At 62.7% G+C, this 115,343-nt stretch carries 98 protein-coding genes (1 of these 98 cut by a window edge); 44 read left to right on the top strand and 54 right to left on the bottom strand.

All coding sequences use genetic code 11. The annotated features are described in order from the left end of the window. The first annotated feature begins 259 nt into the window (after window positions 1–259). Window positions 260–1,150, top strand: coding sequence for a DUF6853 family protein (locus tag ACODSZ_RS06180; RefSeq protein ID WP_488927257.1), 891 nt, complete (start codon window positions 260–262; stop codon window positions 1,148–1,150). Window positions 1,151–1,310: 160 nt separating this feature from the next. Next, the gene (locus ACODSZ_RS06175; protein WP_488927256.1) at window positions 1,311–1,709 is read left to right on the top strand and encodes a DUF6853 family protein; all 399 of its coding nucleotides are present in this window, start codon (window positions 1,311–1,313) and stop codon (window positions 1,707–1,709) included. A gap of 193 nt (window positions 1,710–1,902) precedes the next feature. On the opposite strand, the gene ACODSZ_RS06170 is transcribed toward ACODSZ_RS06175, so the two are convergent. The 9 genes from ACODSZ_RS06170 to ACODSZ_RS06130 form a co-directional block, all read right to left on the bottom strand. Then, window positions 1,903–2,811 carry a hydroxymethylglutaryl-CoA lyase gene (locus ACODSZ_RS06170; protein ID WP_488927264.1) on the bottom strand — a complete coding sequence of 303 codons (909 nt, stop codon included), beginning with the start codon at window positions 2,809–2,811 and terminating at the stop codon, window positions 1,903–1,905. Window positions 2,812–2,863: 52 nt separating this feature from the next. Then, window positions 2,864–3,370, bottom strand: a complete 507-nt coding sequence (locus ACODSZ_RS06165; protein ID WP_488927255.1) for a YbaK/EbsC family protein — start codon at window positions 3,368–3,370, stop codon at window positions 2,864–2,866. Between the two features lie 88 nt (window positions 3,371–3,458). Beyond that, window positions 3,459–4,388 (bottom strand): MBL fold metallo-hydrolase, encoded by a 930-nt coding sequence (locus tag ACODSZ_RS06160; protein ID WP_488927254.1) that lies wholly within the window; start codon window positions 4,386–4,388, stop codon window positions 3,459–3,461. 10 nt (window positions 4,389–4,398) lie between these two features. Beyond that, entirely contained in the window at window positions 4,399–6,414 is a 2,016-nt protein-coding gene (locus tag ACODSZ_RS06155) for an acetyl/propionyl/methylcrotonyl-CoA carboxylase subunit alpha (RefSeq protein WP_488927253.1), read from the bottom strand. Between the two features lie 22 nt (window positions 6,415–6,436). Next, window positions 6,437–8,071: a carboxyl transferase domain-containing protein gene (locus ACODSZ_RS06150; protein WP_488927252.1), complete on the bottom strand. Its 1,635-nt coding sequence runs from the start codon at window positions 8,069–8,071 to the stop codon at window positions 6,437–6,439. A gap of 82 nt (window positions 8,072–8,153) precedes the next feature. Then, window positions 8,154–8,570, bottom strand: coding sequence for a YchJ family protein (locus tag ACODSZ_RS06145; RefSeq protein ID WP_175343797.1), 417 nt, complete (start codon window positions 8,568–8,570; stop codon window positions 8,154–8,156). Continuing rightward, window positions 8,570–9,172, bottom strand: a complete 603-nt coding sequence (locus ACODSZ_RS06140; RefSeq protein WP_175343796.1) for a 2-hydroxychromene-2-carboxylate isomerase — start codon at window positions 9,170–9,172, stop codon at window positions 8,570–8,572. The genes ACODSZ_RS06145 and ACODSZ_RS06140 overlap by 1 nt, the downstream gene beginning before the upstream one ends. A 41-nt stretch (window positions 9,173–9,213) precedes the next feature. Then, the gene (locus tag ACODSZ_RS06135) at window positions 9,214–10,398 is read right to left on the bottom strand and encodes an isovaleryl-CoA dehydrogenase (RefSeq protein WP_175343795.1); all 1,185 of its coding nucleotides are present in this window, start codon (window positions 10,396–10,398) and stop codon (window positions 9,214–9,216) included. A gap of 109 nt (window positions 10,399–10,507) precedes the next feature. Continuing rightward, window positions 10,508–10,921 (bottom strand): MerR family transcriptional regulator, encoded by a 414-nt coding sequence (locus ACODSZ_RS06130; protein WP_175343794.1) that lies wholly within the window; start codon window positions 10,919–10,921, stop codon window positions 10,508–10,510. Window positions 10,922–11,052: 131 nt separating this feature from the next. Here ACODSZ_RS06130 and ACODSZ_RS06125 point away from each other — a divergent pair, with 131 nt between their 5' ends. Further along, window positions 11,053–12,117, top strand: coding sequence for an MBL fold metallo-hydrolase (locus ACODSZ_RS06125; protein ID WP_175343793.1), 1,065 nt, complete (start codon window positions 11,053–11,055; stop codon window positions 12,115–12,117). A 108-nt stretch (window positions 12,118–12,225) separates the two neighbouring features. Here ACODSZ_RS06125 and def read toward each other — a convergent pair whose 3' ends face one another. Continuing rightward, window positions 12,226–12,744, bottom strand: a complete 519-nt coding sequence (gene def / locus ACODSZ_RS06120; protein WP_008333604.1) for a peptide deformylase — start codon at window positions 12,742–12,744, stop codon at window positions 12,226–12,228. Window positions 12,745–13,049: 305 nt separating this feature from the next. On the opposite strand from def, the gene dprA reads away from it, so the two are divergent. From dprA to ACODSZ_RS06105, 3 genes are all read left to right on the top strand, one after another. Further along, a complete protein-coding gene (dprA, locus tag ACODSZ_RS06115; RefSeq protein WP_488927251.1) occupies window positions 13,050–14,183 on the top strand; it encodes a DNA-processing protein DprA in 1,134 nt (377 codons plus the stop codon). A gap of 86 nt (window positions 14,184–14,269) precedes the next feature. Further along, complete coding sequence (locus ACODSZ_RS06110; RefSeq protein WP_008333600.1) at window positions 14,270–14,746, top strand: Smg family protein; 477 nt, start codon at window positions 14,270–14,272, stop codon at window positions 14,744–14,746. Between the two features lie 412 nt (window positions 14,747–15,158). After that, window positions 15,159–17,831 carry a DNA topoisomerase III gene (locus ACODSZ_RS06105; RefSeq protein ID WP_488927250.1) on the top strand — a complete coding sequence of 891 codons (2,673 nt, stop codon included), beginning with the start codon at window positions 15,159–15,161 and terminating at the stop codon, window positions 17,829–17,831. Between the two features lie 76 nt (window positions 17,832–17,907). Here ACODSZ_RS06105 and ACODSZ_RS06100 read toward each other — a convergent pair whose 3' ends face one another. After that, window positions 17,908–18,684, bottom strand: coding sequence for an exodeoxyribonuclease III (locus ACODSZ_RS06100; protein ID WP_488927249.1), 777 nt, complete (start codon window positions 18,682–18,684; stop codon window positions 17,908–17,910). A gap of 174 nt (window positions 18,685–18,858) precedes the next feature. Between ACODSZ_RS06100 and pyrE the strand changes: the two genes are divergently transcribed. Beyond that, window positions 18,859–19,518, top strand: coding sequence for an orotate phosphoribosyltransferase (gene pyrE, locus ACODSZ_RS06095; protein ID WP_008333588.1), 660 nt, complete (start codon window positions 18,859–18,861; stop codon window positions 19,516–19,518). A 90-nt stretch (window positions 19,519–19,608) separates the two neighbouring features. On the opposite strand, the gene ACODSZ_RS06090 is transcribed toward pyrE, so the two are convergent. From ACODSZ_RS06090 to ACODSZ_RS06065, 6 genes are all read right to left on the bottom strand, one after another. Next, a complete protein-coding gene (locus ACODSZ_RS06090) occupies window positions 19,609–20,109 on the bottom strand; it encodes a LapA family protein (protein WP_488927248.1) in 501 nt (166 codons plus the stop codon). 178 nt (window positions 20,110–20,287) lie between these two features. Next, on the bottom strand, window positions 20,288–20,815 hold the full coding sequence (locus ACODSZ_RS06085) for a peroxiredoxin family protein (protein ID WP_175343787.1): 528 nt from the start codon (window positions 20,813–20,815) through the stop codon (window positions 20,288–20,290). A gap of 159 nt (window positions 20,816–20,974) precedes the next feature. Further along, window positions 20,975–21,634, bottom strand: a complete 660-nt coding sequence (locus ACODSZ_RS06080; protein WP_008333582.1) for a BON domain-containing protein — start codon at window positions 21,632–21,634, stop codon at window positions 20,975–20,977. Continuing rightward, the gene (locus ACODSZ_RS06075) at window positions 21,627–22,223 is read right to left on the bottom strand and encodes a phosphoheptose isomerase (protein WP_175343786.1); all 597 of its coding nucleotides are present in this window, start codon (window positions 22,221–22,223) and stop codon (window positions 21,627–21,629) included. Before ACODSZ_RS06075 ends, ACODSZ_RS06080 begins: the two co-directional genes overlap by 8 nt. Window positions 22,224–22,364: 141 nt before the next feature. Further along, window positions 22,365–22,733, bottom strand: a complete 369-nt coding sequence (locus ACODSZ_RS06070) for a YraN family protein (RefSeq protein ID WP_175343785.1) — start codon at window positions 22,731–22,733, stop codon at window positions 22,365–22,367. A 7-nt stretch (window positions 22,734–22,740) separates the two neighbouring features. Further along, window positions 22,741–24,009 (bottom strand): penicillin-binding protein activator, encoded by a 1,269-nt coding sequence (locus tag ACODSZ_RS06065; protein WP_488927247.1) that lies wholly within the window; start codon window positions 24,007–24,009, stop codon window positions 22,741–22,743. Window positions 24,010–24,022: 13 nt separating this feature from the next. Between ACODSZ_RS06065 and rsmI the strand changes: the two genes are divergently transcribed. Then, window positions 24,023–24,943 (top strand): 16S rRNA (cytidine(1402)-2'-O)-methyltransferase, encoded by a 921-nt coding sequence (rsmI, locus tag ACODSZ_RS06060; protein ID WP_175343783.1) that lies wholly within the window; start codon window positions 24,023–24,025, stop codon window positions 24,941–24,943. A gap of 142 nt (window positions 24,944–25,085) precedes the next feature. Here rsmI and ACODSZ_RS06055 read toward each other — a convergent pair whose 3' ends face one another. The 6 genes from ACODSZ_RS06055 to ACODSZ_RS06030 all read right to left on the bottom strand — a co-directional run bounded on the left by ACODSZ_RS06055 (window position 25,086) and on the right by ACODSZ_RS06030 (window position 32,624). Then, entirely contained in the window at window positions 25,086–26,294 is a 1,209-nt protein-coding gene (locus ACODSZ_RS06055; RefSeq protein WP_175343782.1) for a septal ring lytic transglycosylase RlpA family protein, read from the bottom strand. A gap of 174 nt (window positions 26,295–26,468) precedes the next feature. Beyond that, window positions 26,469–27,578: a rod shape-determining protein RodA gene (gene rodA / locus ACODSZ_RS06050; protein ID WP_175343781.1), complete on the bottom strand. Its 1,110-nt coding sequence runs from the start codon at window positions 27,576–27,578 to the stop codon at window positions 26,469–26,471. Between the two features lie 106 nt (window positions 27,579–27,684). After that, window positions 27,685–29,652, bottom strand: coding sequence for a penicillin-binding protein 2 (gene mrdA, locus ACODSZ_RS06045; RefSeq protein WP_175343780.1), 1,968 nt, complete (start codon window positions 29,650–29,652; stop codon window positions 27,685–27,687). Window positions 29,653–29,671: 19 nt separating this feature from the next. Continuing rightward, complete coding sequence (mreD, locus tag ACODSZ_RS06040) at window positions 29,672–30,181, bottom strand: rod shape-determining protein MreD (RefSeq protein WP_008333565.1); 510 nt, start codon at window positions 30,179–30,181, stop codon at window positions 29,672–29,674. Further along, on the bottom strand, window positions 30,178–31,281 hold the full coding sequence (mreC, locus tag ACODSZ_RS06035; protein ID WP_175343779.1) for a rod shape-determining protein MreC: 1,104 nt from the start codon (window positions 31,279–31,281) through the stop codon (window positions 30,178–30,180). The genes mreD and mreC overlap by 4 nt, the downstream gene beginning before the upstream one ends. Before the next feature lie 299 nt (window positions 31,282–31,580). Next, window positions 31,581–32,624: a rod shape-determining protein gene (locus ACODSZ_RS06030; RefSeq protein WP_006465688.1), complete on the bottom strand. Its 1,044-nt coding sequence runs from the start codon at window positions 32,622–32,624 to the stop codon at window positions 31,581–31,583. Window positions 32,625–32,983: 359 nt separating this feature from the next. On the opposite strand from ACODSZ_RS06030, the gene gatC reads away from it, so the two are divergent. From gatC to gatB, 3 genes are all read left to right on the top strand, one after another. Continuing rightward, window positions 32,984–33,286, top strand: a complete 303-nt coding sequence (gene gatC, locus ACODSZ_RS06025) for an Asp-tRNA(Asn)/Glu-tRNA(Gln) amidotransferase subunit GatC (RefSeq protein ID WP_008333559.1) — start codon at window positions 32,984–32,986, stop codon at window positions 33,284–33,286. 73 nt (window positions 33,287–33,359) lie between these two features. Further along, window positions 33,360–34,826: an Asp-tRNA(Asn)/Glu-tRNA(Gln) amidotransferase subunit GatA gene (gene gatA / locus ACODSZ_RS06020; RefSeq protein WP_488927246.1), complete on the top strand. Its 1,467-nt coding sequence runs from the start codon at window positions 33,360–33,362 to the stop codon at window positions 34,824–34,826. Window positions 34,827–34,871: 45 nt separating this feature from the next. Further along, window positions 34,872–36,332, top strand: coding sequence for an Asp-tRNA(Asn)/Glu-tRNA(Gln) amidotransferase subunit GatB (gatB, locus tag ACODSZ_RS06015; RefSeq protein ID WP_175343777.1), 1,461 nt, complete (start codon window positions 34,872–34,874; stop codon window positions 36,330–36,332). A gap of 101 nt (window positions 36,333–36,433) precedes the next feature. On the opposite strand, the gene ACODSZ_RS06010 is transcribed toward gatB, so the two are convergent. The 16 genes from ACODSZ_RS06010 to aptA form a co-directional block, all read right to left on the bottom strand. Next, a complete protein-coding gene (locus ACODSZ_RS06010) occupies window positions 36,434–37,009 on the bottom strand; it encodes a putative type VI secretion system effector (protein WP_488927263.1) in 576 nt (191 codons plus the stop codon). A gap of 195 nt (window positions 37,010–37,204) precedes the next feature. Next, on the bottom strand, window positions 37,205–37,960 hold the full coding sequence (locus tag ACODSZ_RS06005) for a putative type VI secretion system effector (RefSeq protein WP_241821880.1): 756 nt from the start codon (window positions 37,958–37,960) through the stop codon (window positions 37,205–37,207). Window positions 37,961–37,992: 32 nt separating this feature from the next. Next, window positions 37,993–38,748: a putative type VI secretion system effector gene (locus tag ACODSZ_RS06000; RefSeq protein ID WP_488927245.1), complete on the bottom strand. Its 756-nt coding sequence runs from the start codon at window positions 38,746–38,748 to the stop codon at window positions 37,993–37,995. A 9-nt stretch (window positions 38,749–38,757) separates the two neighbouring features. Beyond that, window positions 38,758–41,685 carry a T6SS effector BTH_I2691 family protein gene (locus tag ACODSZ_RS05995; protein WP_488927244.1) on the bottom strand — a complete coding sequence of 976 codons (2,928 nt, stop codon included), beginning with the start codon at window positions 41,683–41,685 and terminating at the stop codon, window positions 38,758–38,760. Window positions 41,686–41,687: 2 nt separating this feature from the next. Next, the gene (locus tag ACODSZ_RS05990) at window positions 41,688–42,662 is read right to left on the bottom strand and encodes a DUF4123 domain-containing protein (protein WP_488927243.1); all 975 of its coding nucleotides are present in this window, start codon (window positions 42,660–42,662) and stop codon (window positions 41,688–41,690) included. A 277-nt stretch (window positions 42,663–42,939) separates the two neighbouring features. Continuing rightward, window positions 42,940–43,875: a cupin-like domain-containing protein gene (locus tag ACODSZ_RS05985; protein WP_488927242.1), complete on the bottom strand. Its 936-nt coding sequence runs from the start codon at window positions 43,873–43,875 to the stop codon at window positions 42,940–42,942. Window positions 43,876–44,013: 138 nt separating this feature from the next. Beyond that, entirely contained in the window at window positions 44,014–45,618 is a 1,605-nt protein-coding gene (locus tag ACODSZ_RS05980; RefSeq protein WP_488927241.1) for a methyl-accepting chemotaxis protein, read from the bottom strand. A 207-nt stretch (window positions 45,619–45,825) separates the two neighbouring features. Then, a complete protein-coding gene (locus ACODSZ_RS05975; protein WP_488927240.1) occupies window positions 45,826–47,319 on the bottom strand; it encodes a M81 family metallopeptidase in 1,494 nt (497 codons plus the stop codon). A gap of 37 nt (window positions 47,320–47,356) precedes the next feature. Continuing rightward, window positions 47,357–48,616: a Zn-dependent hydrolase gene (locus tag ACODSZ_RS05970; protein ID WP_175343773.1), complete on the bottom strand. Its 1,260-nt coding sequence runs from the start codon at window positions 48,614–48,616 to the stop codon at window positions 47,357–47,359. A 35-nt stretch (window positions 48,617–48,651) separates the two neighbouring features. After that, on the bottom strand, window positions 48,652–49,356 hold the full coding sequence (locus ACODSZ_RS05965; protein WP_175343772.1) for an ABC transporter ATP-binding protein: 705 nt from the start codon (window positions 49,354–49,356) through the stop codon (window positions 48,652–48,654). Continuing rightward, window positions 49,353–50,120, bottom strand: a complete 768-nt coding sequence (locus tag ACODSZ_RS05960; RefSeq protein ID WP_175343771.1) for an ABC transporter ATP-binding protein — start codon at window positions 50,118–50,120, stop codon at window positions 49,353–49,355. Before ACODSZ_RS05960 ends, ACODSZ_RS05965 begins: the two co-directional genes overlap by 4 nt. Next, window positions 50,117–51,121: a branched-chain amino acid ABC transporter permease gene (locus tag ACODSZ_RS05955; RefSeq protein ID WP_008333537.1), complete on the bottom strand. Its 1,005-nt coding sequence runs from the start codon at window positions 51,119–51,121 to the stop codon at window positions 50,117–50,119. The genes ACODSZ_RS05960 and ACODSZ_RS05955 overlap by 4 nt, the downstream gene beginning before the upstream one ends. A 41-nt stretch (window positions 51,122–51,162) precedes the next feature. Continuing rightward, window positions 51,163–52,029: a branched-chain amino acid ABC transporter permease gene (locus ACODSZ_RS05950; protein ID WP_241821887.1), complete on the bottom strand. Its 867-nt coding sequence runs from the start codon at window positions 52,027–52,029 to the stop codon at window positions 51,163–51,165. 81 nt (window positions 52,030–52,110) lie between these two features. Further along, window positions 52,111–53,304 carry an ABC transporter substrate-binding protein gene (locus ACODSZ_RS05945; protein ID WP_008333535.1) on the bottom strand — a complete coding sequence of 398 codons (1,194 nt, stop codon included), beginning with the start codon at window positions 53,302–53,304 and terminating at the stop codon, window positions 52,111–52,113. A gap of 577 nt (window positions 53,305–53,881) precedes the next feature. Further along, the gene (locus tag ACODSZ_RS05940; RefSeq protein ID WP_175343769.1) at window positions 53,882–55,375 is read right to left on the bottom strand and encodes a CoA-acylating methylmalonate-semialdehyde dehydrogenase; all 1,494 of its coding nucleotides are present in this window, start codon (window positions 55,373–55,375) and stop codon (window positions 53,882–53,884) included. 34 nt (window positions 55,376–55,409) lie between these two features. Next, window positions 55,410–56,738 (bottom strand): omega-aminotransferase AptA, encoded by a 1,329-nt coding sequence (gene aptA, locus ACODSZ_RS05935; RefSeq protein ID WP_175343768.1) that lies wholly within the window; start codon window positions 56,736–56,738, stop codon window positions 55,410–55,412. Window positions 56,739–57,076: 338 nt separating this feature from the next. Between aptA and ACODSZ_RS05930 the strand changes: the two genes are divergently transcribed. After that, on the top strand, window positions 57,077–58,495 hold the full coding sequence (locus tag ACODSZ_RS05930; protein ID WP_175343767.1) for an aminotransferase-like domain-containing protein: 1,419 nt from the start codon (window positions 57,077–57,079) through the stop codon (window positions 58,493–58,495). 142 nt (window positions 58,496–58,637) lie between these two features. Then, window positions 58,638–61,283: a UvrD-helicase domain-containing protein gene (locus ACODSZ_RS05925; protein ID WP_488927239.1), complete on the top strand. Its 2,646-nt coding sequence runs from the start codon at window positions 58,638–58,640 to the stop codon at window positions 61,281–61,283. Window positions 61,284–61,464: 181 nt separating this feature from the next. On the opposite strand, the gene ACODSZ_RS05920 is transcribed toward ACODSZ_RS05925, so the two are convergent. Next, window positions 61,465–62,397, bottom strand: a complete 933-nt coding sequence (locus ACODSZ_RS05920; protein ID WP_488927238.1) for a DMT family transporter — start codon at window positions 62,395–62,397, stop codon at window positions 61,465–61,467. 93 nt (window positions 62,398–62,490) lie between these two features. On the opposite strand from ACODSZ_RS05920, the gene ACODSZ_RS05915 reads away from it, so the two are divergent. Further along, the gene (locus ACODSZ_RS05915) at window positions 62,491–63,411 is read left to right on the top strand and encodes a LysR family transcriptional regulator (RefSeq protein ID WP_175343765.1); all 921 of its coding nucleotides are present in this window, start codon (window positions 62,491–62,493) and stop codon (window positions 63,409–63,411) included. Between the two features lie 126 nt (window positions 63,412–63,537). Beyond that, complete coding sequence (locus tag ACODSZ_RS05910; protein ID WP_488927237.1) at window positions 63,538–64,185, top strand: HAD family hydrolase; 648 nt, start codon at window positions 63,538–63,540, stop codon at window positions 64,183–64,185. 22 nt (window positions 64,186–64,207) lie between these two features. Here the strand turns inward: ACODSZ_RS05910 and ACODSZ_RS05905 are convergent, their stop codons facing one another. The 3 genes from ACODSZ_RS05905 to ACODSZ_RS05895 form a co-directional block, all read right to left on the bottom strand. Beyond that, window positions 64,208–65,776, bottom strand: coding sequence for a methyl-accepting chemotaxis protein (locus ACODSZ_RS05905; RefSeq protein WP_175343763.1), 1,569 nt, complete (start codon window positions 65,774–65,776; stop codon window positions 64,208–64,210). Between the two features lie 481 nt (window positions 65,777–66,257). Continuing rightward, window positions 66,258–66,986: a DsbA family protein gene (locus tag ACODSZ_RS05900; protein WP_488927236.1), complete on the bottom strand. Its 729-nt coding sequence runs from the start codon at window positions 66,984–66,986 to the stop codon at window positions 66,258–66,260. 76 nt (window positions 66,987–67,062) lie between these two features. Further along, a complete protein-coding gene (locus ACODSZ_RS05895) occupies window positions 67,063–67,674 on the bottom strand; it encodes an NAD(P)-dependent oxidoreductase (RefSeq protein ID WP_488927235.1) in 612 nt (203 codons plus the stop codon). Window positions 67,675–67,860: 186 nt separating this feature from the next. Between ACODSZ_RS05895 and ACODSZ_RS05890 the strand changes: the two genes are divergently transcribed. After that, a complete protein-coding gene (locus ACODSZ_RS05890; RefSeq protein WP_175343761.1) occupies window positions 67,861–68,793 on the top strand; it encodes a LysR family transcriptional regulator in 933 nt (310 codons plus the stop codon). A 36-nt stretch (window positions 68,794–68,829) separates the two neighbouring features. On the opposite strand, the gene ACODSZ_RS05885 is transcribed toward ACODSZ_RS05890, so the two are convergent. Continuing rightward, on the bottom strand, window positions 68,830–69,390 hold the full coding sequence (locus tag ACODSZ_RS05885) for a PAS and helix-turn-helix domain-containing protein (RefSeq protein ID WP_008333510.1): 561 nt from the start codon (window positions 69,388–69,390) through the stop codon (window positions 68,830–68,832). Window positions 69,391–69,657: 267 nt separating this feature from the next. Here ACODSZ_RS05885 and ACODSZ_RS05880 point away from each other — a divergent pair, with 267 nt between their 5' ends. Both ACODSZ_RS05880 and ACODSZ_RS05875 read left to right on the top strand, forming a co-directional pair. Next, the gene (locus tag ACODSZ_RS05880) at window positions 69,658–70,353 is read left to right on the top strand and encodes a CoA transferase subunit A (RefSeq protein ID WP_008333508.1); all 696 of its coding nucleotides are present in this window, start codon (window positions 69,658–69,660) and stop codon (window positions 70,351–70,353) included. A gap of 13 nt (window positions 70,354–70,366) precedes the next feature. Then, window positions 70,367–71,017 (top strand): 3-oxoacid CoA-transferase subunit B, encoded by a 651-nt coding sequence (locus ACODSZ_RS05875; RefSeq protein ID WP_008333506.1) that lies wholly within the window; start codon window positions 70,367–70,369, stop codon window positions 71,015–71,017. A 106-nt stretch (window positions 71,018–71,123) separates the two neighbouring features. Here ACODSZ_RS05875 and ACODSZ_RS05870 read toward each other — a convergent pair whose 3' ends face one another. After that, a complete protein-coding gene (locus ACODSZ_RS05870; RefSeq protein WP_175343759.1) occupies window positions 71,124–72,638 on the bottom strand; it encodes a sensor domain-containing diguanylate cyclase in 1,515 nt (504 codons plus the stop codon). Window positions 72,639–72,733: 95 nt separating this feature from the next. Here ACODSZ_RS05870 and ACODSZ_RS05865 point away from each other — a divergent pair, with 95 nt between their 5' ends. Next, a complete protein-coding gene (locus tag ACODSZ_RS05865; RefSeq protein ID WP_241821894.1) occupies window positions 72,734–74,188 on the top strand; it encodes a sensor histidine kinase in 1,455 nt (484 codons plus the stop codon). Then, window positions 74,173–75,522, top strand: coding sequence for a sigma-54-dependent transcriptional regulator (locus ACODSZ_RS05860; RefSeq protein ID WP_488927234.1), 1,350 nt, complete (start codon window positions 74,173–74,175; stop codon window positions 75,520–75,522). The genes ACODSZ_RS05865 and ACODSZ_RS05860 overlap by 16 nt, the downstream gene beginning before the upstream one ends. Before the next feature lie 214 nt (window positions 75,523–75,736). On the opposite strand, the gene ACODSZ_RS05855 is transcribed toward ACODSZ_RS05860, so the two are convergent. Then, window positions 75,737–76,555: an SDR family NAD(P)-dependent oxidoreductase gene (locus ACODSZ_RS05855; RefSeq protein ID WP_488927233.1), complete on the bottom strand. Its 819-nt coding sequence runs from the start codon at window positions 76,553–76,555 to the stop codon at window positions 75,737–75,739. 110 nt (window positions 76,556–76,665) lie between these two features. Between ACODSZ_RS05855 and ACODSZ_RS05850 the strand changes: the two genes are divergently transcribed. Then, entirely contained in the window at window positions 76,666–77,607 is a 942-nt protein-coding gene (locus ACODSZ_RS05850) for a GlxA family transcriptional regulator (RefSeq protein WP_488927232.1), read from the top strand. Window positions 77,608–77,621: 14 nt separating this feature from the next. On the opposite strand, the gene ACODSZ_RS05845 is transcribed toward ACODSZ_RS05850, so the two are convergent. After that, window positions 77,622–77,954: a DMT family transporter gene (locus ACODSZ_RS05845; RefSeq protein WP_008333487.1), complete on the bottom strand. Its 333-nt coding sequence runs from the start codon at window positions 77,952–77,954 to the stop codon at window positions 77,622–77,624. Between the two features lie 213 nt (window positions 77,955–78,167). On the opposite strand from ACODSZ_RS05845, the gene ACODSZ_RS05840 reads away from it, so the two are divergent. The 4 genes from ACODSZ_RS05840 (at window position 78,168) to ACODSZ_RS05825 (ending at window position 80,964) form a co-directional block, all read left to right on the top strand. Then, window positions 78,168–78,902, top strand: a complete 735-nt coding sequence (locus ACODSZ_RS05840) for a hypothetical protein (RefSeq protein WP_488927231.1) — start codon at window positions 78,168–78,170, stop codon at window positions 78,900–78,902. Window positions 78,903–78,981: 79 nt separating this feature from the next. After that, window positions 78,982–79,326 (top strand): DMT family protein, encoded by a 345-nt coding sequence (locus tag ACODSZ_RS05835; protein WP_008333485.1) that lies wholly within the window; start codon window positions 78,982–78,984, stop codon window positions 79,324–79,326. Beyond that, entirely contained in the window at window positions 79,326–80,549 is a 1,224-nt protein-coding gene (locus tag ACODSZ_RS05830) for an MFS transporter (protein ID WP_488927230.1), read from the top strand. Before ACODSZ_RS05835 ends, ACODSZ_RS05830 begins: the two co-directional genes overlap by 1 nt. A gap of 43 nt (window positions 80,550–80,592) precedes the next feature. Beyond that, window positions 80,593–80,964 (top strand): c-type cytochrome, encoded by a 372-nt coding sequence (locus ACODSZ_RS05825; protein WP_488927229.1) that lies wholly within the window; start codon window positions 80,593–80,595, stop codon window positions 80,962–80,964. Between the two features lie 22 nt (window positions 80,965–80,986). Here ACODSZ_RS05825 and ACODSZ_RS05820 read toward each other — a convergent pair whose 3' ends face one another. Then, on the bottom strand, window positions 80,987–81,865 hold the full coding sequence (locus tag ACODSZ_RS05820) for an oxygenase MpaB family protein (protein WP_488927262.1): 879 nt from the start codon (window positions 81,863–81,865) through the stop codon (window positions 80,987–80,989). A gap of 409 nt (window positions 81,866–82,274) precedes the next feature. Between ACODSZ_RS05820 and ACODSZ_RS05815 the strand changes: the two genes are divergently transcribed. From ACODSZ_RS05815 to ACODSZ_RS05800, 4 genes are all read left to right on the top strand, one after another. Beyond that, entirely contained in the window at window positions 82,275–85,463 is a 3,189-nt protein-coding gene (locus ACODSZ_RS05815; RefSeq protein WP_488927228.1) for an efflux RND transporter permease subunit, read from the top strand. A gap of 3 nt (window positions 85,464–85,466) precedes the next feature. Beyond that, entirely contained in the window at window positions 85,467–86,699 is a 1,233-nt protein-coding gene (locus ACODSZ_RS05810) for an efflux RND transporter periplasmic adaptor subunit (protein ID WP_488927227.1), read from the top strand. Next, complete coding sequence (locus ACODSZ_RS05805; RefSeq protein WP_488927226.1) at window positions 86,696–88,174, top strand: efflux transporter outer membrane subunit; 1,479 nt, start codon at window positions 86,696–86,698, stop codon at window positions 88,172–88,174. Before ACODSZ_RS05810 ends, ACODSZ_RS05805 begins: the two co-directional genes overlap by 4 nt. A 180-nt stretch (window positions 88,175–88,354) precedes the next feature. Continuing rightward, window positions 88,355–89,905 (top strand): methyl-accepting chemotaxis protein, encoded by a 1,551-nt coding sequence (locus ACODSZ_RS05800; protein WP_175343750.1) that lies wholly within the window; start codon window positions 88,355–88,357, stop codon window positions 89,903–89,905. A gap of 158 nt (window positions 89,906–90,063) precedes the next feature. Here the strand turns inward: ACODSZ_RS05800 and ACODSZ_RS05795 are convergent, their stop codons facing one another. Both ACODSZ_RS05795 and ACODSZ_RS05790 read right to left on the bottom strand, forming a co-directional pair. Continuing rightward, the gene (locus tag ACODSZ_RS05795) at window positions 90,064–90,807 is read right to left on the bottom strand and encodes a response regulator (RefSeq protein ID WP_175343749.1); all 744 of its coding nucleotides are present in this window, start codon (window positions 90,805–90,807) and stop codon (window positions 90,064–90,066) included. Continuing rightward, window positions 90,804–92,258 (bottom strand): ATP-binding protein, encoded by a 1,455-nt coding sequence (locus ACODSZ_RS05790; protein WP_488927225.1) that lies wholly within the window; start codon window positions 92,256–92,258, stop codon window positions 90,804–90,806. The genes ACODSZ_RS05795 and ACODSZ_RS05790 overlap by 4 nt, the downstream gene beginning before the upstream one ends. A 227-nt stretch (window positions 92,259–92,485) precedes the next feature. On the opposite strand from ACODSZ_RS05790, the gene ACODSZ_RS05785 reads away from it, so the two are divergent. The 8 genes from ACODSZ_RS05785 (at window position 92,486) to ACODSZ_RS05750 (ending at window position 103,030) form a co-directional block, all read left to right on the top strand. Continuing rightward, window positions 92,486–93,787, top strand: coding sequence for an efflux RND transporter periplasmic adaptor subunit (locus tag ACODSZ_RS05785; protein ID WP_488927224.1), 1,302 nt, complete (start codon window positions 92,486–92,488; stop codon window positions 93,785–93,787). 11 nt (window positions 93,788–93,798) lie between these two features. Beyond that, window positions 93,799–96,954: an efflux RND transporter permease subunit gene (locus tag ACODSZ_RS05780; RefSeq protein WP_488927223.1), complete on the top strand. Its 3,156-nt coding sequence runs from the start codon at window positions 93,799–93,801 to the stop codon at window positions 96,952–96,954. Then, window positions 96,954–98,474, top strand: coding sequence for an efflux transporter outer membrane subunit (locus ACODSZ_RS05775; RefSeq protein WP_488927222.1), 1,521 nt, complete (start codon window positions 96,954–96,956; stop codon window positions 98,472–98,474). The genes ACODSZ_RS05780 and ACODSZ_RS05775 overlap by 1 nt, the downstream gene beginning before the upstream one ends. A gap of 352 nt (window positions 98,475–98,826) precedes the next feature. Then, window positions 98,827–99,681 (top strand): NAD-dependent epimerase/dehydratase family protein, encoded by an 855-nt coding sequence (locus tag ACODSZ_RS05770; protein WP_175343746.1) that lies wholly within the window; start codon window positions 98,827–98,829, stop codon window positions 99,679–99,681. A 232-nt stretch (window positions 99,682–99,913) separates the two neighbouring features. Further along, window positions 99,914–100,747: an amino acid ABC transporter permease gene (locus tag ACODSZ_RS05765; protein WP_175343745.1), complete on the top strand. Its 834-nt coding sequence runs from the start codon at window positions 99,914–99,916 to the stop codon at window positions 100,745–100,747. Continuing rightward, complete coding sequence (locus tag ACODSZ_RS05760; RefSeq protein WP_008333453.1) at window positions 100,744–101,397, top strand: amino acid ABC transporter permease; 654 nt, start codon at window positions 100,744–100,746, stop codon at window positions 101,395–101,397. The genes ACODSZ_RS05765 and ACODSZ_RS05760 overlap by 4 nt, the downstream gene beginning before the upstream one ends. Beyond that, on the top strand, window positions 101,381–102,175 hold the full coding sequence (locus tag ACODSZ_RS05755; RefSeq protein WP_175343744.1) for an amino acid ABC transporter ATP-binding protein: 795 nt from the start codon (window positions 101,381–101,383) through the stop codon (window positions 102,173–102,175). Before ACODSZ_RS05760 ends, ACODSZ_RS05755 begins: the two co-directional genes overlap by 17 nt. Before the next feature lie 51 nt (window positions 102,176–102,226). Continuing rightward, on the top strand, window positions 102,227–103,030 hold the full coding sequence (locus tag ACODSZ_RS05750) for a transporter substrate-binding domain-containing protein (protein WP_008333450.1): 804 nt from the start codon (window positions 102,227–102,229) through the stop codon (window positions 103,028–103,030). 74 nt (window positions 103,031–103,104) lie between these two features. Here ACODSZ_RS05750 and ACODSZ_RS05745 read toward each other — a convergent pair whose 3' ends face one another. Beyond that, window positions 103,105–103,827: a FadR/GntR family transcriptional regulator gene (locus ACODSZ_RS05745; RefSeq protein ID WP_008333449.1), complete on the bottom strand. Its 723-nt coding sequence runs from the start codon at window positions 103,825–103,827 to the stop codon at window positions 103,105–103,107. Window positions 103,828–104,274: 447 nt separating this feature from the next. Here ACODSZ_RS05745 and ACODSZ_RS05740 point away from each other — a divergent pair, with 447 nt between their 5' ends. After that, window positions 104,275–105,531, top strand: coding sequence for an MFS transporter (locus tag ACODSZ_RS05740; RefSeq protein ID WP_175343743.1), 1,257 nt, complete (start codon window positions 104,275–104,277; stop codon window positions 105,529–105,531). 90 nt (window positions 105,532–105,621) lie between these two features. On the opposite strand, the gene yfcF is transcribed toward ACODSZ_RS05740, so the two are convergent. Together yfcF and ACODSZ_RS05730 are read right to left on the bottom strand one after the other, a co-directional pair. Beyond that, entirely contained in the window at window positions 105,622–106,281 is a 660-nt protein-coding gene (gene yfcF, locus ACODSZ_RS05735) for a glutathione transferase (protein WP_488927221.1), read from the bottom strand. A 355-nt stretch (window positions 106,282–106,636) separates the two neighbouring features. Then, entirely contained in the window at window positions 106,637–107,371 is a 735-nt protein-coding gene (locus ACODSZ_RS05730) for a GntR family transcriptional regulator (protein WP_175343741.1), read from the bottom strand. A 402-nt stretch (window positions 107,372–107,773) separates the two neighbouring features. On the opposite strand from ACODSZ_RS05730, the gene ACODSZ_RS05725 reads away from it, so the two are divergent. The 4 genes from ACODSZ_RS05725 (at window position 107,774) to ACODSZ_RS05710 (ending at window position 113,147) form a co-directional block, all read left to right on the top strand. After that, complete coding sequence (locus ACODSZ_RS05725) at window positions 107,774–109,015, top strand: MFS transporter (protein WP_008333429.1); 1,242 nt, start codon at window positions 107,774–107,776, stop codon at window positions 109,013–109,015. Beyond that, window positions 109,012–109,845 (top strand): amidohydrolase family protein, encoded by an 834-nt coding sequence (locus ACODSZ_RS05720; RefSeq protein WP_488927220.1) that lies wholly within the window; start codon window positions 109,012–109,014, stop codon window positions 109,843–109,845. The genes ACODSZ_RS05725 and ACODSZ_RS05720 overlap by 4 nt, the downstream gene beginning before the upstream one ends. Before the next feature lie 278 nt (window positions 109,846–110,123). Next, entirely contained in the window at window positions 110,124–111,794 is a 1,671-nt protein-coding gene (locus ACODSZ_RS05715) for a phosphoethanolamine transferase (RefSeq protein WP_488927219.1), read from the top strand. Window positions 111,795–111,860: 66 nt separating this feature from the next. Then, window positions 111,861–113,147 carry an NAD(P)/FAD-dependent oxidoreductase gene (locus ACODSZ_RS05710; protein WP_175343738.1) on the top strand — a complete coding sequence of 429 codons (1,287 nt, stop codon included), beginning with the start codon at window positions 111,861–111,863 and terminating at the stop codon, window positions 113,145–113,147. Between the two features lie 15 nt (window positions 113,148–113,162). On the opposite strand, the gene ACODSZ_RS05705 is transcribed toward ACODSZ_RS05710, so the two are convergent. Next, the gene (locus tag ACODSZ_RS05705) at window positions 113,163–113,693 is read right to left on the bottom strand and encodes a cysteine hydrolase family protein (protein ID WP_488927218.1); all 531 of its coding nucleotides are present in this window, start codon (window positions 113,691–113,693) and stop codon (window positions 113,163–113,165) included. Between the two features lie 174 nt (window positions 113,694–113,867). On the opposite strand from ACODSZ_RS05705, the gene ACODSZ_RS05700 reads away from it, so the two are divergent. Together ACODSZ_RS05700 and ACODSZ_RS05695 are read left to right on the top strand one after the other, a co-directional pair. Continuing rightward, complete coding sequence (locus tag ACODSZ_RS05700; RefSeq protein WP_008333409.1) at window positions 113,868–114,050, top strand: hypothetical protein; 183 nt, start codon at window positions 113,868–113,870, stop codon at window positions 114,048–114,050. A 125-nt stretch (window positions 114,051–114,175) separates the two neighbouring features. Beyond that, window positions 114,176–115,343: the beginning of a DEAD/DEAH box helicase gene (locus tag ACODSZ_RS05695; RefSeq protein WP_488927217.1), read on the top strand. The gene runs 1,292 nt beyond the window's last position; the window shows 1,168 of its 2,460 coding nt (coding positions 1–1,168); the start codon lies at window positions 114,176–114,178; the stop codon falls past the right edge of the window.

The following is a 115,343-nucleotide window of genomic DNA, read 5'->3' as shown; positions in this document are numbered from 1 at the left end:
CGCCAGAAGTGTTTTCAGCTTCGTACTGAATCAAGACTTCGATCAACGACAAGCCCAACCAAATCGCTACCGGCCCTGCCGACGCGCAAGGCAAGATTTCCAGTCGTGATGCCAATGCGGCCGACCATTTAGATGGCCGTCACAAAGATCATCTTGAAGTATTCGATAAGCACGGAAAATTTAAATCTGTTCTTAATTTGGACGGAACCTTTAATCACGATAAGTCGAAAGCTGCTGAGAGGCAGAGGAGAAGAATTCAATGATAGATGTACGAAAGTTGAATGTGATCCGAGAAGTATTCCTGGAATTAGCTGACATCAGGAAGCCGCTCCAAACAAATATGCTTGACAAAGATGATGGAGCTGACGGCGTCACATCATGTCTTATCCATGATTTTTACTTAGTAGAAAACCTGCAAAAAGAGCTTGCGAATCTTATCTTCTACTTCGAAGTGCATCGTAGTGCTCAAAAAGAAAATGATCGTGCGGCAGCTCTCTTTGCGATTGTCCGCGCAGGCGATCTTGCCCTAAAGCTTTCAGCCTTCTTTGAGGGCATAGAGGATGCCATTCGCAACGTGATGAATTGGGACCCGAGTTTTTCCTGGCCATCTGTGCCGGAGGAATATCGGATTCCTGACCATTTTTTTCTGATCGCCGCCGATAAACTGAGCTGCATGGCGGAATTTTGGATTGCAGGAAATCGTAACGTTCTGATGGTCTGGGAGAGCGCTGAAGGGGAAATCGAAGTGATGGAAAATGATAGTGTTGATGTCATCCGAAAGACCTTTATCGAACTGGCCGAAAGTATCGGGGTATCGAGAGAGGCAATGGATAATGAGATGGATGAGGCGGGCAGGTTCGAATGGTGTATTGACTATAGTTATTCCCTAGGCGAGCAGCTGGAAAAAGATCTGGATGAGCTGCTTCGTTTCTTTGAGATTCTCCGACTTGCGCTGCAGAAGAGCGATCATTCAGCGGCTTTTGTAGCGCTGCTTTATTGTCGGATCTATTCCCAGAACGCTGCTGGCTTCTTTATCAATATTAAGGATGAGGTTGATAACGTTGCTGTTTTAAATAAGAAATTTTCTTGGCCTTCTGTACCAGACGACTACAAACTTCCCGAACATTTTGGGATGGCACCTCACGCGTGATAAGTAGGGTTTGATCAATCCAGGTTCCCAACTTTGATAGAGTGTCTGCGGCTATTGTTCAATGCTGAACTGCTCGCACATTGAACACTGCATTGGATCTGGATGGCACTGTTAATTTTAATAAGCGAGATTTGGCTCGTGCTCAAGGAAGAAAATTGAAATGAAAAACCTAGATGGATTAGATTTGATTCAATCAGCGTTTCTGGAGTTGACGTCCAGTATCGGTTTAACTATCGATGAAATGAATGAGGAGATAAAAGATGACGGTCAATTTAAATGGTCTATCGATTATGAAACGTCACTTGATGAGCAACATGATTACGACTTATCTAAGCTTTTGTCGTATTTTGAGATTCATCGGATAGCGCGGAAATCGAATGACCATCTGACGGCTTATGTGGCCCTTCTTGAAGCCAGGTTCTTTGCACAGAATTTAAAAAATCTATACAGAAGCATTGAAGACGAAATCGACAAGGTGATGTATCGAGATCCTAGATTCACGTGGCCAGATATCCCCGAAGGCTATAAGTTTCCTGAAGACTATCTTGAGCGCAAGTAATAGCAAATATCGTTGCCGAAAAGCCAGAAGAGGACCGATGACTAAAATGAGCCAATGTAATTACCCAGCCCAATCTGCTCACCCCAAGCAGCTAAAGCAAATGCCTCAGCTAGGGTCTTCATCCCCAACGCTCCGCAAGCGGCGGTGGTTACAGAAGCCGATCCCGCCCCCAATGTCTCGCCCTCAATAACCCTCACCCCACCCGCTTAGCCGCCAACGCATTCCCCACCCTGCTCACCGACTTGCGTCCCAGCTGCTGCGAGATGAACTGCCCCGCCTCGGCCACCGCATCCAGGTCAATCCCGGTCTCGATCGCGAGCCCGTTCATCATGTACAGCACATCCTCGGTCGCCACATTGCCGGTCGCGCCCTTGGCATACGGACAGCCCCCCAGCCCCGCCACCGACGCGTGATAGATGCTGATCCCCGTCTGCAGACTGGCATAGATATTGGCCAGCGCCTGCCCATAAGTATCGTGGAAGTGACCCGACAAACCTTCGATATGGAATTCACGAATCGCCGTCTCCATCACCGGCCGCACCTTGCCCGGCGTGGCCACGCCGATGGTGTCGGCAATATCGATCTCGTCACAGCCCAGTTCGCGGAAACGCCGCACCACGTCGGCCACCGCCTCCAGCGGGACTTCCCCCTGGTACGGACAACCGAACGCACAACTCACCGCCGCACGCAGGCGCTTGCGGTGGTCCTTGGCGGCTTTGGCCACTTCGGCAAAACGTTCGATGGATTCGGCAATGGAGCAATTGATGTTCTTCTGCGAGAACGCCTCCGAGGCTGCCCCGAAAATCACCACCTCATCCACCCCCGCTTCCAGCGCCGCCTCGAAGCCCTTCATGTTGGGCACCAGCGCGGAATACACCACGCCCGACCTGCGCGTGATGCCGTGCATGACCTCGCTGGAGGTCGCCATCTGCGGCACCCACTTGGGCGAGACGAAAGAAGCCGCCTCCACATTCGGAAAACCCGCCGCCGAAAGCCGGTTCACCAGCTCGATCTTGACCTCGGCGGAAATGGTTTCCTTCTCGTTCTGCAAACCGTCGCGCGGTCCGACTTCAACGATCTTCACTTTCTTGGGCAGGCTCATCATGCGGGTCTCCGTTGGGGTTGTTGTGATGCGTGGCTGGCTGTCAACGCATTCAGTTTGCTACTGGCGCGGCATCAAGCCGCACATCGGCCACCGTGCCGCCGGTCATCTTCTCCAGCTGCGCGGCCGTGAGGTTGAAGACGGCATGCGGATGGCCGGCCGCCGCCCAGACACTGTCAAAGTTGAACAGGTCACGGTCGATCAGCATCACCGGCTTGACCACGTGGCCGATGGGGCAGACGCCTCCGATGGCATAACCGGTGGTGTCCCGCACGAACTTGGCATCGGCCTTGCCCAGCGGGCCGGTCAGGGCCGTGACCTTGGCTTCGTCCACCCGGTTGGCACCGCTGGCAATGACCAGCACCGGCGCACCGTCAGCCACGCGCCGGAAGATGATGGACTTGGCAATCTCGGCCACGCGGCAACCCACGGCCGCAGCGGCTTCGGCCGAGGTCCGGCCGGTCGAGGGCAGCATCGTGACCGGTTTGTCATGGCCCATCGCGGCCAGCAGGTCGGCAACGCGTTGGGCGGAAGAGGGCAGGGCGGCGGTATCGTTCATGGTGGTTTAAAGTGGGCACAAGGCCCGCAGCAGGACAAGCCGGAAATGATAACAGCACCCCCACCCCCTCTGCCGCGCAGGCCCGTATTCAGCGATCCAGCAGGAAGACCCCATCGCTGGCCGCCGCCCCCGCCTTCTGCAGTTGCGCCACGCACCAGTCGGCCAGGGCGGCATCGTCCATCTGCAGGAAGCGCGCATTGGTGATGCGCAACAAGGGGATCTCTCGCATCATCGTCGGCAAGTCCGCCAGTGCAATCCGGCCACGTTCCAGCAACAGAAACTTCACCAGGACCTTGACGCCATTGTGCGCATTGCGCAGCGGATCGGCCTGCAGATAATCCAGGCGCGAGAAGGCCTTCTCCAGCGCATCGTCCACCTCGGTGAAGGGCGCACCATGGCCGGGAATCACGGTGCGCACATCGAGGCTGCGGATCAGCTCCAGCGTGGCGCGCGCCTCCTCGAAACCGGATTCGCCATCGAGCTCCGGAAAGATGATCCCGAAGCCATTGCGCCACAAGGCATCGGCCGAGATCAGCACACCCTCCTGCGCGCAATACAGCAGCAGCGCATGCGGATCATGGCCCGGTGCAGCCAGGGCAGTCCAGTCGAGATCACCCAGGCGCAGCACATCGCCGCTGCGGATGAGCTGGTCATGCGCAAAGCGCGGGCAGCGTTGGCCGGTGGCGCGGTAGCTCAGGGCATCTTCGTCCCAGCGGCGCACCTTGTCATCTTCGGCGGCGGGGATGGCGATGCGGCAGTCATACGCCGCCTGCAGCGCGGCATTGCCGCCGCAGTGGTCCGAATGCAGATGGGTATTGAGCAGCACATCGAGTCGCTTACGCCCGCGCTGGTGCAGCACGTGGCGCACCAGCGTCTGCGTCTGTTCGGCATGCGTGACGTAGCCGCTGTCGATCATGACGACTTCATCGCGGCCGAACAGCAGCACGTTGTTGGACGACAGCCAGCCCCGCTCCAGCACGTGCAGCGAGGGTGGCAGGCGCAGTGCGGACGTGTTCACGGTGCGTTGCTCACGCGGCCTTGAAGTCCAGCAGCTGCGCACCTTCGGCCACCTGATCGCCGACGGCATAGCGCAGCGCTTCCACGGTGCCGGCCGAGGGCGCGGCGATGGTGTGCTCCATCTTCATGGCTTCCATGATGAGCAGCGGCGTGCCTTGCGCCACGCTCGCGCCCTGCTCCACCAGCAGCGCGACGATCTTGCCGGGCATGGGCGCGGTCAGGCGTCCGCCCTCGGCCTCGGCGTGGCCGGCGTGGGCCATCGGGTCGAGGTAGCGCAGGCTGTGCTGGCTGCGGCCATCGAAGAGGTGCAGCCATTGGCCCTCGCGCGCGACGTGGGCGCGCAGGGTGCGGCCATCCAGGTTGATGAGCAGGCTCTCCGTGTCACTCTCATGCAGCGCGAGGGTATGCGTGCTGCCATCGACCTGCAACTGCCAGTGCTGGCCGTCTCCTGCATAGTCAATCTTCACGCTGCTGTGGCCCGATTCATCCTCGAAGGACAGCGTGCGGCACAGCGGCATATTGAGACGCCAGCCGCTGGTCTGCGCCCACGGATCGTTGTTGGCCTGACCGCGCTTTTCCTGTTGCAGCAGCGCGGCGCTGGCCAGCGCCAGCGTCTCGGTCGTGGGCCGGGCCGGGGTCGGGAAGAGGGTCTCGCGGTGACGTTCGATCAGGCCGGTATCGAGATCGGCTGTCGCAAATGCCTGGCCTGCTATCAACCGCTGCAGAAAGCCGATGTTGGTCGCCAGCCCGACCACCTGGTATTGCGCCAGCGCCCGTGCCATGTTGCGCAGGGCCGCGTCGCGATCCTCGCCCCAGACAATGAGCTTGGCGATCATCGGATCATAGAAGGGCGAGATGGCATCGCCTTCGCGTACGCCCGCATCGATGCGCACGGCTGCGGGTTGCGTGGCGCCGGGCGCGGCCAGCGTGAATTCCACGGCGGGCGCGCTGCGCATGCGGGTGAGGGTACCGATGGAGGGCAGGAAGCCCTTCTCGGGATTCTCGGCATAGATGCGCGCCTCGATGGCGTGACCATGGAGGCGCAACTGCTCCTGCTTCAGTGGCAGGGTTTCGCCGGAGGCTACGCGCAATTGCCACTCCACCAGATCGAGTCCGGTAATCATTTCCGTGACGGGGTGCTCGACCTGCAGGCGGGTGTTCATCTCCATGAAATAGAAACTGCCATCCTGGTTGGCGATGAATTCCACCGTGCCTGCACCGACGTAGCCGACCGCACGGGCGGCAGCGACGGCAGCCTCGCCCATGGCCGCGCGACGATCAGGGTGCATGCCGGGCGCGGGCGCTTCTTCCAGCACCTTCTGATGGCGGCGCTGCACCGAGCAGTCGCGCTCGAAGAGATAGACGCAATGGCCATGGCCATCGGCAAAGACCTGGATCTCGATATGGCGCGGACGGGTCAGGTATTTCTCCACCAGCACGCGGTCATCGCCGAAACTGGAAATCGCTTCGCGCTTGCAGGAGGCCAGTGCCGCTTCAAAATCTTCACTGCGTTCGACCACGCGCATGCCCTTGCCACCGCCACCGGCACTGGCCTTGAGCAGCACCGGGTAACCGATGCGGTCAGCTTCGGCGCGCAGGAAATCGCTCTCCTGGCGTTCACCGTGGTAGCCCGGCACCAGGGGGACGGCAGCCTTCTCCATCAGGGCCTTGGCGGCGGATTTGGAGCCCATGGCATCGATGGCCGAGGCCGGCGGGCCGATGAAGACCAGGCCGGCATCGGCGCAAGCCTGGGCGAACCCGGCGTTCTCCGACAGGAAGCCGTAGCCGGGGTGGATCGCCTGCGCGCCCGTGGCGAGGGCGGCGGCGATGATCTTGTCGGCACAGAGATAGCTTTCCTTGGCCGGTGCCGGGCCGATATGCACGCTCTCATCGCAGGCGGCCACATGCTTGGCGTGCGCGTCGGCATCGGAATACACGGCCACGGTGGCAATGCCCATGCGGCGGGCGGTGGCGGCCACGCGGCAAGCGATTTCGCCACGATTGGCGATCAGGATCTTGGTGAACATGGTCTCTCCTCGGTGGCGCGCGTCAGATGCGGAAGACACCGAACCGGGTCTCTTCGATGGGGGCGTTCAGGGCGGCGGACAATCCCAACGCCAATACCTGGCGGGTATCGGCGGGATCGATCACGCCGTCGTCCCACAGCCGGGCCGAGGCGTAATACGGATGGCCCTGGGTTTCATATTGGGCGCGGATGGGCTCCTTGAAGGCGGCTTCCTCTTCTGCGCTCCAGCTGCCGCCGCGCGTTTCGATGCCGTCGCGCTTGACGGTGGCCAGCACGCTGGCGGCCTGCTCGCCGCCCATCACCGAGATGCGCGCATTGGGCCACATCCACAGGAAGCGCGGCGAGAAGGCGCGGCCGCACATGCCATAGTTGCCCGCACCGAAACTGCCGCCGATGATGACGGTGAGCTTGGGCACCTTGGCGGTGGAGACGGCCGTGACCATTTTTGCACCATGGCGTGCAATGCCCTCGTTCTCGGCCTTCTTGCCGACCATGAAGCCGGTGATGTTCTGCAGGAAGATCAGCGGGATCTTGCGCTGGCAGCACAGTTCGATGAAGTGCGTGCCCTTCTCGGCGGCTTCTGAAAACAGGATGCCGTTGTTGGCGATGATGCCCACCGGCATGCCGTGCAGGTGCGCGAAGCCGCACACCAGCGTGGTACCGTAGCGCGCCTTGAATTCATCGAACTCGCTGCCATCGACGATGCGGGCGATGACCTCGCGCACGTCGAAGGGCTTGCGCGTATCGGTGGGGATCACGCCATACAGTTCCTGCGCCGGATACTTCGGTTCCACGCTCTCGCGTACGGCCAGCTGCTGGGGTTTGCGGCGGTTCAGGTGGCTGACGATGTTGCGCGCGATGGCCAGGGCATGGGTGTCATCCTGTGCCAGATGATCGGCCACGCCCGAGAGGCGCGTGTGGACGTCGCCGCCGCCCAGCTCTTCAGCCGTCACCACCTCACCGGTGGCCGCTTTGACCAGCGGCGGCCCGGCCAGGAAGATGGTGGCCTGCTCCTTGACGATGATGGATTCATCGCTCATGGCCGGTACATACGCGCCGCCTGCGGTGCAGGAGCCCATCACCACGGCGATCTGCGGGATGCCCCTGGCCGAGAGGTTGGCCTGGTTGTAGAAGATGCGACCGAAGTGGTCGCGGTCGGGGAAGACCTCATCCTGATTGGGCAGGTTGGCCCCGCCGCTGTCGACCAGATAGATGCAGGGCAGGTGATTGAATTCGGCGATCTCTTGCGCGCGCAGGTGCTTCTTGGCCGTCATCGGGTAATAGGTGCCGCCCTTGACGGTGGCATCATTGCAGACGATCACGCATTCCTGCCCGGCCACGCGGCCGATGCCGGTGATGATGCCGGCCGAGGGCGCGGCGTCCTTGAGGTTGCCGTCGCGGTCCTTCTCGCGGTACATGCCGTAGGCGGCCAGTTGCGAGAATTCCAGGAAGGGCGTGCCGGGGTCCAGCAACATCTGCACGCGCTCGCGCGGCAGCAGCTTGCCGCGTGCCACGTGCTTGTCACGCGCGGCTTGGCCGCCACCTTCGGCAATGGCGGCCACCTTCTGCCGCAGATCGTCGACGATGCGCTGCATGGCATCGCGGTTGTGCTGGAATTCCTCGCTGCGCGGGTTGAGCTTGCTTTCAATCTGCGGCATGGTTTTTCGTCTCTCTGTTCAGTTTCTTGTTGTGCTCTCGGGCGCTCAGGCGCACGGCAGGCGGGGCATGGTGCAGAAAACGTCACCCGTCCGGAAAGCGCCCATCCACGTAGTACCAGCGCGCCTGCCCGCTCTCATCGGGCTGGCGCACGAAGTTGCTGATCTCGTGCAGGCGGTGCGCCTTGCCGCCGACCTTGAAGCGCGCCACGAATTCGACGGTGGCCTCATCGCTGCCGCTGGCGTGCTGGTGTTTCTTGATGTCCAGGCCGATCCACTTGACGTCGGTTTCGCTGGTCAGTTCTTCTTCCGGCAGCGTGTCCGGGAACCAGGTCGCGCGCAGGTAGGCTTCATCGCGCAGGGCGAAGGCGCTGTAGCGCGAGCGCATCAGCAGCTCGGCCGTGGCCGGTACCTGGCCGCCGGTGATGAAGCGGCCACAGCATGTCTCGAAGCCGGGCTGGCCGCAGGGGCAGGGGCCGGACTTGTCCTTCTTGGTGCTCATCAGATCTTTCCGTTCTTGAGGAAGGCTTCCAGCTGGGTGAAGCGGTCGAAGCCCCAGAATTGTTCGCCATCGACGATCATGAAGGGCGAGCCGAAGACGCCGGCGCGGCCAGCGGCGTCGGTGCTCGCGCGTAGTTGCTCCTTCAGTTCCGGCGAGCCCAGCGCCGCTTCCAGCGCGGCGCGGTCGATGCCATTGTCGGCGGCGATGCGCAGCACGTTTTCGGGCACGCTGATGTCGATGTCTTCGGTGAAGTAGGCGCTGTACAAGGTCTTGATCAGGTCCACCGCCTTGGCCGGCTGGGTCTGCTGCACCCACAGCGTGGCGCGCGCAGCGACCTGCGTGCCGATGGGGAACTGGCTCGGGGCCTTGTAGAAGATGTTGTGGAAGCGCGCAGTACGCTCCATGTCGTGGCGCGAGTAGTCGCCCTTGACCGGGATGTTGACCAGCGAATTGGTCCCCAGCGCCTTGAAGATGGGGCCCAGCAGGATGGGATGCCAGTTGACGCCGCGACCGTATTTCGCGGCCAGCTTGTCGATCTCGACAGCAGCGAAGTAGCCATAGGGCGAGCTGAAGTCGAAGTAGAAATCGATGGGTGTACTCATGATGTCCGTCGTGTCTGAAGTTTGAAAAGAGGCGAGGGCGCTTACAGCGTATCGGCGAACAGTTCGCGGCCGATCAGCATGCGGCGGATCTCGCTGGTGCCGGCACCGATCTCGTAGAGCTTGGCATCGCGCCACAGGCGGCCCACGGGATACTCGTTGATGTAGCCATTGCCGCCCAGCGACTGGATCGCTTCTCCGGCCATCCAGGTGGCCTTCTCGGCCGAATACAGGATGGCACCGGCAGCATCCTTGCGCAGGGCGCGCACCTTGTCGGCGCTGTCGGCGCGATCACAGGCCTGGCCCACCGCATAGACGTAGGCCTTGCAGGCCATCATGGTGGAATACATGTCGGCCAGCTTGCCCTGCATCAGCTGGAATTCGCCGATGGCCTGGCCGAACTGCTTGCGGTCATGCACGTAGGGGACCACCACATCCATGCAGGCCTGCATGATGCCCAGCGGCCCGCCCGAGAGCACGCTGCGCTCGAAGTCCAGGCCCGACATCAGGACGTTGACGCCACGGCCAATGCCGCCCAGGATGTTTTCCTCGGGCACCTCGCAATCCTGGAACACCAGTTCGCCAGTGTGGGAGCCGCGCATGCCGAGCTTGTCCAGTTTCTGCGCGACGGAAAATCCTTTGTATCCTTTTTCCACCAGGAAGGCGGTCATGCCGCGCGCGCCGGCCTCCACATCGGTCTTGGCATAGACCACCAGCACGTCCGCATCGGGGCCATTGGTGATCCACATCTTGCTGCCGTTGAGCACGTAGCGGTCGCCCTTCTTGTCGGCACGCAGTTTCATGCTCACCACGTCGGAGCCGGCATTGGGTTCGGACATGGCCAGTGCACCGATGAAGTCGCCCGAGATCAGTTTGGGCAGGTACTTGCGCTTTTGCTCTTCGTTGCCGTTGCGCTTGATCTGGTTCACGCACAGGTTGGAATGCGCCCCGTAGGACAGCCCCACCGAGGCTGAGGCGCGCGAGATTTCTTCCATGGCGATGATGTGGGCCAGATAGCCCAGCCCGGCACCGCCATATTCCTCGCCCACGGTGATGCCCAGCACGCCCAGCTCGCCCAGCTTCTTCCACAGGTCCATGGGGAACTGGTCGCTGCGGTCGATCTCGGCTGCGCGCGGGGCAATCTCGGTGTGCGCGAAGGCGGCGACCGCTTCACGCAGGGCGGCGATGTCCTCGCCGTGGTCGAAGGTGAGGCCGGGCAGGTGGATCATGGGTGTCTCCTCGTTGGGTAGTGGGAAATTATTGTTCTGATCATGGGATGCTGTTGCTTGACGTTGACGTCAATGGTGATGGCGTGAGGGCCTCTGTTTTCCGTATAGGTCAGGCGGCCACCGCCTTGCGTCTGGTTTTCGGTTTGGCCTCGACCAGCAGTTGCCGGCATTCTTCTTCGTGCGCGGCGATTTCGGAAAGGGTCAGTTCCAGGTCTTCGCGTTGCTGTTCCAGTTTCTCGCGATGCTGCTGCAACAGGCCCAGGAAGCGCTGCAATTGTGGCTGCGTATCCTTGGGCGACTCGTACATGTCGATCAGGTCCTTGATCTCGGCGAGCGTAAAGCCCAGACGCTTGCCGCGCAGCGTGAGCTTCAGGCGCGTACGTTCGCGCGCCGGATAGACCCGATGCCGCCCGCCCACGCCCTCGCGCTTGGGATTGAGGATGCCGTGGTCTTCGTAGAACCGGATCGCACGGGGCGTGATCGCGAATTCTTCGGCCAGTTCGGTGATGGTGTAGGTAGGCATGGGACGAATCGATGGGTTGGTCTGGCACTTTACGTTAACGTAAAGTATATTGTGCCCTGTCGTCCAGCAAAAAATGCAGGGCTGGCGCGACAGCGCATGACTTCCCTTCTCGATGATCGCCAGGCTTACTGATGAATGCTCTTGAATCCCAGCTCGACTACGCCTTCGGCGACACCTTGCCCGACACCGGCCACACCATGGAGGTGGCGCCGGGTGTGCGCTGGCTGCGCATGGGCCTGCCCTTTGCCCTGAATCACATCAATCTCTGGTTGCTGGAGGACGAGGTAGAAACGCCGCAGGGCCGCCAGCGTGGCTGGACCGTGATCGATTGCGGCATCGCCACCGACGACACTCGCGCGGCCTGGGAGCGCATCTTCGCCGAGGAGCTCGACGGACTGCCCATCCTGCGCGTGCTGGTCACGCATTGCCATCCGGATCATGTGGGCCTGGCCGACTGGCTGTGCCGACGCTGGCAGGCGCCGCTGTGGATGAGCACCGGCGATTACGCCTTTGCGCGCGTGATGTCGGCGGCCTTGCCGGGGGCCGAGGGCACGGCGGCCACACCGCATTTCCGGCGCCACGGGCTGGCCGACCCCGAGACGATAGCCACACTGCAGGGGCGCAATTCCTATTACCAGGATCTGGTGCCGGCGGTGCCGCATGCGTATCACCGCATGCAGGACGGTCACGCAGTGCGCATCGGTGGAAGGGATTGGGACATCATCACCGGTTTCGGGCATTCACCGGAGCACGTGTCGCTGTACTGCGCAGCGCTCAATGTGCTGATTTCGGGGGATATGGTGTTGCCGCGCATCTCCACCAATGTCTCGGTGTTTGCCATCGAGCCGGAGAGCAATCCCGTGCAGCAGTATCTGGATTCCCTGAAGAAGTATGGCCACCTGCCGGCTGAGGTGCTGGTGCTGCCTTCGCATGGCAAGCCCTTCCGTGGCCTGCATACGCGTATCGCGCAGTTGAACGATCATCACCGCGAGCGTCTGGCCGAAGTGTTGCACGCCTGCGCCACGCCGCAGACGGGCGTGGATATCCTGCCGGTGATGTTCAAGCGGCCGCTGGATACGCACCAGCTCTCCTTTGCGCTGGGCGAGGCGGTGGCCCACTTGCACAAGCTCTGGGTTGACGGTGCGGTCAGGCGGATGCTGGGAGAGGATGGGGTGTATCGCTTCGTGGCGGTGTAAGTCTTTCTGCATCAATCGATGGCATTGATGCAGATGACGCATCAATGAAAAACGCCGGCGGGGATGACCCGGCCGGCGTTATTTTTCATCTCGGATGGGGCAGGCGCTTCAGCCCGCCTTCTTCTTCATCTCGCGCTCTTCCTTCTGCAGCTTGGTCTTGATGCGGTTGCGCTTCAACGGCGAGAGATATTCGACGAAGACCTTGCCCTTCAGGTGATCCATCTCGTGCTGGATGCACACGGCCAGCAGATCATCGGCATCGACCTCGAAGGCCTTGCCGTCGGCATCAAAGGCGCGCACCTTCACGCGGGCCGGACGCTCCACGCCATCGTAGATGCCGGGCACCGACAGGCAGCCCTCGTCGTAGACGCGCTTCTCTTCACTGGCCCAGAGGATCTCGGGATTGATGAAGACCTGCAGGTTCTTGCCCTCGTCGGAGACGTCGATGACCACCACCTGCTCATGCACGTCCACCTGGGACGCGGCCAGGCCCACGCCGGGCGCGGCATACATGGTCTCGGCCATGTCAGCCACCAGTTTCTTGATGCGCTCGTCGAAGACGGTTACGGGGGCGGCGATCTTGTGCAGGCGCGGATCGGGGTAACGGAGGATGTTCAGCAGGGCCATACGTGGGTTCTCGGTAAGCTTGGGATTCGGTCTCGGGGGACCTGGTTCAGGCCGGATCTCGTCATTTTGCGAGCGTCCAGGGAATTCATTTCGGGATTTATCGTGTAAATGTGGCCGGAGCGCGACGCTTCAAGCGCGGCGGCAGCACAATTGCCCTCTTTGGCTGGCGTGTGCTGCATGGCCCGGCGGCCAAGGGTTTCCCGATCAATTGGAAAAGTGTATCACAGCCAGCCCCCGGCTCGCCCGGAGAGCCGCGCTGCGCGGCCTTGAGCGGGCATCTGATGCGCAAAACTTCATTTCCTGTCATGCAAGAGCATTTCCATCAAGAGTCTGCCGATCTGGCGTCCTGGCTGCGCCTGGCGATGACCGACGGTGTCGGTCCGGTGCTGGCGCGCCGGCTGTTGTCGGTGTTCGGTTTGCCGGGCAATCTCTGGCAGGCTGATGCGCAGGCCATTCGCGAGGTGGTGCCGGCGCCGGTGGCGGCCAGCTTGTTGCGGGCACCCACGGCGCAGCAATGTGAACGCATCGCGGCCACGCTGGCGTGGGTGCAGGTGCCGGGGCAGTCCATCGTCACGCTGGCCGATGCAGCCTATCCGCCGGGCCTGTTGCAGATTGCCGATCCGCCCTTGCTGCTGTATCTGCGCGGCAATCCGGCGTTGCTGGCGCGTACGGCCCTGGCCGTGGTCGGCAGCCGCAATGCCACGACCCAGGGCGTGCTGCATGCGGCGCGTTTTTCCGAGGAACTGAGCCGGGCCGGCATCACCATCGTCTCCGGGCTGGCCTTGGGCATCGATGCGGCGGCCCATGCGGGTGGGCTCAGCGGGACCGGTTCGACGGTGGCGGTGATCGGCACCGGCATCGATCTGGATTATCCCCAGCGTAACCGGGCGCTGGCACAACGCATTGCCGAGGGCGGCTGCATCGTCAGTGAATATGCGCTGGCTACGCCGCCGCTGGCGGCCAACTTTCCACGCCGCAACCGGATCATCTCGGGCTTGTCGCGCGCCGTGCTGGTGGTGGAGGCGGCAGCCCAGTCGGGCTCGCTCATCACCGCGCGCATGGCGGCCGAGCAGGGGCGAGATGTGTTTGCCATTCCCGGCTCCATTCATGCCCCGCTGTCCAAGGGCTGTCATCAGCTCATCCGCCAGGGCGCCAAGCTGGTGGAGACCACGCAAGACATCCTCGATGAATTGCCCGCATGGTCCGTGTTGTCTTCGCAGCAAGCTGTCGTGCAGGAAACTTCACCTGCCGCCGTGGAAGATGTCGATCCGGCAAGCCGACGTGTACTGCAGAGCCTGGGTCATGATCCTGTGGATGCCGATACCCTCGCCCAGCGCTGCGGCCTTGATGCAGCGGCCCTGGCAGGGAGTTTGCTAACGCTGGAACTGCAGGGTTGGGTGGAGTTGCTGCCGGGTGCACGTTATCGTCGACTCGTGTGAAGAAATTATCCCCGCAGCGCCGCAAATCCTGCCATACTGGACTTGGCTGACTTGTACATTCATAACCTTCGCGATAGAGTACGAACATGTTTGATGTCCTCGTTTACCTGTACGAAACCTACTATCGCCCTGATGCCTGCCCCGAACCCGAGGCGCTCGTCAAGAAGTTGTCCGCGATTGGTTTCGAAGAAGATGAAATCTCCCAGGCACTCGGATGGCTGACGGATCTTGAAGTCGCCAATCATGAGTTCGCCGACAACTATCCCCGACAGACCGCCTTCTCCTTCGGTACGCGCATCTATGCGACCCAGGAAAGCGATGTTCTGGGCGTGGAAGCCATCGGTTTCATCCAGTTCCTCGAATCGGCCAAGATGCTGGACCCGATCCAGCGCGAGATCGTCATCGAGCGCGCCCTGGCCGCCGGTGAAGCGCCGGTCGGCCTGGAAAAGCTCAAGGTCATCGTCCTGATGGTGCTGTGGAGCCAGGGCAAGGAACCGGACGGTCTGATGTTCGAGGAGCTGTTCCTCGACGAGGACGACACCGAACCTCGCCTGCTGCACTGAAAGCACCGGCCTGGCACGAGCGACAGGGCTGGGAGGGAGCCTTGCTGACATCGTGCTGACGCCGCATCCTGGCGTTGTTGCTTCATTTCAAGCCATTTCGACATGAATGAGCAGGAATGAACATGAAAGCCCGGAAAAGCGCATGATTCATTGAAACGGCAAGCCCTTGTGCTTGCCGTTTCATTTGCATCACGCTTATCATTCCCCCGCATTGGCCCGATATTGGCTACTATATAAAAATTCCGTTGTCCACAGGCAATGAAACGCCGGCCACTTGCCCAGCTCGCCGCCGCGCATCGTTTCCCGCCTGGGATGGCATGGCGTTGTTTCGGGACATTCCGGCCCCATGTGAGGCTGATCGCATTTCCGCAACACGCCAGCAACTGACCTCTCACCACCGAGATCCATACTTATGAGCAAGACCCTCATCATTGCCGAGAAGCCCTCTGTCGCGAACGACATCGCGAAGACGCTCGGCGGCTTCACCAAGCACGATGAGTATTTCGAATCCGACGAGTACATCCTGTCCTCGGCTGTCGGTCACCTGCTGGAAATCGCAGTCCCCGAGGAATACGACGTCAAGCGCGGCAAGTGGAGTTTCACCCACCTGCCGATGATTCCGCCGCACTTTGCGCTCAATCCGATCGCCAAGACCGAGTCGCGCCTGAAGGTGCTCTCCAAGCTCATCAAGCGCAAGGATGTGACCACCCTCATCAACGCCTGTGACGCGGGCCGCGAAGGTGAACTTATCTTCCGCCTGATCGCGCAATACACCAAGGCCAAGCAGCCGGTGAAGCGCCTGTGGCTGCAATCGATGACCCCCGGCGCCATCCGCGAGGGCTTTGCCCATCTGCGCGATGATGAAGAAATGCTCCCGCTGGCCAATGCCGCGCGTTGCCGCAGCGAAGCCGACTGGCTGATCGGCATCAACGGCACCCGCGCCATGACCGCCTTCAATTCGAAGGAGGGCGGCTTCTATCTGACCACCGTGGGCCGCGTGCAGACGCCTACGCTGTCCATCGTGGTGGAGCGTGAAGAGAAGATCAAGAAGTTCGTCCCGCGCGACTACTGGGAAGTGCATGCCGAGTTCGTCTGCGCTGCCGGCATCTACAAGGGCCGCTGGCTGGACAAGGGCCACAAGAAGGATGAAGCCGATCCCGAGAAGCGCCCCGAGCGCCTGTGGAGCAAAGCCGCAGCCGACTCCATCGTGGCCGCCTGCCGCGACAAGCCGGGCAATGTCACCGAGGAATCCAAGCCGACCACGCAGATGTCGCCTGGTCTGTTCGACCTGACCAGCCTGCAACGCGAGGCCAACTCGCGCTTTGGCTTCTCGGCCAAGAACACCCTGGGCCTGGCCCAGGCGCTGTATGAAAAGCACAAGGTGCTGACCTATCCGCGTACCGATTCGCGCCACCTGCCCGAGGACTACATCAACACGGTCAAGGACACCATGGAGGCGCTGGCGGAGAACAACAATTACCACCAGTTCTCCAAGCAGATCTTGAAGCAAGGCTGGGTCAAGCCGAACAAGCGCATCTTCGACAACACCAAGATCAGCGACCACTTCGCCATCATCCCGACCACCCAGGTGCCCAAGAACCTGTCGGAGCCGGAACAGAAGCTCTACGACCTGGTGACGCGCCGCTTCATGGCGGTGTTCTTCCCGCCGGCCGAGTTCCAGGTGACCACCCGCTTCACGGAAGTGTCGGGCCACCAGTTCAAGAGCGAAGGTAAAGTCATGATCAACCCCGGCTGGCTGGCCATCTACGGCAAGCAGGTCGAGGAAGACGACAAGGACAAGGAAGGCGGCGGCAACCTGGTCGCCGTGGCTCCGGGCGAGAAGGTCAAGACCGACAAGGTCACCGCCAACGGCCTGGTCACCAAGCCGCCAGCCCGCTACACCGAAGCCACGCTGCTGTCGGCCATGGAAGGCGCGGGCAAGCTGGTGGATTCGGATGAACTGCGCGAAGCCATGGCCGGCAAGGGCCTGGGCACGCCGGCCACGCGTGCGGCCATCATCGAAGGTCTGCTCAACGAAAAGTACCTGCTGCGCGAAGGCCGCGAAATGATGCCCACCGCCAAGGCCTTCCAGCTGATGACGCTGCTGCACGGCCTGGGCGTGGACGAACTGACCGAACCCGAACTGACCGGCGAGTGGGAACACAAGCTGGCCCAGATGGAACGCGGCAAGATCAGCCGTGACGAGTTCATGCGCGAAATCGCGCAGATGACCCAGATCATCGTCAAGCGCGCCAAGGAATACGACAACGACACCATCCCCGGCGACTACGCGACGCTGCACACGCCTTGCCCCAACTGCGGTGGCGTGGTGAAGGAAAATTACCGTCGCTTCGCTTGCACCAAGTGTGAATTCTCGATGAGCAAGGTGCCCGGTGGCCGTCAGTTCGAGATCGCCGAGGTGGAAGAGCTGCTGCAGAACCGCACTATCGGCCCGCTGCAGGGCTTCCGTTCCAAGATGGGCCGTCCGTTTGCGGCCATCCTGAAGATTTCGCGCGACGAAGAGATCAAGAACTTCAAGCTGGAATTCGACTTCGGCCAGGACCAGGCGGACGGCGAAGGCGGCGAGCCGGTCGACTTCAGCGAGCAGACCCCGCTGGGCGCCTGCCCCAAGTGCGGCAGCGGCGTCTACGAAATGGGCCTGGCCTATGTGTGCGAGAAGACCGTGGCCAAGCCCAAGGCCTGCGACTTCCGCAGCAGCCGCATCATCTTGCAGCAGGAGATCCTGCCGGAGCAGATGAGCAAGCTTCTGAACGACGGCAAGACCGACCTGCTGCCGGGCTTCATCTCGCAGCGCACGCGCCGGCCTTTCAAGGCTTTCCTGGTGCGTGGCAAGGATGGCAAGATCAGCTTCGAGTTCGAGGAACGCAAGGCCAAGGCGCCCGCCAAGGGCAAGGCGGCGGACGCTGATGATGGTGCCGACGAGGCAGCCGCCAAGCCGGCCGCCAAGAAGACGGCGACCAAAACGGCAGCCAAGACCACTGCCACCAAGACCAAGGCGGCAGCGGCCAAGAAGCCGGCCCTGCGCAAGGCGACGCCGAAGAAGGCAGCAGCTCCCGACGCCTGATTTCCGGCCGGCCGGAAACGACAAAGCCCTCGCACTTCACGGTGCGAGGGCTTTTTGTTGGCGAGCTCAGTGTGGCTTAGTCGCCGTACACCACCGTCAGCGGCGCATGATCCGAAAAGCGCTGTTCCTTGTAGATCGCCGCACTCACCGCCCTGGCCGCAATGCCCGGCGTGGACACATGGTAATCGATACGCCACCCCACGTTGTTGGCCCAGGCCTGGCCGCGATTGCTCCACCAGGTGTAGGCTTCGCCGGTGGTCTCCGGATGCAGGCGGCGGTAGACGTCCACCAGGCCCAGTTGGTCGAAGATGCGTGTCATCCAGGCGCGCTCTTCCGGCAAAAAGCCGGAATTCTTCTGGTTGCTCTTCCAGTTCTTCAGGTCGATTTCCTTGTGGGCGATGTTCCAGTCGCCGCAGATGACCACTTCGCGGCCGCTCTTTTCCAACTCCATCAGGTGCGGCAGGAAGGCTTCCATGAAGCGGAACTTGGCTTCCTGGCGCTCCTCGCTGGAGGAACCCGAGGGCGCATAGAGCGAGATCACGGTCAGGTCGCCGTAGTCGCATTCGACATAGCGGCCTTCGTCATCGAATTCGGTATTGCCGAAGCCGATGCGCACCGAGTCCGGCTGGCGGCGGCTGTAGACGCCCACGCCCGAGTAGCCCTTCTTCTGGGCATAGTGGAAATGGCCGACATAGCCGGCCGGGGCCAGGAAGTCCTCGGTCATGTCGGCGGCCTGGGCCTTGAGTTCCTGCACGCAGACGAAGTCCGGCGCTTCCTTCTGCATCCACTCGAAGAAGCCCTTCTTGGCGGCCGAGCGGATTCCGTTGAGGTTGGCGGAGACGATTTTTGGCATGGATGTCCTGTTTGCTTGTTGTGCAAGCGTGTTCATTAAGGCCGGTAGCATAACCGATAGGATGAATCATTTAAAATGGCGGCCTGATGAAGGCTTTGCCACCGTGCTGCCTTGCCCTGCGGCAAGCGGGCGCGGTCCGCACCTTCCGTTTTGACTCTTCCCGGGAAATACATTGTGAGCAACTTGCGACAGGAATTCATCGAATTCGCGGTATCGGCCGGCGTGCTGCGCTTTGGCGAATTCGTCACCAAGGCAGGCCGTACCTCGCCTTACTTCTTCAACGCCGGCCTCTTCAGCGAGGGCGCGACCCTGGCCCAGGTGGCCCGCTTCTACGCCCAGACCCTGCAGGATTCGGGTGTGGAATATGACATGCTGTTCGGCCCCGCCTACAAGGGCATCACCCTGGCCTCGGCCACTGCCGTGGCGCTGGCCGGCATGGGCCGCAACGTGCCCTTCGCCTTCAACCGCAAGGAAGCCAAGGACCACGGCGAAGGCGGCACCATCGTCGGCGCCAAGCTGCAGGGCAAGGTCGTCATCATCGATGACGTCATCTCGGCCGGCACCTCGGTGCGCGAGTCGGTGGACATGATCCGCGCCGCCGGTGCCACCCCCTGCGCCGTGCTGATCGCACTGGACCGCATGGAGCGCTCGGGCAAGGATGGTGCGCTCTCCGAACTCTCGGCCGTGCAGGAAGTGGCGCGCGAGTACGACATGCCGGTCATCTCCATCGGCAACCTCAATGACCTCTTCGAGTACATCTCCAACGGCGGCGATGCCCGCCTGAGCCAGTACAAGGATGCGGTGGCAGCGTATCGGACCCGTTACGGCGTCTAAGTACCCTGGAAATGCCTCCAAAAGGCATTAAATGAAGAAAAAGGCTGGATCCGCGAGGTTCCAGCCTTTTTTGCGTGTGCGTTGGAAGAATTACGCCAGATTCTGGGGCAGGGTAGTCACGCGCTGGCGCTGCAGGCGGTCATCGAGCTCGCCGACCTGGGCCGCGACGGCGTTTTCGGTCTGTTCCACGCGCTGGTGGATGTCACGCTGCAAGGCATCCAGGCGCTGCGCCAGCAGGGTTTGCTGTTCGCTCTGGCGCTGCTGCAACTGCTCCAGCTCGGTCTTCAGATAGCCGCGCAGGTCGTTGAAGCGCGAATGCTCGGCCTGGTCGGCCAGGGCGCGCTGCGCTTCCAGCTGCTTGGTCAGGCGCCGGCTTTCCAGCATCACGGTCGTCTGCAGCGCCAGGATGTAGAGCAGGAAGAAGGCCGTCAGCACCACCACCACGCCCAGCATCACCGCACCCAGCGGCGCCTGGAACTCGGTATAGATCAGCGACAGCGTGGTCGTGGCCGTAAAGGCCGTCCAGTTGACCGCGGCGAAGATGGCGACCAGCGCCAGCAGCACAATCAGGAAAATGGTCCGGAATTTCATGTCAGCCTCCTTTGTTGTGAAGGTGTCGGCAGAGGCACGCAAGTGCTTGTCATGACAGCAATATGAATATCTTGGACTAGGTCAGGCGCAGGGATGTTCCTTGCAGTTGCCCGATTGCAATCGGAAATGAAAAAGCCGGCATCACAGCCGGCTTTTGGGGGGGAGGGTGGCGCAGGGCTCAGGCGGCCGCCAGGGCCTTTTCCAGCAACTGGTGCAGTTCGGCGAACTGCGGCTCACCGACATAGCGCTTGATGATGTTGCCATCCTTGCCGATGACGAAGGTGGTCGGGGTCAGCTTGACGTCGCCGAAGGCCTTGGCCAGCGTGTCTTGCGGGTCCAGCGCGACCTTGAAGGGCAGCTTGCGGGTTTCGGTGTAGTTCAGCACGTAGTTGGGCGGGTCATAGCTCATGGCCACGGCCACGAAGTCCAGGCCACGGTCCTTGAACTTGTTGTAGGTCTCGATCATCTGCGGCATCTCGCCCACGCAGGTGGTGCAGCTGGTGGCCCAGAAATTGACCATGACCACCTTGCCGCGCAGATCCTTCAAGGCGACCTGCTGGCCATCGAGCTTGGTGAAGGTGACGTCGGGTGCGGCATTGCCGGCATTGACCTTGAAATAGGCGAAGGCGGCCACGGCAGCCACCACGAGGACGGCGGCCAGCTTGATCATGAAACCGTTCTTGGAAGCGTTTGCCTGTGCTTGCATGGAAAACTCCGGATTCGGAATGCGGGAAGGGGCTGCACAGGGCAACCCCATTGAAGTGAAGCATTATAGACCGCCGCGCGGGATCCTGCGGGCCGGGCCTGTACGTGAAAACCGCCGGACGGGCCGGCGGTTTGACCTGCATCAGGGGGGGGCCTGCGCTCAGCTGGTGGACTTGTTCTCGTCGGCCGGCTTGCGCTGGTAATCCTTCAGTTCGTCCTCGGTGATGTATTCGAACAGGGTCACGACCTTGTTCACGCCCGAGACGCCGCTGGCGATCTGCGCCGCGCGCTGGCCTTCACGCTGGGTCACGCGGCCCATCATGTAGACGATGCCGCGCTCGGTGGTGATCTTGAAGGCGCTGGAATACAGCGTCTTGTCATCCACCAGGCTGGCCAGGACCTTGCTGGTGATGAGCGCGTCACTGGAGCGCGAACCGAAGCTCGACGACGGGCCCACTTCCAGTTCGTTGTACACCGTCTCGACGTTCTGGATGGCCTTGGTTTCACGTTCGGCGGCGGCCTTGGAGGCTTCGTCGGGCACTTCGCCCGACAGCAGCACCTTGCGGTTGAAGGCGGTCACGTTGACATGGGAGCCGGCGGCCACCACGTCGGGAATACGGGCTTCGCCCTTGACGACGATCGCTTTGTCTTCCGTCTGCGCACCCAGGGTGCGACGGTCGGTGGCGGCAAAGGTGGTGGCCAGCGCACCGCCGGCAAAGACTGCAAAACAGCCCTGCAGGCTCAGGGCCATCATGCCGCCCAGGGCCACGGCCGCCAGCGGGCGGCGCAGGCGGATCAACAAGGATCGTGCATCATTCATTCGCATCATCTCCAAAAAGCGCGACGTCGATACCGTCGCAAATGCAGTGCAGCGACACCAGATGCACTTCCTGGATGCGCGCGGTACGGTCATGCGGCACACAGAGATGCACATCGGCGTCGGTCAGGATCTTGCCGATCTTGCCGCCACCCTTGCCGGTCAGGGCCACCACGCGCATGTCGCGTTCGTGGGCCACTTCGATGGCCGCCAGGATGTTGCCCGAATTGCCCGAGGTCGAGAAGGCCAGCAGGATGTCGCCGGCCTGGCCGAAGGCCTGGACCTGCTTCGAAAAGATTTCCTGATAGCTGTAATCGTTACCGACCGCCGTGAGGATGGAAGTATCGGTAGTCAGGGCCAGCGCCGGCAGCGGCAGGCGTTCGCGTTCGAAGCGACCGACCAGTTCGGCCGCGAAGTGCTGGCTGTCAGCGGCCGATCCGCCATTGCCACAGGCAAGAATCTTGTTGCCATTCGACAGTGCAGTGAACATAAGTTCAATCGCCTGTTCGATCGGTTGGGCCAACACGTTGGCAGCCTTCATCTTCAGGTCGGCGCTTTCCTGGAAATGGGCGAGGATGCGAGGATTTGTCATGGTGCCTGCGATTATAGAGGACTTGAACACGGCCAAGCCCGGGCAATTGGTAAAGAGAGGTTTCCGGAATCCGGTCGCACATGATACGCCATGCCCGGCGTGATGGCCCCATGCTGCCCGTGCAGGCAGGATCCGGGAGGATCAGGCGCTGATGGCGTTGCGCAGCCACTGCAGCTGGCCACCCTCGAGGGCGACCACGTCGAAGCGGCAGGGTGGCAGTCCGGACTGGCCTTGCAACCAGACCTGGGCTGCCAGCAGCAGGCGCCGCTGCTTGGCCGCCGTGACGCTGGCCACAGCGCCGCCAAAGGCGCTGCTTGCGCGGGCACGGACCTCCACGAAGACGATGGTGGCGTTCTCCCGCAGAATCAGGTCGATCTCGCCGCCCTTGCAGCGGAAATTGCGTTGGATCAGTTGCAGCCCCTGCGCCTGGAGGTAGGCCAGCGCCCGGTCCTCGGCATCGTCTCCAGTACGCTGGCGCGCCGTGCGCCGCAGCAGGCTGCCTGGCGCCATGATGGCCTCAGTACTGGTCGGCCAGCGGCACCGGCCAGCCGTCCTGGTAGACGGCCTGGGTTTCCTGGCGCTGGAAGAAGGTGGTGCCGCCGCTGACCATGTTCACGTTCAGCCGTCCGGTGACACCGTCGATGTCGAAGCCGGATTGCTTCTGGGCGATGCCGTAGGCCACCCGATAGGCATCGATGCCCAGGGCGTACAGGCGTGCCAGGTCAGCATTGGGACGCTCGTTGTCATTGACGGTCGGGCGCGGGTAGCGAGCCACGGCCACGTTGTCCGGCTGCAGCTGCCAGGGGATGTCGATCAGACGCACACCATCCAGTTCGGGCAGCTTGTCGTTGGGATTGTCGCGCTTCAAGGTGTAGGGATTGATCTGTGAGGTGCCGTACAGCGGCATGTCGTTGCCCACGGCATTGCGCAACTGCACGGTCTGCGCCGCATCCAGGGCCACGAAGATCAGGGCCGGCTTTTCCTGCTCTACGCGCCTGGCCAGTTGTGCCAGGCCGGGGGCAGAGAGGGCGTTGGCGGGCGTGCTCAGTTCCAGCGTGTCCACCTGCATGCCGAGCTGGCGCGCGCGTAGCTGGAAGGAGCGGGCCGCACGCTTCTGCCAGGCCGTGCCGGTGGAAATGGCGAAGATCTTGCCGGGAGCCTTTTCCTTCTCGACCCAGTTGGCGACCTGGCGCGCTTCCTCGTCGATGGACAGGCCCACGGCCAGCATCTGCGGCGGCAGCGGCAGATCGGCTTCGCCATTCATGTCGGGCTGCGCCAGGGCCACGGTGGGCTTGCTCACTCGTCCGCTCTGGGCCACGGCGGTGACGGCGCTGCGCGAGAGCGGGCCGACCAGGATGTCGTACTTGGCCGAGGCTTCGTCATAGGCGCGCTGCATGTCGGCGGCAGAGTCACCGGTTTCGACGATGGCCAGCTGGATGTTTTCCTTCTGGCGCGAATAGGCCGTCAGGAAACCCGTGCGCACCGCATCGGCAGCGGCACCGAAGGCACCGCTGCGGGAAGGCAGCAGCAAGGCCATGTGGATGATGGGGGGCGCGGGCGGGACGGCAGGGCCGCCTGCGGCGGCGGCTTGCATCTCGGGCGAAGTGCCCGGTGGCAGGGCCAGCGGGGCCGGGTCGGCGGCGGCCGCGGGGGCGCCTGGCGTGGCAGCCTGGGCCAGCAGAGGTACACTGTGGGCTGCGGCGGCGCTGGCCGTCATCATCCATGGTGCCAGCATGCCTGCCAGCAGGGCCGCGTGCGCGGTCATTTTCTTCCAACTTGTGAACATCCCGCCCCCTTCAATGAATCAGAATTCCAGCGTCGCCGCTTCCATCCTGCAGGATGCCGCCCAGCAAAGCTATCCGGTGTCGGCATTATATGTGCTGGCCACGCCCATCGGAAATGTCTGCGACATCACCCTGCGCGGCCTGCATGTACTGGCCATCGCCGATGCAGTGGCCTGCGAGGATACCCGCAATACCAGCCAGCTGCTGCAGCGCTATGGTCTCTCAAAGCAGCTGCTGGCCACCCACGAGCACAACGAACGCGAAGCCGCCGCCAGGATCGTCGAACGCCTGCAGGCCGGCCAGCGGGTCGCCCTGGTCTCGGACGCCGGCACTCCGGCCATCTCCGACCCCGGCGCCCGTGTGGTGGACGCCGTGCGCGCGGCAGGGTTCCAGGTCATCCCCCTGCCGGGCGCATCGGCGGCGGTGACAGCCTTGTCGGCCTCGGGGCTGACCGATGCGCGTTTCCACTTCGTAGGCTTCCTGCCGGCCAAGACCCGCCAGCGTGAAACCGCCCTGCAGGAACTGGTCGCCCTGCAGGCGGCGCTGGTGTTCTATGAAGCCCCGCACCGCATCGTCGAGACCGTGCAGTCGATGCTGCAGGTGTTCGGCCCCACGCGCCAGGTGGTGCTGGCACGCGAGCTGACCAAGCTCTTCGAGCACCTCCACCGCTGCCCGCTGGGCGAGGCGGTGGCCTGGCTGGAGCAGGATGGCAACCGCCAGCGCGGCGAATTCGTGGTCTTGCTGGAAGGCGCACAAGTGGTCGAGGGCGAGGATGCCGAGGGTGAGCGCGTGCTGCGCATCCTGCTGGAAGAGTTGCCCGTCAAGCAGGCGGCCGCATTGGCCGCGCAGATCACCGGTCAGAAAAAGAATGCCCTGTATGAACGCGCCTTGCAGATCCGGCAAGCTGCGCAAGACGACGGGGCCGACCACGCCTGAGGCCAGTCCGGCCCGCCAGGCCCCCGGTACAGCCGGTTCCGGCCGTGATATGCAGATGTGCGCGGGCCCCCCCGCCACGCCGCCCTGTGCGGCAAGTCCGCCGCAGGGCATGTGAAGACATTTCCCAAAAACCGGGGCCGGCTCAGCGCTCCACGATGAAGGGGGTGCCGGCACTGCGCTGGCGCACCAGCATGGCCGCATTCTGTGCCGCCGGGCGGGTCGGATAGGGGCCGGCGTAGAGCCGATAGAGACCATTGACCTGCACCGCCTGCATGCTGTCGACGATGCCGGTGAGGCTGGGCAGCAGCTTGTCGCGTGCCACCAGGGCGTTGGCTTCTTGCGAGTAGGCACCGAACTGCAGGTAATAGCCGGCCGTCAGCGGGACCGCCTGGGGCATGGCCGGGGAAGGTGCCGAACCGCTGGCCACGGCATTGATGATGCCACCGCCACCGGCCAGACCGGCCCCGCCGGCGGCACTGGTGGTGCTGGCATTGATGGGCTGCACGGCCGCCACGGTAGGCTGTGGCGGCAGGCCTTGCGCGCTGACCGTATTGATTTCTACCGCACCGGTGGAGACGCCCTGACCAGCGGCCCCGCTATCGGCCACCCGGTTGATCGGGTCGGCCGCCGCCAGCCTGGTGCCGCCGCCATTGCGGCGGGCATCGGCCATGCGCTGGGCTTCTTCGGGCAGGATGCGTTCGACCTCCAGTTCGCTGCTGCCGCTGCCGAGGTAGCCGAGCTTGAGCGCGGCCGTGTAGGAGAGATCGATGATGCGGTTGGAGTGGAACGGACCACGGTCATTGATGCGCACGATGACCTGCTTGCCAGTCTTCAGGTTGGTCACCCGGGCATAGGAGGGAATGGGCAGCGTGGGGTGCGCGGCCGTCATCTTGTACATGTCGTAGAGCTCACCCGAGGACGTCTTCTGGCCGTGGAATTTCTTGCCGTACCAGCTGCCGATGCCGCGCTGGATGAAGGGCTGGTTCTCGTCCGTGATGGGTACATAGGTCTTGCCGAACACCTTGTAGGGCCGGCTGGCCGCCTTGGAGACCGGTTCCACCTGCGGTTCGGCATCGGCCACGTCCAGCAGTCCGTCGGGGATGTGGTCGCCCGGACCGTCATCCTTGTAGTAGCCGCCGCGACCGGAGCCCGCCGCCGGTAGCGCCGGCACATTGGCCGGCCGCGATCCGGCCGATTTGCTCGTGGTGGCCGGCGCCTGTGCAGTCTGGCGCGAGGCCTGCTGGGTGGTGCCGCAGGCGGCCAGCAGCAGGGGCAGCAGCAGCGCGCCCCAACGCAGGAGGCGGTCCCCGGGGGCGCGCCGGTGGTGATGTTCTGGAGTGTGTGTTCCCATGGCCTGTCCTTGGTCAGCAGTCGATGCGCCGGAACGGAAAAAAGCCCGTCCCGGCCGGAATGTTCGCAACGATACCAGAGTGCAATGCAGCGAAGCTGACAACAGGTCCGTGCAGCGAGTTCACGAATCGTCGTGAACTTGTCGGAGGGGCAACAATGCAGCTGCGCTGCCTGGTCAGCTCTGTACCAGCTTGCGATGGCGCTGGATGCTCATCAGGATGCCCGCGCCCAGCCCCAGCGTGACCAGGGCGGTGCCGCCATAGCTCATGAAGGGCAGGGGCACGCCCACCACTGGCAGGATACCGCTGACCATGCCCATGTTCACGAAGGCATAGGTGAAGAAGATCATGGTGATGGCCCCGGCCAGCAGGCGCGTGAACAGCGTGGGCGCATTGGCCGTGATCATCAGGCCGCGCCCGATCAGCAGCAGGTACAGCACCAGCAGCACGATGTTGCCGATCAACCCGAATTCTTCCGAGTAGACCGAGAAGATGAAGTCGGTGGTGCGTTCGGGGATGAATTCCAGGTGGGTCTGCGTGCCCATCAGCCAGCCCTTGCCGGTGATCCCGCCGGAGCCGATGGCAATGGTCGACTGGATGATGTGGAAGCCCTTGCCCAGCGGATCGGAGGTCGGGTCGATGAGCATCATGACGCGCTGGCGCTGGTAGTCGTGCATGAAGGACCACACCACGGGCAGACTGGCCGCCCCCGCCACGAAGAGCGCCAACAGGATCTTCCACGGCAGTCCGGCAAAGAAGATGACGTAGAAACCGGCGGCCAGCACCAGCAGGCCCGTGCCCAGGTCGGGCTGGCGGATGATCAGGAAGCCCGGGATCAACAGCAGGATCGCCGCCACCAGGAAGGCATCCCAGCGCAGCATGCCCTCGCGCTTCTGGAAGTACCAGGCCAGCATCAGCGGCATGGCGATCTTCATGATCTCCGAAGGCTGCACCACCATGCCGATGTTGAGCCAGCGGCGCGAACCTTTCTTGATGATGCCGAACAGGGCCACCGCAATCAACAGCGTCACCCCCACCGTATAGACCGGCACGGCCAGGCGCAGCAGCAGCTGCGGGGAGACGTTGGCGGCGATCCACATGATGACGAAGGCCACCAGGATGTTGCGCAGCTGGTCTTCCACCCGGCCCGGAAAGTTCATCCCGGCCGAGTACAGCGTGACGATGCCCACCGAGACGATCAGGAACACGATCAGCGACAGCGCGCCGTCGAACACCGTCAGGTGCGGCTTGATGGTTTGCCACAGGGGCGGACGTTGCAGGCTCATGCCGGCTCCTCGTGCGTACAGCTTGTTGCGATGTCTGGCCCGGCACAGGGCGATGGCGCCGCGCCAGCGTTCATGTCAGCGGCCAGGGGCCAAACGTCATGGGCTTTCATTCCTGCACATCCGGTTGGACCGTCGGCGTGGTGCCGCCGTCCTCGGTGGTGGGGCCTTCGACCGGGGTGTCGGCGCCTGCCGCATCGGGGGCGACAGCCTTGATCGGCTCGTTGGGACGCTTGCCCAGCATGAAGTAGTCCATGGCCTTGCGCACCAGCGGCGCGGCCACGCCGGCACCCCAGCCCCCGTTCTCGACCACGGCCGCGATGGCGATGCGCGGTGCATCGGCCGGCGCGAAGCCGATGTAGAGGCCGTTATCGTGGTAGATACGGGCCAGCTTTTTGGAATCATACTTCTGGTTCTTGGCAATGTTGACCACCTGTGCGGTACCGGTCTTGCCGCCGGACTCATAGGGTGCGCCCCGGAAGGCCGCCGCGGCCGTGCCTTCCTTGACCACACCCACCATGGCGCGCTTGATGAAGTCGATGTTTTCCTGCTTGAGCGGAATGCGATAGCTTTCCTTGGGCACGGTCTCGGTGCGCTCATGGGTGACGCCATCCTCGATGATCTTGACCAGGTGCGGCTTCATCACCACGCCATTGTTGGCCAGGATGGCCGTGGCCTGCGCCAGTTGCAGCGGGGTGAAGCTGTTGTAGCCCTGGCCGATGCCCAGCGAGACGGTATCGCCGGCGATCCAGCGCTTCTGTTCGGGTTTGCGGAAGGCGGTGCGCTTCCACTCGGTAGAGGGAAGGATGCCGTGCTTCTCGTGCTCCAGGTCGATGCCGGTGATCTGGCCGAAGCCGAAGGGCTTCATGAAGTCATGAATGGCATTGACCCCCATGTCGTTGGCCAGCATGTAGTAGTAGGTATCGCACGACACCACGATGGAGCGGTACATGTCGACGATGCCGTGGCCGCCTTCCTTGTCATCGCGGAAGCGGTGGTTGCCCAGCACGAAGTAGCCGGGATCGCGGATGGCATCCTGCGGGCGGCGCTTGCCCAGTTCCAGGGCGGCCAGCGCCATGAAGGGCTTGTAGGTCGATCCGGGCGAATACACGCCTGACAGAGGCCGGTTCAGCAGCGGCCGGTCGGGCGACTTGTTGAGCTCATCCCAGCTCTGCTGGTCGATGCCTTCGACAAACAGGTTGGGATCGTAGGAGGGTTGCGAGACATAGGCCAGGATATCGCCCGTGGCCGGGTTGATCGCCACCAGCGCGCCCTTCTGGTCGCCGAAGGCTTCTTCAACCACCTTCTGCAGCTCGATGTCGATGGACAGGATCAGGTTCTTGCCGGGCGTGGCCGGCGTGCGCGAGAGCGAGCGCACCGCGCGCCCACTGGCCGAGATTTCCACTTCCTCGTAGCCGGTGGTGCCGTGCAGCTGGGTCTCGTAGCTCTTTTCCAGACCTTCCTTGCCGATGTAGTCGGTGCCGTTGTAGTTGGCTTCATCGTCGGAATCGGAGATGCGCTCGGCATCGCGCTGGCTGATCCGGCCGATGTAGCCGATCACGTGCGCGGCCGTCTTGCCGTAGGGGTACTGGCGGAACAGACGGGCCTGCACTTCCACGCCGGGGAAGCGATAGCGCTGGGCGGTGAACTTGGCCACTTCCTCGTCGGTCAGGCGGGTGCGGATGGGCACGCTTTCGAAGTTCTTGGATTCATCCTGCAGGCGGCGGAAGCGGTGGCGGTCGCGCGGCTGGATTTCCACGATCTTGCTCAACTCGTCGATGAGGTCATCGATGTTGGTCTTGATCTTGGAAGGCGTGATTTCCAGCGTATAGGCCGAATAGTTGCGAGCCAGCACCACACCGTTGCGGTCCAGGATCAGACCGCGGTTGGGCACGATGGGCACCACCGAGATGCGGTTTTCCTCGGCTTGGGCGGCGTAGGCGTCGTGACGCACCACCTGCAGCCACAGGAACCGCGCCAGCAGCAGGCTGAAGCACACCAGTACCAGGATGCTGGCAGCCAACAGGCGCATCCGGAACAGCCTCAGTTCTTGCGCGGTATTCTTGAATTCAGTCATGCTGCTTGCACCTGGCCCTTCAGATGGGGCGGTTCTCGTCGCGGTCCACGGCGCGGCGCTGGGGCGCCAGCAGCAGGATGCTCACCAGCGGCCACAGCAGTGCCGAGACCACGCTTTCGCTGAAGTAGAACCAGTCCGGCGACTTGCCCGTCACCAGCAGCTGGATCACCAGCTGCACCGCCTGGGCCAGCAGCATCAGCGGCAGCACATGCAGCGCCTGGGTACGCAACGGAAACCACAGCACGCGGCGGTGGATCATGATGGCGAAATACGACAGCAGGGTATAGGCCAGCGCGTTCTCGCCCAGGAGCGTGGCTTCGTTGACGTCCATCAGCAGGCCCATCATGAAGGCGATGCTGATGCCGACCTTGCGCGGCTGGTGGATGTTCCAGAACACCAGCGCCAGTGCCACGAAGTCCGGCACGCCGACCATCTGGCCCCAGGGCATCAGGTTCAGCACGAAGGCCACGATGAGGCTGAAGGCGATGAACAGCGGACTGGCCGGCAGGAGGATGGTTTGATTGTTCATCGTGCGGATTCCTTGGCCGCCGGTTTGGCGGCACCAGTGGCAGCGGTGGCAGCCTTGGCACCGGTGGCCGGGGTAGTGGTCGCCGCCGCAGCGCCGGCCGGCTTGGCCGGCGTGGTCACGCTGGCTGAGCCCTTGCGCTCCTCGGCCGGCTTGTCCTTGGGTGCGGGGGTGGTTTCCTCGCCGCCGTTGTCACGGGTGCTGTCACGCAGGCGGCGCTTGAAGAGCTTGGCCGATTTTTCATCGATCACGTCCGGTTCGGGACGCGGCGGCAGGTTCTGGTCCACCAGCAGGATCAGCAGCTGGCGATGACGGTCGATGCCGGCCAGCGGGCGGCAGACGATGCGGGCGAAGGCGTCCGCCGAGCGGGTTTCCACCAGCGCCACGCTGGCCACCGACAGACCGGGGGGATAGACGCCGTCGATGCCCGAGGTCACCAGTACGTCACCCTTCTGGATATCGGCGTTGGAGGGCATGAAGCGCAGGTCCAGTGCGCCGGTCTGGCCACGGCCATAGGCCACGCTGCGCAGGCCGTTGCGCAGCACCTGCACGGGAATGGCCTGGTCCTTGTCGGTCAGCAGCGTGACTTCGGAAGAAAACGGGAACACCCGCGTCACCTGGCCCACGATGCCGACATCGTCGATCACCGGCTGCCCCGGCATGACGCCCTGTTGCGAGCCGCGATTGAGGATGATCTTGCGGGTGAAGGGATCGCGCGCATCGTAGAGGATCTCGCCGACGATGGACTTGACCGGCACCTTCTGCTGCATGTCCAGCAGCTTGCGCAGTTGCGCGTTTTCGGCCGCCAGCAGGCTTTCCTGCTGCATCAGCTGGGCATTGACGATCTGTTGCTGACGCAGCTCGCGGTTTTCCTTCTGCAGCGAGGCCAGCGAAGAAAAGTACTCGGACGAATTGGTAAAGGCGTCGCGCGGAATCATCGCTACCGTCTGGAACGGATAGAGGGCCGTGCCCAGCGCCTGGCGCAGCGTGCCCAGCACGTGCATGCGGGCGTCGACCACCAGCATCACGACCGAGATCAATGCGAAGACGGTCACGCGCACCCGGGCCGAGGCGCCCTGCTTGAAGAGTGGTGGGATTTCCATGGCGTCAGGCCGACTGCAGGGTCACGTCAGGTGACCGGCTGCAGGCGGATAACTCACTTCCTGCGTCGAAAACGGTAACAAAAAGGGGAGCCGAAGCGTTCCTGCGACGGTCCACCAGCCGGCCCTGCCCCCCTGTGCGCAAGCGGTGTGCGCATCCTGTGGCTGGTCGGCGTGAACGGCGTCATATCGAACGGATCGGTTCCCCACTCATCCGGCGGTACATTGCCGCCGGTTCATGCTGTACTGCCTGCGCCTGCAGTCCGGCAGGCGCATCGTGCTGCTCGGACTTGCTGCCCGGCTTATTCGGCCGAGAAGATCGAGCCCAGCTTGTCCATGCGGTCCAGTGCCATGCCCGAGCCGCGCACCACGCAGGTCAGCGGGTCTTCGGCCACGATCACCGGCAGGCCCGTTTCTTCCATCAGCAGGCGGTCCAGGTCGCGCAGCAGGGCGCCGCCACCGGTCAGCATCATGCCCTTTTCGGCGATGTCGGCACCCAGTTCCGGCGGGGTCTGTTCCAGCGCGTTCTTGACGGCCGAGACGATGTTGTTCAGCGGATCGGTCAGGGCTTCCAGGATTTCATTGCTGGAGATGGTGAAGGAACGCGGGATGCCTTCGGACAGGTTGCGGCCCTTGACTTCCATTTCCTTGACTTCCGAGCCCGGGAAGGCCGAGCCGATTTCCTTCTTGATGGCTTCGGCGGTCTGCTCACCGATCAGCATGCCGTAGTTGCGGCGGATGTAGTTGACGATGGCTTCATCGAACTTGTCGCCGCCCACGCGCACCGAACCCTTGTAGACCATGCCGCCCAGCGAGATGATGCCCACTTCGGTGGTGCCGCCGCCGATGTCGACCACCATCGAGCCGGTGGCGTCCGAGACCGGCAGGCCCGAGCCGATGGCAGCGGCCATCGGTTCCTCGATCAGGTAGACCTGGGAGGCACCGGCGCCCAGGGCCGATTCGCGGATGGCGCGACGTTCCACCTGGGTCGAGCCGCAGGGCACGCAGATGATGATGCGCGGGGAGGGGCGGAACAGCTTGGAGTCATGCACCATGCGGATGAACTGCTTCAACATCTGCTCGGTGACGGTGAAATCGGCGATCACGCCGTCCTTCATCGGGCGGATCGCCTCGATGTTGCCGGGCACCTTGCCCAGCATCTGCTTTGCTTCCTTGCCGACCGCCTGGATGGTCTTCTTGCCGTTGGGGCCGCCTTGCTGGCGGATCGCCACCACCGACGGCTCGTCCAGCACGATGCCGTGGCCGCGCGCGTAGATCAGCGTGTTCGCGGTGCCGAGGTCGATCGCCAGATCGTTCGAGAAGTAACTGCGGAGAAATCCAAACATGAGTTGTCCTGATGCGCCCGCGAGGGGGCGCTAGCTTTTTGATAGGGGGAGGTGTCCGTTCATGCTGCGGCGACGCGAAAATCAGGCGCCTGCAAGGCATTAATCCGACATTCTACCTTATAATTCCCGAGAAACCAGCAAGCCGGCTTGCCAAAAGTATCAGCACCCCGTGCCCTTCCGGCCGCCATCTGGCGCGGGTTTGCCGTTTCTTGTGCGAACCACGCCCTGACTTGGTCAAGCCGCCGCGCAAGCGAACTGGCCGCGGGCAGCCAAGGCTGCAGAATTCGTCTACCGGCCGCAGCGGCTACGGGTCTTCCAATTTCAACATCACGCGGCGCGCCCTGCGCGTCCTTTCGACCATGTCTCTAGCCCTTTCCGACGTCAAACGCATCGCCAACCTGTCCCGACTGGAGCTGACCGACGCCCAGGCCGGTGCCACGCTGGACAAGCTCAATGGCATCTTCGCCCTGGTGGAACAGATGAAGGCCATCGACACCTCCGGCGTGGAACCGCTGTCGCACCCGATCGCCGCCATTGAGCCGGCGCTGGCGCTGCGCCTGCGCGAAGATGTCGTGACCGAATCCAATCGCCGCGACGACTACCAGCAACCGGCCCCGGCCACCCAGGATGGTCTGTACCTGGTGCCCAAGGTCATCGAATGAACCCGGCGCCTGGCCCCAGCCACCGTCCGCTTCCGGCCCAGCCGGCCCGCAAGACCGCAGCGTAACCAATTCCATGCACAAGCTCACCCTCAAAGAACTGTCCGCGCAACTGCAAGCGCGCAAGATTTCCGCCACCGAACTGGCCACCCTGTTCCTGGACCGCATCGCGGCCAGCGACCTCAACGCCTTCCTGCACGTGGACCGCGATCTGACCCTGGCCCAGGCCAAGGCCGCCGATGTGCGCCTGGCAGGCAATGATGCCGGAGCTCTGACCGGTGTGCCCATTGCCCATAAGGACATTTTCGTCACCCGCGACTGGCGCACCACGGCCGGCTCACGCATGCTGCAGAACTATGTGAGCCCCTTCGATGCAGCCGTGGTGGAACAGTTCAACGCAGCCGGTACGGTGACCCTGGGCAAGCTCAACTGTGACGAGTTCGCCATGGGCTCCAGCAACGAGAATTCCTTCTATGGCGCGGTCAGGAACCCCTGGGACAAGACCGCCATCCCGGGCGGCTCCTCCGGCGGCTCGGCGGCCGCCGTGGCCGCCCGCCTGGCGCCGGCGGCCACCGCCACCGACACCGGCGGCTCGATCCGCCAGCCGGCTTCGCTGTGCGGCGTGACCGGCATCAAGCCGACCTATGGCAGCGTGTCGCGCTACGGCATGATCGCCTTTGCCTCCTCGCTGGACCAGGGCGGCCCGATTGCCAAGACGGCCGAAGATTGTGGCCTCTTGCTCAATGCCATGACCGGTTTCGATGAACGCGACTCCACCAGCCTGCAGCGTCCCAAGGAAGATTTCACCCGCTCGCTGAACCAGAGCCTGCAAGGCCTGCGCATCGGCGTGCCCAAGGAATTCTTCGGCGCCGGCCTGGCCGCCGACGTGGAAGCCGCCGTGCGCGGCGCCCTGGCCGAGTTCGAGAAGCTGGGCGCGACCCTGGTTGAGATCTCGCTGCCCAAGACCGAGCTGTCCATTCCCGTGTATTACGTGATCGCCCCGGCTGAAGCCTCGTCGAACCTGTCGCGCTTCGATGGCGTGCGCTACGGCCACCGCGCCGCCGACTACAAGGACCTGGCCGACATGTACAAGAAGTCGCGCGCAGAGGGCTTTGGCGAAGAGGTCAAGCGCCGCATCCTGGTCGGTTCCTACGTGCTCTCGCACGGCTACTATGACGCCTACTACCTGCAGGCCCAGAAGATCCGCCGCCTGATCGCCGAGGACTTCCAGCGCGCCCTGGTCGGGGCCGACCGCCTGTGCGACGTCATCATGGGACCGGTCTCGCCGACCGTGGCCTGGGACCTGGGCGACAAGACCGATGACCCGGTGGCCAACTACCTGGCTGACATCTTCACGCTCTCCACCAGCCTGGCCGGGTTGCCCGGCATGTCCATTCCTTGCGGATTCGGACAGGGCGAGAAGAACGGCAAGCGTCCGGTCGGCCTGCAGATCATCGGCAATTATTTCGACGAAGCGCGCCTCTTGAACGTGGCGCACCAGTTCCAGCAGGCCACCGACTGGCACCTGCGCGAACCGGCCTGATCGCTGGCCCTCGTCACCAACAACAGCATTCGCAAGGACAACATCATGCAGTGGGAAGTCGTCATCGGCCTCGAAACGCACACGCAGCTTTCGACCCAATCCAAGATCTTCAGCGGCAGTTCGACCCGCTTCGGCGCCGAACCCAATACCCAGGCCAGCCCGGTGGACCTGGCCTTGCCGGGCGTACTGCCGGTCCTGAACAAGGGCGCGGTGGAACGTGCGATCCAGTTCGGCCTGGCCATTGGTGCCACCATCGCACCGCGCTCGGTGTTCGCGCGCAAGAATTACTTTTATCCTGACCTGCCCAAGGGCTACCAGATCAGCCAGTTCGAGATCCCGGTGGTGCAAGGCGGCACCATGTCCTTCGCCGTGGAGAAGGATGGCAAGACCGAGATCAAGACCATCAACCTGACCCGCGCGCACCTCGAAGAAGACGCCGGCAAGTCGCTGCATGAAGACTACCAGGGCATGACCGGCATCGACCTGAACCGCGCCGGCACGCCCTTGCTGGAAATCGTCACCGAACCCGAGATGCGCAGCGCCGCCGAAGCCGTGGGGTATGCCAAGGCCCTGCATTCGCTGGTGGTATGGCTGGGCATCTGCGACGGCAACATGCAGGAAGGTTCCTTCCGCTGTGACGCCAACGTCTCCGTGCGTCCGGTCGGCCAGGAGAAGTTCGGCACCCGCTGCGAGATCAAGAACCTGAACTCCTTCCGCTTCCTGGAAGAGGCCATCAACTACGAAGTGCGTCGCCAGATCGAGCTGATCGAAGACGGCGGCACCGTGGTGCAGGAAACCCGCCTCTATGATCCGGACAAGAAGGAAACCCGCTCCATGCGCAGCAAGGAAGACGCGCAGGATTACCGTTACTTCCCCGACCCCGACCTGCCGCCGCTGACCATCTCGCAGGAGTGGATCGATCGCGTCAAGACCACCATGCCCGAGCTGCCCGCTGCCATGCGTACACGTTTCGTGACCGACTATGCGCTGCCTGAATACGATGCCATGGTGCTGACCCAATCCAAGGGCATGGCCTCCTACTTCGAAGCCGTGGTGGCTGCGGCCGGCAAGGAACAAGCCAAGCCTGCCGCCAACTGGCTGATGGGTGACGTGGCCTCCACCTTGAATCGCGAAGACACCGACATCGCCGATGCGCCCGTGAAGGCTGCGCAACTGGCGCTGCTGTTGAAGCGCATTGCTGACGGCACCATCTCCAACAAGATCGCCAAGGAAGTCTTTGCGGGCATGTGGGAAGCCAAGTCCGACAAGGAGACCCTGGCCGATGACATCATCGAGGCCAAGGGCCTGAAGCAGATCTCGGACAGCGGTGCGCTGGAAGCCATCGTGGATCAGGTGCTGGCGGCCAATGAAAAGTCGGTGGCCGAATTCCGCGCCGGCAAGGAGCAGGCCATCAACGCCCTGATCGGCCAGGCCATGAAGGCCACGCGCGGCAAGGCCAATCCGGCGCAATTGACTGAACTGCTGCGCAAGAAGCTGGCGGGCTGAGTCACACCCGTTGCCTGGTAGCGCAACAAGTTGGTGGATGAGCCCCACGCCTCGCAAAGGGCGTGGGGTTTCTTATTGGGGGCTTGGAAAGAGGGGCAGTTTTAATATTTGAAATAGAGGCCGTTGTCTTCCTCATCTTCGTCATCCTCATCCGGTGCGGTCTGCCGTGTGGTTGACTCCCGCAAATTGATGTCGGACGGTGATGGAAACTCCAGCGCACGAAAGATTTTTTCTGCCAGTTTGGCGAAGGGGAGCCACTTCCAAGTCATCGCGAGGCAACACCCAGTGGAGATAAAGACTCCTGCGAGTAAACCCAGCATGCCCTTCTTTGAGGAAAAAAATTCCATCCCGTATGTTAGTGGTTGGTTGAAGCCGAACAGTATCAAGAGAGAAACCGTCGTAAGAAGGATCAGATTGACGAAAAGGGTCCGCTTCAGTGCAATGCGCAAGAAGGCGCGGGTCCCTCTGATGCAATGGGGATAAAGTGCAATAGTTCGTTCCTCTGGTTTGTACAAGGCGAACAGCTCGTAACGGCTGCCTTGCTTTTTGACGGCCGCTTCCACATAGTCGCCCTCCTTGAAAGGACTGTCCCAGAGCCATCCGGCCAGAGAACGTCCGTCCAGTTCAAACTGAACATAATCCCCCATGCCCTCCATGGACGAGGCATAGTTCGACAGAGTCGCCGATCAAGGCCGACAGAATCGCTCCGAGGCGCATGTTGCTCTGATCGCGTGCAGTGAAGAAGAAATTGGCTGTCTCGCGTGACTTCCTGAAATTCTTTATATGGCCTGATAATTTCTGAAGATCATTGCTGTTTGGGATATCTATAAAGTCGGTCATCTTTTAACTTTGTGCTCGGGTAGGCTGCTCTTCTAATATTTGAAATAGAGGCCGTTGTCTTCCTCATCTTCGTCATCCTCATCAGGTGCGGTCCACCGTGTGGTTGACTCCCATAAATTGATGTCGGAGGGTGACGGAAACTCCAGCGCACGAAAAATCTTTTCCGCCAACTTGGCAAAGGGAATCCACTTTCGGGTCATTGCTACGCAACTTCCCGTTGTGAGCACTATGGCCAGCAGGAAGCTCCATATACCGCCCAATGAAGAAACGAATTTGATTCCTTGCTCCAGTGACTGATGGCCAACAAACAGGAACAAGATGCAAAGAACGGTGATGAAGAAAGCATTCACAAGCAAGGTCCGTTTAAGGGCGCTACGCAGATACGCACGGGTCCCTTTGACGCAATGAGGATAGAGCGCGATAGTTCGTTCCTCTGGTTTGTACAAGGCGAACAGCTCGTAACGGCTGCCTTGCTTTTTGACGGCCGCTTCCACATAGTCGCCCTCCCTGAAGGGACTGCCCCAGAGCCATCCGGCCAGAGAACGTCCGTCCAGTTCAAATTGAACGTAATCACCCATGTCCTCCATGGATGAGGCATAGTTCGAAAGAGTCGCCGCCTGCCCGGAGTCACCGATCAAGGCCGACAGAATCGCTCCGAGGCGCATGTTGCTCTGATCGCGTGCGGTGAAGAAGAAATTGGCTGTCTCGCGTGACTTCCTGAAATTCTTTATATGGCCTGATAATTTCTGAAGATCATTGCTGTTGGGGATGTCTATAAAGTCGGTCATCTTTTAACTTTGTGCTCGGGTAGGCGGCGCTTCTAATATTTGAAATAGAGTCCGTTGTCTTCCTCATCTTCGTCATCCTCATCCTGTGCGGTTAGACGCTTGGTGGATTCCGACAAATTGACCTCGGCGGGTCGCGGAAAATCTAGAGCACGAAATATTTTTTCCGCAAGCTTTGCAAAGGGGAGCCATTTCCAAAGTATGGCGAAGCAAATACCAGTGGTGAGTGCGATGGCAAGCAAGAATCCCCACCTTGCTTCTATTGAAGAAATGAATTCTATCCGGTAGCTCAGCGACTGATTTCCGCCCAAAAGGATGATGAGGGAAACGGCTGTGAGAAAGAGAGCGTTGGTAACCAAGGTCTTTCTCACTGCGCTACGTAAGAAAGCACGCGTGCCTTTGATGCAATGGGGATAAAGGGCAATAGTGCGTTCCTCCGGTTTATACAAAGCGAACAGCTCGTAGCAGTTTCCTTGTTGCCTGACGGCGGCCTCTACATAGTCGCCGTCCTTGAAAGGACTTCCCCATAACCATCCACCGAGAGCACGCCCGTCAAGCTCAAGTTGAACATAGTCTCCGATGCCCTCCATGGAAGAGGCATAGTTCGACAGAGTCGCCGCCTGCCCGGAGTCGCCGATCAAGGCCGACAAGATCGCTCCGAGTCGCATGTTGCTCTGATCGCGTGCGGTAAAGAAAAAATTGGCTGTCTCGCGTGACTTCCTGAAATTCTTTATATGGCCTGCCAATTTCTGAAAATCATCGTCGTTGGGGATGTCTATAAATTCGGTCATTTCTGTCTTTCAAAAATATATTCGCAATTCTTCCAATGTGGGATCTTCAAGAGATCCCCAAGCTCTCTCGGAATTCTCTTCCTTGGCAGGAGGTGCTAGCGCAAGCTCCACCAGGGCTTTGTTGAGAGCCAGCATTTGTTCCCTATTAGACGCGTACCCAGCGGGGGTCTCTCGCTTTTCTCCAAATGAGCAGAGGGAGCACCAGACTTGCAACTCGTCGTCAGAGAAAATCCATATTAGAATTTGTAGGGCGAATAGTCCGATAGAGAGCGCCCCTCCCATCGTCATCAACAAGCCCCTTGCTACAAGTAAAGGAACTTCCTTCTGACCTACCTTTTTTGCAGCGAGAAGAAGAACTGACTTAGTAGTTAAATGACGTATATATGGGGCAGAATATGTGAATGCAGTTGCTATGGAGATGATTGTGCTAGCTACTCCTGCGCCGGTTTTCAATACGTATAAAAAGCTAACTCCCCACTGCTTTCTATCCGCAGCCTTAGCAAATTCCTCATAGTCCAAATAAGCCCCAATCGCCGCTCCCCCCGCACTCAACAACCCCCCCGCCAACTTCAACCGCTGATAGCTCCAGAGCGAAGCGCCCTTGTCAAAATCACCTGCGGCATCCTGCGCAATCCCTTTCACCAGCGTCGCCGTGATATCGAACAGGCCCGCCGTAATCGTCATGCCTGAAGCGGCCAGCGCCAGCCAGCTTTTCTTGTCGTTCTTCTTCAGGACTTCGCCCATCATCTTGGCGAAGTTGCCGCCCTCGATGAACATGACCAGCAGGTTCAAGCGGATGTCCTTGACGGCATTGGTGTGCGTGCCGCTGTTCTTGAATCCTTCCCAGGCCGCGCGCAACTTCTCCGCCTGCACCGTTCTCATCTCCGGCTTGTCTTCCATCAGGAAGGTCCGGGCCGTGCGCAGCCGCTCCATGGTCTGCTGTCGCGCAATGCCTTCTTCCTTCGATTGCACCCGTATCAGTTGCAGCGAGTCCGCCGGATCCACCAGCGCCCGGATGCTCAAGAGGTGCTGGATCATTTTCTCGCCCCCATAATCGAGCGCGCTGTCGATCCGGAATCGCCGCATGATGGCGTCACCCGTCGTCATGATCTGACGATCGATGCCCCGCGTGGGAGTCGCCTTGAGTGCGACATCGAAGGCCATCGACCCTTTGGCGGAGGCCGCCTTGTCGTTAGCGACGTAGAGGCTGTTGGCCTTCTTGTAGACGTCGGCCACCGACTTCAGGCTCTTTTGAAAGACGGTGTCCCAGCCAAGGCTGGACGCCAGCACCTGCTTGTCGTTGTGGGCGCTGGCCTCTTTCAGGTAGGCATCGAGTTCTTGCATCGCATCGACCTGATTGAGCGCCATCGCCCGCCATAGCAGATTGCTTTCGGTGGCCTGCATGTCGTCCACCCAGGCGGCGATCTTGCGCTGGCCAACCAGGCTGTGGTTCATGCCAAAGAGCGCACGGCCGACCTGATCGTCAAAGACCATGCCGTCATGGACGTTCTTTCCATGAAACTCGCTGAAGGCGTCCAGCAGACTCTTCGATTCCAGCCAGAGCACCAGGTCTTCCGTCCGCTCCTCGGCGATGCGAGCGACCTCTTCCTGGAAAGCCTGGTAGTTCTTCTTGAATTTTTCCAGCAGTGGCTTGTCCAGCCGGCTTTCATATTTTTTCCAGGCACCGGCACGCGCGTAGGCAACATTCTTGCGGCCCGCTCTTCCCCGTGCACGCACCAGTTGGTCTGCCTTCACGCGCACCTTTGCCAGTTCTTCGCTACGCTGCGGTTCAGGTAGTCGGTTGACGCGGTGGAGCAGATGGCCAGGATCGATGACCCGGGGGGAAATGTCCGTCATGCGCAAGTCATCGATGAGGTCGCAGATTTCCTCAAGCTTCTGCCGCTCCTGCATCGGACGAGTCGCGGCACGGGCCCGTATTGGCTCAGTATCAGGTTGCCTGATGGACTGGGCCTGTAGCACCTCTTCCTGGATTTGTGCCGCGCGTTCTCCCAGTACTTCCCGCAAGCCATCGATGGTCATCATCGCCGAGACCTGCTGCTCCAGTTCGTCCACGTATTTCTCCGACCAGCCGACCACGTCATTGCGATAGCCATTGAGCTCATGCACGATGCCTACCGCATCCCACAGCCCCATGATCATGGGTGGATGATCTTTTCCCTTCGTCTGCTTGCCGATCTGCTGCATCAGGCTGGCGACGGTCTCACTCTGATCCGCACGGGCAAAGGAGACATGCACGGTGCATTCCCGCGTGAGTACTTCCTTGAAGTAGCTGCCATCCTTGGCCGGCTTGCTGATGTTTCTCATGCCGCTTCTGTTGAGCGTGCCAGCGTCATACCGCGGGCGATATTCCAATATCTGCTCGATGTTGCGTTTGCTCACGGCAAGTCCGTGACGATAGCCGCCGGCGGCTATCCAGGTCGCCGGCTCCAAGCATTGCATCCGGCGGTCACGGAGTTTGACGTCACGCTCAAAGTCGGCCAGTGTCTCCGCGCTCCATATATGCTCGGAAAACGCCAGCCAGACTCGCTTGCAGTGTTGCGGCTCTTCGATCGTGATGACCGATGCCGGGAGATTGTGCCCATTGCGCGCACACTGGGGTTCCTCGCTGACCAGCCGGATGGCGCTCGCCGATGGCATCTTCCATAGCGTGCCGGCCTCGGAGACCGCATAGACTTCCCATTTGATGTGGCTGCCGCTGGGATGCTTCTCGTGGAAGAGATAGAGGAAACCCTGTCTCAAGGTGCGCAGCGCATAGTTGTGATTGCGCAGAGGAACCGTCAAGACCTTGTTACCCAACGGAGCGGGGACAAATGCATCAACCTCCTTGGGGACCACGCAATAGCGTACCGGCAGGATGGCCAGACCGCTTTTGTTGCAGTTCGGGCAGGATGGATTCTGAGGATTGGTACAAGCCATGATCAAAGCGCCTTTCGGAAAATCCCTGCCAGCAAGTCAGGGCGGTCGTGGATGACGTCTTCCAGAGCCCGTCCATATGGCACACCCTCTGCCGTCTTCAGCCATACCGGGGCCAGCAATGGGGCAAGATGGAAGTTCATGCCAATCTCCAGCGCGTGTCTGGCAAACAGGGTGCGGCAACGGGCATCGCGCAAACCGTAACGGCTGGCATGTTGCAGACTGTGGAAGGTGTGCTGAGGCCACCCGGCTTGCATGGCGAGCCGGTCAGCCCACAGGCTGTCTTGCGAGCACAGCTGCAGCCATGCGGCATGGACGTTGGCAAAGTCACTGACGCCAGCCCACTGGTCGGCACTCAGTTGCAGGCGCATCATGGATGGCGCGCTGTCGATGGCAGAGAGGTCTTCTGGAGAACGGTCCTGAACCAGCAAGCTGTGTTGCCGTCCGATGGCCCAGACGGCCTGGGCCGGGCCAAGCAAGGTGTGGCGTTGCTGCGCATCGAGCATGGGCCAAAGCCATTCGCGCACCCCGGGGTCATGAAACCGCAGCAAGGTGTCCAGTCCGTTCCATCTGTGGAGATAGCAGCTTGCAGCCCAATGTCGGGCCAGATCCTCGGGACTGACGGAGCAGGTGATCCATCCACATACCGAATGCCCGCGCATTCTTTGTAGCTGCTCCAGTGTCCAGTCGGCCCAAGCCCATTGCACGCTGCGTTCCAGCAGATCGGAGTCGTTGCGGCGCGCCAGATCCAGCGTCACCAGATAGGGCCCCAGCAGCGGGTCGAAGTTGGCATGCGCCACAGGAAGACGCACCCGCCTGTCTTGCTCCACCTCGCCGGCGTCGAAGGGATCCTGAAGCACAGGATTGATCCACAGCAGACATCGACTGTCCGAATGCGCGCTGAAATGGCGGTGCAGATTCTGGATCAGCACATCGGCGCCGCCAGCCACCGCTGGCGCTTGGCGGCTCACGTGGTCCATGCGCTTGATGTCGCTGGTGTCGGCGCAGCGAGCCGCCTGGTTGATCGTGCGGGTTGCGATTGGGACTTCACGGTTTTCCTCGTCGTCAGGTCTTCAGGAAGAAGCTGCGATCTGGACTGTTGGTGAAGTTGAAGTGAAAACAGGTGCAGAAGCGTGTCTGCATCAGGCCGCAGCAAGGCCGCACATCATGCGGGGCCAATATCTGCGGAAGGCGTAAAGGGAAGAAAAAGAAGCGGAAGCTAGAAAATGATCGACGTTTATCTCGTCAACGTTTCGATCATGGCGATTCTGCGGCGTCCAAGACCAATGGTCGCCCCCGCGCCCAGCGATTGCTCGACAGCGAGAACGTCAACGAACTGACCTGGTGATACCACCCCGCGGGGATATACAGCATCTCTCCCGGCTGCACTTCGCAGCACACCAGTGCCGCCTGGCGCGCCAGCGGGAAGCGTTCCAGGTCCGGGTGATCCGGATCGAAGGGCGAGCCGAACAGGATGGCATTGGCCTGCTTCGGATAGAGATACTGGTCATGATGCGGCGGCGCCAGCCAGACCCGCTTCTTGCCCCACAGCTGGGCAAAGACATTGTCGTCATAGTCGCAATGCAGCGGCGTGATACAGCCTGCCGGACCGATCCAGAACCGCGGCGGTCCCATCTTCTCGAAGAAGTTGGGCCAGTGGCACAGGCGATTCAAATTCCGCAGTTCCAGATTGCCCAGATACGGCGGCAGCCCGCTCTCGTCGGCCATTGCCCGTTCCAGATAAGCGACCAGTGTCATGTCCTGCATGGCCCGGTCCGGCGCAAAGGCGGTGTTGATGTAATCCCCCACGCGCGCCCGCACCGGCAACTGGCCGAAGTGTTCGCGCAAGGTCTCCACGGACATCGCCGACAGCGGCCAGCGGTTGGCCATGCCGGTCATGATGAAGGGCAAGCCCGCCCGTGCGCGTGCGCGGAAGGCGGCCGTCTTCTGCGGACCCAGACGCGGGATCTCATGTACCGCCGGTAGCACGGCACTGGCCTGGCGAATGGCCTGGCGCATCTCCTGCACCGACGCCACCCCCCGCACCTGGGCATCGCGCCGGTCACGCGCAGCCTCGCGCGCGGCGGCTTCTTCAGGGCTCATCGGCAAGAGGTCGGGGCGCGGCGGCAGCGCGCGGGCAGCTGTGCGGGCGCTTGGGGCGGGAAGTGAAGAAACGGGATCAGGCTGGCTCATGCGGGCTATTGTAGCGCCGGGCCTGGCGCGCATTGCGCCGGGGGAGATGAATTCTTCTTACCGATTCCGTGCGCGCGGGGGATGCGTCGCGGCATCCGGCACGATGCCGCGTTCGTCCCGCTGCTGCCGCGTGAGGCGCTATCGCACCACCGTCACAGGCAACGTGCCACGCTGACTTTCGTCCGGTGACGTTGCTGCCGCACCGGCATCAAGACGAAACACGCTGACCGCCTCAGTCAGCGAGGCTGCCTGATCCTGCATCGAGCGCGCCGCCGCTGCGGCTTCTTCCACCAGCGCGGCATTCTGTTGCGTGGCTTCATCGATATGGGTAATGGCCAGGTTGACCTGCTCGATGCCATCGCTCTGCTCCTGGCTGGCCAGCGAGATCTCGCGCACGATCTCGGTCACGCGCGAAACGCTCTGCACCACTTCCTGCATGGTGTCACCGGCCTGGGCCACCAGCCGGCTGCCATCGCCGACCTTCTCCACCGACTCATCGATGAGCTGCTTGATCTCCTTGGCCGCCGAGGCCGAGCGCTGCGCCAGCGAGCGCACTTCGGAAGCCACCACGGCGAAGCCGCGTCCCTGTTCGCCCGCCCGTGCCGCTTCCACGGCGGCATTCAAGGCCAGGATGTTGGTCTGGAAGGCGATGCCGTCGATCACGCCAATGATGTCGGCCATCTTCTGCGACGAGGCGTGGATTTCCCCCATGGTCGAGACCACCTGCTCCACCACGGCACCCCCCTGGCTGGCCACCTGCGAGGCCGATGCGGCCAGTGCATTGGCCTGGCGCGCGTTGTCGGCATTTTGCTTGACGGTGGAGGTGAGCTGTTCCATGGCCGAGGCAGTCTCTTCGAGCGACCCGGCCTGCTGCTCGGTGCGCGCCGACAGGTCGAGGTTGCCGGTGGCGATCTCGCGCGAGGCGGTGTTGATGGTATCGGTGCCGGAGCGCACACGGCCCACGATGTCCTGCAGGTTGCCATTCATGGATTTCAGCGCGGCCAGCAATTGCCCGGTCTCGTCGCGGCGGTCGGCGTCGATGCGGGAAGTCAGGTCGCCCGCCGCCACCGTCTCGGCAATGGCCACCGCCTGATTCAGCGGACGCGTGATGCTGCGCGTGAGCAGCCAGGCCAGCATGGCGCCCAGCATCATCTCCAGGGCACCCAGCATCAGCAGCATGCTGCGGCCGGAACGATAGTCACCGTTGATCGCGCTGGCAGTCTGGTCGATCACTTTCTTCTGGTAGTCGGCGTAGCGCAGCACGCTGTTGGCGTAGTCATCCATCATCTTCACCAGTACCGTATCGGTCATCTCGCGGGCGCGGGCATCATCGCCGGCGGCCTTGATGTCGAAGATCTTCTGGCGTGTGTCGCGATAGGCGACACGCAATTTGCCGACCTCCACGAACAGATGTTTCTCCTCGGGATCGGCGATGGCCGCTTCCACCCGCTTCTGCAACTGGCTGATCTGGGCTGACTGGGCGTCGATCTGTTTCTGGAAATATTGCCGGAAGGCATGGTCGTCACTCTTCATGACGGCAAAGGTCCGCACTCCGTTTTCCTTGATGGCCGCATGCCACTGCACGGCATCGCGTTCCTTCTTCAAGGCGATCTGGGTCATCTCGTCGGTGGCTTCGCCGATGTTGCCCAGGCGCCAGATCCCCAGGCCCACCATCACCGCCATCAACATCAGCAAGGCAATGAAACCGATGGCCAGGCGTACGCCGATCTTGAGGTTTTTCATCCCGTGTCCCCTTGGGTGAGGCGACCGGCGGCTGGTTTTTTGTCGTGATCTTGGGCCGGGCGCTGGTTGCAATGATGAACCGACTATCCTTCTTGCTTTTGCAGGCTACCACAGGCCCCGGCCTGTACGGCACAACTCGGGAAAGTCCCGACGTCACGGTGTTGTATTACGGCCAAGCACCGTGCCGCAAGTCAGGGCCTGCGCGGCTTACCAGTCCATGCCCGCATCCAGCGGATAGATCGGTCGACGGACTTTCTTGATCGGGAACAGCCGGAAATTGGCACTGGTCGGGCCGCCGCTGTCCGAATCGCATTCCACCAGTGCACGACTGATGGGGACGAAGACCGGTCGGCAATACATGCGCGACTTCAGGATCAGGAAATCCTGCTGCGCCGGATCCAGCCCCAGGCTGGTGAACACGCCCAGGTCATAGGGTTCGACCCGCTCCTCGGTGAGGACGATGCGCGCCGCGCCGATATCGAACAGCACGCTGCGTCCCATCTGCAAGGTCGAACCCGTATAGATCGGCCCGGTCACGGTAAAGCGGCCATCGCTGATGGCCAATACCTTGCCGGTATAAACCGGGGGCGTCTTGCTGATGCCCTGCGCGGCGAGCTCCACCTTGTTGCCGACGGCCAGCGTGAGCGTTGCGCCCACACCAGCCTGCACCAGTTGCGCTACCGCCTCGGGATCACTCACCGGTCCCACGGCAATCCCGCGCAGACCCGCCTGCAAGGCCGCTTCCAGCACATCCATGGTATTGCAGGTGCCCCCCGACATGACGTTGTCGCTGTGATCCAGCAGCAGCACCGGTCCTTGCCCCGGAGCTTGGCTCAACTGGCGCGCCTGCGCCAGCGATTCGGCCAGCGGCAGGCTGTCGTAGACGAAATCAGCGCGCTCTTCCCAGATCTGGCGCGCGATGCGCTCGGCCACCGCATCGGCGAGCGTCACATCATTTTCCGTCACCACCACCACCGACATGCCCGCATCGCGGAAATCCGACAAGGGGAATCCCGCCAGCACCGAGACCGCCAGTACCCCCGCTTCCTGCTCGGCGGCCTTGGCCGCTTCGACTGCGCGCTGCATGGCCGATGCCGACGTATTGCTGGTCAGCGTGGCCGACAGCACAGGCACCTGGCGCCAGGCCATCTGCGGTTGCGACTTGCCCTGCAGCCGCGCCAGCAGCAGGCGCCCTGCATGTTCGCCGGTCTCGAACATGTCGATGTGCGGATAGGTCTTGAAGCTGACGATGACGTCGGCATGCGTGACCATCTTCTGCGTGACATTGCCATGCAGGTCCAATGCCACCGCCATGGGCGTGTCGGGAGCGATGCGGCGGATGCGCTCAAGCAGCGTGCCTTCGCCATCCTCGGCGTTCTCGGCCACCATGGCGCCGTGCAGGTCCAGCAGGATGGCGTCACATCCTCCCTCGATGGCGCGCACGATGGCGTCGCACATCACGGTATAGGCGTCGGCCGCTACCGCCGCGCTGGGATTGGCCCAGGCCGCCAGGGGCGTGACGATCTCGGCACCGATCCGTTCGGCCAGTTCGAGGAAAGCACCCATGGCGGTACGCGCTCCCTTCTGGTCGCGACAGGCCGCGTCGTCCCATTGCGGGGCAAAGGCTTCAAGGGGTGTGGGAATCGGCGAGAAGGTATTGGTCTCGTGATTCATGCGTGCAATGACGATTTTCGGCTTCATGTTCAGTTTTTTGCATCAATCCAACATCAGACAACGATCATTGCGTGACCACGCCCGCACTGGCCAGCATGGCCTGCAACAGCACGTTGCAACCGGCTTCCAGGTGCTCGGGGCGGGCATCTTCGATCTCGTTGTGGGAGACCCCGTCCTTGCAGGGCACGAAGATCATGCCTGCCGGCGCCAGGCGCGCGGCATAGATGGCGTCATGTCCCGCGCCGGAGACCACATCCATGGTCTTGTAGCCCAATGCCGCCGAGGCGGCGCGCACATTGTCCACGCAATCCGGATGGAAGGGGCAGGGCGGGAAATAGGACACCCGCTCCAGTTCGATGGAGAGCCCGGTCTTCTTGCGCATGGCCTCCAGATAGGCCAGTAGGTCCTCGTGCATGCGGGTGAGCGACTCTTCGCTGACATTGCGCAGATCGATGGAAAACTTCACCTGCCCCGGAATCACGTTGCGGCTGTTGGGCATCACCTGCACCTGGCCTACCGTGCCGCGGCCATACGGGGCATAGCGGTGAGCGATGGCCACCACTTCCTGCATGATGAACGTCGACACTTGCAGCGCATCCTTGCGAATTTCCATGGGCGTCGGTCCGGCATGGGATTCGAAACCGGTCACCGTGCAGTCGTACCACGACAGCCCCAGCACCGCCGGTACCACGCCGATGACGGTATCGGCATTTTCCAGCACCGGCCCTTGCTCGATGTGGGCCTCGTAATACGCACCGATGGGATGGTCGCCGCAGACCTGGTCGCCGATGTAGCCGATGCGTTCCAGTTCGTCGCGCACTTTCTTGCCCTCGATGTCGGTGGCGTTATAGGCATGTTCCAGCGTGAAGGCGCCGCAGAAGACCCCCGAACCCATCATCACCGGTACGAAGCGCGAGCCCTCTTCATTGGTCCACACCGCCACCTCGATGGGCGCCTCGGTCTGGATATCGTGCTGGTTCAGCGTACGGATCACCTCGATGCCGGCGAGCACGCCGTAATTGCCGTCGAACTTGCCGCCGGTGGGTTGCGTGTCGATGTGCGAGCCCGTCATCACCGGTGGCAGTGCATTGTTGCGACCGGGGCGGCGCATGAAGATGTTGCCGATCTGGTCTACCACCACGCTCATGCCTTCGGCGCGCGCCCAGGAGGTGACCAGATCCCGGCCCTGCTTGTCCAGGTCGGTGAGGGCCAGGCGACAGACGCCACCTTTGGCCGTGCCGCCGATGCGGGCCAGTTCCATCAGCGAATTCCACAGGCGCGTGCCGTCAATGCGCAGGGTGGAGGTTTGTGTTTTCATGTCCATATCGATTCCTTGTTCGGGTTGGCGGGCAGAGGTCCTCACGCCGCCAGATTCACGCCCAGATAACGGTCCTTGACGCCCTCATCGGCCAGGAACGCGGCATTGCTGCCGCTGTAGACGATGCGTCCCTGCTCGACGATGTAATGCCGGTCCGCCAGTTGGGTACAGACTTCCAGGTTCTGCTCCACCAGGATGATGGACATCCCGGTGCGCTTGATCTGCTTGATCTGCGCCACGATCTCGTCGACGATCACCGGTGCCAGTCCTTCCACCGGTTCATCCAGCATCAGCACGCGCGGATGGGTCATCAGCGCGCGCGCAATGGCCAGCATCTGCTGCTCACCGCCCGAGAGCTGGCCGCCGCCATTCCTGCGGCGCTCCTTCAGGCGCGGGAAGATGGTGTAGACCTCCTCGAGCCCCCACGCCGACTCCTTGCGCGCGGCCATGGTCAGGTTTTCTTCCACGGTCAGCAGCTTGAAGATGCCGCGATGCTCCGGCACCAGGCATACGCCGCGCGCAGCGATCTTGTAGGAAGGCAGTGCGCTGATGACCTGCCCCTCGAAGAGCACCCGACCCTGTGCCGGTGGCACCACGCCGACAATGCTCTTCAAGGTCGTGGTCTTGCCCGCGCCATTGCGTCCCAGCAGCGTGACCACCTCGCCCGCATCGACCTGCAGCGATACGCCCTGCAGGATGTGGCTCTTGCCATAGTAGCCGTGAACGTCTTCAACTTGCAGGATCATGCTTTGCCTCCGGTGATCATGCTGCCGAGATAGGCCCGGCGCACGCGTTCATCGTTGCGGATCTCGGCCGGCTTGCCCTGCGCCAGGATCTGGCCCAGCTGCATCACCGTGACGCGGTCCGAGATATCCATGACGATATCCATGTTGTGTTCGATCAGCACCACCGTGTAATCCTTCCGCAGCCCGTGGATGAGCTGCTTCATGTCGGCAATGTCGTCGATGCCCATGCCCGAGGTCGGCTCGTCCAGGAAGATCACCTTGGGCCGTCCGGCCATGGCCATGCCCACTTCCAGCCTGCGTTGCTGGCCATGTGAAAGTTCTGCACAGGCCCGCTCGGCAACGCCCTGCAGGGACAGGCGCGCCACCAGTTCATCGGCCAGTGCGCAGGCCGCAGTGAATTGTTCGGCACGTTTCCAGGGATTGAGGGCTGCCAGCGGCGCGCGGCCCTGCGCAGCCAGCCGCAGGTTCTCGCGCACGCTCAGGTTGGGAAACAGGCTGGTCACCTGGAAGGAGCGCGCCAGTCCCTTCTGCACCCGGCGATTGCCCGGCAGATGCGCCACTTCCTCACCCTCGACCAGGATGCTGCCCTCGGTGATGGGCGTGGTACCGGTCAGGGTATGGAACAGCGTGGTCTTGCCCGCGCCATTGGGACCGATCACCGAATGCACGGTACCGGCCTCGACCTCCAGCGTGATGCCGTTGACGGCGGTGAACTTGCCGTAGCGCTTGGTCACGTTGAGCGCTTGCAGGATGGGGCGGCTCATGAATGCTTCTCCTTGGTCGCAGTCGTGCTGGCGGCCTGCACCGGTTCTTTCTTGTGACCGCGCACGGCATCGATGATCTTCACGGCCAGTCCGAACAGGCCCTTCTGCATGTACAGGCTGACCGTGATCAGCAGCAGCCCCAGCAGCATCAGCCAGCGCGGCCACAGCGTGGAGAGCCAGTTGCCCACCAGCACATAGAAGCTCGCCCCCAGCACCGAGGCGAACAGGTTGCCGGTGCCGCCGATGACGGTCATCACCAGGATCGCTTCGCTGGTGTGGTACTCGATGTTGGACAGCGGTGCCACACCCGTCATCATGGCGTGCAGGCCACCGGCCAGACCGGTGACGGCGCCGGAGATGACGAAGGCGGCCAGTTTGAGCAGGCGTACGTCATAGCCCAGGGCGGAAGCACGCGCCTCGTTCTCGCGCACCGCCAGCAGCGTCTTGCCCAGTACCGAATCGACCACCCGCTGCAGCAGCCAGAACACCAGCACGAACAGGATGGCCACCACCGTGTAGTACTGCCAGGACGAGGTGGTCGGCAGCAGCGTCATCCCCAACAGCGACAGCGGCGGACGCGGGATGTCCAGCAGGCCGTTGTCTCCGCCCGTGACGTCCTTCATCGTATAGGCGAGGAAGTAAAACATCTGGGCAAAGGCCAGCGTGAGCATGACGAAGTAGGTGCCGCGCTGGCGGATCGAGAACCAGCCCACCAGCAGCGCCACCAGCGCGCCACCGAGCGCGGCCAGCGCCAGGGCCGGCAGCAGCGCCAGCTTCAACTGCAGCAGCACCACGCCAGCGGTATAGCTGCCCACGCCAAAGAAGATGCCCTGGCCGAAGGACATCAGGCCGGTATAACCCAGCAGCAGGTTGCAGCCCAGCGCGGCCAGCGCGAACACCAGCACTTCGGTGGCCAGCGTGCCGGAGGGCAGCAGCATGGGCAGCAGCAGCGCCACAGCGGCTGCCAGCAGGGTGTAACGGAAATGCGCAATCTGTTTCATGGAAGCCTCGGTGCAGAAAACGTCAAGTGGCATGAACCGCGTCAGGCCGCGCCGGGCCGGCCCAGCAGGCCATTCGGACGCAGCAGCATCACGGCCGCCATGGCCACGTAAATCATCAGGTGCGCACCCTCGGACCAGACCGTGCTCATCACGCTTTGCACGATGCCGACCAGGATGCCGCCGATGAGGGCCCCCCAGAAGCTGCCCAGCCCGCCGATGACCACCACCACGAAGGCGATGCCCAGCGCTTCCACGCCCATGAAGGGATCGGCTCCGCGGATCGGTGCGGCCAGCGCCCCGGCAAGACCGGCCGTGGCCGCGCCCAGGGCGAAGACCAGGCTGAAGATGCGTTGAATGTTCAAGCCGAGCAGGCTGACCATTTCGGTCGATTCCGAACCGGCGCGCACGATCGAGCCCAGGCGCGTGCCTTCCAGCACCCACCATAGCAGCAGCGCCATGACGGCGGTCAGGCCGATGACGAAGAGCCGGTACTTGGGATAGACGAAGCCGCCCCACATCACCACCCCTTGCAGCAGATCGGGCGGCGAGACGTTGTTGCCCAGCGGCCCCCATACCGAGATCACCGCTTCCTGGATCACCAGCGCCATGCCGACCGTGAAGAGAATGTGGAAGTGATGCGGCAGCGCATAGACATGGCGCAGCACGAAGCGCTCCACCACCCACGCGAACAGACCCACGAGCAGCGGTGCAATGAGCAGCGACCACCAGAAATCGAGGCCCAGGCTGGTGACCTGATAGCAGAGATAGGCGCCCAGCAGGAAGAAGGCGCCATGCGAGAAATTGACGAAGCGCAGCAGGCCGAAGACGATCGACAGGCCCACCGCCAGCAGGAAGTAGAGCATGCCGATGCCTACGCCATTGGCGATCTGCAGCAGATAGATGTTCATGGAACCTCGTGACGAAGATGCAGCAAATGCGGCCTGTTCGCCCAGGCAGGCGAACAGGCCCTGAAACTCAAGGCATGGACATCACAGCTTGCACTGCGTCTTCTCGAGCGCCAGGAAGGACTGGCCGGAGGAAACGATGTCCGCATAGTCATTCTTGTTGGCCATCTTCGCCTTGGCCTTGCCCTTGAGCAGGTAGTAGTTCTTGATGACCTGGTGATCGCCCTTGCGGATTTCCTCGGTACCGGTCAGCCCTTCGTACTTCATGCCTTCCATGGCCGCGATCACCGCCTTGGGATCGGTACTGTTGGCCTTGATGATGGCGTCCAGAATGATCTTGGTACAGATGTAGGAACCGGCCAGGCTGTAGTTGGGATCCATCTTGAGCTTGTCGTTGACCAGCTTGACGAATTCCTTGTTGAAGGGCGAATCGATGGCATGCCAGTACTGCGCGCCGAAGTAGACGCCATCGCAGATATCCGCGCCCAGGGTCTCGAACTGTTCCAGCCCCGACGCCCAGGCCATGAGGATGGTGCAGTTGTTCTTCATGCCGAAGCTGACGGCCTGGCGCAAGGTATCGGAGGACTGCGAGCCGAAGTTGAGCAACAGCAGCACGTCGGGTTTGGCGGCAATGGCATTGGTGAGATAGCCGGAGAATTCCTTCTCGCTCAGCGAGTGGTAGCTGTTGCCCACATGCTCGATGCCCTTTTCCTTGAAGATGTTCTTGGCCGCCGACAGCAAGCCTTCACCGAACACGTATTGCGGCGTGATGGTGTACCAGCGCTTGGCATTGGGCATCTTCTCCAGCAGCGGGCGCACGGTCTGTTCAATCGCACCGAAGGTCGGCACCGACCAGCGGAAGGTGGCGTGGTTGCAGTCGCTGCCGGTGATCTCGTCGGCCCCGGCGGTGGTGATGAAGACCGCGCCGGCCTTGTCGGCTTCCTTGCCCATGGCCAGCGCCTCGCCGGAGAGGATGCCGCCGGCGAAGAAGCGCGTGCCCTTCTCGATGGTCTCCTGCATCTTGCGTACGGCGGTGGCGGGTTTGCCTTCGGTGTCGAGGTTGACGTAGCTGGTGCTCTTGCCCAGTACCTTGCCGTATTTCTGCAGGGCCAGCTTCATGCCCATGTCGGCGAACTTGCCGTTGGCGGCGAAGGGTCCGGACATCGGCACCGGACAGCCGAAGGCAATGCTCTCGGCCTGGGCAAAGACATCGTGGTAGCTCAGTGCGCCGGGTGCGGCCAGTGCAGACAGTTTCAGGAAATTGCGACGGCTGATCATGCTTGTTTCTCCCTCAAGGCTAACGATTGACAGATGACATCCACGGAATTGCGCAATGCTGCAGTACTGCCCGTCAACGCAAGTTCCATGCCCGTTCCTCCCAAAAAACTTAGGAAGATCGCGCAGGCTTGATTTGCATGGACGTGAGAAATCCTCCGCCGCGAACGGGCGGAAAGGCGTCGGTCAACAGGGTCGCGCCGTCTGGCGACAGTGCCGCAAGACAGTACGTGACGACGAATGAAACGCTGCTGCGGCGCGTCTTTGCGCCGCGTGGCGTGAGCCGGCATGAGGCTCCTCCTGCCGCTCCTAAGAGCGTGTCTCCAGTTGTGGTTTGCCGTTCTCCCGTGCTGTCGGTGTGTCTCCACCGATCATCCACGACGGTCTGGTTTTCTAAGTTTTCCTGCTTTGGTGCAAGCCCGGACGTGACTTCCTGCGGGCTGAGGATGGCTGATGCTTCCTGCACCGTGCCTGACGTTTTCTGCACCAACAAGGCCGACGGCCATCGGTAGCGCCGGACCTTCATCATACGCATCCGCCAAAGAAAAACGGCATGAAAATTTCATGCCGTTGATCCTGTTTATTTCATCTGCGGGAAAGCGAATTCCGCACCTGCACTGGCGGTATTGGGCCAGCGCTGCATCACTGCCTTGGCCCGGGTGTAGAAGCGCACCCCCTCCGGTCCGTACATGTGATGGTCGCCGAAGAGACTGCGCTTCCAGCCGCCGAAGCTGCTGAAGGCCATCGGCACCGGCAGCGGCACATTGACCCCCACCATGCCCACTTCGATCTGGCGCACGAACTCGCGCGCCACGCCGCCGTCACGGGTGTAGACGGCCACGCCGTTGCCATACTCGTGCGCATTGATCAGCTCCACCGCGCTGGCGATGTCCGGGCAGCGCAGTACGCACAGCACCGGGCCAAAGATTTCTTCCTTGTAGACCGTCATTTCCGGGGTGACGTGATCGAGCAGCGTGCCACCGACGAAGAAGCCCTTCTCGAATCCTGGCACCTGGTAGCCACGGCCATCCACCACCAGGGTCGCGCCTTCTTCCACGCCACGGCCGATGAGGTTTTCGATGCGTTCCTTGGCGGCCGCGGTCACCACCGGACCCATCTCGGCACCGGCCGCCATGCCTTCGTTGATCTTCAGCTTGCGCGCGCGCTCGGCCAGGGCTGCCACCAGTTCATCACCGGCGCTGCCCACGGCCACCGCCACCGAGATCGCCATGCAGCGCTCGCCGGCCGATCCGTAAGCCGCGCCCATCAGGGCGTCCACGGCCAGCTGCATGTCGGCGTCGGGCATCACCACCATGTGGTTCTTGGCGCCGCCCAGGGCCTGCACGCGCTTGCCCTTGGCCGAGCCACGGGCGTAGATGTATTCCGCAATCGGGGTCGAGCCGACGAAGCTGATGGCCTTGACCTGCGGATGATCGAGCAGGGCATCGACGGTGACCTTGTCGCCCTGGATGACGTTGAAGACGCCATCGGGCAGGCCGGCCTCCTTCAACAGATCGGCGATCAGCAGCGCGGCCGAGGGATCGCGTTCGGAAGGTTTCAGCACGAAGCAGTTGCCGCAGGCAATGGCGATGGGGAACATCCACATCGGCACCATCGCCGGGAAGTTGAACGGCGTGATGCCGGCCACCACGCCCAGCGCCTGGCGCATCGACCAGGCGTCGATGCCGCGGGCGATCTGGTCGGTGTATTCCCCCTTGAGCATCTGCGGGATACCGGCGGCAAACTCGACGATCTCGATGCCGCGCGCCACTTCGCCCTGGGCATCCGAGAAGGTCTTGCCGTGCTCGCGCACGATGATGCGGGCGAAGTCGTCGGCGCGCTGCTGGATCAGGTGCAGGAAGCGGAACAGGACCCGCGCGCGCGTCAGCGGCGGCGTGTTGGACCAGGCCGGAAAGGCGGCCACACCGGCCTTCACTGCCGCATCGACCTCGTCGGCCGTACCCAGCGCGACCTGCGCCACCGGCACACCCTGGGCCGGGTTGAAGACATCGGCATAGCGCCCGCTGGTGGTATCGACGCGCGCGCCGCCGATGTAGTGTGCAATCTTTTCCATGACTCTTTCTTGCGTATTTTTTCGTGAAGGGGGATCAGGCCAGGGTCTTGAGGATGGCCGCCAGCTTGCCGAACAGTTCGTCGATCTGCTGCTTGTTGATGATCAGCGGCGGCGACAGGGCGATGATGTCGCCGGTGACGCGGATCAGGATGCCGTCATTGAAGGCACGCACGAAGGCGTCATAGGCGCGGGCACCCACGCGGCCCTGGATGGAGGCCAGCTCGATGCCGGCGATCAGGCCAATGGTGCGCACATCGATCACGTTCGGCAGGCCGCGCAGGGAGTGCGCCGCTTCCTGGAAGTAGTCGGAGACCGCTTGTGCATTCTCCAGCACGCCTTCGGTCTGGAACACCTCCAGCGAGGCCAGGCCGGCCGCGCAGGCCAGCGGGTGGCCGGAGTAGGTGTAGCCGTGGAACAGCTCGATGCCGTCCGGACCGTTCATGAAGGCGTCGTGGATTTCCTTCTTCACGAATACAGCACCCATCGGCACCACGCCATTGGTGAGGCCCTTGGCGGTGGTGAAGATATCCGGTTCCACATCGAAGTAGTCGGACGCAAAGGGTGTCCCCAGGCGGCCGAAGCCGGTGATGACTTCATCGAAGATCAACAGGATGCCGTGCTTGGTGCAGATTTCGCGCAGGCGCTTCAAGTAGCCCTTGGGCGGGATCAGCACGCCCGTGGAGCCGGCCACCGGCTCCACGATCACGGCGGCGATATTGGTGGCGTCGTGCAGGGTGACCAGGCGTTCGAGCTCATCGGCCAGGTGCGCGCCGTACTCCGGCTCGCCCTTGGTGAAGGCATTCTTTTCCAGGTTGTGGGTATGCGGCAGGTGGTCCACGCCCGGCAGCAGCGCGGTGCTGAAGGTCTTGCGATTGCCGCCGATGCCGCCCACCGACATGCCGCCGAAGCCCACACCGTGATAGCCGCGTTCGCGGCCGATCAGGCGGGTGCGGGTGGCGTTGCCCTTGGCGCGGTGATAGGCCAGGGCGATCTTGAGCGCCGTATCCACTGCTTCCGAGCCGGAGCCGGTGTAAAACACGTTGGCGAAGCGGTTGCCGGTGTAGGCCTTGAGGCGCTCGGCCAGTTCGAAGGCGCTCGGGTGGCCGAGCTGGAAGGAGGGCGCATAGTCCAGCGTAGCCACGGACTTCTGCACGGCCGACACGATCTTGGGATGGGCGTGGCCCAGCGGTACGCACCACAGGCCGGCGGTACCGTCCAGGATGGCGTTGCCGGCGTCGTCGCGGTAGTGCATGCCTTCAGCCGACACCAGCATGCGTGGCGCGGACTTGAAGTTGCGGTTGGCAGTGAAGGGCATCCAGTAGGCCGACAGGCTGGAGGGATGCGTTTGGTCTTGGCTGGACATGGCAGGCACCGTGAAAAAGGGAGAATTCGGGGAAATCAAAGACAGTGCCTGATTATTGCCAGACAGCGCCCGCATTGTTAGCTACACTTTTGATTTTCACTGGAAACTGTATTGGTCCGCAGGGAAAACTGTATTGCTCCATCTGGCGGGAGAGCGCTGCCTGCCTGGGCATGGTCAGCCTGTCGTCATTCCCGTATTCAAAGGGGATGCGGCCTGATTTTGGCGTATCGGGAGCCACGCCACCGGGACCAATACAGTTCTGCATTTTCGCCGACACTTTGGCCTGCGGGAGCAATGCAGTCTCCCGCCAGTCGCCACACACTGTTAGAAAGGACGCCATGGCCAAGCCTGCCAGCGCACCGTTGCAACTGGATTTGAGACGCAAGACGGCTGAGCGCCTGGTGGAGCAGGTGACGGCTGGTCTGGCCGGCCTGATCGAATCGGGCGAATTGCGTTCCGGCGAGCGCCTGCCCTCGGTACGCCAGTTCGCGCAGCATCATGACATCGGCTCCTCCACCGTGGTGGAAGCCTACGAGCAGCTGGTGGCGCGCGGCATGCTGCAGGCCCGGCGCGGTGCCGGTTTCTTTGTCGCCGCGCGGGCCGGGCAATCCGGGGCGCGTGCCGTCTTCGTGCCGCCCGAGCCGGTGATTGACTCGGCCTGGCTGCTCTCGGAAATGTTTGCCGACGAGCGCGTGCCCATCAAGGCCGGCTGCGGCTGGCTGCCCGGCAAGTGGCTCAACGATGAGGGCCTGCACCAGGCCGAGCGCCGCATCATCCGTTCGCCCGGCGCCCAGCAGGTCGGCTATGGCCACCCTTACGGATATGCGCCGCTGCGTCAGCTGATCGCGCAGTTCCTCGGTCATTGGGCGCTGGAACTGGGCATCGAGCAGGTGCTGACCACGCATGGCGCCACGCAGGCGCTGGACCTGATCATCCGCACCATGACCCAGCCGGGCGATACGGTGCTCATCGATGATCCCGGTTACTGCAACCTGATTGCGATGCTGCGCCTGGCCGGCCTGAACGTGATCGGCGTACCGCGTACGCCCGGTGGCGTGGACACCGACATGCTGGACACGCTGGCGCGCACGCATCATCCCAGGATGTTCTTCACGACCAGCGTGCTGCAGAACCCGACGGGGACGTCCTACACGCCGGCCTGCGCCATGCGCGTATTGCAGGCGGCCGAGCGCTATGGTTTCTGGGTGGTGGAGGACGACATCTTCCGCGAACTGGGACAGGCCACCGATCCCATGCTGGCTGCGCTCGATGGCCTGCAACGGGTGATCTACGTGGGCAGTTATTCCAAGACCATCGCGCCGTCGCTGCGGGTCGGCTACATCGCCTGCCAGCGTGAACTGGCGCGGCAGATCGTGCATACCAAGATGGTGCTGACGCTGACCAATTCGGAGATCAACGAGCGCCTGGTGCACAACGTCCTCACCGAAGGCCATCACCGGCGTCATGTGCAGACGCTCAATGCGACGCTGCTCAATGCCCAGTCCACGCTCAACGCCAAGTTGACCGAAGTCGGCTTGACGCCCTTCACGGCGGCGCGCGGCGGCATGTTCAGCTGGGCCACCATCGAGGGCTGCGAACTGTCAGCGCGCGAGATCGCGGACCGGGCACGGCAGAAGGGCATCTGGCTGGCACCTGGGGATTTCTTCCATCTGTCGGCGCCGCACAAGACCAGCTTCCGCTTCAATGTGGGGTATGCGGATGTGCCGGCGTTGTTTGATTTTTTGCGGGGGTTGTAAAACCCGATTGGAGATTTGGAAAACTCTAATAGTTACGTATAAATCAACCATCTATGCGATAAAAAAGCAGTGCTAAATGTTGTCAGAGCGACCCATTTCTAATATTTTTATACCTTGCCAATAAAAATGAGGGGATGTCACTTTGAAGTTCGTCTATTGGAAGGACCTGTACGAGTCGCTTCAGAAGCTGATGGTGCGTGGGGGGCGTTTTGCGAAGGGCGCGGCACAAGTGGCCGGTATCCTGCATAAAGCACAAAGAAAGAATACGACTGATGAAGTTTTTGAAGGAATTCCTACGACAAAGCATGGCGAAAGTCGCCTTCAGCATTGCATCAAATATGATCTTCAGGGCTCATGTCGGCTCGTCACAATACAGCACAATGACCTCTGTGTCCTGATGTTTGCTGGAACGCATGATGACACGGACGAATGGCTTGATGCGAATAAGGGGCGTCGTTTTCATCTAAAGACAGTAGATGGGAAAAATGTACTGGAATCGACTCGCGTCAGCGATGCAGTTGATAGTCCGGATACCCGTCTTACTAGCATCCCCGACTTCGCAGCAGGTTTGCTATGGAAAAAATTACCTAAACGGTACTTTGAGCTACTTTGTGAGGGTTTAAGTCACGAACTGATTAAACGACTGGAAGGGCTTACAGCAATAGCATCCGATGATGAGTTAATGGATATTGCTATGGAAGCTGACGGGAAGAGTGTAGACCTTATCTACGATACCTTCGATTTGTTGCGCGCTGGCCAAGTAAGTGAAGCGAAGGGTCGGATTGACTTGCATAAGGGTACCGTTGTACCGCTTGAATCACTTTCGAATGATCAAATCAGTACCGCCATTTCTGGCGACGAAATCGTGATGGGATCGGACGTGGATCCGATTCTTTTTGAACATTTCGTAAAGACGGCATCATTTCAAAAGTGGATGGTATATCTTCATCCAGCGCAGCGAGATTTTGTCAAAAAGAATTTCAACGGCCCTGCAAGGCTGTCGGGGGTTAGCGGATCAGGGAAGACGTCGGTTCTTATTCACCGTGCTATCCGGTTGGCGAAAGAGCATCCGAATGAGTCGGTACTGGTCCTAACACTGAACCGTGCATTGGCAACTATGATCCGCGATCTTGCTGCCGAGGCGAATGGAGCGGTTACTCTTGGAAACCTTAAAGTTTTATCCTTTTGGGAGCTGTGCCGAGAAAAGCTCTTGATGTTAGAGCCCCAAAATAAAAAAATATATTGGGACAAAACAGAGAAGACAAATCCGTACGCTGTGAGCGAACATATTGACGAAATATGGGATGAGTACTTCCAATGCAAAAACAATAATGACAAGGCAAAAGTTCTTGAGCCACTTCGTAAGACATTATTAAATCGTAATATCTATCCAGCAGACTATATTCGCCAAGAGTTTGATTATGTACGCAGCGCCCTAGGGCCGTTAGACCGAAAAGCTTATTTGCGGCTTGAGCGGGAAGGACGTTCTATTCCATTGGAGGAGCGTTACAGAGAGAATGTTATTGAAGGATTGGCAGGCTGGGAGCAAAAGATGAACGACGTGGGCGCTGTCGATTATCTTGGGTTGGCTACAGCCCTCTATAAGCACATAGATGAGCTCAAGCCAGAATTTCGCTGCATTCTTATCGATGAGATGCAGGATTTTGGTGCTATAGAATTAAAAATTGTTCGGGCGCTCGTAGCACGAAATGTTAATGACATATTCTTGTGTGGAGATCTTGCGCAAAGCGTGCTAACTAAGTACCACAAGCTCTCAGAAAGTGGCATTGATGTAACTGGTCGATCGCATTCGATTCTTAAGAACTACCGGAATAGCCGTGAGATTCTGCGTGCCGCATTCGAGTTGTTTGTGCAGAATAGACATCTCTTTTCATCTGCGCCAAATATAGAAATCCTTAATCCAGAATTTGCTAACTTCTCCTCTTCACCTCCTCTTTTGCTTAATGCAGAAGGGCTAATGCAAGAGATTGCGTTCGCGTTAACTTACTTACGTTCTTTATTGGAAGATAAGGCGGCTCTTTCACAAAAGTTTTGTATCGCGGTGTGTGGTTACAGCCAAGCTGAAGTGGAAATACTTGGTGAACAGCTTGATCTTAATATTTTGACCGGTAATACAGATGTGGTTGCTGGACAGATATTCATTTCAGATCTTGAGCAGACCAAAGGCTTTGAATTCGACTCGATGATAATCGTGAACTGTGCAGACAGTGTTGTTCCTCACCCAGCACTTCCAGTTGAAGAGTCTTACCGCGATCTTTGTAAACTTTACGTCGCAATGACACGTGCTAAAAAAGAGTTGATCGTTTCCTACTCTGGAGAGAAGTCTCGCTTTATTGGCGGTGTATCGGCAATGTTTACCATCGACGCGTGGTCGACCTATTGCGAGGTAGCGGATATTCCGCATATTCGCTCTGGGAAAAAGCATTTAATAGGAACCGATATTCAGGACGCTGGCCTAGATGCACGATCTATTTTGTTTATGCCACAGGCGGTTGGTTTGTCCACTGCAGCACAAGATAAGTTATCCCAGCTTGTTACTGGTACTAACCGGTTTCAAAACAAGCGGCAAACGGAATGGAAAACCTTTGATCAGTTCTTCGACAGCGTAAAGGTATCGGGACCAGCCCGTAACTACAATGGTGTCAGCGATCTTATTTGGGCGGAATTTACCGCCCTTCACGAAAGACTAAATCCACCTTCTATTGGTCAGGACTCAGCTCGTGTAAGGAGACCATTACTTACGTTAAAAAAAGAGCGCGTTGATTGAACCTTCTAATGCCAAATTAGCGCGCGGTCTAATTCCCGGCAGAAAGATGATGGGGTGAGCTGTAGAAATGCGGCTCACTCATCTTCACTATAAGGAAATAGGGATTTTCCTCATCACATCGGTTCAGAATCAGCGACTGTACCAGAGTTGTTTGATTACCTCGCAGGACTTGTAGGCTGCGCTAGGTGGAACCGATACGCGGCCGCAACACCCACCCCGTGGCCCCCACGATCAGCAAGCCCCCCATCCAGCCCTGCAGGGACAGGTGTTCCTGCATCCACACCACCGCGATGAGCGCGCCCCACAGCGGCTCGCTGCCCATCAGCAGGGCCACGCGTGACGCACTGGTGCGTGCGGCCGCATGGTTCTGTACGAAGAAGGCCACGATGGTACACAGCAAGACCAGGAACGCCATCGCCCACCAGAAGGAGGCGGTGGCCGGAAGGGGCATCCAGCGCTGACCCGGCAGCGCCATCATGAGCACCAGCGATCCCGCCGTCATGACACCCATCTGCACCGCCGTCAGCGTGAGTGCGGGCAAGCCGAACCGCAGGCCCTGGCGGCGTGTCAGGCACACCATCACACCGCGCAGGAGTGCGGCCAGCACCATCAGCGCATCGCCCCAGCTCAGGTGCGAGAGCGTGATGCCGTCCTGGAATGCCAGCAAGGCAGCACCCACAAACGACAATGCGCACGCAATGAGTGCCGAACGCTCGGGACGCTGGTCCAGCAGCAGCCACTCGCACCAGGGCGTGAAGACCACGCACAGGCTGATCAGGAAGGCGGCATTGGAGGCCGTCGTCATCGATACGCCGACGGTTTCGCAGATGAAGATGGCCAGCAGGACCACGCCCAGCAGGAGCGCCCCTGCCAGCGATCTTTTCCACGCGGGGACGGAAGTGATGCTGCGCAAGGCGGGGGCCAGCAGGAGAAACGTCAGGCCGAATCGCAGCACCAGGAATTGCAGCACCGGCAACTGCTCCGTGGCGATTTTCGCGGCGCTGTAGCTGCCGCCCCAGATCACGGCGACCAGCAGCAGCGCCCATTCAACAGGATTGAGTCGCAGCAGGGTTGTAGGCCGGGCGGGGGCGTGCAGCAGGGAGGACTTGTTCATGAGGTCTCATCGTGGCGTTGGGTAGAGCTGGTGTATTGTCTTGGGACCGATGAGACCTGACTAGCCAGGGATGAAGAACAGGAGTTGTGCCGCATGAGAACAAATGAGTTGGCCGAGGTACTGCATGAGCTTGTCACGTTCGTGCGAGTGGTCGACGCCGGCAGCTTTTCGGCCGCTGCGCGCCAGCAGGGCATGACGCCTTCGGCCGTGAGCCGCCAGGTAGCCCGTCTGGAAAAGATGATGGGCGTGGCATTGTTCCAGCGCACCACGCGACAACTGCGCCTGACCGAAGCCGGACTGGATGTGCTGGAGCACGGACGCAAGATGGTGGCCGCCGCACGCGCCACCTTGCTGGCGGCCGAGGGCCATGCCGGCGCGCCCAAGGGACTGGTCAGGATGAGTGCGCCCAAGGCGTTTGCGCGGCACCTGCTGCAGCCGGTGCTGTTGGAATTCCTGACGAGCTATCCGGAGGTGGATGTGCATTTGATGGTAGTGGACCGGCTGGTTGATCCGCTGCGTGAAGGCGTGGATCTGGTCATCCGGCTGACGGACACGCCGCCGCCGGGTATGGTGGCGCGCGGCCTGCTGCCGGTGCGGCAACTGGTACTGGCCAGTCCGGCGTATCTCGCGGCCCATGGGCCGATCCATCATCCGGAAGACCTGATGAGCCATAGCTGCCTGACCCTGGGTGAACAGGAGCGGGACAATCGCTGGCGCTTCGTCTGCGAGACCGGATCGGCCGAGATCATCGTCGCCGGTCGCTGCGCAATCAATCACAGCGAGATGCGGCTGGCGGCCATCGAGGCGGGGCTGGGCGTAGGCTGCGTGCCCGATTTCGTGGCGCGGGAGGCTTTGGCTGCCGGTCGTGTCGTCCGGCTTCTGCGGGAATGGAATTTCGATATCAATTATTCCGGCATGGCTTATCTGCTGTTTCCATCGTCGCGCCATATTGCACCCAAGATGCGGGTGCTCATTGACTATCTGGTGGAGGCGTTGCAGGCACAAGCGGATTGATGGGGGGAGGCTGACCAGGCCGCAAGCACCTCTGCATCTTCAGCAGAGCAATGGACGAATTCGGCCCGGTTCTTCCGGATCTGCTATCGTCGCGACGCCAGCCTTATTTACCCCAGGATTTCACCCATGACGTTTTCTGCACCAAGCCCCATCCGCGCCGTCGTCTTCGATTTCGGCGGCGTGCTCTTCGACTGGAACCCGCAGTACCTTTACGAACAACTGATCGCCGACGAGCAGGAGCGCAATCACTTCCTCACCCATATCTGTTCGCCCGAATGGAACGTGCAGCAAGATGGCGGCCGCACCTTGGCCGAGGCCACTGCGCATCTGGTCGGGCAACATCCCGAACACGATGCGCTGATTCGCGCCTTCTATGATCGCTGGACCGAGATGCTGCGTGGTCCGTTACCGGAGGGCGTGGCGCTCTTGCGCGAACTGCATGCGCAGCAGGTGCCGGTGTTCGGCCTCACCAACTGGTCCTTGGAAACCTATCCGCATGCGCGCGACCACCATGATTTCATGCAGCTGTTCCGCGATATCGTGGTCTCCGGTGAGGAACGCTGCATCAAGCCTGAGCCGCGCATCTACCAGATCGCGCTGGAGCGCTATGCACGGCACCTGCCGGGCCTGAAGCCCGAAGAGCTGGTTTTCATCGATGATGCGTACAAGAATATCGAAGGCTGTCGTGCGCTGGGTTGGCACGGCATCCATCACGTCAATGCGGCGACCACGCGGGCGTCGCTGCGCGCACTGGGAGTGCCGTGCCGGGAGTGAAGACGTCCTGATGCCCCGGTCATCAGGCGATGGCAAACACCTCCACCACATCGCTAAGCCGGCGCGCCTGCGCCTGCAGCGCCTGCGAGGCTGCCGCAGCCTGTTCCACCAGCGCGGCATTCTGTTGCGTGACCTGATCCATCTGCGAGATGGCATGGTTGATCTCAACGATCCCCTTGCTCTGCTCGGCACTGGAGTCACTGATGGCGCCGATCACCGACACTACCCGGTCCACGCTGGAGACCACATTGCTCATGGTCTCGCCCGCACGGTTGACCAGCGCGCTGCCGCTGGCGACCTTGTCCACGGAGTCGTCGATGAGCTCCTTGATCTCCTTGGCGGCCGAAGAACTGCGCTGCGCCAGGCTGCGTACCTCTGAAGCCACCACCGCGAAGCCGCGTCCCTGCTCACCTGCGCGCGCTGCTTCCACGGCGGCATTGAGGGCCAAGATGTTGGTCTGGAACGAGATACCGTCGATCACGCTGATGATGTCCACGATCTTCCTGGACGAGTCCTCGATGGAAGCCATGGTCATCACCACTTCCTTGACCAGCTGGCCACTTTCGGCCGCGACCACCGAGGCTTCGGTGGCCAGCCGGTTGGCCTCGCCAGCGCTGTCGGCGTTCTGTTGCACGGTGGCCGTCAGCTGCTCCATGGCCGAGGCGGTCTCTTCCAGCGAGCTGGCCTGCTCCTCGGTACGCGAGGACAGATCAAGGTTGCCCGTAGCAATCTGGCTGCTGGCCGTCGCAATGGCGTCGGTACCGGAACGCACTTCACGTACGATCTCGCGCAGACCGCTGTTCATGCTCTTCATCGACATCATGAGACTGTTCGGATGGCGGGTATCAGCGTCGACCTCGCTGCGCAGGTCACCCTGCGCAATCCGCGCGGCCAGCGTCGAGGCCACGGCCGGTTCTCCGCCCAGCTGCCGCAGTACGCTCCTGGTGATGAGAGTGGCGGCGATCAGTCCGCTCGCCAGTGCCAGCATCCCCAGTGCGATGAGCAGTCTGCGCGCGGTCGCATAGACGGCAAGTGCCTCATTCTTTGCGGCGTCGTTGAGCTGATCCTCGAATGCGGAGAGCTCAGCCAGGGTATTGCGTCGTTGCGCCTGCATGGCGCCCACCGGACTGTTGACCCCGACCCTGAGCTCGTCGGTTTTTCCTGCTTTGGCGAGGTCAATCATCGTCGAGAGTAAAGGGGTGATTTCCCTTGTCTTTTGCTGGATGAGGCTCAGTGTCTTCTTCTCCGTCTCGGTGGTTTCCTCCACTTCTGCGAAGAGCTTGGCCAGTGCGCTTTCGGCCTCCGTGTAGATGACGATCTGTTTGTGCAGATTGTCGGCGTTCAGGTTCAGGTCTTGCGGTGTGCTTGCCAGCCCGATCCCGCGCGAGGACAGGGATTGTTCATAGGCTGCCGCACGCATGGTCGAGAGATGACGAATCTCCACATTGTTGACCTCGGTGATGGACAGCAATTGCTGGTTGACATCGGCGAGATCTTTCAGAGCGATGCCGATGATCAGCAGCATCAGAACGAGCACGGCACCAAAGCCGAACTTGAGGCGCGAAGAAACCGTCAGACGGGTGAAATCCATACACTCTCCATTGAGCATTTTTTAATCATAGGGTTGGGATTCAAGACGCCGCCTGAAAGTGACCGGGTGCGGATGATGTGGATGCTGATCCCACAGATGACGTCTGGAAGCACGGATCCTGATTCAATAGGGGGCGATTGCTGTTCGAATGCCGTCCGCCATGAAAGAAGGATGAGGACAACGTGGTCTTGTCTTTCCCGATGCTGCGACCTGTCTCTCGGGAAAGCCGCTCAATGTAGAGCAAACGTGCGTGTTTGATTAGCGCTGAAAATTTAACGGCAGCATTCAAAAAAACCGTCCAATGGGCGGATGCTGCTCAGAGGGGAGGCCGCGAAAATGGACGGACTGACGCTGCAGGCGGGTCATGGCGCGGTTGCGCGATGGACGATCCTCACGGGGGCGGGGGCGAAGCCTGCGCAAGGAGCCTGCCGCGCAGCTTCGTGCGCGGCAGGCAGGGTGGATAAACGGTGTGGTCAGTGGCTTATTCGCAACGCCCACTCAGCAGGTCACATCGCACGGACCCGCCATCGGAGGCCGCTACGGACGCAGTCCCCCTCGCTTGCTCACCCAGATACGCCTTCCACTGCTCCGGCTGCCCCAGCCAGCGCCCGGTATCAAGCACTTCCAGGGTATTGCCCCGTTGCAGCACGAAGGTCGGGAAGCCGCGTCCGCCGACATGGTTCAATAATTCACGGCTGGCCTCGATGTGATTGGCCAGCTCTTCCTGTTCGACCCGCTGCAGTTCTGCGATGAAGGCAGCGGGCGCGATGCCCAGCGTCTGCGCCAGCTCGGTCAGCGTCTTTACTTCGGAGATGCGCCGCCCTTGCTGGTAATGCGCACGCTGGATCGCTGCCAGCATGTCCAGCCCGGCGGCCTCGTCCTTGAGCGCCCGCACCGCCAGCACGGCGGCGATTGGTGGTGCAGAGTCGAAGATCGCTTCGGTATCGCGCAGCAGGCCGTCGAAATAATTTTCGCCAAACGCTTGTCCGGTCATCTGAGCGATGCGGTGATCGTGCGGCATCACGTAATCACGCAGTTGCGCATCGACGCGGCGACGATTGCGGCCGGCCATCATGCCGCCTCCATGCGCCTGCACCGGTAGCACCGCACGGGCTGCCGCCACCAAGGGCGCAGCGCCATAGCACCAGCCGCACAGCGGATCGTGGATGTAGTGAAGCACGGTCTCGTGCGGGGCAGCGGGGGTGGTCATGATGCAATTTCCTCTTGAATGAATCGGCACAGGGCCTGACGTTTTCTGCACCGTCAGGCCCATCAAGCGTAGTGGTTCAGTAGCCTACCGTGAAACGGGTACGCACGTGCTTCGGCTGTTCCAGTTCGTCCAGCAGGGCCACGGCGTAGTCCTCGTAGGAGATCCAGCTCTTGCCATCGGCACCGACCAGCAGTGCATCCTGGCCGAGGCGGAACTGGCCGGTGCGTTCACCGGCGATGAACATTGCCGAAGGCGACAGGAAGGTCCATTCCAGTTCGCTCTCTTCACGCAGGGCATTGAGAAAGTCCCGGCCACCGGACGCCTCGGGCATGTATTCGGCGGGGAATTCCGGGGTATCGATGAGCGCCTTGCCCGGTGCGATTTCCAGGCTGCCGGCACCGCCGACCACAGCCAGGCGCTTCACGCCTGCTGCCTTCACCGCCGGCAGCAGGTCGGCGGCACCAAAGGCGGTGAAGCGGCCACTGGAGATGACCACGTCGGCGCCCTTGATGGCGGCGGCCAGTGCGGCAGCGTCCTTGACGTCGGCCGAGACGGCGGTCACGCCGGTACGCTGGGCGATCTTGCCGGCGTCGCGGGCGATGGCGATGATGTTGTGGCCGCGGCGCAGGGCTTCGTCCACGATACGGGTGCCGACATTGCCGGAGGCGCCGATGAGTGCGATTTTCATGAGGTTTCCTTTCTGGAGTGGGTACGGACAACTGGGCAGAATCTGGCCTGGAGCAGTCACCCACGTGAACACGTGGTCTTCATGTGGGTATCAGGAGTGGCCATCATAAGATCGCTTTTGATTTCGAAAAACAGCATAATCGATCACAGTTTGTTTCTGAAATCGTTCAAATCATGAGGTGGCGGGATGGATCGCTTGATGGCCATGCAGGTCTTCGTGACGGTGGTGGATGGCGGCAGCCTGTCGGCGGCGGCCGAACAGCTGGACTTGTCGCGGCCGGTGGTGTCGCGCTACGTGGCCGAACTGGAAGACTGGGTCGGCGCACGGCTGCTGCACCGGACCACGCGGCGGCTCTCGCTCACGCCCGCCGGCAACGAACTGCTGCCGCGCTGCCGCCAGATGCTGGAGTATTCCGAGGACATGCGCCATGCCCTCGATGCGCCCGATGAAACCCCGCGCGGGCTCTTGCGCATCACCGCCAGTACCTCCTTTGCGCAGACCCAGCTGATTCAGGCCGTGGTCGACTATGGCCGCCGCTATCCGGGTGTGGCGGTGGACCTGCTGGCGCTGGACCGCACCGTGAACCTGGTGGAAGAACGCATCGACCTGGCCATCCGCATGACCAACCGGCTGGAGCCCAACCTGATTGCGCGTCCGCTCGGGGTGTGCCGCTCGGTGATTTGCGCCACCCCGGATTACGTGGCGCGTCACGGCTTGCCGCGCAGGGTGGAGGATCTAGCCTTGCACAATTGCCTGACGCATTCGTATGTAGGGCGCAGCCTGTGGCAGTTTGATCCAAAAAAGAAAAAAGCCAGGGCCGGCAAGGGAAGTCATGCAGTCAAGACGCAGACCCAGAGCGTGGCCGTCGGCGGCAGCATCAGTGCCAATGAAGTGACGGTGTTGTTGCAGGCGGTATTGGCGGGCGTGGGCATCGGTCACATGCCGGCCTACACGGTGGCACCGCTGGTGGCCAGCGGTCAGCTGCTGCAATTGCTGCCGGACTACGAACCCTTGCAACTGGGCATGTATGGCGTCTATGCCTCGCGCAAGCACATGCCGGCGACCTTGCGCACGATGCTCGATTTTCTCGCCCAGCGGTTTGCGGGCCAGCCGTTTTGATCAGGACGATCGGGTCGATCAGGACGACAAGAATGATCAGGGCGTGATGCTCAGCAGCTTGTGCACCAGCTCGGAGGAGGTGGAGGCAGCGAACTTGCGCATCAGCCGGGCGCGGTGCATTTCCACCGTACGCGGGCTCAGTTCGACCTGGCGGGCGATGAGCTTGCTGGTCTTGCCTTCCACCAGCAGCGCGGCGATCTCGCGTTCGCGCGGGGTCAGACCGGGCGCGATGGGGCGCTTGGCGCTGACATCCTCGAAGGTCCAGATACCGGCCGCATGCGGGTTGTCGCGATTGAGCGCGTGGCCGGTGACGTGGCACCAGAACATTTCATCGTTGGAGCGCTTCATGATGCGCTCGTCCGAATAAAAGCCCTTTTCGTTCAAGATGGGGACCAGGCGCAGGCCGGTGCGCTCGAATTCATCGGCAGTGGGATAGATCTCCTGGAAGGAGGTCTGGCGCAGGGCATCGACCTCGTAGCCGAACATCGCCGCCATGGCCAGGTTGGCCTGCTGGATGACGCGGTTGTGGGAGACGCACATGCCAATGGGCGCGTGCATGAAAACCTGTTCAAAGTCGATGGGAAGTGGCTGGATCATGTGCTGCTGCAATTTGGCTAGGCCCTATCAACTGGCGGGACCGTCCGGCGGACGGTACCATGCTGCATTGCGCCAGGTATTTTTACCGTATTGTATGGCTTATTTCAGCTGCCCTATGATAATTGGCGCTATTTGGAGCCGAATGGGGCCTGGCGACGTCCTCATGCGTTGCGCAAGAGAAGCCCCTGCATCCATCCCTGTTGAAGCCGGCAAGTCCGCCGGCCCGCTTGCAACCCTGCTCGCAAGACAAGAGCCGAAAGGAGACTCGTGAACAAAGTGTATCCAGACGCGGCCACCGCGTTGAAAGACATCGTCAAGGACGGTCAGACCATTGCGGTCGGCGGCTTTGGCCTGTGTGGCATCCCCGAGGCGTTGATCGCCGCCCTGCGTGATTCGGGCGTGCAGAACCTGACCGCCATTTCCAACAACGCCGGTGTCGATGGTTTCGGCCTGGGCCAGTTGCTCTCCACCCGCCAGATCAAGAAGATGATCGCCTCCTACGTGGGCGAGAACAAGGAGTTCGAGCGCCAGTACCTGGCCGGTGAACTGGAACTGGAGTTCACTCCGCAAGGCACCCTGGCCGAGAAACTGCGCGCCGGTGGTGCCGGCATCCCCGCTTTCTTCACCAAGACCGGTGTGGGCACGCTGGTGGCCGAGGGCAAGGAGGTGCGCGAGTTTGACGGCGAGCGCTACGTGATGGAACGCTCGCTGGTGGCCGATGTGTCGCTGGTGAAGGCGCAGAAGGCCGACAAGGCCGGCAACCTGGTCTTCAACAAGACCGCGCGCAACTTCAATCCCAACGTCGCCATGGCCGGCAAGGTCACCGTGGTGGAGGTGGAAGAACTGGTGGAAGTGGGCCAGCTGGACCCGGACCAGATCCACACTCCCGGCATCTTCGTGCATCGCATCGTGGTCAACGCCACGCCCGAGAAGCGCATCGAACAACGCACCGTGCGCGCATAAGGAGACACAGAAAATGGCATGGACCAGAGATGAAATGGCTGCGCGCGCAGCCAAGGAACTGCAGGACGGCTTCTACGTGAACCTGGGTATCGGCTTGCCCACGCTGGTGGCCAACCACGTTCCGAGTGATATCGAAGTGTGGCTGCAATCGGAGAACGGCTTGCTGGGCATCGGCCCCTTCCCCACCGAAGACCAGGTCGATGCCGACCTGATCAACGCCGGCAAGCAGACCGTGACGACCATTCCCGGCTCGTCCTTCTTCAGCTCGGCGGACTCCTTCGGCATGATTCGCGGCGGCAAGATCAACATCGCCATCCTGGGTGCGATGCAGGTCTCGGCCAAGGGTGACCTGGCCAACTGGATGATTCCCGGCAAGATGGTCAAGGGCATGGGTGGCGCGATGGATCTGGTGGCCGGTGTGGGCCGCGTGGTGGTGCTGATGGAACATGTGGCCAAGGCCAAGGATGGCAGCACTTCCAGGAAGATCCTGAACGACTGCAACCTGCCGCTGACCGGCGTGGGCGTGGTCAACCGCATCATCACCGACCTGGGCGTGATCGATGTGACCCCGGGCGGCCTGAAGCTGATCGAACTGGCCTCCGGCGTGACCAAGGAGGAAGTGATCGAGAAGACCGAAGCACCGCTGGATGTGAGCGAAGTCTGATTGTCATCCCGTCCTCAGCCGGCCGCTGCCGTTGCGGCCGTGTCGGGATGAACGAAGGGCGCCATGACAATGGCGCCCTTTTTGTTGGAGTCCGCATCCACGTGCATCACGCCACGCCACTGATGCGCACCGCATTGCGCCCATCCCGCTTGGCGCGATACAGGGCCGCATCGGCGGCATTGAGCACGTCCTCCACACGACGATGATGTTCGCGCTGCAGCGTCGCCACACCGACGCTGATGGTGAGCACGCGCAGCGGACTGGTGGCATGCACGATCAGGCGGCTGTAGACCGCGTCACACAGGCGCTGCGCCATCAGGCGGGCGCCCTGTTCATCGGTCAGTTCCAGCAGCACCACGAACTCCTCGCCGCCGTAGCGGCCGGCGCAGTCGGTGTTGCGCGGCAGGTTTTCAGCAATGGCCTGCGCCACCTCCTGCAGGACCTCGTCGCCCAGCTTGTGACCATAGGTGTCGTTGTAGAGCTTGAAATAGTCCACATCGATGAACAGCACCGAGAAGGTCGAATTCAGATTGCGCCGGCAGCGCTCCCAGGTGGCCTGCAGGGCATCGTCCAAAGCGCGGCGATTGAGCAGCCCGGTCAGGCCGTCGGTGAGGGCCAGTTCCTCCAGGCGCCTTTCGGTACTCACCCGGCGACGCAGCTCTTGCCGGATATGCGAGAGCAGATAGGCCGAGAGCAAGGCGAAGATGAACAGCGAGAGCAGCACTGCATACAGCGTCTTGCGCCAGCTCTTGAAGATCGTCTCTTGCGCATAGCCGACGAAGACGATCAGCGGCGAATCGGGAATGCGGCGGAACGTATAGAGCCGCTCCTGGCCATCACTGTTGGCGCGGGCGAAGAAACTGCCCTCCTCATGCTGCAGAGCGTTCTTGATATGCTGGAAATTGCCGCTGCCGCTGAGGTCGCGTCCTATCATGTCCTCGCGGTAAGGCACCCGCATGTAGGCCACGCCATCGTCCGAATACAGCGAGATGACGCCATTGGCGCCCAATGACAAGCCTTCGAACAGATCGCGGAAATAAGCCAGGTCCAGCGCCATGACGACGATGCCGCCAAAGCTGCCGTCTTCATTGAACAGCCGCTTGGACAGCACCACCACCTGCAGTTCATTGCCCAGCTTGGCCCGCATGGGACGGGAAACGTACAGGCCGACATTGGCCGAATCGCGGTGCGCGGTGAAGTAGGCACGGTCGGCATAATTGGGGGCGGCTTCGCCAGGACGGCGACGCGAACTTGCCAGCACCTCGCCGCGAGGGCCGATGACGGCCATCACCGTGATGTTGCTGACGCTGGGTGCGCTGCCGAACAGATAGGCATAGCGCTGCGCCTCGTTGAGCCGGTGGCCACCCAGCGGATGCTGGTAGCGGTAGGCCAGTGTGTCCAGCGACAGCGACAGTACTTCGAGGTTGCGCGAGATGGCGCGCTGGGAGATCAGCGTCACGTTGTTGGCGTTGGCTATTGCCGAAAGACGGGTCTGGCGGTAACTCTGATAGAGCGTGCTGGCACACATGGCCACCACCATCAGCATGGCAATGCCCAGGACGACGACCAGGTATTTCTTCAACTGCTTGATTTTTGTTCCCCCACGAATGCCCAGGCGCAATTAACGCATAAAGCAAAACGCGCTTCCATCTTGATCGGCGGCAACGTGATTGTCCTGCAACAAATGATGAACCGGTGTGCAGCACCGTCTGTCACATGGTTTCATTGGTCGCCCGCTTCATGGTCAAATGCGAGCGCCGCCAACCGAACTGGCGCCGTGCCGGAGGCATCCTGAACATCAAGAACACCATCAAGCGCGACCTGGTCATCCTGTGGGCATTCATTGCTCTGATCGCCCTCATCCTGGCCTTCCTGCTGCTGCAGCTGAGCCGCCAGGGCGCCTCCTCGCAGATCAGCCAGGCCACCGGCCAGGCCGCCGTGAGTTGTGCAACCATGAGCGCGGGCCTGGCGCACGCGCTCTCTTCCGGCAGTGGCGCGCCCCGCATTGCCACCGACGGAGATGGCCTGCCCGGCAGTGCGATCATGCAGGCGGTGATCGACCTGTCCCTGCGCGATCAGGCCGGAGTGGAGGGGGGCTTCTGGCATCCGCAGCGCAATGTCGTGGCCTATGCCTTCCCGACCTATGACGGCAGCGGCATCAAGCGCGACCCGCCGGGCGCGGAAATGGAACGCATCGTCTCGATGGCGCAGCGCGCCCTGGATGGCGGGACTACCGTCACCGACGTGCGTCCCGGCCTGCGCGAGGCGGTGGTGTTTGCCGCCTGTCCGGTGCCGCTGGACAAGCTGCCCCTGGCCGCCTGGACCCTCAAGCGCGTCCCCGTGATGAGTGCCACGGTGCTCAATCAGTTGCTGGTAGCCAGCGCCCTGCTGCTGGCCTTCGTGATCATCAGCGGTGTATGGCTGGGCGCTACGCTCACGCGCTGGCGCAGCCAGTCCGAACGCCTGGCCAGCCAGCTCGCCCATGCCGAACGCCTGGCCACGCTGGGCCGGGTCGCTGCCGGCATGGCCCACGAGATCCGCAATCCCATTGGCGCCATGCGCATGAAGGCCGAGAATGCCCTGGCCGCCCCCCCGCAGGTGCGCGAGAAACGCGTGACCGGCGCGCTGGAAATGGTGGTCAGCCAGACCGAGCGCCTGGATACGCTGGTGGCCAGCCTGCTGGCGCTGGCGCAGCCCTTCCAGGTGCAGCGCCAGGCCACCGATCTGTCGGCCTGGATCGATGCCCGTTGCCAGGCCCATGCCGAACTGGCCGAGCGACAACAGGTGCGCTTGCAAGCCGCCATCGACAGGGGCAGCTTTGCCGGGCGTCTCGTCACGAGTGCGCTGGATCCGGTGCAGATGGCGCGCGCCGTGGACAATCTGCTGCTCAATGCCCTGGCGCATGGCACTGCAGGTGGTCATATCGAACTTGGCGCCCGCCTGCGCGACGATGGCTGGCTGGTGCTGTGGGTGGCCGATGACGGACCGGGCGTGCCGGAGGCCTTGCGTGACAGTCTGTTCGACCCTTTCGTCAGCCAGCGCAGTGGTGGCACCGGGCTGGGCCTGGTGCTGGTGCGCGAGATCGTGCATGCGCATGGTGGCGTGATCAACCTGGCCGCCAGTGAACGCGGCGCCCGTTTCGAGATGGAGTTGCCATGGCGCGCATCCTGATCGTCGATGACGATGTTGCCTTTCGCGGCAGCCTGGCCGAGACCGTCGGCGACCTGGGTCACGAGGTGCTGGAAGCCGGCAGTACTGCCGCCGGCCTGAGACTGCTGGGCGCGCATGCGGTGGACGTGGCCATCGTCGACCTGCGCATGCCGGAGGAAGATGGCCTGGTCTTCCTGCAGCGTGCCCCGGCCATCGCGGCCATCCCTTGCATCATGCTGACCGCTTACGCCAGCGGCGACAACACCATCGAAGCCATCCGCCTGGGCGCCTTCGATCATCTGACCAAACCGGTGCCGCGCGCTGCCCTGGTGGAAACGCTGGAACGCGCCCTGCGCCAGAGCGCGGCCCGCGCCGATACGGCAATGACGCCAGACACATCAGCCAGCAGCGAACGCAATGCCCTGGTCGGCGACAGCGAGGCCATGCGCCAGGTGTTCAAGCAGATCGGGCGTGCTGCCACCAGCGACGCCACCGTGCTGATCCTGGGCGAGACCGGCACCGGCAAGGAGCTGGTGGCGCGCGCCCTGCATCGCAACGGCCTGCGCGCGGCGCGTCCCTTCGTGGCCGTCAATTGCGCTGCCATTCCCGCCGAGCTGATCGAGAGCGAACTGTTCGGCCACGTCAAAGGCGCCTTCAGCGGCGCCACCGCAGCGCGCCTGGGCCGCTTCCAGGAAGCCCATGGCGGCACGCTGTTCCTGGACGAGATCGGCGACATGGCCCTGCCGACCCAGGCCAAGATCCTGCGCGTGCTGCAGGAACGCGAACTCACGCCGGTCGGTGGCCAGCAGGCGGTGAAGGTGGATGTGCGGGTGATCGCCGCCACCCACCGTGACCTGCCGCAGGAAATCAGCGAGGGGCGCTTCCGTGAGGATCTCTGGTATCGCCTGCAGGTCCTGCCGATCAAGGTGCCGCCGCTGCGCGAGCGTCCCGGTGACATCCTCGCCATTGCCGAGCATTTCCTGCGCCAGCAGGGGGGCGATACCCCCAAGCGCATCAGCCCGGCCGCAGCGCGCCGCCTGCTGCAGCATGCCTGGCCGGGCAACGTGCGGGAGCTGCGCAATACCATGGAGCGTGCCGCGGTGATGAGCCACGGTGCCAGCATCGAGGTGGAGCATATCGAACTGGACGAGCGCAGCGCGGCCGGCCAAGGCCGCGACATGGCCATCGACTGGGATGGCGAGCTGGCGGTGGCGGTGGCACAGGTTGAACGCGTGATGCTGCAACGGGCGCTGGCGGCGGCCAACGGCAATCGTGCCGAAGCCGCCCGCCGACTGGGCATCTCGCGCCAGCAGCTGTATCGCAAGCTGGAAGAACAGGGCGGGGCAGGGGCTTGAGCCTGCTGCATGCGGTGTTCCGGCAGCAGACCCGCCACGGCGTAGTGCGTGACGATCAGACGGGGATGGGATTGGCGACTGAAGTCGCGTTGACACCAGTCAGTTTCATGATTTTCCTTCACGTGGTCTGGGGTGGGGGGCCGCAATCGCCCGCCCGTAGCGGGCCGTCGCGGCAAGGTTCATATCGGGACAAAAAACGGTCTATCCGGGCTACTCAGTGCAGATCGGTGCCGGTGTAGCGTGGCGCCGGGGTATTGGCGGAGAGCTGGGTGGCCATGTGCTGGCGTGCGCTCTCGAAACGGGTCCAGGCGTCTTCGTCATGCAGCGAGGGGATGGTGACCAGCTCGCCGCGCTGGAATCCTACCAGGGCCGCATCGACCATCTGCTCGGCCGACATCACGATGGCCGGGTCCAGGTGCTCCACCGGCAGGCCGCCGATGGCCCAGAAGTCGGTGGCGGTGGCGCCCGGCAGCACGGCTTGCACCTGCACGCCCTGGGCCGCCAGTTCGTGGTGCAGCGATTGCGAGAAGGCCAGCACGAAAGCCTTGCTGCCGCCGTAGACACCATTGAGCACTTCCGGCGCCACGGCCACGATGGAGGAAATGTTGATGACCGCACCCCGGCCACGGGCCACGAAACCGGGCACGGCGGCATAGGTCAGGCGGGTCGGGGCGGTGACGTTGAGGGCGATCATGCCGGTCATGTGCTCGACCTTGCTTTGCAGCAGCGGCGTGTGGGTGCCGATGCCCGCATTGTTGACCAGCAGGGTGATGCTGGCATCGCTGCGCAGTTTCTCTTCCACCTGGGCCAGCGAATCGGCCTGGCCGAGATCGGCTTCCAGCACTTCGACGCTGCGGCCGGTCTGGTTGGTCAGGCTGGCGGCCAGGGTATTGAGGCGCTCGCGGTTGCGGGCCACCAGGATCAGGTCGTAGCCCAGGCGTGCCAGGCGGTCGGCGTAGATCGCCCCGATGCCGGAGGATGCGCCGGTGACGAGGGCAGTGCCACGGTGGACTTGGTTTTGCGGCTGGTTCATGCGGTTCTCCTTGAGTGAGGTGTGTCGATGGAGTGCATCTTAGGCCGCTTGCAGACTTCCGAAATGACGTATATGGTCGTGTTTTAGGACATTCGTTACGGAGTCACGACATGCACCACATCGGCTATCTGCTCACCGAAGGATTCCAGGTCATGGGCCTGGCCACGCAGTCGGTCTTTGAATACGCCAACAAGGTGGTCGGCCACGAGTTCTACCGGATCCACAACTATTCGGTCGAGGGCGGCGATCTCACCTCGTCTCTGGGCATGCGGGTCACGACCGGCAAGGCCGCCGCCTCGGCCACCATCGATACCTGGATCGTCTGCGGCGTGGGCGATCCGCTGGAGTCGCCCGCCAGTGCCGGGGAGCGCGCCTTCCTGCAGCGCGCAGCCAAGCGGGCCAGGCGCATCGCCGGCATCTGCACCGGCGGCTTCGTGCTGGCCGAGTCGGGGTTGCTGGCACGGCGCCGTGCCACGACGCACTGGGCCTTCGCCGCCGCCATGCGCACGCGCTTCCCCGACATCCAGGTGGAAGACGACCGCATCTACATCGTCGATGGCCCCCTGTGGACCTCGGCCGGCATGACCGCCGGGCTGGACCTGGCGCTGGCCATGGTCGGCAAGGACCTGGGCGAGGAGGTGGCGCGCGGCGTGGCGCACAAGCTGGTGATGCACCAGCATCGCGCCGGTGGGCAGTCGCAGCATTCCGAAATGCTGGCGCTGGCACCCAAGACCGACCGCATCCAGGATGTGCTCAACTATGCCCGCCGCCATCTCAAGCGCGCCCTCACGGTGGAAGAGCTGGCCGAGCAGGCCAACCTCAGTGCGCGCCAGTTCACCCGGGTGTTTACCGCAGAGACGGGGCAATCCCCGGCCAAGGCCATCGAGGGCTTGCGGCTGGAGGCGGCGCGCTTGATGATCGAGCAGAGCCGTCATCCGCTGGAAGTGGTGGCGCGCGAGACGGGTTTCAGGGATCGCCGCCACATGCGTGAAGTGTTCCTGCGCGGATTTGGCGTGGCCCCGCAATCGATGCGGCGCGAAGTGCGCGCCTGAGGTGTGAACAGCCCCTAGTGCGCCGCACTGGCCGAAAACAGATTGATCACCATGACGCCGGCCACGATGAGCGCAATGCCTGCGATGGCCGGCCAGTCCAGCCGCTGATGGTGAACAAGCCATGCCGCCAGGGTGATGAGCACCAGACCCACCCCGGACCAGATCGCATAGGCCACGCTGGTGGGCAGGGTGCGCAGGGTCAGCGCCAGGCAATAGAAGGACACCCCGTAGCCCAGTACCACGATGATGCCCGGCAAGAGACGCGTGAATCCCTGTGAGGATTTGAGGGCGGTGGTGGCGATCACCTCGGCGACGATGGCGACCGCCAGGGTCAGGTAAGCGGACATGCGGGTTTCTCCTGTGGATAAATCAAGTCGTTCAACGTGTGCCGGCGCGCGGCGCGGACAGTGTCCGGCAACGGACGCCAGGGTGTCACGAGAACGGACACCACTCGACGAGGAATAGTTTCAAGTCATTGATTTTCAAGGGATTCATGGCAGGCACGGGGTTTGCAAAAAAGAGAGCGTACCTCTCTCACCTCACAGCGCAAAGGAGTTGTCATGTCCCGTTCCACCTTGCTTCCTCGTTGGCCAGTTGCGTTCCCGGCCCTGGCCCTGGTCCTGTCCGGATCGATGATGGTGGCCCAGGCCCAGGCCCAGGCCGTGCCGGTCCCGCCGCCGGGCGCCGCGCCGCTCGCTGCGCCCATGGCGCCCCCGCCTGCCACCTATGATGCCGCCATGACCTCCCAGGCGCCCATCACCGAAGGTCGCGTGAGTCGTCTGCTGATCAATCCCTATGGCGAAGTCGATGGCCTGATGGTGGGTGAGCGCACGGTCGTCAAGTTCCCTCCGCACCTGTCGCAGACCCTGCAGAACGCCGTCAGGCCGGGCCAGTCGGTGCGCGTGTTCGGCCAGGCGGAAGCGGCCGGGGTGATCAAGGCCGATGCCATCGTCAACCTGGCCAATGGCCAGACCGTGATCGACCGCCCGCCTGCCTTCGATGCCAATCCGCCGCTGCCGCCGCATCTGCGCGCAGCACAATTGCGCCAGCTCTCGGTGCGCGGCAAGATCGCCCTGGTGCTGACTGACCCGCGTGGCCAAGCCAATGGCGTGATCCTTGATGACGGCAGCATCGTGCGCTTCGCCCCCGACAGCCTGCGCACCCCGCTGGAACCCGGCGCGCCATTTGCTGCCAATGGCCTGGGAACCCGCAACAGTGTCGGCACCGCCATCGAGGCCATCGATGCCGGCGCCAGCGCCGATTCCTTGCAACCCTTGTACAGCCGCGTCCGATAATGGTTTGCGGCACGGGCAGGCGGCCGCTCTGGCCGATGTCCTGCGTGTCATTTCATCCATCTGATCAAGAACAAGAACCATGTCGCCAAAAATCCTTCCCATCGTTTTCCTCATCATCTCCAACGTCTTCATGACCTTTGCCTGGTATGGCCACCTCAAGTTCGAGAACCGGCCGCTGTACCTGGTGATCCTGGTCAGCTGGTGCATCGCCCTGGCTGAATACTGCTTCGCGGTGCCCGCCAACCGCATCGGCCATACCGTCTACAACGCCGCCGAACTGAAGACCATGCAGGAGGTCATCACGCTGGTGGTGTTTTCGATCTTCTCGGTGCTGTACCTGGGCGAGCAGTTCACCATCAATCACCTGGTCGGCTTCGGCTGCATCTGCCTGGGCGCCTTCTTCATCTTCAAGGGGCCCCTTTGATGAATGCCAGCGCCGGCTCCATTGCCTGGCTGTCCAGGCTGAACTTCTTCCTGGCCGATGTGCGCGACGGACTCGGCCCTTTCCTGGGCGTCTTCCTGATGGGTCATGGCTGGGCCGCTGACGACATCGGCTATGTGATGACGTTGGGCGGTATCGCCGGCATGCTCGCCACCACCCCTGCCGGCGCACTCACCGATGCGGTGCGCGCCAAGCGGCTGGTAGTGGGAATCGGTTCGGTGCTGGTGGTGGCGGGCTCGCTGCTGTTGCTGATCTCGTCCAGCTTCACGGTCACGGCCCTCTCGCAGGTCGGCACCGGCATCGTCGGCGCCATCATCGGACCGGCCATTGCCGGCCTGACGCTGGGCATCGTCGGCCAGCAGGGCTTGCCTGCGCAGCTGGGAAACAATGAGGCCTGGAACCACGGCGGCAATGTCTTCTCGGCGGCGCTGGCCGGTGCACTCGGCTACTTCTGGGGCTTGCCGGCGGTGTTCGTGCTGATGGCGGTGATGGCGGTGGCGTCGCTGGTGTGCCTCTCGCGCATCCGGCCCGAGGACATCGACCATGATGTCGCCCGTGGCCTCGATCCTGAACGTGCCGCCGACCAGCCGCAGGTGTCCGCCTGGCGTGTGCTGGCCGGTTCGCGTGCACTGATGCTGCTGGCGCTGGTGATGATGCTGTTCCACCTGGGCAATGCGGCCATGCTGCCCTTGCTGAGCCAGTCGGTGGTCTCGCGCGGCAATGCCGATCCGGCGCTCTATACGGCGCTGACCGTGATCGTGGCGCAACTGGTGATGATCCCCACGGCGCTCTTTGCGGGTCGGTTCGCCGACCGCAAGGGCTACTGGCTGTTGATCACCGTGGCTCTGCTGGCGTTGCCGGTGCGCGGCCTGGTAGCCGGGGTCTGGGATTCGGCCTGGGCGCTGTTGCCGGTGCAGATGCTCGATGGCGTCGGCGCGGGTTTGCTGGGGGTGGCCTTGCCGGGCTCGGTGGCGCGCATCCTGCAGGGTAGCGGCCACATCAACATCGGCCTGGGCGCGGTCACTACCATCCAGTCCATCGGTGCAGCCATGAGCCCGGCATTGGCCGGCGTGGTGGCCAGGCACTACGGTTATGGCGCGGCCTTTGCTGCCCTGACGGGGATCGCCTTGCTGGCGCTGGGGGTGTGGGGTGCGCTGGCGCAGCGGCGGGAACATGGGGCCGCACCGATGGCGGTTCAGCGCTAGAATCCCCGCATGCCCGCCAGGGTAGAACTTTCAAGAGTCGATCATGCGTTCCTGCCTGTTGTTTGTCCTTTGTCTTGCCAGCCTTCCGCTGGCGGCCCACGCGGCCGGCGACCCCGTCGCCGGCCGTGCCGCCTTCGCCAAATGCGCCAGCTGCCATGCGGTCGGCCCCTCGGCGCGCGGCGGCTTTGGTCCGCAGCTGACCAACGTGATCGGGCGCAAGGCCGGCTCGACCGTCGATTTCAAGTATTCCCCGGCGATGACATCGGCCGGTTTCATCTGGACCGAAGACAAGTTGCGCGCCTTCCTCAAGGCCCCTAGCGATGTGGTCCCCGGCAACAAGATGCGCTTCTGGGGCATCGGCAGCGACAAGCAGATCGACGACATCCTCGCCTACCTGCGCAGCTTCAATCCCTAGGGCGACATTGCCACCCTCTTCCTCAGGCCTGCGGCGGCAAGCCCATGCGTCTGCGGGCCAGATGAATGGAGCCATTGCGCATGGCCCAGCGGACAGGCTGCGCAGCCAGCCATACCGAGCGGCGCAGCAGTTCGCGCCGCATCGGTCCGCGCGGCCTCACACCCAGCATCTCCTGCGCCCAAGGTGGCAGCAGGTCCACGCCGCCGCGCATCATCAACCTCGTCCAGGGCTGTGCTACCGGGTTGGGAGCAGGTGCATGCAGGACCAGCTGCAAGGTCGTGCGGGTACGGTCGTCACAACGCAATTGCGGTCGCATGCGGTCGATGTAATCGGCGATGGCCGCCCTTGAACGCGGCACCTCGCGTGCACCCAAGGCTTCGGCGACCAGTGCGATCTCCTCCAGATAGCGGTCTTGCCGTGCCGCCGGAAAATCCGGATGGCGATAACGCAGATAGCCCTGCAGGAAGCAATGTACTTCGGCCACATGAACCCAGGTCAGCAGATCCGGATCGCTGGCCGCATAAGGGCGTCCGTCGGGCGCAGTCCCGGTGACACCAAGATGAATCTGCCTGACGCGCGCAATCAGTCGCTCGGCGTCGGCCCGGCTGCCGAAGGTGGTGCCGGCGACGAACTGCGCGGTGCGGCGCAGCCGGCCCAGCATGTCGGCCTGGAAGTTGGAGTGGTCCCAGACGCCTGCCAGCGGCAGTGGATGCAGCATCTGCAGCAGCAGCGCGGCGACGCCGCCGGTGAGCATGGCGGTGAAGTCACTGTGCACCTGCCAGGCCGCCGAGTCCGGGCCGAACAGGCCGGGGTCGCCCGGCGGCTGCAGGAAGTCGGCACTGCCGGGGCCGCGACTGATGGCGAGGACGTTGGCTTCGATGCGCTGGCGCAGGAATTCCATGATGCAGAAATGGCGAGAAGGAAGGGCAGTGTGCCATAGCGACCGCATTCTTGCCGGGTCCTTCATGTGGACTTTTTTCCGGATGTGCTGGCAGCCGGCGAGAAGCGCTTCGCTGACATTTCTGTCAGAAAGCGATTTGTCGAAAAGCCTTCTGCACGCGGCTTGCGAGGCCGTTACAATAGCCACGCCGCGCGGTCCCAGAAGAACAACATCGGGGCGCAGGGCAGCGCATAACAAGCGCACATTCAGGCAACGCGGCCGGGACACCGGGGAAACACGCCAGGCCGCGCCAGAGGTCATGCAGCATCACGGGAGAGGACGGCCGACATCGCACGGGATGCCGGCTGCGGGCAGGGCTGAGCCACAGGGCAGCCGGTCCGGCCTGCCCGTTTCACAGGGATAGCAGTTCATGAACATGGTTGCGCTGGCCTTGCGCCGCCCGTACACCTTCATCGTGATGGCCTTGCTCATCGTGCTGGCCACGCCATTGACGCTGAAGAACATGGCCACCGACATCTTCCCCGAGATCAATATCCCGGTGGTCTCCATCATCTGGAACTACAACGGCCTGTCGGCCCAGGAGATGGGCCAGCGCATCGCTGCGCAAAACGAGCGTGGGCTGACCACGGTGGTGAGCGACATCGAGCACATCGAGTCGCAGTCGCTGGCCGGGGTGACGGTGATCAAGGTGTTCTTCCAGCCCAAGGCCAACATCCAGACCGCCATTGCCCAGGTCGTGGCCTCGGTGCAGACCCAGGTGCGGCAACTGCCACCGGGCATTACGCCGCCGCTGGTGATCAAGTACTCCGCCTCCAGCATCCCGGTGATGCAGCTGGCGCTGTCCTCGCCCACGCTGCCTGAGCAGAGCGTCTTCGATGCCGCCGTGCAGACCCTGCGTCCGCAACTGGTGACCATACCCGGCGTGGCCGTGCCTTATCCCTACGGCGGCAAGAGCCGGCTCATCTCGGTGGATCTCGATACCCAGGCCCTGCAGGCGCGCGGGCTGGCCCCCATCGATGTGGTCAATGCGATCAATACGCAGAACCTGATCCTGCCTTCCGGCACCGCCAAGTTCGGCGCAACCGAATACGCGGTCAGGATCAACGGTTCGCCCGAAGCGGTGGCGGGCCTCAATGAACTGCCGGTGCGCACCACCAATGGCGCCACCATCTATCTCAAGGACGTGGCCAACGTGCGCGATGGCTTCTCGCCCCAGACCAACGTGGTGCGCCAGGATGGCGCGCGCGGTGTGCTGCTGTCCATCCTCAAGAACGGTGGCGCTTCCACGCTGGACATCGTGGACAACCTGCGCAAGCTCCTGCCCACGGCCGCCCAGACCCTGCCGGAAGACCTCAAGATCACTCCGCTGTTCGACCAGTCGCTGTTCGTGAAGGCAGCCGTGACCGGCGTCATCAGCGAGGCGCTCATCGCCGCCGGCCTCACCGCGGCCATGGTGCTGCTGTTCCTGGGCAACTGGCGCAGCACGCTCATCATCGGGCTGACCATTCCACTGTCCATCATGGCGGCCATCCTGATGCTGGCGGCGCTGGGCGAGACGCTCAACCTCATGACCCTGGGCGGTCTGGCACTGTCGGTCGGCATCCTGGTGGACCAGGCCATCGTCACCATCGAGAACATCGAACGCCACCTGCACCTGGGCAAACCGCTGCACGATGCCATCATCGTCGGTGCCGGCGAGATCGGCGTGCCGGCCTTCGTGGCCACGCTGTGCATCTGCATCGTGTTCGTGCCGATGTTCTTCCTCTCGGGCGTGGCGCGCTTTTTGTTCGTGCCGCTGGCCGAGGCAGTGGTGTTTGCCATGGCCGCTTCCTACCTGCTTTCGCGCACCCTGGTGCCCACGCTGGTGATGCTGCTCATGGCCCACCATGGCCAGGTCGACAGCACCAGGCAGAGCCTGTTGCAGCGTCTCTATCGTGCCTTCGACAACCGTTTCGAGCGCGTGCGCCACGGTTACACGCTGGTGTTGTCCTCGCTGCTGGCGCACCGGCGCCGGTTCGCGCTGGGCTTCCTGGGCTTCTGCCTGCTGTCCTGCCTGCTCTATCCTTTGCTCGGGCGTGACTTTTTCCCCAATGTGGATGGCGGACAGATCCGCCTGCACATGCGCATGCCCACCGGCACCCGCATCGAGGAAACCGCACGCGCCGCCGATGAAGTCGAACGTGTCATCCGCACCCTGATCCCGGCTTCCGAACTGGAGACCATCCTCGACAATCTGGGCGTACCCAATTCCGGCATCAACCTGTCCTACAGCAATGCCGGCACCATCGGTACCCTGGATGGTGAAATCCTGATGGCCTTGAAGCAGGGCCATCGCCCCACCGAGGAACTGGTGTCGTTGCTGCGCGAGCAGTTGCCGCGCCGCTTCCCGGGCATCGAGTTCTTCTTCCAGCCGGCCGACATCGTCACCCAGATTCTCAACTTCGGCCTGCCGGCCGCCATCGACGTCCAGTTCACCGGTCCCAACATGCAGGCCAACGCGCTCCTGGCCGCCGAACTGACCAAGCGGATCCGCCAGATTCCGGGGGCGGTCGATGCCCACGTGCATCAGCGCCTGGATGCGCCCGCGCTGGACCTGCGCATGGATCGCACACGACTTCAGCAGTTCGGCCTGTCGGCGGCCAACGTCGGACAGAACCTGCTCATTGCCTTGTCGGGTAGCTCGCAGACGCAGCCGGCCTTCTGGCTCAATCCCAACAATGGCGTGGTCTACAGCATCGCGGTGCAGTCGCCGCAATACCAGGTCGATTCGCTCGATGCCCTGCTCAACATTCCGGTGGGCGCCGGCGCCAATGCCACCACACCGCCGCAGTTGCTGGGCAACCTGGTCGATGTGCATGCGGGACGCCAGATGGCGGTGGCCTCGCGCTACAACATCTCGCCGGCCATCGATGTCTACGTCAGCGTGCAGGGTACCGACCTGGCCAGCGTGGCCGACAAGGTCGCCACCCTGGTGGACGAGATCAAGCCCAGGCTGGCGCGCGGCAGTCAGGTGGTCATGCGCGGCCAGGTGGAGACCATGCAGTCCTCCTTCATCGGCCTGGGCGTGGGGCTGGCCATGGCCATCGTGCTGGTCTACCTGCTGGTGGTGGTGAACTTCCAGTCGTGGATCGATGCGGCCATCATCATCGCCGCCTTGCCCGCAGCCCTGGCGGGGATTGCCTGGATGCTCTTCATCACCGGCACCACGCTGTCGGTGCCGGCCTTGACCGGCGCCATCATGACCATGGGCGTGGCCACGGCCAACAGCATTCTGATCGTGGCTTTTGCGCGGCAGCGCAGGCAAGACGGTGCCACACCGCTGGCGGCCGCGCTGGAAGCGGGTTCCACCCGTATCCGTCCGGTGCTGATGACGGCACTGGCCATGATCATCGGCATGATCCCCATGGCCCTGGGCCTGGGCGAGGGGGCCGAGCAGAACGCCCCGCTGGGGCGTGCCGTGATCGGAGGTCTGTTGCTGGCCACCGTATCGACCTTGTTCTTCGTGCCGGTGGTGTTTGCCGGCGTGCATCAGCGACTGGCCCGCCGCGCCGAGAGACGTCGCATTCAGGCGGGCGGGCCCGCGCATCAGGAGTCTTGAACCATGTCGCATGATCGTCATTCCGAACTCGGCATCCACCCGCTTGGCGAGGGCGAGCCGCAACAGCGCCAGCAGATGATGAGGCGCGCCAAACTGGTGCTGGTCGTGGTCCTGCTGCTGCTGGCTGCGGGGGCCGCGCGCACCTTGGTCAGCCGTGCCGCCAATGCCCGCGCACTGGAGGCTGGCACGGCCGAGCGTGCCAAAGTCTTCGTCAGGGTGGCACCCGCCCGCAGCAGCAGCGAAGGCCAGACGCTGACCTTGCCGGGCAGCCTGCAGGGCTACGTGCAGTCGCCCATCTCGGCGCGCGCCGGAGGCTATCTCAAGCGCTGGACCAAGGATATCGGCGCCGAAGTGAAGAAGGGCGAACTGCTGGCCGAACTGGATACCCCCGAGATCGACCAGCAGCTTTCGCAAGCCCTGGCTGCACGCCAGCAGGCCGCCTCCAGCATGGAACTGGCCAGGAGCTCGATGGTGCGCTGGGAAGCCCTGCGCAAGAAGGACGCCGTCTCGCAGCAGGAACTCGATGAACGCCGCAGCGCCTTCGCCCAGGCCAGTTCCAACCTGGCGGCGGCAGACGCCAATGTCGCGCGCCTGCGCCAGGTGGAGAGTTTCAAGCGTATCGTGGCGCCGTTCTCGGGCATCATCACGCGCCGCAACGTGGACGTGGGCGATCTCATCGATCCGGGTGCCGGGCGGGCGCTCTTCGTGCTGTCGCAGACCGATCCGCTGCGCGTGTACGTGAACGTACCGCAGGCCTACGCCAATCTGGTCAAGCCCGGCCAGCCGGTGACGGTGACCCAGTCCGAATTGCGCGCACGCAAGTTCGAAGGCAAGGTGGCGCGCACCGCCGGTGCCATCGATGCGACCACGCGCTCGATGCAGATCGAGGTCACGCTCGCCAATGCCGACAAGGCGCTGCTACCGGGGGCCTTCGTGCAGGTGGCCCTGCCGTTGAAGCCCAGTGGCACACTGCTGGTGGCGGCCGATACGCTGATGTTCCGGCGTGATGGTTCGCTGGTGGCGGCGGTGGATGGACAGAACAGGGTGCAGCTGAAGAAGGTTCGTCTGGGGCGCAATTTCGGTGCGACCGTGGAAGTGCTGGACGGCTTGAGGGGCGACGAAAAGCTGATCCTCAATCCCCCCGATTCGCTGGCCGAAGGCGATCAGGTTGAACCTGCACCGGTTCAGCCCAAGGACAGGCAGGACAAATCCGCCGACAGGAAGGCTGCCTCATGAACCTGCCGCGCCGCCACAGTCTTGTGCTTGCCTTGGCCAGTGCGTTGCTGCTGGTTGCCTGCGCCAGCGGTCCGGATTACGCGAGGCCGCAGGTGGACATGCCCGCCGCCTGGACCCCGGAAGCCCCGTGGCGCACCATGCAGCCGCAGGATGCTGCCCCGCGTGGCCCGTGGTGGGAACGTTTCAACGATGCGCAGCTGAACGCCCTGCAACAGCAGGCACTGGCCGGCAACCAGACCCTGGCCATTGCTGCGGCCCGACTGGCGCAGGCACGCGCACAGCTGGAGGTGGCCGGGGCGGCGCAAGTGCCGCAGGTCGGCATCAACGCACGGGCCGCGCGCGGGCGCATTTCGGCCAACCGGCCCCTGACCAACTACAACTCGCCCAACTACGCCACCGTACAGAATGATTTCGCACTGGGCCTGAACGTCAGTTATGAGCTGGATTTCTTCGGACGGGCAAGACGTTCGGTGCAGGCGGCCAGTGCCTCGGCCCAGCAATCGGCGGCTGACCTGGAAAACACGCGCCTGTTGCTCACGGCCGAACTGGCCAGCAACTACTTCAACCTGCGCGAGCTGGACATCGAGCTCGACGTCGTCCGGCGCGCCATCGCGCTGCAGCGCAAGGCGCTGGAACTGGCGACCTCCCGCCATGACCTGGGCGCCACCTCGGGACTGGATGTCGCCCAGCAGCAAGCCCTGCTGGACAACACGCTGACCCAGGTGGATCTGCTCGGCCGCCAGCGTGCGCAATACGAACACGCCATCGCCACCCTGATCGGTACCCCAGCGCCGGTGTTCCGCCTGGCGCCCTCGCTGGCACCCGTCGCGCTGCCGGACATTCCCTTGGGCGTGCCCTCGGACGTGCTGGAGCGCCGTCCCGATGTGGCTGCCGCCGAGCGCGCCATGGCCGCGGCCAATGCCCAGATCGGTGTGGCCAGTGCCGCCTTCTATCCCAGCTTCATGCTGCAGCCCGGGTACGGAGTCGACAGCCGCAACTGGGCTACGCTCTTCAATGCGCCCAGCCTGCTGTGGTCGCTCGGGGTGTCGGCCTCGCAAAGCCTGTTCGATGGCGGTCGCCTGCGGGCGGGGGTGGATTTGAGCCAGGCCGGCTACAACGCCGCCGTGGCCAGCTATCGACGTACCGTACTGACGGCCATGCAGGAAGTGGAAGACGGCATTACCGGTATCGCCGCACTGGACCGGGCTTGTCGGCAGGCACAATCGGCCATCGCCAGTGCGCGTCGGGTACTGGAGATTGCCAGCAGCCGCTATGAGGGTGGGGCCACGCCCTATCTGGATGTGATCACCGCGCAACAGGCCTTGCTCAACAGCGAGCGCCAGGCGGCACAGTTGCAGGGGCAACGCCTGCTGGTGTCGGTGTTTCTCATCAAGGCGCTGGGCGGCGACTGGCATGAGCGCCGAGACGGGGCGCCGCTTGTGCAATCGCAAACTTTATCGCCGGCAGAGAAGTAGTGATCTGGTGGCCTGACCAGTTTCGGGGGAGTGGGAGGACATTTCTGACGGTCTTGTCAGCGCCGTGTCACAAGCGCTGCAATTGCCCCGTAAACGCCCGTGTAATCGACGATATGGCCGCTTCCCGACCTGCCTAGAATCGCCAGTGATATTCCCACGAGCAAGAACAACGAGGCAGACATGAACTGGTTCAACAATCTGAAGATTGCCAAGAAGCTCATCCTTTCCTTTGCGGCCGTCATCGTCCTGACGGTCATCCTGGGGATCTTCGCCATCAGCGAGTTGAAGGCGGTCAACCAGGCTTCTACCGACATGGCCACCAACTGGCTGCCTTCGATCAAGGCGGCGCAGTCGATCCAGGCCTCGCTGCCGCGCATGCGCATTTCGGAATTGCAGATGATCACCGCGGTCACGCCCGTCGAACGCGAGGATGCCATCAAGGCCATCCATACGCGACTGGCCATTCTGGCCAAGCAGCGCGCCACCTATGAAGCCCAGTTGTCGGAGCCGGACGAGAAACAGGCGTATGAGAAGTTCTCCCGAAGCTTCGCCGCCTATCTGGAGATCGACAAGAAGCTCGCCGACATTTCCGGTGCCGGCAAGGAAGAAGAAGCCCGCGCGATGTTCAAGGGAGAATCCAACAAGACCTTCCGCAGCATGCTGGAGAACATGGATGAGATCATCAAGATCAACGATGCCGGCAGCACGCGCTCCGACCAGAGCGCCACCGATGTCTTCAGGTCGGCACGTGCGTGGATCTTCGGTTTGCTGGCGGCCATCGTGGTCATCGCCCTTGCCTTGGCCATCGCCGTGGCGCGTGCGGTTTCGCGCCCGCTCAACGAAGCGGTGAGCGTGGCCGAACGGGTGGCGCAGGGTGACCTGACGGTCGATATCCGTTCCGACAGCAAGGATGAAACCGGCATGCTGATGCACTCGCTGCGTGCCATGAATGACAGCCTGCACAAGATCGTCAGTGAAGTGCGTCATGGCACCGATGCCATCACCACGGCTTCGCAGGAAATCGCCACCGGCAACCTCGACTTGTCCTCGCGCACCGAGGAGCAGGCCGGTTCGCTGGAAGAGACCGCCTCTGCCATGGAAGAGCTGACGGCCACCGTCAAGCAGAATGCCGACAATGCCCGCCAGGCCAACCAGCTCGCGGCCTCGGCCTCGGACGTGGCCAGCCAGGGGGGCGAAGTGGTGGGACAGGTGGTACAGACCATGGAAGGCATCACCGAGAGTTCGAATCGCATTGCCGACATCATCACGGTTATCGATGGCATCGCCTTCCAGACCAATATCCTGGCCCTGAATGCGGCCGTGGAAGCGGCGCGGGCCGGCGAGCAGGGCCGCGGCTTTGCGGTGGTGGCCTCGGAAGTGCGTTCGCTGGCACAGCGCTCGGCTTCCGCCGCCAAGGAGATCAAGCAGTTGATCGATGACTCGGTGCAGAAGGTCGGCGCCGGCAGCCAGCTGGTCGAACGTGCAGGCGCGACCATGAGTGAAGTGGTGGCCAGCGTCAAGCGCGTCACCGATGTCGTGGCCGAGATCAGCGCGGCCAGCAACGAGCAGAGTACCGGCATCGAGGAAATCAATCGCGCCATCACCCAGATGGATGAAGTGACCCAGCAGAATGCGGCACTGGTGGAAGAGGCGGCCGCTGCTGCGCAGTCCTTGCAGGATCAGGCTGGTCGCTTGTCGCAGGTGGTGAGCGTGTTCAAGATCCAGCGTTGATGCAGTGCCGGTGGATCTGACAGATCGCTGAACATGATGGTTTTACGTAATCGTTAATTACGTAAAGCCATCGTTCATGAATCCTGATCGAAAGTGACTTTCAGATTGCGTTCAATGAACTGCCGCTGATTCAGCATCGCCAGGCGATGCCGCCCGTTTCAATCCGGCGGCAACGCAAAGCAATACCCGACGCCGTACACCGCCTGAATCGCATTGTGTCCCGGAAAGCAGGGTTCCAGCTTGCGGCGCAGGTTCTTGATATGGGTATCGATGGCCCGATCGGTCACGGAGCGATCATCATCATGCAGATGATTGAGCAGTTGTTCCCGCGAAAAGACCTGTCCCGGTGCCGCCGCAAAGGTCTTGAGCAGCCGCAGCTCCAGCGGCGTCAGGTTGAGCGGTTCGCCACGTACGCTGGCCTGGTGGCGGAGTTCATCGATGACCAGCGGGGCGGCCATCTGCGCTGCCGACCCGACCTGCACCGAACGCTGTACCAGCGCATTGCGCCTGAGCATGGACTTGACCCGGGCCACGATTTCGCGCGGCGAAAACGGCGTCTTGCCGATATAGTCGTCCGCCCCCAGTTCCAGCCCGCGCAAGCGATCGTCTTCCTCTGCGCGCGCAGTGAGCATCAATACCGGTACATCCGAGAAGGTCCGTAGCTGGCGGCAGATCTCCCAGCCATCCATGCCCGGCAACATGATGTCGAGCAGGATCAGGTCCGGGCGCTGCGCGCGCACCGCATCCAGTGCCGCATCCCCGCGTGCTACATGACGCGAGGTGTAGCCGGCCAGTGCCAGGTATTTCTGCAGCAACTCGGCCAGCTTGGGCTCGTCCTCGACGATGAGGATATCGGCGCTGGCGGGGGCGGCAAAGCGGAATTCTTCGGAGCCATCACTCATGCGGCATTCCCTTCATCCTCCAGGCGGGCCGGCAACACGACCGAGATCCGCAGCCCGCCCAGGGGCGAGGCAGTGGCACCGATGGTCCCCTGATGGGCATCGACGATGCGCCGGCAGATCGCCAGGCCCAGCCCGGCCCCGCCGCTGGCGCGGTTGCGCGAAGCCTCGACCCGGAAGAAGCGTTCGAACAGGCGCGCCATCACCTCGGGCGGTACGCCCGGCGCGCTGTCGTCGAAGACCAGATGCCAGTGCTGTTGCTGCAGTTGGGCATGCACTTGCAGGTGACCTCCGCTGTCGGTGTAACGCAGGCTGTTCTCGAAGAGATTGTTGAGCAACTGCTGCAGGCGTGCCGCGTCGGCGTGCACGGGCATGGTAGCGGGCAGGCTGCAGGTCAGCGTCATGCCGCACTGGCTGAAGCGTTCGGCATAGACGGCTGCGCTCTCGCGCAGCAAGGGTACCAGGTCGATGTCGCTGCGACGATAGGTGAGCGCACCGGCATCGGCCAGGGAGAGATCATAAAGGTCCCCTACCAGTTTGTTCAGATGCGCCACCTCGCTCTTGAGGGAGTGCAGCGTCTGCGCATCGGGTTGCAGCACGCCATCTTCCAGCGCCTCCAGCTGGCCGTTGAGAATGCCCAGGGGAGTGCGCAATTCATGCGAGACATCGGCCATGAATTCGCGCCGCAGTTTTTCATTGCGCTCCAGGGTCATGGCCAGCCGGTTGAAGTCCTGCGCCAGCATCCCGACTTCATCACCCGATTCCACCTCCACCCGGATCGCATAATCGCCACCGGCCAGCCGGTGCGTGGCCCGCGCCACGCGCGTGAGCGGGCGCGTGAGCACGCCCGAGATGCGCACCACCAGGAAGGCCGCCAGCATCACCGCCACCACGGCAATGATGAGCTGGGCCAGGAACTGGCTTTGCTGGAAGCGCAGGTCGAGGGCACCGATCACGCTTTCAAAGGGCGTCTGCGCCACCCAGCCGACGATCACGTCATCCTGGAGCAGGGGCCGCAGGCGCGCATCGGGACCGACCTTGGGATAGCCGATCACCAGTTGTCGTCGGGCATCCAGCAAGGAAAAGCGCAGCGTCGCGCCGGTCAGGTCGGAGGCCGTCATGGGTGGCCCCGGCGTGGTGACCACCCCATTGTGTTCGACGATGGCCGGCTTCATCAGCTCGAACCAGACGCGCGGCTTGCCGCGAATGAAGTCCCAGTTGCCATGTTCGCGATAGGCCTGCTCCAGGCGCGGCACCATGTCTTCCATGCGCTGCTGGGCCTGCTCGTTGAGATAACCGAGGAAGTCGCGGTTGAAGATGTAATGCCCGGCACCATTGATGGCCGCGATCACCACCACGATCAGCGCCAGCATCGCATAGAAGAGTTTCAGGCGGATGTTGGCGCGATAGAAGAGGCGGTCGGTCAGCTCGACAATCGAGTGGGCGATGGACATGGGGATGCAGCAGGCGGTCGGTGGAATCAGGCCAGAGCTTATCAAGAACCCGGCGTCCGGTGGCGCACAAGTTGCCGCTGCACCCCGTCCTGTTGCAGGACGGACATACCGCCGCGCCTGCTCATTTTTCCCTCACATTTGTTGTCCACAATCGCAGGTCCGATAGCTCATTGCGCCCGGAACCCGCGCCCATGGCGGACCGCGGACGGGCAGAAAGCCTCCCGATCATGCACGACACTGCAACACTCCCGCGCCGCCAGGGGCGCCGCTCTTCCACCGCAGCCCGTCTGGCGCTGTCTCTGATGCTGGTGGCCGTCCTCGGCGCCTGCTCGCGCTCCGGCGACCAGCCCAAGCCCGCCGCCCAGTCCGAAGTCGGCTACGTGGTCGTCAAGGCCCAGCGCCAGGCACTGACCACCGAGTTGCCGGGCCGTACCACGGCCTACCTGACGGCCGACATCCGTCCGCAGGTCGGCGGCATCATCCAGAAACGCCTGTTCAAGGAAGGCAGCAAGGTCAAGGCCGGCCAGCCGCTCTACCAGATCGATCCGGCCAGCTATCAGGCTGCCTATGACAGCGCCAAGGCTTCCCTGCTCAAGGCGCAGGCAACGCTGGCCTCATCGAAGCTGAAGGCCGATCGTTATGCCGAACTGAACAAGATCGATGCCGTCTCCAAGCAGGACAACGACGACGCCCAGAGCACCCTGCGCCAGAACCAGGCCGATGTGGAAGTGCAGAAGGCCGCCGTGCAGACCGCCGCCATCAACCTGCAATACACCAGAATCCTCTCGCCCATCTCCGGCCGCATCGAGCAATCCAGCGTCACTCCCGGTGCTCTGGTGACGGCCAGCCAGACCACGGCACTGACGACGGTGCAGCAGATAGACCCGATCTATGTCGATGTGACGCAATCCACCGTGGATCTGCTGCGCCTGCGGCGCGAACTGGCCAGCGGTCAGATCAGGAAGAGCGGTGACAATGCCGCCCAGGTCAAGATCCTGCTGGAAGACGGCACCACCTATGAGCGCACCGGCAAGCTCGAATTCACCGGCCTCTCGGTCGATACAGGCACCGGCATGATCACCTTGCGCGCGGTGGTCCCCAATCCGGACGGCGTGCTGCTGCCGGGTGCTTACGTGCGTGCCGTGCTGGAAGAAGGTGTGGATGAACACGCACTGCTGGTGCCGCAGAAGGCGGTCAGTCGCGACCAGACCGGTGCTGCGACCGCGCTGGTGCTGGGTGCCGACGGCAAGGTACAGCAGCGCCTGGTGACCGTGGCGCGTGCGGTGGGCAACAACTGGTGGATCAGCAAGGGTCTCAAGGAGGGCGACAAGCTCATCGTTGACGGATTGCAGAAGGTGCGTACCGGTGATACGCCACGTGCCATCGACATCACCGACAGTCTGCAGAAGGATCTGGCCCGTGAAGCCGCCGCTGCCGCTGCCGATCCGTCGCTGGGCGGGGACGCCGACCGGGCAGCCGGTGCGACTGCTGCCCCGGCCACTGCCGCCACCGGCACCCGGTCGAAGTAAGCGAGGCACACATGGCACGTTTCTTTATCGACCGGCCCATCTTTGCGTGGGTCATCGCCATCATCATCATGCTGGGGGGCATGATGGCTATCCGCTCGCTGTCGCTGGAGCAGTATCCCGACATTGCCCCGCCGAAGGTCAACATCAAGGCCACCTATACCGGTGCCTCGGCCAAGACCCTGGAAGATTCGGTGACCCAGGTCATCGAGCAGCAGATGAAGGGGCTGGACAACCTGCAATACATGTCGGCCAGCTCCAGCTCGGCCGGTAGCGCCACCGTCTCGCTGACCTTTACCGCCGGTACCAATCCCGACGTGGCGCAGATGCAGGTGCAGAACAAGCTGCAGCAGGTCACGGCGCGCCTGCCGCAGGCGGTGCAGAACAATGGCGTGACGGTGACCAAGGCCTCGACCGACATCCTCATGGTGCTGTCGCTGACCTCGGATGATCCGCGCATCACCAGCATCGACATCGGTGACTTCATCAGCAGTACGCTGACCGACCAGATCAGCCGCGTGGAGGGCGTGGGCGACGTGACCGCCTTCGGCACCAACTATGCGATGCGCATCTGGATCGATCCGGCCAAGTTGCAGAAATATGCGCTGATGCCCTCCGACATCACCAGCGCGCTGGAAGCGCAGAACACCGAGGTATCGGCCGGCGAGATCGGTGCGCTGCCGGCGCAACCGGGCCAGCAGATCAACGCCACCATCACGGCGCGCAGCAAGCTGACCACGCCGGATGAATTCCGCAACATCATCGTCAAGTCCTCTTCCGATGGTTCGGTGGTGAAGCTTGCTGATGTCGCGCGGGTGGAGCTGGGCGGCGAGAGCTACCAGGTTGCTTCGCAGCAGAACGGCAAGCCGTCCTCGGCGCTGGCGATCCAGCTGGCCACCGGCGCCAACGCGCTGGCCACGGCGGACGCGGTCAAGAAGAAGATGGCCGAGCTGGAGCCGTACTTCCCGGCCTCGATGAAACTCAAGAGCAACATCGCCTATGACACCACGCCCTTCGTGCGCGTGTCGCTGGAAGAAGTGGTCAAGACCCTGATCGAAGCCATCGTGCTGGTGGTGCTGATCATGTACCTGTTCCTGCAGAACATCCGCGCCACCTTCATTCCGGCCATCACGGTGCCGGTGGTGCTGCTGGGGACCTTCGGCATCCTGGCCATGTTCGGTTATTCGATCAATACGCTGACCATGTTCGGGATGGTGCTGGCCATCGGCTTGCTGGTGGACGACGCCATCGTGGTAGTGGAAAACGTCGAGCGCCTGATGAGCGAGGAGAAGCTCAGTCCCAAGGAAGCCACGCGCAAGTCCATGCGGGAAATCACCGGTGCGCTGGTCGGTATCGCCATGGTGCTCTCGGCCGTGTTCATCCCGATGGCCTTCTTCGGTGGATCGACCGGGGTGATCTATCGCCAGTTCTCCATCACCATCGTCTCGGCCATGGCCTTGTCGGTGATGGTGGCGCTCACGCTCACACCGGCCCTGTGCGCCACCTTGCTCAAGCCGCATGCAGGCGGTCATGTGCAGCAGGGTAAATTCTTTACCTGGTTCAATCGTACCTTTGACCGCAGTGCCACGCGCTATCAAGGTGGTGTGGGCGGCCTGCTCAAGCGCGGCAAACGCGGCCTGTTGATGTATGCCCTGATCGCCGTGGCGATGGCGGTGCTGTTCATGCGCCTGCCCACCTCCTTCCTGCCGGAAGAAGACCAGGGCGTGCTGATGGCGCAGATCCAGTTGCCTACCGGCGCCACGGCCGAACAGACCGCTACCGTGGTCAAGACGGTGCAGCAATACTTCATGAACAAGCCCGAATCCGTTGATTCGGTGCTGGCCATCGTCGGTGCGGGCGTGGGTGGCAACAGCCAGAACGGGGCACGCGCCTTCATCCGCCTCAAGGCTTGGGACCAGCGTACCGGTGCCGGGCAGTCGGCCGCCGAGCTGGTACGCCGGGCCAATGCCGACCTCTCCAAGATTCGCGGTGCCCGCGTGTTCCTGATGAACCCGCCGGCGGTGCGCGGCCTGGGCCAGAGTTCGGGCTTCGATCTGGAATTGAAGGATGTCGGTGGCGTCGGCCACGATGCCTTGCTCAAGGCGCGCGACCAGTTCCTGCAACTGGCGCGCAGCAATGCGCTGCTGGCCAACGTGCGTACCACCGGCCTGGATGATACGCCCCAGTTGCGCGTGGCCATCGATGACCGCAAGGCCGATGCCTTGTCGATTTCGACCTCCGACATCAACTCGACCCTCGCCACGGCCATGGGCGGTACCTACGTCAATGACTTCCTCAGCAATGGCCGCGTCAAGAAGGTCTATGTGCAGGGCGATGCCGCCTTCCGCATGCAGGCCGAAGACCTGAACCGCTGGTATGTGCGCAATTCGGCCAGCCAGATGGTGCCGTTCTCGGCCTTCATGAGCAGCAAGTGGACTTACGGTCCTTCCCTGCTGGAGCGCTACAACGGCGTGTCTTCCTTCGAGATCGTGGGTGAACCGGCAGCCGGCGTGAGCTCGGGCAGCGCCATGGCCGAAGTGGAGAAGCTGGTGGCGCAACTGCCGGCGGGCATCGGCTTCGAGTGGACCGGTTCGTCCTACCAGGAGCGGCTCTCGGGCAACCAGGCACCGATGTTGTATGCGATTTCCATCCTCTTCGTGTTCCTGTGCCTGGCCGCTTTGTACGAGAGCTGGTCGGTGCCCTTCGCGGTGATTCTTGCGGTGCCGCTGGGTATCGTCGGGACCGTGCTGCTCACGGGCATGTTCGGGATGTCCAATGACGTGTATTTCCAGGTGGGGCTGTTGACCACCGTGGGCCTGTCGGCCAAGAACGCAATCCTGATCGTGGAATTTGCCAAGCAACTGCATGAGTCCGGCAAGAGCCTGCGGGAGGCCACCCTGGAGGCGGTGCAGCTGCGCCTGCGTCCGATCCTGATGACTTCACTGGCCTTCATGTTCGGCGTGCTGCCTCTGGCCGTGGCCAGTGGCGCCGGATCGGCCAGCCGCCGCGCCATCGGCACCGGCGTGCTGGGCGGCATGCTCTCCGCGACTCTGCTGGGCATCTTCTTCGTGCCCTTGTTCTACTACCTGATCGGCACCTGGCTGGACCGCCGCGCGGCCAACAAGCCGCCCAAGGATGACGATCACGCCATACAAAAGGAGGGCGTGTGATGACCCAGCCCATACAACAGAGCTCGATCCTGTGGACCCGTACGGCCATGGTGCTGGCGCTCACGACAGCGCTGGCGGGTTGCGCCAATCTCGCGCCCGACTACGCCCGGCCGTCGGCACCGGTGCCGGCCAGCTGGGCCCGGCCGGTCGATGGCAAGCCCGTCGGCACCCGTGCTGCCAAGGCCGCTGATGCAATCGATGCCGACCAGCTCGGCTGGCGTGAGTTCTTCCTCGATCCGCGCCTGCAGCAGGTGATCGCGGCCGCGCTGGAGAACAACCGCGACCTGCGCGTGGCCGCGCTCAATATCGAGAAGGCCCGGGCGCAATATCGCATCACCGATGCCGACCGCTATCCGGCCATTTCAGTCACCGGAACCAGCAGCGCCAGTCGCACGCCGGCGGAGTTGTCCACCAGTGGCCGCGCCACGGTATCAAGACAGCAGAGCGTGACGGTGGGCGTGAGCGCCTATGAACTGGATTTCTTCGGTCGTCTCAAGAATCTGTCGGATGCTGCCCTGGAAACCTATCAGTATCAGGTGGAGACCCGTCGCAGCACCCACATCAGTCTGGTGGCCGAAGTGGCCACGGCCTGGCTCACGCTGGCCTCGGACCGCGAGCTCTTGACACTGGCTCAGGACACCTATGCCAGCCAGTCACGTACCTATGCACTGAGCCAGCGCAGCCATGACATCGGCACCGTCTCCGGCGTCGATCTGGCCAGCCAGGAGGCCACGGTGCAAGCGGCGCGTGCGGATGTGGCCAGCTACACCAGCCAGGTCGCACAGGACATCAATGCCCTGCGCCTGCTGGTGGGCGCTGATGTCGATGCGGCGCTGTTGCCCACGGCGTTGCCCGAGACGGCCAGCGTGTTGCCGGCCACACCGGCGGACCTGCCTTCGCAGGTGCTGTTGCGACGGCCCGACGTGCTGGCGGCCGAACACACTCTCAAGTCCGCCAATGCCGACATCGGTGCGGCGCGTGCGGCCTTCTTCCCCAGCATCTCGCTGACCGCCGACGGCGGAACCGCCAGTCGTACCCTGGGCGGCTTGTTCAAGGCGGGCAGTGGCAGCTGGAGTTTCGTACCGTCGATCAACCTGCCCATCTTCAATGCCGGCAGCCTGCGTGCCAGCCTGGACTCGGCCAAGATCACACGTGACATCGACGTGGCCAGTTATGAGAAGACCATCCAGACTGCCTTCCGCGAAGTGGCCGATGCCCTGGCCGTGCGCGCCACGCTGGATCAGCGACTGGATGCACAGGGCAAGGCCACGGCGGCCAGCGAGAAGGCTTTCCGTCTGTCCGAGGCGCGCTACAAGAACGGTATCGACAGCTATCTCACCACCCTGGTGGCGCAGCGCACGCTGTACTCGGCACAGCAGACGCTGATCTCCCTGCGGCTGACCGAGCAGAGCAATCGCATCACGCTCTACAAGGTGCTGGGCGGTGGCTGGAACGAAGACACTGCCCGGCCAACTGCCCGCCCGCAGGGCACCGCATCGTCATCACCGGACCGCTCTTAGGCGCAGGACGCGGACATCGCGATCTGCTCCAGGCGCTGTGGTGCAGTCCTGCGCGGCTGCGGCAGGTCGGAAAGATGGCAGAAGATGGGTAAATTTTGAAGGTAAATCCGGGGGAAATGGCGGGTGATCCAAGTTGGCCCTGGCTGCGTCAACACCCCCGCTTCTGCCGTCCACCTGCCCCCAAATACGGTTGACAAGCCGAAGCTCGCCGGGAATAATCCGCCAAGTGATACGACGACGTACAAGATGAGTCGGCCACACGCCCGGTACCGGGTGTGCGTGCATCACGGCCCTTGAATACAGCACCCGACCGACAACTACAACGATGAGCAACCATCAGGAGACCGCCCGCATGAGCGCAGAGACTGAACGCGATGCGTGGCAGAGCGCCCGATTTTCCCGCCTCTTGCTGACCGGCGCCGCCGGTGGCGTGGGACGGCAATTGCGGCCGCGCCTGGCGTCTTTCGCCGAGCGTGTGCGGGTAGCCGATCTGGCTGCGGCCATGCAGGGCGTGACGCCGGCAGGGGCGCATGAAGAGGTGCTGGGTTGCGACCTGGCCGACCGTGCGGCGGTCGATGCCATGGTGGCCGGCTGTGAGGCCATCATCCATCTGGGTGGCGTCTCGGTGGAGCGTCCTTTCGAGGAGATCCTGGAAGCCAACATCAAGGGTGTCTTCCACATCTACGAAGCCGCGCGCCGTCATGGCGTCAAGCGCGTCATCTTCGCCAGCTCCAATCACGTCACCGGTTTTTATCGTCAGGATGAGCGCATCGATGCGCATGATCTCAAGCGTCCCGATGGCTACTACGGCTTGTCCAAGTCCTATGGCGAAGACATGGCGCAGTTCTATTTCGACCGCTATGGCGTGGAAACGGTGAGCATCCGCATCGGCTCGATCTTCCCGGAAGCGACCAATCGCCGCATGCTGGCCAGCTGGATGAGCATGGACGACTTCGAGCAACTGCTGCGGCGCGCGCTGTTCATTGCGGGTGTGGGTCACACCATCGTCTACGGCATGTCGGCCAACGCCAAGACCTGGTGGGACAACCGTCATGCCGCGCACCTGGGCTATGCGCCCAAGGACAGTTCGGAGATCTTCCGCGCCAAGGTGGAAGCGCAACCGCAACCGGCTGCGGATGATCCCGTCGCGACCCTGCAAGGCGGCGCCTTCACGGCGGCGGGACCCTTTGATCCATTGGCGGACTAACTCAAATTTCCCACAGCGTTTTCGTTTCACCCGAGCAGTCACCTCGCATTTCGTCGTACTCCGCCGCGGCAGGACCTCTCCTGTCGCGCGGCATGGCAGCACCGCACGCAACCGCTTGACCTGAATCGCAGCAAGGCAGCACCCGGAACACCGGGCCGCTCGCACGCAGCAGGATCGCGCCCGCGCCGCACCGATGTCCGGTTTCCTGAAACCTTGATGGACCCGGCAGCCCATGAACTTCTCTCTCGACTTCACTCCGCTGGCGCCCTACTGGCCCGTGTTCCTGCACGGCGCCTGGCTGACGCTGAAGATGACCACGCTGGCGATCATCGTCGGCGTCGCCATCGGCATCTTCGTTGCCTTCGCCAAGAACAGTCCCAATCGCCTGTTGGCCCGCACCTGTAGTGCCTATATCGAGGTGGTGCGCAATACGCCCTTCCTGGTGCAGATCTTCCTGCTGTATTTCGGTCTGGCCAGTCTGGGTATCCGCATGCCGACCTTCGCGGCGGCGGTGCTGGCGATGATCATCAACATCGCCGCCTATGCCGCCGAGATCATCCGCGCCGGTATCGATTCGGTGCCGCGCGGGCAGATCGAGGCCGCCCAGTGCCTGGGCCTGTCGGTCTGGCGCATCCGCTGGCACGTGATGCTGCAACCGGCCATCGAGCGCGTCTATCCGGCGCTGACCAGCCAGTTTCTGCTGATGATGCAGGCCTCGGCGATGGCCTCGCAGATCTCCGCCGAAGAGTTGACCGCCATTGCCAATACCGTGCAGTCCGATACCTTCCGTTCGCTGGAGACCTATATCGTGGTCGCCGCCCTGTACCTGGTGCTGGCGGTACTGGTCAAGCTGGTGGCTTATTCCATTGGTGAAACTATCTTCAAGCGCCGCCGCACCTTGCGCCGTGCTGCTGCGCTGGGCCGGCGCAGTCCGGTGTCGCGACTGCCTGCGACGGATCCTGCGGGGATGGCACCCCTGGCCCATGTGCCTTATGTGCATGGCGTATCGCGACCGGTGGCGGTCAATACGAGCGCCTCGCTGCGCATCGAAGGGAGCACATCATGATGGGCAACTTCAGCTGGACCTACTTCTTCTTCATGGTGCAGTCCATCGGCTGGACGCTGGTGCTCTCTGCGCTGGCTTTCGTGCTGGGCGGTCTCGGCGGGTTCCTGGTGATGCTGGCGCGCATCTCGCCGCGCGCCTGGTTGCGGCGGCCCGCCATCCTCTTCATCGAGTGCATACAGGGCATCCCCTTGCTGATCCTGCTCTTCATCGTCTATTTCGGTCTGTCGGTGTATGGGCTGGTGCTGCCGGCGCTGGTGGCGGCCGGGCTGGCGATGATGATCTATACCAGCGCCTACCTGGGCGACATCTGGCGCGGCTGCGTGGAGGCCATGCCGCGTCCGCAGTGGGAGGCCTCCGAATGTCTGTCGCTGACCCGCTGGCAGACGCTGCGCCTGGTCATCATCCCGCAGGCCACGCGATTGTCACTGCCGCCCACCATCGGCTTTCTGGTGCAACTGATCAAGATGACCTCGCTGGCCTCCGTCATCGGATTCGTCGAACTGACGCGGGCCGGGCAGATCATCAACAACTCCATCTTCCAACCCTTCCTGGTGTTCCTGCTGGTGGGCACCTTCTATTTCCTGCTCTGCTATCCCTTGTCGCGGTGGAGCGCATCCATGGAGAGAAAGCTCAATGTCAGCCATCGCTAAATCCGAATCCGTGCCGCATCTGCGGCCCGTTGCATCGGCGCAGGAGCCGCAGCCCGTCATCGTCCGGCTGGACCAGGTCTACAAGAGCTTTGGTGACAATCAGGTCTTGAAGGGCGTGTCCTTCGAGGTGGCGCGCGGCGAGATGATTGCCATCATCGGTGCCTCCGGCTCCGGCAAGTCCACCGCGCTGCGCTGCATCGACCGCCTGGAGACCATCGATTCCGGCAGCATCGAGGTGGCGGGCATCCGCGTCGATGATCCGCAGGTCGACCTGCACAAGCTGCGGCGCGAAGTGGGCATCGTCTTCCAGAGCTACAACCTGTTCCCGCATCTGAACGTGCTGGAGAACGTCATGCTGGCCCTGCGCCACGTCAAGCAGCAGGACAAGGCCGAAGCGCGCCGCGTGGCCCTGGCCGCGCTGGCGCAGGTCGGGCTCGATGAGAAGGCCGGCGCGTATCCGGAACAGCTTTCAGGCGGCCAGCAGCAGCGCGTGGCCATCGCGCGGTCGCTGGCGATGTCGCCCAAGGTGATGCTGTTCGATGAAGTGACCTCGGCCCTGGATCCGCAACTGACCGGTGAAGTGCTGCGCGTGATGGAAGATCTGGCCGCCAATGGCATGACCATGTTGCTGGTGACCCACGAGATGAACTTCGCCAAGCGCGTGGCTGATCGCATCATCTACATGCACCAGGGGCGGGTCTGGGAAGTCGGTCCCGGCGACATGCTGGACCACCCGCACACCCCCGAATTACAGGCTTTTCTGGCCGCCGACCTGTAGCGCAAACGCTGTTCCCTGTACGACCTGTTCATAAAATAACGGAGACAAGTAATGAAAAACGCAAAATTGCGCACCCTCGCGCGCACCGCCCTTGCGGCCCTGATCCTGGGCCTGAGCGCCCACGCGGCGCTGGCCGACCAGCTGGACGATATCAGGAAGGCCGGCAAGATCCGCATCGCCACGACCTCCAGCACACCGTTGTTCGGCTACAGCGACGAGAAGCTGCAGCCGGCCGGTTCCGACGTCGAGGCCGCGCGGCTGCTGGCCCAGGACCTGGGGGTGCAGCTCGACCTGATCCCGGTGGCCAATGCGGCGCGCGTACCGACCTTGCAGGCCAATCGCGCCGATATCGTGGTGGGTTCGCTGTCGATTACGCCGGAACGGCTGAAGGTCATCGATTTCTCCATTCCCTATGCGGTCATCAGCCTCATCATCGGGGCCCCCAGGAACATGGCCATCAAGGATTATGCGGATCTGAACGGCAAGCGCATCGGCGTCACCCGTGCCACGCCCAACGATACCCTGACCACCCAGAACGCCAAGGGCGCGGAGATCATGCGCTATGAGGATGATGCGACCCTGATCACGTCGATGGTGACGGGTCAGGTGGACGTCTTCTCCAGTACGCCATCCAATCTGCAGGAGATGCAGAAGAAGTCGCCCGGCAAGAACCTGGAAATGAAGTTCGAACAGAAGGCCTTTGATCTGGGCATCGCCATCAACAAGAACCAGCCGCGCCTGAAGCAATGGATCGATGGCTGGGTCAAGACCAACATGAGCAATGGCAAGCTCAACGCCATCTACAAGAAGTATCACGGCCGCGATCTGCCGGCCAACGTGCAGCATCCCGCGTAATACCGGCATGTTCCAGCGACGCCGGGCGCAGCATGGCCCGGCGTCGTTGCGTCATGCGCAGCATTGAGCCGCCTTCAGCCGCCTTCGAAGATGCGCTGGCGGGCATGGCCGATGTGCGCGCGCATGGCTGCTTCGGCCTGCTCTGGCGAACCCAGCGCGATGGCATCGATGATGGCCTGGTGCTCGTCATCGATGACCTGGATACGTTCGCCTTCCTGCGGTGAGCCCAGGTTCTGGGCCAGCTCCATGCACTGGCGGATCGGACCCAGCGCATGTTCGATGGTGGAGATGAAGAAGGGATTGCGGGTGGCCCGGGCAATGGCCATGTGCAGCGCCAGGTCCTCTTCCACGCCGGTCTGGCCCTGCAGTTGCGCGCGCCGCAGCGCCTCCAGGCAATGGCGCATCAGGGCGACATCCTCTTCCTTGCGGGCCGCGGCGGCGATGCCGGCCGCGCCCACCTCCACGCATTCGCGAAAGGCGTAATAGCGCTCCACATCATGGATGCTGGCAATCTGCGCCGGGGCACTGCTTTGCAGCACCGGCAGCCGCTGCACGTAATTGCCCGAGCCCCGGCGCGAGACCACGATGCCCTCCGAGCGCAGCCGCGAGAGCGCTTCCCGCACCGTGGTACGGGAAGCTTCATAGCGCTGCGCCAGCTCCACTTCGGTGGGCAGCTTGCGGTTCTCCCCCAGCTCCCCGCGCAGGATGGACGCGATGATCTGCTTGCAGATATGTTCGGAACGGCTGAGATTGCCGCGACGTGAAGGATCGGGGGAAGGCGGATTGAATGCTGACATGTACGATGACTGCTGCCGATGAGTTCGTCTGCGGACACTATGAAGGAGTCGACGCCAGGGTGCAAGCCTTCTCCTCGGGCGCTGCACGATGATTCATGCGGTCTTGCCAAAATCGCCTGCGAAAGCGCTTTGCGGGAAGAAAACTGCAGCGAATTCGGTTGACTTCCTGCCCACGGATCATTAGAGTTGTCCACCTGCATGAAGAATTAGTCCGACTAATCGCAGAATAACTTATACGACATCGTATAAATAAATGACAAAAAAGATAAAAAACCTTCCTTTGGAGACAGGCATGGACTCCCGACCTGCCTGACGCCAGGCGGCCCGGTGCCGCCCGGGGCTGACGGCTGTGCGCCATCCACCGCGAGAGCGGGCGTACAGCCGGGTCCGGGCGGCCACAGGTCGCGCCATGCCTGCCTGTTGAAGAACTATCCTTTTGGAGACGCCATGAAGTACGTAAGAGGAATCCGCTGGTACATGGTGACGCTGGTCACCCTGGCCCTGATCGTCAATTATCTGGCCCGCAACACCTTGTCGGTCGCCGCGCCGACCATGATGAAAGAGCTGAACATGAGTACGGAGCAGTACTCGTACATCGTGGTGTCATGGCAGATCTGTTATGCGCTGATGCAGCCGGTGGCCGGCTACATACTCGATGCCGTGGGGACCAAGATCGGCTTCGGCATCTTCGCCCTGGCCTGGTCGCTGGTTTGCGCCGGGGCGGCACTGGCCACGGGCTGGCAGGGGCTGGCCTTCTTCCGTGCCCTGCTGGGCATCACCGAAGCGGCCGGCATTCCGGGCGGCGTGAAGGCGTCCACCGAGTGGTTCCCGGCCAAGGAGCGCTCGGTGGCGATCGGTTGGTTCAACATCGGCTCCTCCATCGGCGCCCTGTGCGCACCGCCGCTGGTGGTGTGGACCATCCTGCATGGCGGCTGGAAAATGTCTTTCGTGGTGGTGGGGGCACTGGGCGTGCTGTGGTTCTTCCTGTGGATGCTGTTCTACAAGAGCCCGCGTGACCAGAAGCTGCTCTCGCCGCAAGAGCGCGACTACATCCTCGATGGCCAGGAGAAATCGCCCGAGAAAGTGGTCCGCGAAAGCTGGACCAAGATCGTGCGCAGCCAGAACTTCTGGTCGATCGCCATCCCGCGCTTCCTGTCGGAACCGGCCTGGCAGACCTTCAACGCGTGGATTCCGCTGTACATGGCCACCGAGCGCCACATGAACATCAAGGAAATCGCCATGTTCGCCTGGTTGCCGTTCCTGGCCGCCGACATCGGATGTGTTCTGGGCGGCTACCTGAGTCCCTTCTTCCACAAGCATCTGAAGGTCTCGCTGTTCACCTCGCGCAAGCTGGTCATGCTCACGGGCTGTCTGGCCATGATCGGGCCGGCCTGCGTGGGCTTCGTCGACAGTCCCTATGTGGCCGTGGCCCTGCTCTCCGTGGGCGGCTTTGCGCACCAGACGCTGTCGGGCGCGCTGTATTCGATCACCTCCGATGTGTTCACCAAGAACCAGGTCGCCACGGCCACCGGCCTGACCGGCATGAGCGGCTACCTGGGCGCGACACTGTTCACGCTGCTCTTCGGCGTCCTGGTCACGCAGATTGGTTACGGTCCTCTGTTCGTCCTGCTGGCAGTCTTCGACCTGTTGGCTGCGGCGGTGGTGTTCGCGATTGCCCGTCCGCGTCCGGACGCCATTGCCTGACGGTGCTCACACGGAGTTCGTCCTGCAAGGGGCGACGTCTTGCGACGTCGCCCCTTTTTCATGATCAGCGCGGATCAGCCATAGCGATGGTTACGTGGTGGGTGTCGACAGAGGCGGGCGCTGCATTGCCACCCATTCCTGCACGGCGGGCCGTTGCCATTGTGCCCGTGCATAGTCGGCCAGGCGCGGCGGCACGGCGTCGTCGTGCAGGGCAAGACGATTGATCATCAGCGCCAGGTCGGTATCGGCGATGCACCACTCACCGAAGAGGCAGTGAGCACCTTCCGGCAGCAGGGCGTGCGCCACACTGAACAGCCGTTGCACGGCGGCCCGCGCCTGCGCTGACAAGGGCGGCTTGCGTGCACCGTAGAACAGCACTTGGGTATTGCGCTCTTCGCGCAGGGGCAGCAGGTCGCTGCGCAACCAGGCCTGCACCTGCCGGGCGCGAGCCCGCGCGACGGGGTCGGCCGGGTAGAGCGACGGGCCGCCGAAGACATCCGCCAGATATTCCGTAATGGCCGATGACTCGGACAGTGCCAGGCTGCCGTGCTCCAGGGTCGGCACGCGCGCGGTCAGGGATAGCGTGGCATAGGCCGCATCCTGATGGGCGGCGGCATCCAGATCGACCGTATGCAGCGTGAAGGGCAGGGCCTTGGCGCGCAGGGCGACGAAGACCGACATGGCGTAAGGACTGGCGTACTGGGCGTCGACGTGCAGCTGCAAAGCCTGTGGATGACGATCGTATTGCATGTGTACCTCGTGAAGAACGGTTGAAGAAAGCCGTTCCGCCGGTAGTACGCCGGGGCGAGGTCTGAAAGGGCAGCGCTGTTGCGATTCAGTCCCGCCAGGCGATCCGCCGGACGGGACGTGACATCCCCGTCAGCGGAGATGCCGTTTTTTGGTGTTCAGCCCGCGCATGCCAACGCCAGCGGCCACAAGGGCAGCGGGTGACTGGATGAGGGATCGCTTCAGCTGCATGGTGGGAGAAGTGATGGGCCGAGCGACGATAGTAAACCAGATTGCAGCATTTTTGCCATGCGTGTGCGCTTAAGCCACAGCGGGGTCGGTCCGCAGGATACAACGCCCGCCGATAGCTGAGCGTGAGTCAGCGAATCTCCGCGCTATACCTGAACTTGCTTGCCGCCCCGCGTGACTGTCGCCATTCCAGGGGAGTGCCGTCCGAGCCGAAGGCGATGCGTTCGATCACCACGACCGGCGTCTTCTCCGCCAGGGCCAGCAGCCGCGCCTGCGCAGCCGTGACGGTCTCCACCGTCAGGGTTTCGCGCGCAGAGGCGACGATGAGCCCGCATTCGCGCTCGTAGAGCGGATACAGAAGATCACCGAAGTCTTCCGGGGCCTTGTCGGCCAGGGCCTTGAAGCGCTGGGCGCACAGATAGATGTTCTCGGCCAGCACCGGTTGGCCGTCGACCTTGCGCAGACGCAGCAGTTCGATCACCCGCGCATGGCTCTTCAGGTGCAGGGCCTCGGATACCCGGCGCGGCGCTTCGATGAGCTTGCGGCTGACGATCACGCTGGTCGGTTGCAGCGCTCGACCATCGGCCGCTTCAAAGCGGAAGAAGCGGAACAGCGAGTTGTCGAAACGCGCCTTGCGCACAAAGGTGCCACGTCCATGAGTCCGTTCCACCAGACCTTCGCTCATCAGCGTTTCGACCGCCCGGCGTACCGTTCCGATGGCGACCTGATAGGTCTGGCTCAGTTCTGCCTCGGAGGGGATGGCCTGGCCTGGTTGCCATTTCTGGGCGCGGATCTGCGCCGCGAGTTGGTCGCGCAACTGGAGGTAGAGCGGCAGGCGCGCATCGGCGCCATTCTGGTCGAGCATGCTGAGACTTGCCTTGCAATGAGAAAGTGCTCAGTCTACCCGGGGGCGGGCGCACTCACAACGGGCCGGTGAAGTGCAGGTGGACAAACCAAGCGGCACAGCATCGCGCTGCTTGCCCGGGGCGTTCTGACGGACGATGATCTGTCCACATCCGACGGCTTGCAAAACGTATTGCTGGAGGTCGCAGCACCCCTGATCGAGAAGGATTGTTGCATCCTCCCGGCTGTGTTATCTTCCGTTAACTCATATAGATGACTATATGAGTAGTTGAGTAACTGAATAATTCATCCGATAAATCAATCCGCTACGCGCCGCCATCGGTCTGGCACCACGTTCCGTCACAGCATGGGCTGCCGGGCGGGGCAGCCCGAGGTCGCGCGCCTTCAGCATAGAGGACGAGACATGTTTTCATGGTATCGGCAGGTCACTGCCAAGGAACGCAAGACTTTCTGGGCCTGTTTCAGTGGTTGGGCACTGGACGCACTGGACGTGCAAATGTTCAGCCTGGCCATCCCCGCACTGATTGCAGCCTTTTCGCTCTCCAAGGCCGATGCCGGCATGATCAGCGGAGCCACCCTGGTGGCCTCTGCCATTGGCGGCTGGTTCGCCGGCACTCTGTCGGACCGCTACGGACGCGTCAAGACCCTGCAGATCACCATCATCTGGTTCTCCCTGTTCACCTTCCTGAGCGCGTTCGCCCAGAGTTATCCGCAATTGCTGGTGCTCAAAGCCTTGCAGGGCTTCGGTTTCGGCGGCGAATGGGCGGCCGGTGCGGTGCTGATGGCCGAGACCATCCGCGCCGAACATCGCGGTCGTGCCATGGGTACCGTGCAGAGTGCCTGGGCCGTAGGCTGGGGCGGTGCAGTGCTGCTGTTCTCGGTGCTCTTCACCATGCTGCCGCAGGAAATGGCCTGGCGCGCGATGTTCATCATCGGCCTGCTGCCCGCGCTGCTGGTGGTCTACGTGCGGCGTTCGGTGCCCGAGACCGATGCCTTCCTGGCCGGTCGCAAGGCAGCTGCCGGCAAGCCCGCCGCCAGCACGCTGCTGGGTATCTTCCGCCCCGATGTGCTGCGCCTGACCCTCATCGGCAGCCTGCTGGGCGTGGGTGCGCACGGCGGCTACTACGCACTGATGACCTGGCTGCCGACCTACCTCAAGACCGAGAAGCACCTGTCGGTGCTCTCTACCGGCGGCTACCTGGCCGTCATCATCATCGCCTTCTGGTGCGGCTGCATCGTCAGTGCGCAATTGCTGGATCGCATCGGCCGTCGTCGTACCGTGGCCAGCTTCGCCCTGTGCTGCGTAGCCACTGTCCTGTGCTACATCTTCCTGCCCCTGAGCAACACCCAGATGCTGGTATGCGGCTTCCCGCTCGGCTTCTTCGCCGCCGGTATCCCGGCCAGCCTGGGGGCGCTCTTCAATGAGCTGTACCCCAGTGGCATTCGCGGTACCGGCGTGGGCTTCTGCTACAACTTCGGACGCGTGGCCTCGGCCGGTTTCCCGGTCCTGGTCGGCCACATGAGCGACTCCATGCCGCTGGGCCAGGCCATTGGCATCGATGCCGCCATCGCTTATTCGCTGGTCGTGATCGCCGTGCTGATGCTGCCGGAAACCCGGGGCCGCCAGATGGAAACCGGCGCATGAGTTTCCCCGCCGTGCCCCCAGCCGCGCTGCGCATCGATACTCACGCGCACGTCTTTGCGCGCGGCCTGCCGATGGCCGACGTACGCCGTTACACGCCGGCCTATGACGTCACGGTCGATGAATACCTGGCGCGGCTGGATGCACATGGCATGAGTCATGGCGTACTGGTGCAACCGAGTTTCCTGGGCAGCGACAACGATTATCTGCTGCAAGCCATCGCCCGCGCCCCGCAACGCCTGCGCGGCATCGCCATGGTCGACGCGGATGTCGGCCTGGCGCAGTTGCAGGCCCTGCAGCAGGGCGGCGTGGTCGGCATACGGCTGAACCTGGTGGGCGGTGCGCCGCTGCCGGATTTGCGCGGTGTCTGGCACGACACGCTCACGCATATTGCGGCCATGGGCTGGCAGGTCGAGATCCACCGCGAGGCCGCGGATTTGCCGCTGGTGCTGGAACCCTTGCTGGCACTGGGTTTGAACGTGGTGGTCGATCACTTCGGTCGGGTCGATGCGGCGCTGGGCGTGGATGACCCCGGCTTTGGCTACCTGCTGTCCATCGCCGCCTCGCGTCAGGTGTGGGTGAAATTGTCGGCGCAGTATCGCAACGGCGGCAGCGAGGGTGGTGCCCGTTTCGCGCGCCGGGCCTGGCCGCTGCTGCGCCGGCACTTCGGGGTCGATCACCTGCTGTGGGGCAGCGACTGGCCGCATACCCAGCATGAAAGCGTGACCGACTACGGCGACAGCTGGCGACGCTTCGAGGCCCTGGTGAGTGATGAACAAGACCGCCGGCGCATCACCGGCGAGACGGCGGCGCAGTTATTCCGTTTCGGCTGAGCCTGTGCACCGCGGACAGGGAAGCAAAGAACCCGACGGGGATGGATGTACCGCTGCACTCACGCGGCAGCGGATCTGAGCCGGCATGGTTGGTGTTTTTCCTGCGGGATGCGATACTCTGCCGCGCCGCGCGGAAACAAATCATCGCCGAGCCTGTCCTATCGCGCAGGCCCGACAGCGTGTCGGCACCAGGGTGAACAAGCCGCCAGGGAAGCGGTGTCATGGACAATATTTCTTCGGGATAACATCTTGCCGGGTGGGGCGGCGGAAAGACTGCATTGAACAAACTGGTCAACCGACTTGGCCTGGGTCTCGTGGGCCTGGTCATCTTCTGGGCACTGGATCGCATCAGCACCAATGAACTGGCCAAGAGCGGCGTGCTCATGGCGACCGCCTTGCCGGGCATCGCCGGCCTGTTCCTGATATTGCCCTGGCTGCGCGAGCGGCCGCAGTGGTTCTCGCGCGCTACCCTGGCCGTGCTCGGGCTGTTCTTCCTCGATGCGGCCATCAAGGGTTTCCTGCGCGACTACTTCGGCCTGCGCCCCAATCCCATTCTGGTGCTGCAAGCCGTCTTCAACACCAACCCCGCCGAGAGCAGCGAATTCTTCCGTCATAACGGTGGCGACCTGGCCGAGGCGCTGGGCCTGCTGCTGCTGGCGTGGGGCGGCCTGTGGCTGGGCGAGCGCTGGCTGCGACGCCGCGAGCAGGCCCGGCCCGCCGCACCCTGGCGCTGGCGTGGCCGGGCCGCCGTGGGCGCCTTGCTGGCCGTGTTCGTGGCCCTGCATTTCAATCCCACCATGGCCAAGGAAAACCCGCTGCTGTTCTGGCCCATCCGCTATCTCGACTATCGCGACCAACTGGCCCAGGCCGCCAGCATGGAAGCCGATGTGGCGCGCAACATGGCGCATCGCTCCGACTGGCAGGTACGTTACACGGGACCGGAACGCAACACCGTGGTGTGGATCATCGGCGAGAGCCTCAACCGTACCAACATGTCCCTGTATGGCTACGAGCGCCCGACCTCGCCCACCCTGGAAGCGATGCGCCAGGAGCTCATCGTGTTTCGTGACGTGGTCTCCTCGGAACCGGCCACCATGGCCTCGCTGATGAAGATGTTGACGCCCGCCGACCTCAACGATCCGCAGGCCTGGAACCGCAAGCCGGATGTTCTGATGCTGGCGCGCGAGGCGGGGTTCCGCATTCACTGGCTGTCCAACCAGCCCCCCAATGACGGCTGGCTGGGCCTGGTCTCGCGCCGTGCCGACGAGCAGGTATTCATCAACAAGGGGGCCGGGCGCGGTGAAAACAATTTCGACGGCAACCTCTTGCCGGCGCTGGAAACCGCCTTGCAGGACCCGGCCCCGAAGAAGCTGATTGTGGTGCATCTGCTGGGCGCGCACCCTACCTATGACATGCGCTATCCCAGCGAGTACGCGCGTTTCGACACCGTGCGCGACGGCGTGACGGAGAAACTGGAAGGTGCCGACCGCTCGGCTTGGATACGCCAGCTGCGCAATGAATACGACAACGCCATGACCTACAACGACTACGTGGTCGGCAGCATGCTCAGACTCACCATGAACGCGGCGCGGCAGGACAATGCCAGCCTGCTCTTCAGTTCCGACCATGCGCAGGAGGTGGGCCATACGCGCAATCACGCCGGTCAGTCGGTGAGCGACGCCACCGGTTATGAAATCCCGATGCTGGTATGGACCCGCTCCTTCACCGGCAAGAGTCCGGAAGACAAGGCCCAGCTCGAGTACCGTCCCTACCAGACCGACCAGCTGGAGCATACGGTCATGGGCCTGCTGGGCGTGCAGTCACGCTATTACGATGCGCGCCATGACATCCTCAGCGTGCAATTCGGCAGTGGCCATTTTCATCAGCAGCGGCGCATCAATGGCCAGCCCTATCTGCCGCGCACGGTGCTCTACAACCAGGCGCGGTGATCCTGCACGCGCCTGACGTCTGCGACCAGTTCTCGTATCATGCAGCTTTGCGTCGCACATCCCGCCATGTCCAGCTCCCCTGAGATCATCTTTCCCCGCCATGCCGTGATCATCGGCAGCGGTGCCGTCGGCCTCATGAGCGCCATCCATGCGCTCGACCAGGGCTTGCAGGTCACCCTGCTTGATTTCAATGCAGCCGGTAGTGAAGAAGCCTCCAGCTACGGCAATGCCGGCTGGTTGTCCTCGCATTCGGTGATCCCCCCGGTGGAGCCGGGCATGTGGAAGAAGGTGCCGGCTTACCTCATGGATCCGCTGGGGCCCTTGTCGATTCGCTGGCGTTACCTGCCGCGCCTCACTCCATGGCTGGTGCGCAACCTTGCCAGTGCGCGGCGTGATCGCATCCGCAGCACGGCGCGCGCCTTGCGCACCCTGGTGGCCGACGCCCGCAGCCTGCATCTGGAGGTAGCGCAGCGCGCCGGCGTGGCCCACCTGATCGATACTTCCGGCGTCCTGCACGTCTATCGTTCGCGCCGGCATTTCGACAACGACGCCTTCGGCTGGGGTGTGCGCCGCGAGCTGGGCATCCAGTGGCAGGAAGTGGAGGGCGCCGCCCTGCGTGCGCGTGAACCGGACCTGGACCCGGCCTTCGGCTTTGCAGTGCAGGTCGACGAGGCTGGTCACTGTCGCCATCCCGCCGCCTACCTGCAGGCCTTGCAGGCCTATGCACTGGCGCGCGGTGCGCATCGTGTCGATGGGCGCGCCACCGGTTTTCGCGTGGAGCAGGGACGGCTCAAGGCGGTGCTGACCGAACAGGGCGAACTCGCTTGCGATGCCGCCGTCATCTGCGCCGGTGCGCGTTCCAAGGCATTGGCCGCCGCCGCCGGCGATCAGGTGCAACTGGAGAGCGAGCGCGGCTACCACGCCGTCATCGGTGGGCACGACCACCAGGCGCGCGCCCGTACGCCCATGATGGTGTCCGAATTCAAGGTCATTGCGACCCAGATGGAGACCGGCTTGCGCATTGCCGGGCAGGTCGAGTTCGCCTCCTTCGAGGCGGCGCCGGACTGGCGACGCGGCGAGATCATGCGCGATATCGCGCTCAAACTTTTCCCCGGCCTGCCGCGCACGCTGCCGGTGGAGGACGTGAAATACTGGCTGGGTCGCCGTCCCAGCACGCCCGACGGCATGCCCTGCATCGGCCCGGCCAGCGCCAGTGCCGACATCATCCACGCCTATGGCCACGGTCACATCGGACTGGGTTGTTCAGCTCGCACTGGACGCATCGCCGCACAATTGCTGGCGGGGCAGGCGCCGGAAATCGATTTGACGCCGTTCAGCCCGCAGCGGTTCTGAACGCCCCGGGCAGGATCAGAAGGCGACATCGCAGGCCGCCGTGATGGTAGCGCGCACGCCATACGCCCCCAGATTGGCCAGCGTAGCCTGATGATGTGCCACCACCTCTGGTACCGACAACACGCCATTGGGCGCGGTGGTGTGCGCTCCGGCGGCCAGCGTCACCGCAAAGCCCAGCGCCAGCGCGCGGCGCACGGTGGATTCCACGCAGAACTCGGTCTGCATGCCGCAGATCACCAGGCGCGTCACGCCGCGTTCGCGCAGCAGGGATTCCAGCGCGGTCTGGTGGAAAGCGTCCGAGCCGCGCTTGCGCAGGTAGAGGTCATCGGCCTGGTGATGCAGTCCGTGTGCAAGTTGCCATCCGTCACTGTCGTGCTGCAAGGAGCCGCCGTCTTCGTGTTGTACGAAGATCACCGGCACGCTCGCCGCACGCGCATTTGCCCGCAGCAGGTTGATGTTGGCAATGGTGGCGTCGCCGTCGGCAACGGCCTGCGCACCGGTGCAAAGGGCGCGTTGGACATCGATGATGAGCAGGGCAGTGGTCATGATGGCGAGGCGGCAAGTAGCGAAGGAACAATGCGTCAGGGTAACAGAGTTCCCCCACGGTGCGACGCAGGGATATTGCCAGCGTGACACTGCGGCAATTTGTCCCATTTCATCGGGCCGGGGCCTTGGCTACAATGAGGTCTCCCAAGTTTTTCCATTTCTGCATCTATCTCCATGACCGCCCTGTTTGACCGCGTCGAAGGCTTCCTGCGCAAGGCATCCGGACTGCACATCGTGCTGGCTCTGCTGCTGGTGTGCAGCCTGCTGTGCTGGGCCGTATGGGTATGGGCTACCGGCGAGGGCCGCACACCCTTCGCGATGATGCTGGACTTCTGCATCACGCCGCCCGCCCGGTAAGAGGTCCCGTCACTGCCCATGCGTAATGCGCATGCGCAGGACGTCCAGCGGTTTCATCCGCGCTCCTGCACGCCTGGCGCTGAAGCGCCCTACAATGACTGCTTCCCCGTTCTTGCCCCGGTCGCATGTCCGCTTCGCATTCCTCCAGCGCATTCCATCCCCGCCTGACCCTGCAGACGCTCACCCGTGGTGACGGCTTGTTGGGCATGCGTGCGCATGGGCTGTTCGGGCCACGTGGCGGCATGGTGACGGTGGCGCAGATCGACTGGGTCTATGGTCAAGGCGCGCAGCGCTGGAGCACGCCGGCGCCCGTGGGCCATCCTGATGACGAGCTCACGTACACGCCAGCCCATGTTGTGCGTGACCTTGTTGCCGAGTCCAACGCGCTGGAGATCCTTCGAGAGATGGGCCTGCTGCCCTTGCGGGAAGATGCCCTGCAATGGCGTGCCGACAATCCCCTGCACGACGCCGGTCCCCTGTGGACTCTGATACTGGAAGAAAGCTTCGGCGATTTCTGGGCCGACCAGGCGCCACGTCTGCAGCAGATGGGCTGGACTTTGCGCGTGCGTCCCGGCTTTGCACATGAGAGCGTCCCGGTCACGGCATGGCGCTTCATCGTCAGCAGCGAGACCGGTGAGGTCAGCGCGCGCGAAGTGGCCGCACCCTTGCTGCCGCGCCCCTTCTCCAGCGAGATCTTCGACGGCCTGGACCCCAGTGGTCGCTGGCTGCTGTCGATGGGTATCGAGGTCGATGGCCAGACCCTGGATGTGGCGCCGATGGTGGCCGACCTGCTGCGCCGCGATCCGCGCTGGGCCGATGCCCAACAGGTAGAGCGCATGGACCCGCACGCCGTGATCTCCCTGCGCGCTCCCGGTGGTCGTCGCATCGATGCCATGGCCGGTCCGCTCAAGGCAGTGGTGCTGGCACTGCTGGACCTGCTGGTCGACCTCAAGCGCAAGGAAGGTCCGCTGCCACTCTCGCCCTGGGATGCGCATCGTCTGGAGAGCCTGCAGACCAGTCTGCAGACGCTGGACGGTGGCGCGCCCTGGCACCTGAGCGGTGCCGGTGGCGTGCTGCAACTGGCCCGGCGCCTGCGCGCCGCCGGCAGTGTGCCGCCGGTGGCCGCGCCCGGGGGATTGGGTCTGACCCTGCGCGCTTACCAGTTGCAGGGCGTGGCCTGGATGCAGTACCTGCGCCAGCATGGCCTGGCCGGTATCCTGGCCGACGACATGGGCCTGGGCAAGACTGCGCAGCTGCTGGCCCATCTGCTCATCGAGCAACAACAGGGACGGC

The organism is Herbaspirillum sp. FG34 (genome assembly GCF_057809315.1).
This window is presented reverse-complemented; position numbering and strand designations above follow the sequence as displayed.

Coding starts and splice junctions, on each gene's coding strand:
- ACODSZ_RS05835 (WP_008333485.1), top strand. CDS start 78,982: ATGTCGCCAAAAATCCTTCCCATCGTTTTCCTCATCATCTCCAACGTC.
- ACODSZ_RS06140 (WP_175343796.1), bottom strand. CDS start 9,172: ATGAGTACACCCATCGATTTCTACTTCGACTTCAGCTCGCCCTATGGC.
- ACODSZ_RS06155 (WP_488927253.1), bottom strand. CDS start 6,414: ATGTTCACCAAGATCCTGATCGCCAATCGTGGCGAAATCGCTTGCCGC.
- yfcF (WP_488927221.1), bottom strand. CDS start 106,281: ATGCAATACGATCGTCATCCACAGGCTTTGCAGCTGCACGTCGACGCC.
- ACODSZ_RS06075 (WP_175343786.1), bottom strand. CDS start 22,223: ATGACAAATCCTCGCATCCTCGCCCATTTCCAGGAAAGCGCCGACCTG.
- ACODSZ_RS05895 (WP_488927235.1), bottom strand. CDS start 67,674: ATGAAAATCGCACTCATCGGCGCCTCCGGCAATGTCGGCACCCGTATC.
- ACODSZ_RS06110 (WP_008333600.1), top strand. CDS start 14,270: ATGTTTGATGTCCTCGTTTACCTGTACGAAACCTACTATCGCCCTGAT.
- ACODSZ_RS05825 (WP_488927229.1), top strand. CDS start 80,593: ATGCGTTCCTGCCTGTTGTTTGTCCTTTGTCTTGCCAGCCTTCCGCTG.
- ACODSZ_RS05755 (WP_175343744.1), top strand. CDS start 101,381: ATGTCAGCCATCGCTAAATCCGAATCCGTGCCGCATCTGCGGCCCGTT.
- ACODSZ_RS06085 (WP_175343787.1), bottom strand. CDS start 20,815: ATGCAAGCACAGGCAAACGCTTCCAAGAACGGTTTCATGATCAAGCTG.
- ACODSZ_RS05840 (WP_488927231.1), top strand. CDS start 78,168: ATGTCCCGTTCCACCTTGCTTCCTCGTTGGCCAGTTGCGTTCCCGGCC.
- ACODSZ_RS05950 (WP_241821887.1), bottom strand. CDS start 52,029: ATGAACATCTATCTGCTGCAGATCGCCAATGGCGTAGGCATCGGCATG.
- ACODSZ_RS06055 (WP_175343782.1), bottom strand. CDS start 26,294: ATGGGAACACACACTCCAGAACATCACCACCGGCGCGCCCCCGGGGAC.
- ACODSZ_RS05970 (WP_175343773.1), bottom strand. CDS start 48,616: ATGGACATGAAAACACAAACCTCCACCCTGCGCATTGACGGCACGCGC.
- ACODSZ_RS06165 (WP_488927255.1), bottom strand. CDS start 3,370: ATGAACGATACCGCCGCCCTGCCCTCTTCCGCCCAACGCGTTGCCGAC.
- ACODSZ_RS05885 (WP_008333510.1), bottom strand. CDS start 69,390: ATGATCCAGCCACTTCCCATCGACTTTGAACAGGTTTTCATGCACGCG.
- ACODSZ_RS05995 (WP_488927244.1), bottom strand. CDS start 41,685: ATGGCTTGTACCAATCCTCAGAATCCATCCTGCCCGAACTGCAACAAA.
- ACODSZ_RS05820 (WP_488927262.1), bottom strand. CDS start 81,865: ATGGAATTCCTGCGCCAGCGCATCGAAGCCAACGTCCTCGCCATCAGT.
- dprA (WP_488927251.1), top strand. CDS start 13,050: ATGCAAGAGCATTTCCATCAAGAGTCTGCCGATCTGGCGTCCTGGCTG.
- ACODSZ_RS05700 (WP_008333409.1), top strand. CDS start 113,868: ATGACCGCCCTGTTTGACCGCGTCGAAGGCTTCCTGCGCAAGGCATCC.
- ACODSZ_RS06180 (WP_488927257.1), top strand. CDS start 260: ATGATAGATGTACGAAAGTTGAATGTGATCCGAGAAGTATTCCTGGAA.
- ACODSZ_RS05810 (WP_488927227.1), top strand. CDS start 85,467: ATGTCGCATGATCGTCATTCCGAACTCGGCATCCACCCGCTTGGCGAG.
- ACODSZ_RS06135 (WP_175343795.1), bottom strand. CDS start 10,398: ATGATCCACCTGCCCGGCCTCACCTTCGACCACGGCGAGGACATCGCC.
- ACODSZ_RS06105 (WP_488927250.1), top strand. CDS start 15,159: ATGAGCAAGACCCTCATCATTGCCGAGAAGCCCTCTGTCGCGAACGAC.
- ACODSZ_RS05845 (WP_008333487.1), bottom strand. CDS start 77,954: ATGTCCGCTTACCTGACCCTGGCGGTCGCCATCGTCGCCGAGGTGATC.
- ACODSZ_RS05770 (WP_175343746.1), top strand. CDS start 98,827: ATGAGCGCAGAGACTGAACGCGATGCGTGGCAGAGCGCCCGATTTTCC.
- rodA (WP_175343781.1), bottom strand. CDS start 27,578: ATGAGCCTGCAACGTCCGCCCCTGTGGCAAACCATCAAGCCGCACCTG.
- ACODSZ_RS06145 (WP_175343797.1), bottom strand. CDS start 8,570: ATGAGCACCAAGAAGGACAAGTCCGGCCCCTGCCCCTGCGGCCAGCCC.
- ACODSZ_RS05865 (WP_241821894.1), top strand. CDS start 72,734: ATGGTTTCATTGGTCGCCCGCTTCATGGTCAAATGCGAGCGCCGCCAA.
- ACODSZ_RS06080 (WP_008333582.1), bottom strand. CDS start 21,634: ATGAATGATGCACGATCCTTGTTGATCCGCCTGCGCCGCCCGCTGGCG.
- ACODSZ_RS05775 (WP_488927222.1), top strand. CDS start 96,954: ATGACCCAGCCCATACAACAGAGCTCGATCCTGTGGACCCGTACGGCC.
- gatA (WP_488927246.1), top strand. CDS start 33,360: ATGCACAAGCTCACCCTCAAAGAACTGTCCGCGCAACTGCAAGCGCGC.
- ACODSZ_RS06065 (WP_488927247.1), bottom strand. CDS start 24,009: ATGTTCACAAGTTGGAAGAAAATGACCGCGCACGCGGCCCTGCTGGCA.
- ACODSZ_RS05960 (WP_175343771.1), bottom strand. CDS start 50,120: ATGAGCCGCCCCATCCTGCAAGCGCTCAACGTGACCAAGCGCTACGGC.
- ACODSZ_RS06005 (WP_241821880.1), bottom strand. CDS start 37,960: ATGACCGACTTTATAGACATCCCCAACAGCAATGATCTTCAGAAATTA.
- ACODSZ_RS06125 (WP_175343793.1), top strand. CDS start 11,053: ATGAATGCTCTTGAATCCCAGCTCGACTACGCCTTCGGCGACACCTTG.
- ACODSZ_RS05855 (WP_488927233.1), bottom strand. CDS start 76,555: ATGAACCAGCCGCAAAACCAAGTCCACCGTGGCACTGCCCTCGTCACC.
- ACODSZ_RS05905 (WP_175343763.1), bottom strand. CDS start 65,776: ATGGATTTCACCCGTCTGACGGTTTCTTCGCGCCTCAAGTTCGGCTTT.
- ACODSZ_RS05830 (WP_488927230.1), top strand. CDS start 79,326: ATGAATGCCAGCGCCGGCTCCATTGCCTGGCTGTCCAGGCTGAACTTC.
- ACODSZ_RS06130 (WP_175343794.1), bottom strand. CDS start 10,921: ATGCCTACCTACACCATCACCGAACTGGCCGAAGAATTCGCGATCACG.
- ACODSZ_RS06000 (WP_488927245.1), bottom strand. CDS start 38,748: ATGACCGAATTTATAGACATCCCCAACGACGATGATTTTCAGAAATTG.
- ACODSZ_RS06150 (WP_488927252.1), bottom strand. CDS start 8,071: ATGCCGCAGATTGAAAGCAAGCTCAACCCGCGCAGCGAGGAATTCCAG.
- ACODSZ_RS06090 (WP_488927248.1), bottom strand. CDS start 20,109: ATGAAATTCCGGACCATTTTCCTGATTGTGCTGCTGGCGCTGGTCGCC.
- ACODSZ_RS05795 (WP_175343749.1), bottom strand. CDS start 90,807: ATGAGTGATGGCTCCGAAGAATTCCGCTTTGCCGCCCCCGCCAGCGCC.
- gatB (WP_175343777.1), top strand. CDS start 34,872: ATGCAGTGGGAAGTCGTCATCGGCCTCGAAACGCACACGCAGCTTTCG.
- ACODSZ_RS05990 (WP_488927243.1), bottom strand. CDS start 42,662: ATGGACCACGTGAGCCGCCAAGCGCCAGCGGTGGCTGGCGGCGCCGAT.
- ACODSZ_RS05790 (WP_488927225.1), bottom strand. CDS start 92,258: ATGTCCATCGCCCACTCGATTGTCGAGCTGACCGACCGCCTCTTCTAT.
- ACODSZ_RS05760 (WP_008333453.1), top strand. CDS start 100,744: ATGATGGGCAACTTCAGCTGGACCTACTTCTTCTTCATGGTGCAGTCC.
- ACODSZ_RS05800 (WP_175343750.1), top strand. CDS start 88,355: ATGAACTGGTTCAACAATCTGAAGATTGCCAAGAAGCTCATCCTTTCC.
- ACODSZ_RS05815 (WP_488927228.1), top strand. CDS start 82,275: ATGAACATGGTTGCGCTGGCCTTGCGCCGCCCGTACACCTTCATCGTG.
- ACODSZ_RS05875 (WP_008333506.1), top strand. CDS start 70,367: ATGGCATGGACCAGAGATGAAATGGCTGCGCGCGCAGCCAAGGAACTG.
- ACODSZ_RS05740 (WP_175343743.1), top strand. CDS start 104,275: ATGAAGTACGTAAGAGGAATCCGCTGGTACATGGTGACGCTGGTCACC.
- ACODSZ_RS05945 (WP_008333535.1), bottom strand. CDS start 53,304: ATGATCAGCCGTCGCAATTTCCTGAAACTGTCTGCACTGGCCGCACCC.
- ACODSZ_RS05745 (WP_008333449.1), bottom strand. CDS start 103,827: ATGTCAGCATTCAATCCGCCTTCCCCCGATCCTTCACGTCGCGGCAAT.
- ACODSZ_RS05805 (WP_488927226.1), top strand. CDS start 86,696: ATGAACCTGCCGCGCCGCCACAGTCTTGTGCTTGCCTTGGCCAGTGCG.
- ACODSZ_RS05920 (WP_488927238.1), bottom strand. CDS start 62,397: ATGAACAAGTCCTCCCTGCTGCACGCCCCCGCCCGGCCTACAACCCTG.
- ACODSZ_RS05980 (WP_488927241.1), bottom strand. CDS start 45,618: ATGAAAAACCTCAAGATCGGCGTACGCCTGGCCATCGGTTTCATTGCC.
- ACODSZ_RS05915 (WP_175343765.1), top strand. CDS start 62,491: ATGAGAACAAATGAGTTGGCCGAGGTACTGCATGAGCTTGTCACGTTC.
- ACODSZ_RS06170 (WP_488927264.1), bottom strand. CDS start 2,811: ATGAGCCTGCCCAAGAAAGTGAAGATCGTTGAAGTCGGACCGCGCGAC.
- ACODSZ_RS05985 (WP_488927242.1), bottom strand. CDS start 43,875: ATGAGCCAGCCTGATCCCGTTTCTTCACTTCCCGCCCCAAGCGCCCGC.
- ACODSZ_RS05730 (WP_175343741.1), bottom strand. CDS start 107,371: ATGCTCGACCAGAATGGCGCCGATGCGCGCCTGCCGCTCTACCTCCAG.
- ACODSZ_RS05930 (WP_175343767.1), top strand. CDS start 57,077: ATGGCCAAGCCTGCCAGCGCACCGTTGCAACTGGATTTGAGACGCAAG.
- gatC (WP_008333559.1), top strand. CDS start 32,984: ATGTCTCTAGCCCTTTCCGACGTCAAACGCATCGCCAACCTGTCCCGA.
- ACODSZ_RS05910 (WP_488927237.1), top strand. CDS start 63,538: ATGACGTTTTCTGCACCAAGCCCCATCCGCGCCGTCGTCTTCGATTTC.
- ACODSZ_RS05955 (WP_008333537.1), bottom strand. CDS start 51,121: ATGAAACAGATTGCGCATTTCCGTTACACCCTGCTGGCAGCCGCTGTG.
- ACODSZ_RS05850 (WP_488927232.1), top strand. CDS start 76,666: ATGCACCACATCGGCTATCTGCTCACCGAAGGATTCCAGGTCATGGGC.
- ACODSZ_RS05900 (WP_488927236.1), bottom strand. CDS start 66,986: ATGACCACCCCCGCTGCCCCGCACGAGACCGTGCTTCACTACATCCAC.
- ACODSZ_RS05785 (WP_488927224.1), top strand. CDS start 92,486: ATGCACGACACTGCAACACTCCCGCGCCGCCAGGGGCGCCGCTCTTCC.
- ACODSZ_RS05780 (WP_488927223.1), top strand. CDS start 93,799: ATGGCACGTTTCTTTATCGACCGGCCCATCTTTGCGTGGGTCATCGCC.
- mrdA (WP_175343780.1), bottom strand. CDS start 29,652: ATGACTGAATTCAAGAATACCGCGCAAGAACTGAGGCTGTTCCGGATG.
- ACODSZ_RS05725 (WP_008333429.1), top strand. CDS start 107,774: ATGTTTTCATGGTATCGGCAGGTCACTGCCAAGGAACGCAAGACTTTC.
- ACODSZ_RS05965 (WP_175343772.1), bottom strand. CDS start 49,356: ATGATCCTGCAAGTTGAAGACGTTCACGGCTACTATGGCAAGAGCCAC.
- aptA (WP_175343768.1), bottom strand. CDS start 56,738: ATGTCCAGCCAAGACCAAACGCATCCCTCCAGCCTGTCGGCCTACTGG.
- def (WP_008333604.1), bottom strand. CDS start 12,744: ATGGCCCTGCTGAACATCCTCCGTTACCCCGATCCGCGCCTGCACAAG.
- ACODSZ_RS06100 (WP_488927249.1), bottom strand. CDS start 18,684: ATGCCAAAAATCGTCTCCGCCAACCTCAACGGAATCCGCTCGGCCGCC.
- ACODSZ_RS06030 (WP_006465688.1), bottom strand. CDS start 32,624: ATGTTTGGATTTCTCCGCAGTTACTTCTCGAACGATCTGGCGATCGAC.
- ACODSZ_RS05890 (WP_175343761.1), top strand. CDS start 67,861: ATGGATCGCTTGATGGCCATGCAGGTCTTCGTGACGGTGGTGGATGGC.
- ACODSZ_RS05940 (WP_175343769.1), bottom strand. CDS start 55,375: ATGGAAAAGATTGCACACTACATCGGCGGCGCGCGCGTCGATACCACC.
- ACODSZ_RS05860 (WP_488927234.1), top strand. CDS start 74,173: ATGGCGCGCATCCTGATCGTCGATGACGATGTTGCCTTTCGCGGCAGC.
- mreC (WP_175343779.1), bottom strand. CDS start 31,281: ATGGAAATCCCACCACTCTTCAAGCAGGGCGCCTCGGCCCGGGTGCGC.
- ACODSZ_RS06175 (WP_488927256.1), top strand. CDS start 1,311: ATGAAAAACCTAGATGGATTAGATTTGATTCAATCAGCGTTTCTGGAG.
- mreD (WP_008333565.1), bottom strand. CDS start 30,181: ATGAACAATCAAACCATCCTCCTGCCGGCCAGTCCGCTGTTCATCGCC.
- rsmI (WP_175343783.1), top strand. CDS start 24,023: ATGAATCAGAATTCCAGCGTCGCCGCTTCCATCCTGCAGGATGCCGCC.
- ACODSZ_RS05975 (WP_488927240.1), bottom strand. CDS start 47,319: ATGAAGCCGAAAATCGTCATTGCACGCATGAATCACGAGACCAATACC.
- ACODSZ_RS05720 (WP_488927220.1), top strand. CDS start 109,012: ATGAGTTTCCCCGCCGTGCCCCCAGCCGCGCTGCGCATCGATACTCAC.
- ACODSZ_RS05750 (WP_008333450.1), top strand. CDS start 102,227: ATGAAAAACGCAAAATTGCGCACCCTCGCGCGCACCGCCCTTGCGGCC.
- ACODSZ_RS05765 (WP_175343745.1), top strand. CDS start 99,914: ATGAACTTCTCTCTCGACTTCACTCCGCTGGCGCCCTACTGGCCCGTG.
- ACODSZ_RS05710 (WP_175343738.1), top strand. CDS start 111,861: ATGTCCAGCTCCCCTGAGATCATCTTTCCCCGCCATGCCGTGATCATC.
- ACODSZ_RS05705 (WP_488927218.1), bottom strand. CDS start 113,693: ATGACCACTGCCCTGCTCATCATCGATGTCCAACGCGCCCTTTGCACC.
- ACODSZ_RS06070 (WP_175343785.1), bottom strand. CDS start 22,733: ATGGCGCCAGGCAGCCTGCTGCGGCGCACGGCGCGCCAGCGTACTGGA.